Source organism: Amphritea atlantica (assembly GCF_900111095.1).
In the GTDB taxonomy this organism is placed as follows: domain Bacteria; phylum Pseudomonadota; class Gammaproteobacteria; order Pseudomonadales; family Balneatricaceae; genus Amphritea; species Amphritea atlantica.
In genome coordinates this window covers 226748-342090 of the sequence record NZ_FOGB01000002.1, presented here as the reverse complement: position 1 = coordinate 342090, position 115343 = coordinate 226748, and the positions used below count along the sequence as shown (strand labels likewise).

109 protein-coding genes, 3 tRNA genes and 1 pseudogene (2 of these 113 running past the window's edge) are annotated in these 115343 nt (G+C 52.3%); 36 read left to right on the top strand and 77 right to left on the bottom strand.

Features of this window, described 5'->3' with window-relative positions; translation table 11 throughout:
* Together BMY09_RS04875 and BMY09_RS04870 are read right to left on the bottom strand one after the other, a co-directional pair.
* On the bottom strand, nucleotides 1-907 hold the 5' portion of the coding sequence (locus BMY09_RS04875; protein ID WP_091354745.1) for a helix-turn-helix domain-containing protein. Its footprint begins 110 nt before the window's first position; only the first 907 of its 1017 coding nucleotides appear in the window; the start codon lies at nucleotides 905-907; its stop codon lies off the left edge, out of view.
* Nucleotides 908-998: 91 nt separating this feature from the next.
* Nucleotides 999-1874: a competence protein CoiA family protein gene (locus BMY09_RS04870; RefSeq protein WP_091354742.1), complete on the bottom strand. Its 876-nt coding sequence runs from the start codon at nucleotides 1872-1874 to the stop codon at nucleotides 999-1001.
* A gap of 105 nt (nucleotides 1875-1979) precedes the next feature.
* On the opposite strand from BMY09_RS04870, the gene BMY09_RS04865 reads away from it, so the two are divergent.
* Nucleotides 1980-3005, top strand: coding sequence for a hypothetical protein (locus BMY09_RS04865; RefSeq protein ID WP_091354739.1), 1026 nt, complete (start codon nucleotides 1980-1982; stop codon nucleotides 3003-3005).
* A 153-nt stretch (nucleotides 3006-3158) separates the two neighbouring features.
* On the opposite strand, the gene BMY09_RS04860 is transcribed toward BMY09_RS04865, so the two are convergent.
* From BMY09_RS04860 to BMY09_RS04840, 5 genes are all read right to left on the bottom strand, one after another.
* The gene (locus tag BMY09_RS04860; RefSeq protein WP_091354736.1) at nucleotides 3159-4367 is read right to left on the bottom strand and encodes an IS256 family transposase; all 1209 of its coding nucleotides are present in this window, start codon (nucleotides 4365-4367) and stop codon (nucleotides 3159-3161) included.
* A 78-nt stretch (nucleotides 4368-4445) separates the two neighbouring features.
* Nucleotides 4446-5009, bottom strand: a complete 564-nt coding sequence (locus BMY09_RS04855; protein WP_091354734.1) for a hypothetical protein — start codon at nucleotides 5007-5009, stop codon at nucleotides 4446-4448.
* A 210-nt stretch (nucleotides 5010-5219) separates the two neighbouring features.
* Nucleotides 5220-5295 (bottom strand) — tRNA-Thr (locus BMY09_RS04850).
* Between the two features lie 100 nt (nucleotides 5296-5395).
* Nucleotides 5396-5472 (bottom strand) — tRNA-Arg (locus BMY09_RS04845).
* A 132-nt stretch (nucleotides 5473-5604) separates the two neighbouring features.
* Nucleotides 5605-7716, bottom strand: a complete 2112-nt coding sequence (locus BMY09_RS04840; RefSeq protein WP_091354732.1) for an EAL domain-containing protein — start codon at nucleotides 7714-7716, stop codon at nucleotides 5605-5607.
* Nucleotides 7717-8126: 410 nt separating this feature from the next.
* On the opposite strand from BMY09_RS04840, the gene BMY09_RS04835 reads away from it, so the two are divergent.
* The gene (locus tag BMY09_RS04835) at nucleotides 8127-8549 is read left to right on the top strand and encodes a c-type cytochrome (RefSeq protein ID WP_091354729.1); all 423 of its coding nucleotides are present in this window, start codon (nucleotides 8127-8129) and stop codon (nucleotides 8547-8549) included.
* Between the two features lie 56 nt (nucleotides 8550-8605).
* Here BMY09_RS04835 and rep read toward each other — a convergent pair whose 3' ends face one another.
* Entirely contained in the window at nucleotides 8606-10621 is a 2016-nt protein-coding gene (gene rep / locus BMY09_RS04830; RefSeq protein WP_091354728.1) for a DNA helicase Rep, read from the bottom strand.
* A 262-nt stretch (nucleotides 10622-10883) separates the two neighbouring features.
* Here rep and BMY09_RS04825 point away from each other — a divergent pair, with 262 nt between their 5' ends.
* Nucleotides 10884-12623 carry a putative bifunctional diguanylate cyclase/phosphodiesterase gene (locus BMY09_RS04825; RefSeq protein WP_091354725.1) on the top strand — a complete coding sequence of 580 codons (1740 nt, stop codon included), beginning with the start codon at nucleotides 10884-10886 and terminating at the stop codon, nucleotides 12621-12623.
* On the opposite strand, the gene BMY09_RS04820 is transcribed toward BMY09_RS04825, so the two are convergent.
* The 3 genes from BMY09_RS04820 to BMY09_RS04810 are packed head-to-tail and all read right to left on the bottom strand — an operon-like array spanning nucleotide 12595 to nucleotide 16352.
* Nucleotides 12595-14094, bottom strand: a complete 1500-nt coding sequence (locus BMY09_RS04820; protein ID WP_091354724.1) for a YifB family Mg chelatase-like AAA ATPase — start codon at nucleotides 14092-14094, stop codon at nucleotides 12595-12597. The genes BMY09_RS04825 and BMY09_RS04820 overlap by 29 nt on opposite strands.
* 54 nt (nucleotides 14095-14148) lie before the next feature.
* A complete protein-coding gene (locus BMY09_RS04815; protein ID WP_091354722.1) occupies nucleotides 14149-16065 on the bottom strand; it encodes an EAL domain-containing protein in 1917 nt (638 codons plus the stop codon).
* A gap of 20 nt (nucleotides 16066-16085) precedes the next feature.
* Entirely contained in the window at nucleotides 16086-16352 is a 267-nt protein-coding gene (locus tag BMY09_RS04810) for an accessory factor UbiK family protein (protein ID WP_091354720.1), read from the bottom strand.
* A gap of 339 nt (nucleotides 16353-16691) precedes the next feature.
* Here BMY09_RS04810 and glnK (BMY09_RS04805) point away from each other — a divergent pair, with 339 nt between their 5' ends.
* The 9 genes from glnK (BMY09_RS04805) (at nucleotide 16692) to BMY09_RS04765 (ending at nucleotide 28198) form a co-directional block, all read left to right on the top strand.
* On the top strand, nucleotides 16692-17030 hold the full coding sequence (glnK, locus tag BMY09_RS04805; protein ID WP_091354718.1) for a P-II family nitrogen regulator: 339 nt from the start codon (nucleotides 16692-16694) through the stop codon (nucleotides 17028-17030).
* A gap of 54 nt (nucleotides 17031-17084) precedes the next feature.
* Complete coding sequence (locus tag BMY09_RS04800) at nucleotides 17085-18344, top strand: ammonium transporter (protein ID WP_091354715.1); 1260 nt, start codon at nucleotides 17085-17087, stop codon at nucleotides 18342-18344.
* Nucleotides 18345-18513: 169 nt separating this feature from the next.
* Entirely contained in the window at nucleotides 18514-18852 is a 339-nt protein-coding gene (glnK, locus tag BMY09_RS04795; RefSeq protein WP_091354713.1) for a P-II family nitrogen regulator, read from the top strand.
* Between the two features lie 139 nt (nucleotides 18853-18991).
* Nucleotides 18992-20197, top strand: a complete 1206-nt coding sequence (locus BMY09_RS04790) for an aspartate aminotransferase family protein (protein ID WP_091354710.1) — start codon at nucleotides 18992-18994, stop codon at nucleotides 20195-20197.
* 9 nt (nucleotides 20198-20206) lie between these two features.
* Nucleotides 20207-21427, top strand: coding sequence for a hydrolase (locus tag BMY09_RS04785; RefSeq protein WP_091354708.1), 1221 nt, complete (start codon nucleotides 20207-20209; stop codon nucleotides 21425-21427).
* A gap of 58 nt (nucleotides 21428-21485) precedes the next feature.
* Nucleotides 21486-22520, top strand: coding sequence for an arginine N-succinyltransferase (gene astA / locus BMY09_RS04780; RefSeq protein WP_232846439.1), 1035 nt, complete (start codon nucleotides 21486-21488; stop codon nucleotides 22518-22520).
* A gap of 4 nt (nucleotides 22521-22524) precedes the next feature.
* Nucleotides 22525-23997: a succinylglutamate-semialdehyde dehydrogenase gene (gene astD, locus BMY09_RS04775; protein WP_091354705.1), complete on the top strand. Its 1473-nt coding sequence runs from the start codon at nucleotides 22525-22527 to the stop codon at nucleotides 23995-23997.
* An 18-nt stretch (nucleotides 23998-24015) separates the two neighbouring features.
* A complete protein-coding gene (locus BMY09_RS04770) occupies nucleotides 24016-25422 on the top strand; it encodes an N-succinylarginine dihydrolase (protein ID WP_091354703.1) in 1407 nt (468 codons plus the stop codon).
* A gap of 40 nt (nucleotides 25423-25462) precedes the next feature.
* Nucleotides 25463-28198, top strand: a complete 2736-nt coding sequence (locus BMY09_RS04765) for a bifunctional diguanylate cyclase/phosphodiesterase (RefSeq protein WP_245756501.1) — start codon at nucleotides 25463-25465, stop codon at nucleotides 28196-28198.
* A gap of 7 nt (nucleotides 28199-28205) precedes the next feature.
* Here BMY09_RS04765 and BMY09_RS04760 read toward each other — a convergent pair whose 3' ends face one another.
* On the bottom strand, nucleotides 28206-29510 hold the full coding sequence (locus BMY09_RS04760) for a sensor histidine kinase (RefSeq protein WP_091354700.1): 1305 nt from the start codon (nucleotides 29508-29510) through the stop codon (nucleotides 28206-28208).
* A 35-nt stretch (nucleotides 29511-29545) separates the two neighbouring features.
* Nucleotides 29546-30247, bottom strand: a complete 702-nt coding sequence (locus BMY09_RS04755) for a response regulator transcription factor (protein ID WP_091354699.1) — start codon at nucleotides 30245-30247, stop codon at nucleotides 29546-29548.
* Nucleotides 30248-30409: 162 nt separating this feature from the next.
* Between BMY09_RS04755 and BMY09_RS04750 the strand changes: the two genes are divergently transcribed.
* Entirely contained in the window at nucleotides 30410-30889 is a 480-nt protein-coding gene (locus BMY09_RS04750; RefSeq protein ID WP_091354697.1) for a Spy/CpxP family protein refolding chaperone, read from the top strand.
* A gap of 178 nt (nucleotides 30890-31067) precedes the next feature.
* On the opposite strand, the gene BMY09_RS04745 is transcribed toward BMY09_RS04750, so the two are convergent.
* Nucleotides 31068-31700: a DUF2799 domain-containing protein gene (locus tag BMY09_RS04745; protein ID WP_091354695.1), complete on the bottom strand. Its 633-nt coding sequence runs from the start codon at nucleotides 31698-31700 to the stop codon at nucleotides 31068-31070.
* A 109-nt stretch (nucleotides 31701-31809) separates the two neighbouring features.
* A complete protein-coding gene (locus tag BMY09_RS04740; RefSeq protein ID WP_091355248.1) occupies nucleotides 31810-32151 on the bottom strand; it encodes a 4a-hydroxytetrahydrobiopterin dehydratase in 342 nt (113 codons plus the stop codon).
* Nucleotides 32152-32300: 149 nt separating this feature from the next.
* Here BMY09_RS04740 and BMY09_RS04735 point away from each other — a divergent pair, with 149 nt between their 5' ends.
* The 4 genes from BMY09_RS04735 to BMY09_RS04720 all read left to right on the top strand — a co-directional run bounded on the left by BMY09_RS04735 (nucleotide 32301) and on the right by BMY09_RS04720 (nucleotide 37282).
* Nucleotides 32301-32552, top strand: a complete 252-nt coding sequence (locus tag BMY09_RS04735) for an FmdB family zinc ribbon protein (protein WP_091354692.1) — start codon at nucleotides 32301-32303, stop codon at nucleotides 32550-32552.
* Nucleotide 32553: 1 nt separating this feature from the next.
* Nucleotides 32554-32988 carry a cytochrome b562 gene (locus tag BMY09_RS04730; RefSeq protein WP_091354690.1) on the top strand — a complete coding sequence of 145 codons (435 nt, stop codon included), beginning with the start codon at nucleotides 32554-32556 and terminating at the stop codon, nucleotides 32986-32988.
* 107 nt (nucleotides 32989-33095) lie between these two features.
* A complete protein-coding gene (locus BMY09_RS04725) occupies nucleotides 33096-34178 on the top strand; it encodes an efflux RND transporter periplasmic adaptor subunit (protein ID WP_091354686.1) in 1083 nt (360 codons plus the stop codon).
* Nucleotides 34175-37282 (top strand): efflux RND transporter permease subunit, encoded by a 3108-nt coding sequence (locus BMY09_RS04720; protein WP_217647394.1) that lies wholly within the window; start codon nucleotides 34175-34177, stop codon nucleotides 37280-37282. The genes BMY09_RS04725 and BMY09_RS04720 overlap by 4 nt, the downstream gene beginning before the upstream one ends.
* 899 nt (nucleotides 37283-38181) lie before the next feature.
* Here the strand turns inward: BMY09_RS04720 and BMY09_RS04715 are convergent.
* The gene (locus tag BMY09_RS04715; RefSeq protein ID WP_139203135.1) at nucleotides 38182-38805 is read right to left on the bottom strand and encodes an SEL1-like repeat protein; all 624 of its coding nucleotides are present in this window, start codon (nucleotides 38803-38805) and stop codon (nucleotides 38182-38184) included.
* Nucleotides 38806-39603: 798 nt separating this feature from the next.
* Nucleotides 39604-40314 carry a transposase gene (locus BMY09_RS04705; RefSeq protein WP_091354677.1) on the bottom strand — a complete coding sequence of 237 codons (711 nt, stop codon included), beginning with the start codon at nucleotides 40312-40314 and terminating at the stop codon, nucleotides 39604-39606.
* Between the two features lie 103 nt (nucleotides 40315-40417).
* Between BMY09_RS04705 and BMY09_RS04700 the strand changes: the two are divergent.
* Nucleotides 40418-40597: pseudogene (locus BMY09_RS04700) on the top strand (IS3 family transposase); the annotation flags it as partial.
* 136 nt (nucleotides 40598-40733) lie between these two features.
* On the top strand, nucleotides 40734-41093 hold the full coding sequence (locus BMY09_RS04695) for a hypothetical protein (RefSeq protein WP_091354673.1): 360 nt from the start codon (nucleotides 40734-40736) through the stop codon (nucleotides 41091-41093).
* Nucleotides 41094-41299: 206 nt separating this feature from the next.
* On the opposite strand, the gene BMY09_RS22115 is transcribed toward BMY09_RS04695, so the two are convergent.
* From BMY09_RS22115 to ahpC, 3 genes are all read right to left on the bottom strand, one after another.
* A complete protein-coding gene (locus BMY09_RS22115; RefSeq protein ID WP_175483441.1) occupies nucleotides 41300-41473 on the bottom strand; it encodes a hypothetical protein in 174 nt (57 codons plus the stop codon).
* 153 nt (nucleotides 41474-41626) lie between these two features.
* Entirely contained in the window at nucleotides 41627-43240 is a 1614-nt protein-coding gene (gene ahpF / locus BMY09_RS04690) for an alkyl hydroperoxide reductase subunit F (protein WP_091354671.1), read from the bottom strand.
* Between the two features lie 92 nt (nucleotides 43241-43332).
* Nucleotides 43333-43896 (bottom strand): alkyl hydroperoxide reductase subunit C, encoded by a 564-nt coding sequence (ahpC, locus tag BMY09_RS04685; protein WP_091354667.1) that lies wholly within the window; start codon nucleotides 43894-43896, stop codon nucleotides 43333-43335.
* A 149-nt stretch (nucleotides 43897-44045) separates the two neighbouring features.
* On the opposite strand from ahpC, the gene BMY09_RS04680 reads away from it, so the two are divergent.
* A complete protein-coding gene (locus BMY09_RS04680) occupies nucleotides 44046-44942 on the top strand; it encodes a hydrogen peroxide-inducible genes activator (RefSeq protein ID WP_091354664.1) in 897 nt (298 codons plus the stop codon).
* A gap of 41 nt (nucleotides 44943-44983) precedes the next feature.
* Here the strand turns inward: BMY09_RS04680 and trmB are convergent, their stop codons facing one another.
* From trmB to ftsY, 8 genes are all read right to left on the bottom strand, one after another.
* Nucleotides 44984-45712, bottom strand: a complete 729-nt coding sequence (trmB, locus tag BMY09_RS04675; protein ID WP_091354662.1) for a tRNA (guanosine(46)-N7)-methyltransferase TrmB — start codon at nucleotides 45710-45712, stop codon at nucleotides 44984-44986.
* Between the two features lie 105 nt (nucleotides 45713-45817).
* Nucleotides 45818-46615, bottom strand: coding sequence for a thiazole synthase (locus tag BMY09_RS04670; protein ID WP_091354660.1), 798 nt, complete (start codon nucleotides 46613-46615; stop codon nucleotides 45818-45820).
* A gap of 61 nt (nucleotides 46616-46676) precedes the next feature.
* Nucleotides 46677-46877, bottom strand: a complete 201-nt coding sequence (gene thiS / locus BMY09_RS04665) for a sulfur carrier protein ThiS (protein ID WP_091354657.1) — start codon at nucleotides 46875-46877, stop codon at nucleotides 46677-46679.
* Nucleotides 46878-46893: 16 nt separating this feature from the next.
* The gene (locus BMY09_RS04660) at nucleotides 46894-47274 is read right to left on the bottom strand and encodes a DUF423 domain-containing protein (RefSeq protein ID WP_091354656.1); all 381 of its coding nucleotides are present in this window, start codon (nucleotides 47272-47274) and stop codon (nucleotides 46894-46896) included.
* Nucleotides 47275-47395: 121 nt separating this feature from the next.
* Nucleotides 47396-48253 carry an RNA polymerase sigma factor RpoH gene (gene rpoH / locus BMY09_RS04655; protein WP_091354653.1) on the bottom strand — a complete coding sequence of 286 codons (858 nt, stop codon included), beginning with the start codon at nucleotides 48251-48253 and terminating at the stop codon, nucleotides 47396-47398.
* 284 nt (nucleotides 48254-48537) lie between these two features.
* On the bottom strand, nucleotides 48538-49557 hold the full coding sequence (gene ftsX / locus BMY09_RS04650) for a permease-like cell division protein FtsX (RefSeq protein ID WP_091354651.1): 1020 nt from the start codon (nucleotides 49555-49557) through the stop codon (nucleotides 48538-48540).
* Complete coding sequence (ftsE, locus tag BMY09_RS04645; protein ID WP_091354648.1) at nucleotides 49547-50209, bottom strand: cell division ATP-binding protein FtsE; 663 nt, start codon at nucleotides 50207-50209, stop codon at nucleotides 49547-49549. Before ftsE ends, ftsX begins: the two co-directional genes overlap by 11 nt.
* A gap of 77 nt (nucleotides 50210-50286) precedes the next feature.
* Nucleotides 50287-51582, bottom strand: coding sequence for a signal recognition particle-docking protein FtsY (gene ftsY, locus BMY09_RS04640; protein WP_175483440.1), 1296 nt, complete (start codon nucleotides 51580-51582; stop codon nucleotides 50287-50289).
* 164 nt (nucleotides 51583-51746) lie between these two features.
* On the opposite strand from ftsY, the gene BMY09_RS04635 reads away from it, so the two are divergent.
* From BMY09_RS04635 to BMY09_RS04625, 3 genes are all read left to right on the top strand, one after another.
* Nucleotides 51747-52982 (top strand): peptidase M16 family protein, encoded by a 1236-nt coding sequence (locus BMY09_RS04635; protein WP_091354645.1) that lies wholly within the window; start codon nucleotides 51747-51749, stop codon nucleotides 52980-52982.
* Nucleotides 52983-53018: 36 nt separating this feature from the next.
* Nucleotides 53019-53627 carry a 16S rRNA (guanine(966)-N(2))-methyltransferase RsmD gene (gene rsmD / locus BMY09_RS04630; RefSeq protein ID WP_091354642.1) on the top strand — a complete coding sequence of 203 codons (609 nt, stop codon included), beginning with the start codon at nucleotides 53019-53021 and terminating at the stop codon, nucleotides 53625-53627.
* A gap of 469 nt (nucleotides 53628-54096) precedes the next feature.
* The gene (locus tag BMY09_RS04625; RefSeq protein ID WP_091354638.1) at nucleotides 54097-55254 is read left to right on the top strand and encodes a Shedu immune nuclease family protein; all 1158 of its coding nucleotides are present in this window, start codon (nucleotides 54097-54099) and stop codon (nucleotides 55252-55254) included.
* A gap of 58 nt (nucleotides 55255-55312) precedes the next feature.
* Here BMY09_RS04625 and BMY09_RS04620 read toward each other — a convergent pair whose 3' ends face one another.
* From BMY09_RS04620 to BMY09_RS04610, 3 genes are all read right to left on the bottom strand, one after another.
* A complete protein-coding gene (locus BMY09_RS04620) occupies nucleotides 55313-55720 on the bottom strand; it encodes a hypothetical protein (protein WP_091354635.1) in 408 nt (135 codons plus the stop codon).
* Nucleotides 55720-56154, bottom strand: coding sequence for a Panacea domain-containing protein (locus BMY09_RS04615; protein WP_091354632.1), 435 nt, complete (start codon nucleotides 56152-56154; stop codon nucleotides 55720-55722). The genes BMY09_RS04620 and BMY09_RS04615 overlap by 1 nt, the downstream gene beginning before the upstream one ends.
* Nucleotides 56155-56417: 263 nt before the next feature.
* Complete coding sequence (locus tag BMY09_RS04610; RefSeq protein WP_091354629.1) at nucleotides 56418-57680, bottom strand: M48 family metallopeptidase; 1263 nt, start codon at nucleotides 57678-57680, stop codon at nucleotides 56418-56420.
* A gap of 186 nt (nucleotides 57681-57866) precedes the next feature.
* Between BMY09_RS04610 and coaD the strand changes: the two genes are divergently transcribed.
* Nucleotides 57867-58346, top strand: a complete 480-nt coding sequence (gene coaD, locus BMY09_RS04605; protein WP_091354627.1) for a pantetheine-phosphate adenylyltransferase — start codon at nucleotides 57867-57869, stop codon at nucleotides 58344-58346.
* A gap of 40 nt (nucleotides 58347-58386) precedes the next feature.
* Nucleotides 58387-58635, top strand: a complete 249-nt coding sequence (locus BMY09_RS04600) for a YfhL family 4Fe-4S dicluster ferredoxin (RefSeq protein WP_091354625.1) — start codon at nucleotides 58387-58389, stop codon at nucleotides 58633-58635.
* Nucleotides 58636-58689: 54 nt separating this feature from the next.
* Here the strand turns inward: BMY09_RS04600 and BMY09_RS04595 are convergent, their stop codons facing one another.
* Genes BMY09_RS04595 through BMY09_RS04580 form a run of 4 tightly spaced genes read right to left on the bottom strand, consistent with a single transcriptional unit; the run spans nucleotide 58690 to nucleotide 63255 of the window.
* A complete protein-coding gene (locus BMY09_RS04595; protein ID WP_091354622.1) occupies nucleotides 58690-59202 on the bottom strand; it encodes a DUF501 domain-containing protein in 513 nt (170 codons plus the stop codon).
* A 32-nt stretch (nucleotides 59203-59234) separates the two neighbouring features.
* Nucleotides 59235-60203, bottom strand: coding sequence for a M14 family metallopeptidase (locus BMY09_RS04590; protein ID WP_091354620.1), 969 nt, complete (start codon nucleotides 60201-60203; stop codon nucleotides 59235-59237).
* Nucleotides 60204-60263: 60 nt separating this feature from the next.
* On the bottom strand, nucleotides 60264-62345 hold the full coding sequence (recG, locus tag BMY09_RS04585; RefSeq protein ID WP_091354616.1) for an ATP-dependent DNA helicase RecG: 2082 nt from the start codon (nucleotides 62343-62345) through the stop codon (nucleotides 60264-60266).
* Between the two features lies 1 nt (nucleotide 62346).
* Nucleotides 62347-63255 (bottom strand): hydrogen peroxide-inducible genes activator, encoded by a 909-nt coding sequence (locus BMY09_RS04580; protein WP_091354614.1) that lies wholly within the window; start codon nucleotides 63253-63255, stop codon nucleotides 62347-62349.
* A gap of 53 nt (nucleotides 63256-63308) precedes the next feature.
* Here BMY09_RS04580 and BMY09_RS04575 point away from each other — a divergent pair, with 53 nt between their 5' ends.
* Nucleotides 63309-64172 carry an SDR family oxidoreductase gene (locus BMY09_RS04575; protein WP_091354612.1) on the top strand — a complete coding sequence of 288 codons (864 nt, stop codon included), beginning with the start codon at nucleotides 63309-63311 and terminating at the stop codon, nucleotides 64170-64172.
* A 21-nt stretch (nucleotides 64173-64193) separates the two neighbouring features.
* On the opposite strand, the gene BMY09_RS04570 is transcribed toward BMY09_RS04575, so the two are convergent.
* The 6 genes from BMY09_RS04570 to hemB form a co-directional block, all read right to left on the bottom strand.
* Nucleotides 64194-64946 (bottom strand): ABC transporter permease, encoded by a 753-nt coding sequence (locus tag BMY09_RS04570; RefSeq protein WP_091354609.1) that lies wholly within the window; start codon nucleotides 64944-64946, stop codon nucleotides 64194-64196.
* Nucleotides 64943-65635, bottom strand: a complete 693-nt coding sequence (locus BMY09_RS04565) for an ABC transporter permease (protein WP_091354608.1) — start codon at nucleotides 65633-65635, stop codon at nucleotides 64943-64945. Before BMY09_RS04565 ends, BMY09_RS04570 begins: the two co-directional genes overlap by 4 nt.
* Nucleotides 65636-65703: 68 nt before the next feature.
* Entirely contained in the window at nucleotides 65704-66462 is a 759-nt protein-coding gene (locus BMY09_RS04560) for an ABC transporter substrate-binding protein (protein ID WP_091354605.1), read from the bottom strand.
* A gap of 74 nt (nucleotides 66463-66536) precedes the next feature.
* Complete coding sequence (locus tag BMY09_RS04555) at nucleotides 66537-67310, bottom strand: ABC transporter ATP-binding protein (protein ID WP_091354602.1); 774 nt, start codon at nucleotides 67308-67310, stop codon at nucleotides 66537-66539.
* 299 nt (nucleotides 67311-67609) lie between these two features.
* Nucleotides 67610-69835: a polyphosphate kinase 1 gene (gene ppk1, locus BMY09_RS04550; RefSeq protein ID WP_245756500.1), complete on the bottom strand. Its 2226-nt coding sequence runs from the start codon at nucleotides 69833-69835 to the stop codon at nucleotides 67610-67612.
* 50 nt (nucleotides 69836-69885) lie between these two features.
* Entirely contained in the window at nucleotides 69886-70896 is a 1011-nt protein-coding gene (gene hemB / locus BMY09_RS04545) for a porphobilinogen synthase (protein ID WP_091354598.1), read from the bottom strand.
* A 215-nt stretch (nucleotides 70897-71111) separates the two neighbouring features.
* Between hemB and elbB the strand changes: the two genes are divergently transcribed.
* The 3 genes from elbB to BMY09_RS04530 all read left to right on the top strand — a co-directional run bounded on the left by elbB (nucleotide 71112) and on the right by BMY09_RS04530 (nucleotide 75034).
* Entirely contained in the window at nucleotides 71112-71765 is a 654-nt protein-coding gene (gene elbB / locus BMY09_RS04540; protein WP_217647393.1) for an isoprenoid biosynthesis glyoxalase ElbB, read from the top strand.
* A 112-nt stretch (nucleotides 71766-71877) separates the two neighbouring features.
* Nucleotides 71878-73626 (top strand): putative bifunctional diguanylate cyclase/phosphodiesterase, encoded by a 1749-nt coding sequence (locus BMY09_RS04535; RefSeq protein ID WP_091354595.1) that lies wholly within the window; start codon nucleotides 71878-71880, stop codon nucleotides 73624-73626.
* A 172-nt stretch (nucleotides 73627-73798) separates the two neighbouring features.
* On the top strand, nucleotides 73799-75034 hold the full coding sequence (locus BMY09_RS04530) for a GGDEF domain-containing protein (protein ID WP_091354592.1): 1236 nt from the start codon (nucleotides 73799-73801) through the stop codon (nucleotides 75032-75034).
* Here BMY09_RS04530 and BMY09_RS04525 read toward each other — a convergent pair whose 3' ends face one another.
* Complete coding sequence (locus BMY09_RS04525) at nucleotides 75035-75979, bottom strand: LysR family transcriptional regulator (protein ID WP_091354589.1); 945 nt, start codon at nucleotides 75977-75979, stop codon at nucleotides 75035-75037.
* 135 nt (nucleotides 75980-76114) lie between these two features.
* Here BMY09_RS04525 and BMY09_RS04520 point away from each other — a divergent pair, with 135 nt between their 5' ends.
* Nucleotides 76115-77083 carry a DMT family transporter gene (locus tag BMY09_RS04520; protein WP_091354586.1) on the top strand — a complete coding sequence of 323 codons (969 nt, stop codon included), beginning with the start codon at nucleotides 76115-76117 and terminating at the stop codon, nucleotides 77081-77083.
* A gap of 101 nt (nucleotides 77084-77184) precedes the next feature.
* Here the strand turns inward: BMY09_RS04520 and BMY09_RS04515 are convergent, their stop codons facing one another.
* Nucleotides 77185-77655, bottom strand: a complete 471-nt coding sequence (locus tag BMY09_RS04515) for an Lrp/AsnC family transcriptional regulator (RefSeq protein ID WP_091354583.1) — start codon at nucleotides 77653-77655, stop codon at nucleotides 77185-77187.
* A gap of 213 nt (nucleotides 77656-77868) precedes the next feature.
* Here BMY09_RS04515 and BMY09_RS04510 point away from each other — a divergent pair, with 213 nt between their 5' ends.
* Entirely contained in the window at nucleotides 77869-81396 is a 3528-nt protein-coding gene (locus tag BMY09_RS04510) for an indolepyruvate ferredoxin oxidoreductase family protein (RefSeq protein ID WP_091354580.1), read from the top strand.
* A 29-nt stretch (nucleotides 81397-81425) separates the two neighbouring features.
* Nucleotides 81426-82625, top strand: a complete 1200-nt coding sequence (locus BMY09_RS04505; RefSeq protein WP_091354577.1) for an amino acid aminotransferase — start codon at nucleotides 81426-81428, stop codon at nucleotides 82623-82625.
* A 110-nt stretch (nucleotides 82626-82735) separates the two neighbouring features.
* Here the strand turns inward: BMY09_RS04505 and hisF are convergent, their stop codons facing one another.
* The 3 genes from hisF to hisB all read right to left on the bottom strand — a co-directional run bounded on the left by hisF (nucleotide 82736) and on the right by hisB (nucleotide 84826).
* Nucleotides 82736-83509, bottom strand: coding sequence for an imidazole glycerol phosphate synthase subunit HisF (hisF, locus tag BMY09_RS04500; protein WP_091354576.1), 774 nt, complete (start codon nucleotides 83507-83509; stop codon nucleotides 82736-82738).
* A gap of 75 nt (nucleotides 83510-83584) precedes the next feature.
* Entirely contained in the window at nucleotides 83585-84232 is a 648-nt protein-coding gene (hisH, locus tag BMY09_RS04495) for an imidazole glycerol phosphate synthase subunit HisH (RefSeq protein WP_091354574.1), read from the bottom strand.
* A complete protein-coding gene (gene hisB, locus BMY09_RS04490) occupies nucleotides 84233-84826 on the bottom strand; it encodes an imidazoleglycerol-phosphate dehydratase HisB (protein WP_091354572.1) in 594 nt (197 codons plus the stop codon).
* Nucleotides 84827-85071: 245 nt separating this feature from the next.
* Between hisB and BMY09_RS04485 the strand changes: the two genes are divergently transcribed.
* The 4 genes from BMY09_RS04485 to BMY09_RS04470 all read left to right on the top strand — a co-directional run bounded on the left by BMY09_RS04485 (nucleotide 85072) and on the right by BMY09_RS04470 (nucleotide 88912).
* Nucleotides 85072-87210, top strand: a complete 2139-nt coding sequence (locus BMY09_RS04485) for an AsmA family protein (protein ID WP_091354570.1) — start codon at nucleotides 85072-85074, stop codon at nucleotides 87208-87210.
* A 4-nt stretch (nucleotides 87211-87214) separates the two neighbouring features.
* Nucleotides 87215-88285: an A/G-specific adenine glycosylase gene (mutY, locus tag BMY09_RS04480; protein ID WP_091354567.1), complete on the top strand. Its 1071-nt coding sequence runs from the start codon at nucleotides 87215-87217 to the stop codon at nucleotides 88283-88285.
* 52 nt (nucleotides 88286-88337) lie between these two features.
* Entirely contained in the window at nucleotides 88338-88610 is a 273-nt protein-coding gene (locus tag BMY09_RS04475) for an oxidative damage protection protein (protein WP_091354565.1), read from the top strand.
* Between the two features lie 226 nt (nucleotides 88611-88836).
* A tRNA-Phe gene (locus BMY09_RS04470) sits at nucleotides 88837-88912 on the top strand.
* A 164-nt stretch (nucleotides 88913-89076) separates the two neighbouring features.
* On the opposite strand, the gene BMY09_RS04465 is transcribed toward BMY09_RS04470, so the two are convergent.
* The 31 genes from BMY09_RS04465 to BMY09_RS04315 all read right to left on the bottom strand — a co-directional run.
* A complete protein-coding gene (locus BMY09_RS04465; RefSeq protein ID WP_091354562.1) occupies nucleotides 89077-89538 on the bottom strand; it encodes a hypothetical protein in 462 nt (153 codons plus the stop codon).
* Between the two features lie 17 nt (nucleotides 89539-89555).
* Nucleotides 89556-90356, bottom strand: coding sequence for a DNA adenine methylase (locus tag BMY09_RS04460; protein WP_091354561.1), 801 nt, complete (start codon nucleotides 90354-90356; stop codon nucleotides 89556-89558).
* Nucleotides 90283-90492 (bottom strand): Com family DNA-binding transcriptional regulator, encoded by a 210-nt coding sequence (locus BMY09_RS04455; RefSeq protein ID WP_091355241.1) that lies wholly within the window; start codon nucleotides 90490-90492, stop codon nucleotides 90283-90285. The genes BMY09_RS04460 and BMY09_RS04455 overlap by 74 nt, the downstream gene beginning before the upstream one ends.
* Nucleotides 90493-90646: 154 nt before the next feature.
* A complete protein-coding gene (locus BMY09_RS04450) occupies nucleotides 90647-90871 on the bottom strand; it encodes a hypothetical protein (protein ID WP_091354558.1) in 225 nt (74 codons plus the stop codon).
* The gene (locus tag BMY09_RS04445; RefSeq protein ID WP_091354556.1) at nucleotides 90864-93014 is read right to left on the bottom strand and encodes a hypothetical protein; all 2151 of its coding nucleotides are present in this window, start codon (nucleotides 93012-93014) and stop codon (nucleotides 90864-90866) included. Before BMY09_RS04445 ends, BMY09_RS04450 begins: the two co-directional genes overlap by 8 nt.
* The gene (locus tag BMY09_RS04440) at nucleotides 93015-93608 is read right to left on the bottom strand and encodes a hypothetical protein (protein ID WP_139203134.1); all 594 of its coding nucleotides are present in this window, start codon (nucleotides 93606-93608) and stop codon (nucleotides 93015-93017) included.
* Between the two features lie 3 nt (nucleotides 93609-93611).
* The gene (locus BMY09_RS04435) at nucleotides 93612-94469 is read right to left on the bottom strand and encodes a LamG domain-containing protein (RefSeq protein ID WP_091354552.1); all 858 of its coding nucleotides are present in this window, start codon (nucleotides 94467-94469) and stop codon (nucleotides 93612-93614) included.
* Complete coding sequence (locus BMY09_RS04430; protein WP_139203133.1) at nucleotides 94469-97999, bottom strand: hypothetical protein; 3531 nt, start codon at nucleotides 97997-97999, stop codon at nucleotides 94469-94471. Before BMY09_RS04430 ends, BMY09_RS04435 begins: the two co-directional genes overlap by 1 nt.
* Before the next feature lie 3 nt (nucleotides 98000-98002).
* On the bottom strand, nucleotides 98003-98368 hold the full coding sequence (locus tag BMY09_RS04425; RefSeq protein ID WP_091354548.1) for a hypothetical protein: 366 nt from the start codon (nucleotides 98366-98368) through the stop codon (nucleotides 98003-98005).
* Nucleotides 98365-101031 (bottom strand): tape measure protein, encoded by a 2667-nt coding sequence (locus tag BMY09_RS04420; protein WP_091354546.1) that lies wholly within the window; start codon nucleotides 101029-101031, stop codon nucleotides 98365-98367. Before BMY09_RS04420 ends, BMY09_RS04425 begins: the two co-directional genes overlap by 4 nt.
* 6 nt (nucleotides 101032-101037) lie before the next feature.
* A complete protein-coding gene (locus BMY09_RS04415; protein ID WP_091354545.1) occupies nucleotides 101038-101784 on the bottom strand; it encodes a phage tail tube protein in 747 nt (248 codons plus the stop codon).
* Nucleotides 101781-102203 (bottom strand): phage tail terminator protein, encoded by a 423-nt coding sequence (locus BMY09_RS04410; protein ID WP_091354542.1) that lies wholly within the window; start codon nucleotides 102201-102203, stop codon nucleotides 101781-101783. Before BMY09_RS04410 ends, BMY09_RS04415 begins: the two co-directional genes overlap by 4 nt.
* A complete protein-coding gene (locus BMY09_RS04405; RefSeq protein ID WP_091354539.1) occupies nucleotides 102203-102625 on the bottom strand; it encodes a gp436 family protein in 423 nt (140 codons plus the stop codon). The genes BMY09_RS04410 and BMY09_RS04405 overlap by 1 nt, the downstream gene beginning before the upstream one ends.
* Before the next feature lie 3 nt (nucleotides 102626-102628).
* Nucleotides 102629-103000, bottom strand: coding sequence for an HI1506-related protein (locus BMY09_RS04400; RefSeq protein ID WP_091354536.1), 372 nt, complete (start codon nucleotides 102998-103000; stop codon nucleotides 102629-102631).
* A gap of 74 nt (nucleotides 103001-103074) precedes the next feature.
* Nucleotides 103075-103968: a Mu-like prophage major head subunit gpT family protein gene (locus tag BMY09_RS04395; RefSeq protein ID WP_091354534.1), complete on the bottom strand. Its 894-nt coding sequence runs from the start codon at nucleotides 103966-103968 to the stop codon at nucleotides 103075-103077.
* 39 nt (nucleotides 103969-104007) lie between these two features.
* Complete coding sequence (locus tag BMY09_RS04390) at nucleotides 104008-104394, bottom strand: hypothetical protein (RefSeq protein ID WP_091354531.1); 387 nt, start codon at nucleotides 104392-104394, stop codon at nucleotides 104008-104010.
* On the bottom strand, nucleotides 104391-105524 hold the full coding sequence (locus BMY09_RS04385) for a phage protease (protein ID WP_091354528.1): 1134 nt from the start codon (nucleotides 105522-105524) through the stop codon (nucleotides 104391-104393). The genes BMY09_RS04390 and BMY09_RS04385 overlap by 4 nt, the downstream gene beginning before the upstream one ends.
* Nucleotides 105525-105583: 59 nt before the next feature.
* Nucleotides 105584-106666, bottom strand: a complete 1083-nt coding sequence (locus tag BMY09_RS04380) for a hypothetical protein (RefSeq protein ID WP_091354525.1) — start codon at nucleotides 106664-106666, stop codon at nucleotides 105584-105586.
* 156 nt (nucleotides 106667-106822) lie between these two features.
* Entirely contained in the window at nucleotides 106823-107290 is a 468-nt protein-coding gene (locus BMY09_RS04375) for a phage virion morphogenesis protein (RefSeq protein ID WP_091354523.1), read from the bottom strand.
* Nucleotides 107291-107394: 104 nt separating this feature from the next.
* Nucleotides 107395-108669 (bottom strand): PBECR2 nuclease fold domain-containing protein, encoded by a 1275-nt coding sequence (locus BMY09_RS04370; protein WP_091354521.1) that lies wholly within the window; start codon nucleotides 108667-108669, stop codon nucleotides 107395-107397.
* Complete coding sequence (locus BMY09_RS04365; RefSeq protein ID WP_091354518.1) at nucleotides 108669-110252, bottom strand: DUF935 domain-containing protein; 1584 nt, start codon at nucleotides 110250-110252, stop codon at nucleotides 108669-108671. Before BMY09_RS04365 ends, BMY09_RS04370 begins: the two co-directional genes overlap by 1 nt.
* On the bottom strand, nucleotides 110252-111847 hold the full coding sequence (locus BMY09_RS04360; RefSeq protein ID WP_091354517.1) for a terminase large subunit domain-containing protein: 1596 nt from the start codon (nucleotides 111845-111847) through the stop codon (nucleotides 110252-110254). The genes BMY09_RS04365 and BMY09_RS04360 overlap by 1 nt, the downstream gene beginning before the upstream one ends.
* Before the next feature lie 2 nt (nucleotides 111848-111849).
* Nucleotides 111850-112398, bottom strand: coding sequence for a DUF3486 family protein (locus BMY09_RS04355; protein WP_091354515.1), 549 nt, complete (start codon nucleotides 112396-112398; stop codon nucleotides 111850-111852).
* The gene (locus tag BMY09_RS04350) at nucleotides 112388-112612 is read right to left on the bottom strand and encodes a hypothetical protein (RefSeq protein WP_091354513.1); all 225 of its coding nucleotides are present in this window, start codon (nucleotides 112610-112612) and stop codon (nucleotides 112388-112390) included. Before BMY09_RS04350 ends, BMY09_RS04355 begins: the two co-directional genes overlap by 11 nt.
* Nucleotides 112602-112910, bottom strand: a complete 309-nt coding sequence (locus BMY09_RS04345) for a VpaChn25_0724 family phage protein (protein ID WP_245756499.1) — start codon at nucleotides 112908-112910, stop codon at nucleotides 112602-112604. Before BMY09_RS04345 ends, BMY09_RS04350 begins: the two co-directional genes overlap by 11 nt.
* Before the next feature lie 3 nt (nucleotides 112911-112913).
* Complete coding sequence (locus BMY09_RS04340; protein ID WP_091354511.1) at nucleotides 112914-113225, bottom strand: DUF2730 family protein; 312 nt, start codon at nucleotides 113223-113225, stop codon at nucleotides 112914-112916.
* Nucleotides 113215-113439: a TraR/DksA family transcriptional regulator gene (locus BMY09_RS04335; RefSeq protein WP_091354508.1), complete on the bottom strand. Its 225-nt coding sequence runs from the start codon at nucleotides 113437-113439 to the stop codon at nucleotides 113215-113217. Before BMY09_RS04335 ends, BMY09_RS04340 begins: the two co-directional genes overlap by 11 nt.
* On the bottom strand, nucleotides 113439-114053 hold the full coding sequence (locus tag BMY09_RS04330) for a hypothetical protein (protein WP_091354504.1): 615 nt from the start codon (nucleotides 114051-114053) through the stop codon (nucleotides 113439-113441). Before BMY09_RS04330 ends, BMY09_RS04335 begins: the two co-directional genes overlap by 1 nt.
* Nucleotides 114044-114565, bottom strand: coding sequence for a M15 family metallopeptidase domain-containing protein (locus tag BMY09_RS04325; RefSeq protein ID WP_091354501.1), 522 nt, complete (start codon nucleotides 114563-114565; stop codon nucleotides 114044-114046). Before BMY09_RS04325 ends, BMY09_RS04330 begins: the two co-directional genes overlap by 10 nt.
* A 99-nt stretch (nucleotides 114566-114664) precedes the next feature.
* Nucleotides 114665-115156 carry a DUF4124 domain-containing protein gene (locus tag BMY09_RS04320; protein ID WP_091354498.1) on the bottom strand — a complete coding sequence of 164 codons (492 nt, stop codon included), beginning with the start codon at nucleotides 115154-115156 and terminating at the stop codon, nucleotides 114665-114667.
* A 17-nt stretch (nucleotides 115157-115173) separates the two neighbouring features.
* Nucleotides 115174-115343, bottom strand: partial view of a Mor transcription activator family protein gene (locus tag BMY09_RS04315; protein ID WP_091354494.1) — the end only. The gene runs 253 nt beyond the window's last position; only the last 170 of its 423 coding nucleotides appear in the window; the start codon falls outside the window, past its right edge — the gene reads right to left on this strand; the stop codon is at nucleotides 115174-115176.

The window sequence follows — 115343 nt, the reverse complement described above, 5'->3', positions numbered from 1 at the left end:
TCTTTCTCCATATTGAATGGACATCAGAATCATCAGAAATAATTTGACGGATCACATGAACCCTGATCGGCCCAACTACCCCTTCAAAAGTAGGTAGTCTTGGTCTTACTTTGGGCCAGGCCTCAACACATAATCCTGCATGATTTTTTCCAGCCGAGAAATCTACATACCTAGTAGTATCGTTCAGTTCCTTTGGCGAAAATTTCTGCAAAAGAGCTGCTAACTTGTTCTGCACTTCAGAAAGTGTTTTGAAAGTACGAAAAGCTTCCTCACGTACTTGCTGATTAGTAACATCCCATGAATAAACTGTTACTTGATAGACTCCTTTATCTGTAAAGCGCCGGGCTCCATTTACGAAGACATCATCAGCTTCTTCTCTAGCCATTCCAAAAAGCTCTTCCTCCATCAGCTCACTTTCGAACTCACTTTCCGGAGTCCAACACAACCCCATGTCTTGATTGAACCAAACACGACGAAATTCAAATTCCCAATCAAACCCTGCATCCTCACAGGACGAAGTAAGGCGGTAGTGACCTTTGCTAATTTGAATGTTGATAATCACTTTCTCTTCTGAATAAAAGTACCTTCTGTAATCAGCCCAAGAGTTTTTAAGCTTTTCGAGCAAATTATGAGCATATGAGAAAATCAAATGCTCACCAGTAACAGGGTCTTTAGCCCAATACTCCGCTTTGCAGTGAATGTTTCCTTCCATTAATTCATTCACAGACAACCCAAAGTATTGGGCTAGTTTCGTAGCTGTCTCAGAGCTTGTATTGCCTGAAGCCTCAATTTTTTGAACACCTCTATCTGAGATCCCAATGGCTGTAGCCAAAGCCACTTGAGACACTTTTTCCTTTTTCCGCAGATGCTTTATGACTCTTGGATTAATCTTCAGCGAATCCGGCATGCCTATCTCCTTACCTATATTGATGTGAGGATCATTATATGCTTCCTCTAGTTCGTGTAAATGCGAACAACACGAACTATGATATCCATATCTAAACTAGCAAATCACTAACCACAGGCTTCAACTTACCTTTAATCAAAGACATATCGAATACCAATTCCACATCAATCGGGAATCGCAAATTTTCCAGTTTTGACAATAATTGTTCATCCATTTTCATTGGCACCGATGTAAGTTCATAACCACCCATACCCTGAATTTGATAATTTGGACTGGAACGTCCTTCCTGTTTCACCAGTATGTAGAGAGCGGCAAACTCGAAATTACTTTGGTTCTTCTGTGAATAACCATTTACAGCTTTGTACCCACAAACCAGATTCTTATTGCTCATATCACTCTCCCGATCCATCTTTAAATTTTTGTACAGTTCTTCTGCCCAAGCTCGTGGCGCATCATCAAGCACAGCTTGTCTTATTTTTTCCTTTGTTAAGTTGCCCGATTTCAATAAGCCCGACAGGTCTACCTCAATCAGCTTTGCTTTGTTGGAAATAACCTTCTTCAGTTTCTCCTCATCAACGGCGTGAGTAACTTTTATCTCAATATCAATGTCCTCACCTACATCAAACAATACAGCCCCAATATCAGCTACATACCCAAATCTCCGGCGCTCAACTTCTACAGCAGTAACCAACCTTCTTTCTTCTTCATCCGGTAGGCGTATACATTGCTCTTCTAAGAGCACCTGCTTACCCAGCAGATGCAAAGCGCTTTCGACCCCTTTGCCACAATTCTCTATTTGATAGTGTGCAAAGTGGTGCTGATTAACGTCTCCTTTTCTAGCAATCAACTTTCCTCCACAGTGCGGACAATAACAGCCGCAATCCAACCCTCTATCAACTTCATCAATGAAGACTAACTCGCCACCTTTAAGACCATAACTAAGATCAAATTCATCGCTTTTACACATTTTTAATTCCTTCGCTTGGATTAAGTTTGCGAGTTCATTAAAAACAATAGCGTGATAGACTTTCAGTCCTTAAACAGGGACAGAACAGTTATTGGGTTGTTTTTTATGGATACAAATCAATCAGATAAAGAGATAGCTCTAGGACTAGAATTTCTTGATAATTATTCTGGAAAGGGCAGTGGAACTAACGCATACAGAGTCCTAAAGCAGATATTTGAGTTTGCCAGCTCTGAAAGTGCACCCAAAGATGATAGTGGATCAGTCATTTTCTCTTGGCGAGACTTACAAACCGAAGAGGATGTAAGTGATGATGGCAAACGCCTCAAGAAATATCTTAAGGATGCGATTGAAAAGTGGCCGTTACATTACGAAAGGCTAAATCAGGATGCTGTTGATAGAAGCTTGAAGTATTTCCCAATCATTGAGCGAGGTGAAATGGGAGGAGGTGCCGGTAATGTCACGAAGTATCTAATAAAACCTCATCCGGTGACTGAGAGCACCGCTGTAGATAAAACTACCCTGCCCAGAGGATTTATAAGCTATACCTCCGAAACGAGTGAGACGACTAATCCATTCATTCGATTTGTCGATGGCATGATAGCTAAAGGCTTTAAGCTATACATGATTCTAGGAACAGTAATGTTAGCAATTATCTTGGCCATATTAACACTTATGGTTGGGCTATATTTGATACGTGTTCAAACAACAACTTTCGGCATATTGAGCTCAGCTATCGATATTGCAATCATAGTAGGAGCACTATATTCACTTTTTTCACCTATGTACTTCGCAGTCATGAATCGAATTATTATTGCACCGGTTTACCTATCCCCAAGCAGGAATTACTCAACACAGCTGGAGTACATTCGCACCAGAGAAAAGCATAAAAATGGCAAGCCTGTCAGACAGTTCCGAATAGTCTCTTATGTAGGCGAATGCCTAATCTGTAAAAGCAAAGTTGATGTTGAAAAAGGTAGAGGTAGTTTGTCTGGTAGGCTCATAGGTAGATGTGCAGATAGCCCTACAGAACATATTTATACTTTTGATCATCAGACCAAGCTAGGCAAGCTAATTCACAGCGAATATTTAGACTTAATCGATCAGAAAAAAATCACAAAGCCCCTCTCTTAATAGAAGGGTGCATTTTGCGAAAACACACATGACGACCCTGTAAATGATTCTATGTAACTGCCTGAGTTTAAATGTAATCCTTTAAGCGGTCTTCAAATTCAATCATAAAACGGTTAGTGGACCCTGTAAATGATTCTGTGTAACTGCCTGGGTTTAAATGTAATCCTTTAAGCGGTCTTCAAATTCAATCATAAAACGGTTTAGTGCTGCCTTCCAGTTTCTAATGGGCATTGTCCATTTTTGGGAGGCATCCTGAATCGCCAGATAGATCACCTTTCGTGCTGAGTCATCCGTTGGAAACAGTTTCCTCTTCTTGATCGCCTTACGAATAACGCTGTTGAGAGACTCGATCGCGTTGGTCGTATAGATTGCCTTACGTATGTCCTGAGGGTAATTGAACAATGTATTCAGATTCTCCCAATGAGAGTGCCATGAACGGCTGATCTGCGGGTATTTATCGTCCCAGCGATCAGAGAACTGCTCCAGCGCTTTCAGGGCTTCCTCTTCCGTGACTGACTGATAGATTTGCTTGAGATCAGCCGTGACGGCTTTGTAGTCCTTCCACGGGACGTACTTGACCGAATTGCGAACCATATGGACGATACAGAGCTGGATCTGTGTGTTGGGGAAAGCTGTATTAATCGCATCGGGAAAGCCTTTCAGACCATCGACACAGGCGATCAGGATGTCTTTGATCCCACGGTTTTGAAGCTCCGTGAGCACGTTCAGCCAGAACTTAGCACCCTCATTCTCAGAAAGCCAAAGGCCCAGTAATTCTTTGTGGCCCTCCAGATTAACCCCCAGAGCAAGATAAACCGCCTTGTTGATGACCTGCTTGTCCTGACGAATTTTGATGACGATGCAGTCCAGGTAGACAATGGGATACACCTCATCCAGAGGCCGCGACTGCCATTCAATCACCTGTTCCAGCACAGCGTCCGTGACCTTGGATATGAGGCTGGCAGAGACATCCGCATCGTACATTTCCTTGAAGGTGGCGACGATCTCGCGGGTAGTCATGCCCTTGGCGTACAGGCTTAGAATTTTGTCGTCCATCGACGTGAAGCGAGTCTGTTGCTTTCTGACTAGCTTCGGTTGAAAGCTGCCATCCCGATCCCGCGGAGCATCAATCTCGAACTGTCCGTCTTCGGTACGTAAGGTCTTGCTGGAGTATCCATTACAGCTGTTGTCTGAGGGGCTTTTACCATGCCTGTCATAACCCAGATGTTCATCCAGTTCGGCATTGAGGGCCGTTTCAACGGTGACTTTGGTTAGCATCCGCCGAAAATCATTGAGATCACTTTCGGTTTTAATGCTTTTGGCCGCTTCGCGAGCGAAGGCTTCGAGTTGTTTCTTATCCATGTTGCCTATCCTTAGCCATTACTGGCTCTATGATAGGCAGTTACACAATTCTATGTACAGGGTCACGATGAGGAGAAATCAGAGCATTAAAGACAAGTAAGCAGCGACTGCAGCCTGAGTAATTCCGATACCAACCCAGAGTAAGCCAGTAAGAGTCATGCCGGAACCATGAAGATTAATTTTTTCAGATCTGCGATGAAGCTCCCCTACTTTAGAAAGAACATCTTTTTGTATCTTTTTATCAATCCTTTTGTGGGTCTCCATTAAGTAACGCATTGTAAAGCGGTCATTATTAATGCTATCAACTATTTTTTCTATGTTCCTTTCCAGTCTTTCAACTCGATCTTCACACTCTTCTAGCTTTATAGGACTTAAATCTAATACCGTCTGTTCAACTGTAAACAATTTGCCAGATCCCGACTTCATAGCTGGCATCTTAAAACTGAAAAATCTTACGATGAGTTCATATGGACTATTTACTTCATATGCCTTCCATATACTCAACAACCCCCCGATAGTTGTCATTAGACCTGAAATCTGAAGAATATAACCACTGACATTCAATACTAATACAGTGTCTTTAAGGAACGCAGCAGGCACGAAGTAAGCCGCCATTACCCACATTACAAATAAGATGAACATCTTATTTCTTCGATACCACCACCTTAGAACTCTCACAGTAATCTCCTGACCAATTAAACATCAACATCCTGTTAGGTAACTTATTCAAGCTTAATAGGCAGCGTAAAACAATAGGTTTGAAGAGAGACTCGAACGAAAACACAACACTCTATGAGGCAATCCTCCGGAGACGGTATAAAGCAATTTTGGATGTTGTAAGAAGGGAAGAAATGGTGCCGGCACCAAGAGTCGAACTCGGGACCTACTGATTACAAGTCAGTTGCTCTACCAACTGAGCTATACCGGCACTGTGATAAGCGGGATTACCTGGCTTCGCCTTGCCCTCCAGGCAAATGCCCGAAACGGAGTCTTGTGCGAATTTATAGCAAGTAGAACTCGCAATATAGTGGCGCGCCTGGAGGGATTCGAACCCCCGACCAACAGGATCGGAACCTGCTACTCTATCCAGCTGAGCTACAGGCGCGCAGTTCATCAGTGATGATGAGGGCGGTATATTACCGATCTAACAGAGTACTGTCTATTGCTAAAGTGAATTTTTCAGCGATTCCGTTATGGCAGCATTTCCGTAGAGGAGTAACCTGATTATAGTCACTATTCATTTGCTAAACTGATGTTTCTTGAAAGGGATTATCTGCGCTTCCCGCAGTTGCTCTTTGCCTGCCGATGGTATCAGGCTACCCATACGTTTTGCTTTCATTGCCCGACTGAAATAATACCCCTGAAACAACTGACAGCCCCAATGCTCGAGGAAATCCAGCTCCTCCTGCTTTTCAACCCCTTCAGCCACCACATCGATGCCCAGGGTGCGGGCCATCGCTATAATCGTTGACACTATCGCAGCATCATTGCTGTCGGTGGTGATGTCCTGGACAAAGGACTGATCAATTTTCAGGGTGTTCAGGGGCAGTTGCTTCAGATACTGTAATGAAGAATACCCGGTACCAAAATCATCCAGCGCAAAACGGATCCCCAGCTTGGCAAGCCGTTGCATTTTTACGCGCACGGCTTCAATATTGTTTAACAGCACCCCCTCGGTCAGCTCAAACACCAGATATTCAGCCCTGACACCACTGTTAAGAATAATTTCCTGAACTTTCTCAACAAAATCATTCTGTTCAAACTCACGTGGACTGATATTGACCGATACCACCAGTTTCTTACCCTGCTTTTCCCAGGTGGCCATCTGCTGACAGACCTCAGTCAGGACCCATTGGCCTAAGCAACAGATCAGATCGGTCATTTCGGCGATAGGAATAAATGAAGCGGGATTAACCAGCCCCTTTTCGCCATCAGACCAGCGCACTAATGCTTCTGCCCCGACAATCTTGCCATTCCCCCGGACCAGAGGCTGATAACAGATATACAGCAGGTCATTTTCGATCGCTTGCCGCAGACTTTCCTCTATCTGCTGCCGGTGATCGGCGTTGTGCTGCATCTGTTCGAGGAAAAACTGAACCCGGTTGCGCCCCTCTTCCTTGGCCCGGTACATCGCCAGATCTGCCTGCATAATCAGGTTTTCAAACTCATCATTCTGGCCATCGAACAGAGCGATACCGATACTCGGTGTCACATGCAGTGCGCGACCATCAATCTGATGCACCGAAGAGATAGCCTGACGCACTTTTTCAGCCACACTCAGCGCGTTGTGGCTGGCGGTAGACTCACTGGTTCCCAGTTCTGGCAGTAAAACAACAAACTCATCGCCGCCTAGCCGGGCAGGGGTATCAGCCTCTCTGACCGCTTTACGTATACGGGATGAAACACTGTTGAGCACTGCGTCGCCCACACTATGTCCCAGCGAGTCATTGATGGTTTTAAAGTGATCCAGATCCATGTATAGCAGCGCGCCGATCTGCTCGGAACGCTTCGCCCGTAGCACTTCCTGCTCCATGCTCTGCATCAGCAACCGCCGGTTTGCCAGCCCCGTGAGCGGGTCAAAGTAGACATGCTGTTCAATCGCAGCCTGATGAGATTTCAGCTCTTTGGCATTGCGGTTAATCTGCCCCAGCATACGGTTAAAGCCACTGATCAGGGCATGAAGCTCCCCTGGCTTATCATCTTCGGGGATCTTCAGGGCGAAGTTCTGATGCACGGTCACCTGCTCCATTGCATCAATTATTTTATCCACAGGTTCAGAAATCCCCCGCTGGATTCGCTTCGACAACAGATACACGCCGAGCAGAGAGAAGCAGTACAGAGCCGTACCAAACAACAGATAGATCAGTAACTGCCGCTTAACAGCATCCAGGCTATATTGCAGATATAGCTGCCCCACCAGTTTGTCTTTCACTCTCAACGGAACGCTGTAATCAAGCAGTTCGAAGCCGATTTTATAGGACGCCTCGAGCTGAGCCCGAAGTTCATGCGAGGGGGTAGGCAGAGACTGGGCCAGTCCCGGCTTGGTCAGTTTAACCAGCTCTGAACCATCATTGCGATACACATAGATACCCAGCAGATTGGGTTCTGAGAAATAACTTTCCAATAGCAGGGTCGCCAGCATCGGCGATTCGGTCAGCACCACCTGGGCAAGCTGAGGGGAGGTCAGCCCGGAAAAAACGTGGGCTCTGTCGATCAACTGGGCGCGATGGTTATAAAACTCAACGCTCATTACCACCAGCCCGGTAATCAGCAACACCACCGCGACTGAAGTGACAAATAAACGGTGCAGCCTGCCGGTAACGGACAATATCGGACGTGGGGTCATCATAATAACCCAGCAAACCGGCAGCTTCGATAGCGATCAAAGCATAATAAAGAGGCACCAGTTACCATAATAAGTCCTTTTACGGTATCGTAAGTCATGCGACAACTGACTGGCTTGCAGTCCTGCGAAGTTAAAGTTGGAATTTATTGTGCAACAACATAGCGCCAACGTCGCCATGAGGCAACAACAAAAGCACTTTCACTACCCAAAATGATAGCCAAACCGGGCATCTTTGACCCTTTTCAGCGGTTCGTTACTAATTAATTAGTCCCGATCATGACCTCAACCATTTTCGTTGTGTCTATTTACCGCTATAATCCCGGCCGAATTATTATTTCTAAACGCTGTAACAGGCCCATTGAGGGCACCCGACAGCTACCTTTTTTAAAATTAGCGATGATGAGGTCGTGACTGTGAGTAAATTTGCTGCCAAAGCTATTTCTGCCCTGTTTGCTGTAGCACTGGGTTTTCTGGCCACCTCGGCTATAGCCAACACTGATAACGATGCGATAGCAGAACGTATTGCCAAAGTGGGTTCTGTCTGTGTAGAAGGTGATGACTGTGGTGGTGCCGCTGCACCTGCAGCTGCCGCCGGTGCCCGCTCCGGATCTGAAGTGTACACTGCCAGCTGTTCTGCATGCCACGCGTCTGGCGTACTGAATGCGCCTAAGTTTGGTACCAGCGACTGGGCTGACCGTGGTGCTAAAGGCATGGAAACACTGCTGCACAGTGCTCTGAATGGTTTCAACGCTATGCCCCCACGCGGCACCTGCGGCACCTGTTCTGACGAAGAGATCAAAGCGGCTGTTCAGTATATGGTAGACAGTGCCAAATAAACTGAACACCCCATGTTTAATCTGAAAAAGGCCGCTGATGCGGCCTTTTTTATTACTTAAAGATCATCCAATAATCCCCGCAACCCACTCAGGGTCGCATTGCCCCGCGCTTTATTGGTGACTTCGCACACCTCGCCCCGGCCTTCATAAACCAGATCATCCTCGGGCAGCTCATCAAGAAAACGACTGGGCTGACAATCGATCAGTTCACCAAACTGTTTTCGCTTTCGCGCCAGCGTCATTGTCAGCGTCTGCTTTGCCCGGGTGATACCCACATACGCCAGTCGCCGTTCCTCTTCGATATCGCCATTTTCGATGCTGTTGCGGTGAGGGAGAATCTCTTCCTCCATCCCCATCAGATAAACATGGTTAAACTCCAGCCCCTTGGAGGCGTGCAGCGTCATCAGCTGCACCCGGTCAGAATCATCTTCCTCTTCCTGACGCTCCATAATATCCATCAGCACCAGTCGGGCGATCGCCTCCCGAATACCCGCCTCAGGATCATCCTCCTGCAAACGCTCCAGGGTATTGCGGAGCGAATCAACCAGAATCCAGACGTTTTGCATGCGCCGTTCAGCAACCGCTTCACTGGAACTGTTCTGAGCGATCCAGCCCGCAAAATCGATATCCTCTATCATCTTGCGAATCGCATCGATAGGATCCCCCCGTTCACACTGCTGATAGATCCCTTCGAGCCAGTTCTTAAAGCGCTGCAACCGCTCCACCTGGGCGGGTTTTAATACCTGCTCCAGACCCAGCTCACTGCAGGCATTGAACAGACTGCAGTGTCGTTCAGAGGCGTATTCACCCAAGCCCTGCAATGTGGTATGACCGATCTCCCGGCGGGGTAGATTGATAATTCTCAGAAATGCGTTATCGTCATCCGGGTTCACCAACACCTTCATGTAAGACATGATATCCTTAATCTCTGCGCGGGCGAAGAATGAGGTGCCACCACTGAGTTTATAGGGTACCTGATAGCTCTGTAGTTTCAGCTCCAGCAAACGGGCCTGATGATTACCGCGATAGAGAATCGCGAAATCCTTGAACTGATAGCGCTTACGCAGATGCAGATCCAGAATCTCTGTGGCGATCCGTTCACATTCAGCATCTTCATTGCGGGTAAAGACCACCCGGATCGGATCGCCAAACCCCATATCACTCCACAGGGTTTTGTCGAACACGTGGGGGTTATTCGAGATCACCGTGTTTGCTGCTTTAAGAATACGTCCGGTGGAACGGTAATTCTGCTCAAGCTTGACCACTTTCAGTGAAGGAAAATCGTGCTGTAACTGCACCAGGTTTTCTGGCCGGGCGCCACGCCACGAGTAGATAGACTGATCATCATCACCCACCACCGTCAGCATCCCCCGTGTACCCACCAGCATCTTAACCAGCAGATACTGGGTAATGTTGGTATCCTGATACTCATCCACTAACAGATAACGAATCTTCTGCTGCCAGCGCTCCAGAATCGCTCCGTGATTCATGAACAACTGCACCGGTAGCAGAATCAGATCATCAAAGTCCACCGCATTATAGGCTTTCAGGCTCTTCTGATAGGCCTCATACGCCCTCGCCGCCAGCACATCTGCAGGGCCTTCAGCTTTAGCCAGAGCCTGCTCCGGCCCCAGCATATCGTTCTTCCAGTTTGAGATAGTGCTCTGAATAAAGTCCAGTTGATCGGTTTCTTCGTTGTGATGTAACAGCAGGCTTTTCAGTAATGCCTTGCTGTCCTGATCATCAAACAGTGAGAAGCCGGCCTTAAATCCCAGGGTTTTATGCTCTTTGCGTATAATATTCAGCCCCAGGTTGTGAAAGGTTGAAACGGTCAGTCCCCGGGTGGCATTTCCTTTAACCAGAGCATTAACCCGCTCTTTCATCTCCCGCGAGGCCTTATTGGTGAAGGTCACGGCAGCGATGTTATGCGCTTTGATACCGCAGCTTTCGATCAGGTAAGCAATTTTACGGGTGATAACACTGGTCTTACCCGAGCCGGCCCCGGCAAGCACCAGCATTGGCCCACTGATATAATCCACCGCTTCTCGCTGTTTGGGATTAAGTCTCGACATTATAAATAGTTACTCTGACTGCTAAAGTTTTGTTCATATACGGCCGATAGAGTAATGTTAACTTGCCGCAAAAACCCACAAAATCCGCTGTAATTCATTGTTTTAAAACACAAAGTACTCAAACAACTGTTTAATTAGAGAAATTGACGTGCTACTCTTAATGCGCTTACAGGGGGACAATTATCGCATGGAATGAATTGTCTTATCAGTAGTAAACAGCGGGAATAAACATGGTCGTTTACTCTCTAGTAGTAGATTCGATATGTTATCTGTAGCCAGCCGTAATCCAGCGCGTACGGAGTGTCTGATTGTTGATAGTTGCGGCGTTGATACCTCAGCGATCGTGAACCGTCTGCAACAGCAGCAATGCCAGGTACAGCAATGCAGCTTTGATCAGGCCACCGAACGGCTGGAACAGACAGATACCCATCTGATTTTCCTGCACACCTGTTTTACCGATACCAACGCGCTCTCTGAGCTGCACTACCTGCGTCAGCAGTACCCCCATATTCCAGTCATCCTGTTTGATCAGAACCTGACTCCTGAACGTATCGATGAATCGATGCTCTGGCGGGCCAGCGACTATATCTCCACCAATACCCTGACCGATGAAGTATTACAGCGATTGCTGCGCTATAACCTTAAAATCTGCCAGTACTATTCAGAGATTGAGCGCCTGACACAACTGGACCCGCTGACCGGCATGATGAACCGGCAGCAATTTTATCAGGAGTTTTCGGAACGGCTGAGAGCCCTGCGAAAAGGCGGATCGGGAAAACATTTTGCGCTGATCAATGTTGACCTGGATGGCTTCCGACGCTTTAACACAATCAATGGCTATTCCGCCGGTGACGTTGTCGTTAAAGAGATGAGTCAGCGCCTTTCGGAACTGGCGCCGGGGCTGATCTCGCGCCAGGGAAATGACGAGTTTATCCTGCTGCTGGAGACGCCTGACGATGTCAGCCTGGCCCAGCATGTCACACAGCTGTGCATCCAGCTGTTGCACCGTCTGACTGAGCCATACAACTATCATGAGCTGGAAATTATTTTGCCCTGCAGCATCGGCGTTGCACTGGCCCCGGAACACAGTTGCGAAGCGGATACACTGATCCATCAGGCTACGCAGGCGAGGATCAAGGCTAAAGAAACGAGCAGTTGCAGCTATATTATTTTCGACCCGCAAAGCAGTTTCGAACAGGACCCCCATCACAATATAGAACCCGAGCTGATCAACGCTATCCGACGAAACGAGTTCGAACTGTTCTATCAGCCCCGGGTTGATATTCTGTCCGGTAAGATCATCGGTGCTGAAGGCCTGATCCGCTGGCAACACCCGCAACGGGGACTGATCTTTCCGGATATGTTTATCCCTACCGCCGAACGTACCGGGCTGATCGTGCCGATCGGTTACTGGGTGATCCAGCAGGCAGGGGAGGATATGCAACGACTCCTGGCGAGCGGACTGACGATAAAAAGCCTGAGTATCAACCTGTCTTTCAGGCAGTTTCAGGACAGTTATCTCTGCCGGACGATTCAGCGACTGATTGAAAAATACGCTATCGATACCTCGGTACTGGAATTTGAGCTTACCGAATCGGCCCTGTTTAATAACGAGTTGCATGTTCGCGAAGGTATTGAGGAGTTACATAAGCTGGGTATCAACTTTTCACTGGATGACTTTGGTACCGGCTATTCCTCCTTTTCTCTGTTACAAAAACTGCCTATCGGCAGCCTGAAAATTGACCGTTCGTTTGTTTCGGGTGTCAATAACAACCCGGATGACCGGGAGATTGTCAAAGCCCTTATCCGTCTGGCCTACAGTCTCAATAAAGAGATCATTGCTGAGGGGGTTGAGACCCTCCAGCAACTGAACTTCCTTGCCAGCTTTGGTTGCCATCAGGCACAGGGATACCTTTACAGCAAACCGGTACCGTTCGCTGAATTTAAAGATCTGCTGCAAAACGGTTATCAACTCACAGCGGAGAACGCCGCAAACCAATAGCTTCCAGAAGCGCTGCGTTACTGATCTGCGCCTCCCCCTGCAGATCCGCAATGGTTCTTGATACCTTCAATACCCGATGCGTTGCCCGGGCTGACAACCCCATCTTATCCATTGCCTGCATCAGCAAACGTTGCTGCTCTGTGCCCAGTTGGCAATACTGCTCCAGCTCCTTAACGCTGAGCTGATCATTAATACACCCCTGTCGCTGCTGCTGAACAGCCCGGGCACTAACGACCCGCGCTCTGATAGCGCTGCTGCACTCACTGGTTTCAGCCGGCCCCATCAGTTGCTCGGGAGTCAGTCCCGGCACCCAACTCTGCAGGTCGATCCGGTCTAATAACGGTCCCGATATTTTTGCCTGATAGCGCTGCACCTGATCCGGGCTACAGCGACACCGGCCACTCTGATCTCCCCGATAACCACAGGGACAGGGATTCATCGCGGCAACCAGCTGAAACCGGGCAGGAAAGCGGGTTTGCAGGGCGGCACGGGAGATGTTGATCTCCCCCGACTCCAGCGGCTCGCGCATCACCTCCAACACCTGACGGCTGTATTCAGGCAGCTCATCCAGAAACAACACCCCCTGATGGGCCAGGGAGATCTCTCCTGGCCGGGGATTACTACCACCGCCCACCAGCGCCACAGCGGACGCGGTGTGATGCGGGGTGCGAAATGGGCGGACCCCAGCAAACAGGCTTTTCTCCTGTATCCCGGCAATCGAGTAGATCGCCGCAATCTCCAGGCGTTCGTCCTGCTCCAAAGGGGGCAGAATACCGGGTAAGCGGCTGGCCAGCATGCTTTTACCACTGCCCGGCGGCCCGCACAACAACAGGTTATGCCCACCTCCGGCGGCAATTTCCAATGCTCTTTTTGCCTGATACTGGCCGCGCACATCAGACATATCCGCCCCCTGAACCGCTTCAGCCTGCCACCCTGAAGCCAGCGCCGGTGTGATCAGAGAGGCCGCTGCCAGATGGTTGCTGACCTCCAGCAGAGACCCTGCACTAAAAAGATGCAAGCCACTCACCAACCCGGCTTCCTCAACATTTTCCGATGCCAGCCACAAACTCCGGCCAGCATTGCGACAACTCATCGCCACCGGCAAGACGCCCGAAACCGGCCGCAGCTCACCCGATAGCGCCAGCTCCGCCAGAAACTCAAAACCATCTGCACTGTTTTGCGGCAACTGTCCGCTGGCAATCAGAATGCCTATGGCTATCGCCAGGTCGTAACGCCCACCCTCTTTCGGCAGGTCTGCGGGTGCCAGATTGACAGTGATACGCCGGGCCGGGAACTCAAAGCCGCAGTTAAGCAGCGAGCTGCGAACCCGCTCGCGACTCTCCTTTACCCCGGTTTCGGGCATCCCCACAATGGAAAAGCTGGGCAGACCGCCCGACAGATGAACTTCCACCGCTACCGGTGGTGATTGAATACCGAGCTGCGCCCGGGTGTGAACTATTGCCAATGCCATACGAATCCATCCCTGGATATTGGTTTAACAGGCTTGTTATTGCCAAGCCCTGCTTCAGTGTTCCAGATCTAACCGTTCGACCAACTGCTCCAGGGTCAGATCACGTCCAACATATTTACCACTCATGCGCACACAACCCTGCTGTGTTAACCGGGTCATCTGTCCGGTGGTGCGAACCCCCTCCGCCATCACCTCCAGATCATTCTGCCGCGCCATAGAGATCAGTGTCTCGACATCACGGATATAGCGATCATCACGCATCTGCTGCTCCACCAGTCCTGCGTTGAGCAGCAACATATCGGGAAACAGCTGCGGCGATAAACGTCCGAGTGAGTGCTGCTGTGGATCCAGCAGTATCAGTACCCCGTGGGCTTTCAGCTCCTCGATCTCATCGGGAAACAGTTGCAGCTGGACAAAATTTAAAATGATCATCAGCCGCTGGGGCGGTATGCCCACCTTAACCATCTGCCGGATCAGATGCTCGATCACTGCTACAGAAAAAAGCTCCTCATCCTGCAACCTGATACAGAGATTATGAAACTGTTCAAAGCCGCTCCAGAGTTTGATCATTGGCAGCAACTGACGCTCCAGTTGCTGATGATAATCCTGCAGTAAACCATAACGGGATAGCTGAGGGATAAACTGCTCCGGCGACAAGATTCCCTGTTGTGGGTGGTTCAGTGCCAGCGACACCTCAGCCGCGGCGAGATGATGTTCCTGCAAAGAGTAAACCGGATTAAAGCGTAGCTGCAACCAGCCCTCTGACACCGCCTGACTCAGAGTATCCCGACTCAGCACAGTGCCACTCCCCAGTGACTTATCATACAGCCGAAAGCCCTGCTGCTTCTCCAGGGTACGCAGCACCAGCCGGGCCCGGTCCAGCATCAGTTCAGCACTGATACCGCCATTCTCGACCAGCACTCCGCCCATCGTGTGATGAACCACAAAAGGTTGCCCATCAATATCAACGGGTTCCTGCAGCAGCGCGCCAATCCGATCGGCAAACTGCTCCAGAGTCATCTCATCAGGACAATCTTCAAGCACGAAAACAAAGTTATGTTCCTGATCCATTGCCAACAGATCGGTTTCCCGCACCTGGGCGCTGAGCCGGGCAGCCAGTGCGGCGATAAGCGCCCCGCTCCCCTCCCCGGTGCTGTTCAGCTGTAATAATAGCAACCCTCGCCCCCGGTGACCGAGACTGTCTCTCAGCAACTGCTGATTCAGCTGATCGAGCAGCATAAACTCATCCGGCAATCCGGTCAGGGCATCGTAGCTGGCATGACTATAGCGGTTCTGATCGCCATAGGAGCTGCTGATATCGGAAAACTGAGCCACAAAGCCATCGATCTCACCACTGTCATCCCGGCGCGCCATCAGCGAATACCAGGCCGGATAGCTATGGCCATCTTTGTGCTGGTTCCACAACTCCCCCTCCCAGAACCCTCTGAGCATCAGTTGCTGCCACAGATGATCGAACAGTTCGGCAGAGATCTCCCGGTTGGTGACGATTCCCGGCCCCTGCCCTACAACATCTTCAAAAGAGAAACCGGTCACCTCTGAAAAACTGGGGTTTACCCGGTAGATGCGGTTATCCCCATCCAGTAACATAACCGCCTGCGGGGTGTAGTCGAACAACCCCTGTTGCGGGTCCTGGAACAGCATGCGTCCCGCGGCCTGACCGGTTCGCATCGCATTAACCGTATAGAGCAGGGCAACCGGGTTCCAGAAAATTTCCAGCCGTAGCCAGAGATTGTGATCCTCTACAAACGGTTGCCAGGAGAGTGTTGCGGTCCCCTTCGAACGGGCCAGCATCATCCCATGACGCAACTCAAACAGCGCTTCCTCAGAGTGCACCTGAGACAGTGGCACGCCGCTCACATCCCCCTGCCAGCCAATCATGCCCAGATATTCCTGAGTCGCAAACTGATAACTCAGATCAGGCAGAATGCAGGCATACATAGGCAGATGCATAGGGTTTCCTTGGTCTGTGACTAGGGTTTATTGACGGTCTGACCGACCTTTTTCTCAAGCTGTTCAAGCTCTGACTGTAACTGCTCCAGTTTAGCGCGGCTACGGGCCAAAACAGCACTCTGAGCATCAAACTCCTCCCGGGTGACCAGATCCATCCGCCTGAACGCGCTCAGCAATAGGGCATTAATCTGTTGCCGAATCTCAGATTCTGCCGAACCGGGCCGGGTCTGATCAAATAACTGGCCGATCTGCTCGCTGATCCCTTCCAGTATTTTGTGATTAATCATATCTCATATTTCCAAATAATATCGGTTGTTCAACTCTGTTAAGACTATACCAATAACCGGCCAATATCCCGACCCGGATGTTGCGGCATACCGATGCATACCTATCGGCGCACCAAAAAAGTGCCTGCACAACAATTGTGCACCAGCGACTCATCAAGAAAGCGCGCAAAAACCTCCAAAGTCTATAGCAAAACACCCCTAAATCCTTATAAGCCACTGTTTTTAAATGATAAATAACTTTATGGCATGTGCAATGCTTAGTATGGATCAACCGTTTATCGCTACGCTGATAACCAGCGTAGCTCTTTAAAACAGTTTTACTAGTGGAGATCAGATCCCATGAAACTTATCTCAGCAATTATTAAACCATTCAAACTGGATGATGTGCGCGAAGCACTTTCCGAAATCGGTGTACAGGGTATCACTGTCACCGAGGTGAAAGGCTTTGGTCGTCAAAAGGGCCACACCGAACTCTACCGCGGCGCAGAATATGTTGTCGATTTTCTGCCCAAGGTAAAGGTTGACGCTGCTGTGGAGGACAGCATCGTCGATCAGGTAGTTGAGGCGATCAGCAAAACGGCTCAGACCGGCAAGATCGGCGACGGTAAAATTTTCGTGATGCCTCTTGAAGAGGTTATCCGGATCCGTACCGGCGAAACCGGCAATACCGCACTGTAAAAACTGACTTACAACCTAAAAAACAACTCTAAGCGTTTGCTTCAGGGGGAAGTGATGGAAAATCAAATTTTTGAATTACAATATGCGATGGACACCTTTTATTTTCTGGTGTGCGGTGCATTAGTTATGTGGATGGCGGCGGGTTTCGCCATGCTGGAAGCAGGTCTGGTACGTTCTAAGAACACCACCGAGATCCTGACTAAAAACGTTGCCCTGTTCTCGATTGCCTGCGTCATGTATATGGTGTGCGGTTATCACATTATGTATGACGGCGACCTGTTCCTGAGCACTATCGGTGTGATTGATGTTGATCAGGTGCTGGCGGACTCTGCTGAAGCGGGCTTCGATGGCGACTCGGTTTACTCCGGCGCATCTGACTTCTTCTTCCAGGTCGTATTTGTTGCTACCGCCATGTCTATCGTTTCCGGTGCGGTTGCCGAGCGGATGAAGCTGTGGGCTTTCCTGGCCTTCGCGGTGGTGATGACTGGTGTTATCTACCCAATGGAAGGTGCATGGACCTGGAACGGTGCTGACGTATTCGGCATGTACAACCTGGGCGACCTGGGTTTCTCTGACTTTGCCGGTTCTGGTATCGTGCACATGGCGGGTGCTGCTGCAGCACTGGCAGGTGTTCTGCTGCTGGGTGCCCGTAAAGGCAAATACACTGCTAACGGTGTTAACGCTATCCCGGGTGCTAACCTGCCCCTGGCCACGCTGGGTACCTTTATCCTGTGGATGGGCTGGTTCGGTTTCAACGGTGGTTCCGTGCTGAAGCTGGGCGATATCGCCAACGCACACTCTGTTGCGATGGTATTCCTCAACACTAACACTGCGGCAGCCGGTGGTTCTATCGCGGCGCTGATCACTGCCCGCATGCTGTTTGGCAAAGCCGACCTGACCATGCTGCTGAACGGTGCACTGGCCGGTCTGGTAGCAATCACAGCTGAACCATCTACACCAACTGCACTGCAGGCAACCCTGTTCGGTGCCATCGGTGGTGTACTGGTAGTCTTCGCCATCATCACTCTGGACAAGCTGCGTATCGATGATCCTGTCGGTGCGATCTCTGTTCACGGTGTCTGTGGTCTGCTGGGTCTGCTGCTGGTACCAGTTACCAACGGCGATGTAAGCTTCAGTGGCCAGTTGATCGGTGCAGTAACCATCTTTGCATGGGTCTTCGTCACCAGCCTGGTCGTCTGGGCCATCCTCAAAGCTGTTATCGGTATCCGTGTCAGCGAAGAGGAAGAGTACGAAGGTGTGGATCTTGCTGAATGCGGTATGGAAGCTTACCCTGAGTTCACTTCAGGTAAGTAATTTTACCCGCAGGATATAACATATCCATAAAAGGGGAGCCTTGGCTCCCCTTCTGACGTTTTATTAACTTATTGATTCTGGTTATACTAGGCCTAATATTGATCTACCACCGTCTGAGGCCTGCAGGCATCTCCTGTCAGAAAAACAGATCCAAGCGAGGATAGTAATGATGAAACTGGTAAGTGCGGTCATAAAACCGTTCAAACTGGATGACGTACGTGAAGCTCTGTCAGAAATTGGCATTCAGGGCGTTACCGTTACCGAAGTTAAAGGTTTTGGCCGTCAGAAAGGTCATACCGAGCTTTACCGCGGCGCAGAATACGTTGTAGATTTTCTGCCTAAAGTGAAAATTGAAGCGGCTATCTCTGATGATTTAGTGGATCAGGTAATCGAGGCGATCGCCTCAACAGCAAATACTGGCAAGATTGGCGACGGCAAGATATTTGTCACGCCACTTGAGCAGGCGATCCGCATCCGTACCGGTGAAACAGGCACTGACGCGCTATAAGCCACTGAATAATTTATCGATTAAAGGCACCCGATGGGTGCTTTTTTTTTGCCCAAACGGTTGAAATAGTACTGCTCTATCTGTTTCAGCGTCTAAACTTAGGGGAAACGTTTCTTCAGTAAAAAGGATTCTCCAGAGTATGATCAACCGTACGATGTTTGATGAAGTGATGGTTCCCAACTATGCTCCGAGCCAGATAATCCCGGTTCGGGGAGCGGGTTCACGGGTGTGGGATCAGTCAGGTAAAGAGTATATCGACTTCGCCGGCGGTATTGCCGTGAATGCGTTGGGACACTGTCACCCCGAGTTGGTAAAAACCCTTCAGGAACAGGGACAGACATTATGGCACCTGAGTAATGTCTGGACCAACGAACCGGCACTGAAGCTGGCCAAACAGCTGTGCGATGCAACCTTTGCCCAACGGGTACTGTTCGCCAATTCAGGCGCAGAAGCAAACGAAGCAGCGCTGAAACTCGCCCGTCTCTACGCCAAAAAACATTACAGCAGCGAAAAAACCGAAATCATCGCTTTTAAAAACAGCTTTCACGGGCGCACCCTGTTTACCGTCACGGCCGGAGGACAACCTAAATACACCGAAGGGTTTGAACCGCTACCCGGTGATATTACCCATCTGCCCTTTAATGATCTGGCGGCAGTGGAGTATCAGATCTCCAACAAAACCTGCGCCGTTATTGTCGAACCCATTCAGGGAGAAGGAGGCATTATTGCCGCTGAACCGGTGTTCCTGGAAGGTTTACGAGCCCTCTGCACGCAACATAATGCCCTGCTGATTTTTGATGAGGTCCAGACCGGTATGGGGCGTACCGGAAAACTGTTTGCTTATCAGGGTTATCAGGTAACCCCGGATATTCTTACCACAGCAAAAGCGCTGGGGTGCGGGTTTCCTATCGGCGCCATGCTAACCTCTCACGATATCGCCGCAAGTTTCTCTGTGGGCACCCATGGAAGCACCTATGGAGGCAATCCACTGGCCTGTGCAGTGGCCTCCAGAGCCCTGGAGCTGATCAACGATCCGACGCTGCTTGCCGGGGTTACGCAACGCCAGCAGATGTTTATCAGCGGACTCAAGCAACTCAACCAGAAGATCGGTCTGTTTCGCGATATCCGCGTCGAGGGGTTACTGATCGGCTGTGAACTGAAGGAGGCCTGGCAGGGAAAAGCACGTGACCTGCTGACTCAGGCGCAGGAACAGGGAGTGCTGGTGCTGACCGCCGGTCCCGATGTACTGCGGCTTGCCCCCTCGCTGGTCATCCCCTATCCGGAGATGAAAAAAGGGCTGCAACAACTCGCTCAGGCGATGCTGGCCATCAAGATGGGCTTTTAGGCGAAGATCATGGATGCCCTGCTGAGTTCAATCACCGAACGCCAGACCCCCTTAACCGAAACCCTGGTTAAACTGGCGCAGATTAATTCCGGCACCCTCAACAGGGCCGGCGTGAATCAGGTTGGTGAACTGCTGAGCAAGATGTTTTGTGCACGGCTCAACTGCCATCATCAGCAGCACGCCGTAGCAGCCTCTACTCAGCTTCGCGCCGATGGCTCTGCCGAAGAACACCGACTGGGAGATCTGCATATCCTGAGCAAACGCCCGGACGCTCCGTTACAAGTGTTGCTCACAGGACATCTGGATACAGTATTCCCGGCTGATTCAGAGTTTCAGCGGTGTCAGTGGCTGGATGACCAAACGCTGCAGGGGCCCGGTGTCAGTGATATGAAAGGCGGGCTGCTGGTTATGCTGGAAGCCCTGAGCGCCTTTGAACAGTCGCCCCTGACACAACAGCTGGGCTGGACCGTTATACTGAATCCTGACGAGGAGATCGGCTCCCCCGGTTCCGCCGCTATCCTGGCACAACAGGCGCAACAGCATGACCTGGGCTTGATCTATGAACCGGCACTGCCCAACGGGCAACTGGCGGGTGAGCGCAAAGGCAGCGGCAATTTTACCGCTCTTTTCACCGGCGTAGCGGCTCATGCCGGCCGGGAACACCATCTCGGCCGCAATGCGATCTGTGCCATGGCCGAATTTATTACTGCGGTCGATCAGCTGAATGGCCAGCGTGACGGTGTCACTCTCAATATCGGCGTGGCAGATGGCGGTGAGACCACCAATCAGGTGCCCGATCAGGCCCGTTGTCGCTTCAACATTCGCACCCGCATCAGCGCAGATGAACAATGGTGCCAACAACAGTTGCAGATTATCCAACAACAGATCAACAGCAAGGAGGGGATATCACTGACTCTACACGGCAGTTTTGGTCGCCCGCCAAAACAGCTGGACCAGGCCCACCTGGCACTGTTCCAACTGGTGACAGAGTGCTCCGGGCTACTGGGTGTACCCCTCGCATGGGAGTCAACCGGCGGTTGCTGTGACGGTAACAATCTATCCGCAGCCGGGCTGCCCAATGTTGATACCCTGGGGGTACAGGGCGGCCATATTCACAGCCATAGTGAGTTTATCCGGCTGCCCAGCCTGGTTGAACGGGCGCAGCTCAGTGCAATGATCCTGTTGCGGCTGGCAGAACAACCCGACACCTGGCGCAGAAACAGAATGTAACCGGTGTCAGCGGTTTGACGGCTTGCTCCAGTTTTCAGGTAAACCGAGGAGATTAGGGATGAACGATATCAACATAATTCGCCCAATCAGATCATCCGATCTGGATCGACTCTGTGAACTGGCCCGGGACAGCGGTCCGGGCTTTACCTCCCTTCCCTGTAACCGGGAACTGCTTGAAGCAAAGATCGCCGCTTCTGAAGTCGCCTTTAGTCAGGTCAAAGCAGATCCACTGGGTGCCAGTTACCTGTTTGTTCTGGAAGCGTCACCGGACAACAAAGTGGTTGGCGTCTGTGGCATCGAGTCCGCCGTTGGTCTGCGGGAACCGTTCTACCACTACCGTCTGGGAACGGTTGTGCATGCCTCCAGGGAACTGGGAGTCCACAATAGCTTTCAGACCCTCTATCTCTGCAACGACTATACTGGCTGCACTGAGGTTTGCACGCTCTATCTGACCCCGGAATACCGACAGGGTCATAACGGGGGCTTACTATCCCGCTGCCGCTTTCTGTTTCTGGCGCAATTCAAAGAGCGTTTTCCCGGCAAAATCATTGCAGAGATGCGCGGTGTCAGCGATACCGAGGGACTCTCTCCCTTCTGGAACGGGCTGGGACGGCACTTCTTCAGTATGGAGTTTTCTGAAGCGGACTATCTCACCGGTCTGGGCAATAAGGTGTTTATCGCCGAGCTGATGCCTAAGCACTCGATCTATATTCACCTGCTGCCAGAAACGGCCAGACAGGTGATCGGTGAGGTCCATGAACAAACCGTACCTGCACGGAAACTACTGGAAAGCGAAGGTTTCCGCTATGAGGAATATATCGATATTTTTGATGCCGGCCCCACCCTTGCCTGCGAACTTAAAGATATCCGGGCGGTCAGAAAAAGCCGCTATGTGGAAGTGCATATAGGCCCCTGTCAGCAGCATACACAGCCCTTTCTGATCAGTAATACCTCATTGCAAAACTTCCGTTGCACCGTGGTTGAGATCGCCCCGTCCGAAGGCAGAATAACCCTCACTGCAGAGCTGGCGCACCTGCTGCAGGTGAGCGAGGGTGACAAAGTACGGGTAGTGCCCTTAAAGAGCAGGAGCTAAAGCCATGAAAGCACACGCATCTCTGTTTATAAACGGTCACTGGCTGCAGGGTAAAGGCGCAAGCTTTAATTCACTGAACCCGGGATCAGCCGAGCGAATTTGGGAGGGGCATAGCGCCACACCAGAGCAGGTCAATCAGGCCGTTGAAGTGGCCCGTAACGCCACCACACGCTGGAGTGACATGACTCTGGAGCAACGCCAAAGCTATATCATCCGCTTTACCGAGTTGCTGAAAGAGTATGCTGAGCTGCTGGCGGATACCATCGGTCAGGAAACCGGCAAGCCCCTGTGGGAAAGCCGCACCGAGATCACCGCGATGATCGGTAAAGCCGACATCTCTATCCGGGCCCATAAAGAGCGCTGCCCGACCCGAATCGAGCACACCCCTCAGGGAGATCTGGTGCTGCGGCATAAACCCCACGGTGTAGTCGCAATATTCGGCCCCTACAACTTCCCTATGCATCTGCCCAATGGCCATATTGTGCCAGCGCTGCTGGCGGGTAACACCGTGGTCTTCAAACCCAGCGAGTTAACCCCCCGCTGCGCCGAACTGATGTTACATCTGTGGCAAAAAGCAGAGCTACCGGACGGCGTGCTGAACCTGGTTCAGGGCGATAGTGACACCGGTAAAGCACTCGCCTCAAACCCGGGTATCGATGGGCTATTTTTTACCGGTAGTGCGGTGACCGGTCAGTTGCTTCACCGCCAGTTTGGCGGGCAACCCGAAAAAATTCTGGCACTGGAGATGGGCGGTAATAACCCCCTGCTGATCACCCCGGTACAGCACCTCAAGGCCGCCCTGCATGACACCATCATATCGGCCTTTATCAGTGCCGGACAGCGCTGCACCTGTGCCCGTCGGCTGCTATTACCAGCCTCCAGCTGGGGTGACCACTATCTGGACCAGTTGGTTGATCTGTGCAGTAAATTTCGCACCGGCGCTTACAACGAGAAACCACAGCCGTTTATGGGCACCCTGATCAACAAGCAGGCCGCAGACTCTATCCTTGCAGCGCAACAGATGTTGAGTGAGGCGGGCGCCACGGTCCATCTTGAAGCACAGCGACAAAACAGCGCCGGAACCCTGTTATCGCCGGCTATCATCGATATCACCGCTGCAGAGGAACTGCCCGACCAGGAGTATTTCGGGCCGCTGTTGCAGGTTATCCGCTATCGCAACTTTGAATCCGCGATCGCCATCGCTAACCAGACACAATACGGCCTTTCTGCCGGGCTGTTCAGCGATGACCGCGAACAATATGAGCAGTTTCAACGCCAGATCCGCGCGGGTATCGTCAACTGGAACCGTCCGCTGACCGGCGCCAGCAGCGCGATGCCTTTTGGCGGTTGTGGTATCAGTGGCAACCATCGCCCGTCAGCCTATTACGCTGCCGATTATTGCGCCTATCCGGTCGCATCCATCGAAAGCAATTCACCCTGTCTGCCGGAAAAACTCAGCCCCGGGCTGAAACTGTAGCAGAGGAACGGAGGGTCTATGCACTATCAGGAAGTTAACTTCGATGGACTGATCGGCCCAAGTCATAACTATGCCGGCCTGTCTCCCGGCAATATCGCCTCTGATCAGCATCGTGGCAGGGTCGCCTCGCCACGACAGGCAGCGCTGCAGGGACTGGAAAAGATGTGGCGTCTGGTACAACTGGGGCAGGTGCAGGGGGTTTTACCGCCGGCACCCCGCCCCGCTGTTGAGACATTGCAGCGTCTGGGATTCAGCGGCTCCACCCCGGAGATCATCGGACAGGCCTATAAGAAAGCTCCCCACCTGCTAGCCGCGTGTTACTCCGCATCCACCATGTGGGCCGCTAATGCAGCAACCGTGTCGGCCAGCAGAGATTGCCCCGACGGCAGAGTCCATTTCACCCCGGCCAATCTGATCACCACTCTCCACCGGACCATAGAAACCGACTATAGCGCCGCCATGCTAAAGCGGATATTCAATAACCCGGACCATTTCTGCCACCATCCGCCCCTGCCATGCCAGGCGGATTATGCCGATGAGGGAGCGGCTAACCATACACGGCTCTGTCCCTCCCATGACCAGCCGGGACTCAGTCTGCTGGTCTATGGTCGTGGCAATGACCATCAGTTGCCGAAGATCTACCCTGCCCGACAAACCCACGCAGCCTGCGAAGCACTGGTGCGACAACATCAACTATCCTCCGATCATGTTGTCATTGCGCAACAAAACCCAGACGCCATTGATCAGGGAGTCTTTCATCATGACGTTATCGGTGTCGGTCACCGCAATTTTCTGATGTTGCATGCAGAGGCTTTTGTTAACCAGCGGCAGGTATTACAACAACTGCAGCAACAGTGGCAGCAGTCCACCCATTCCCGGGATGAGCCACTGATTATTACCGAAATCAGTCCGCAGCTGCTCAGTGTCAAAGAAGCGGTCTCAAGCTATCTGTTTAACAGCCAGCTGATCAGCTTATCAACACAGGCCCGGCCCGATCAGCTCTCTGAATATTCTATCCGGGCACCCCATAACACTGACGAACAGTCGATGTTGTTACTGGCTCCCAGCAACTGCCTCGCCTCCAGCGAAGCACAGCACGCCATCGATTGGTTAATGGCAGGGGATAACCCGGTATCAGCGGTGGAGTATATCGATCTGACCCAGAGCATGAATAATGGTGGCGGCCCCGCCTGTCTGCGTCTCAGGGTACCGCTGAGTCGGGCCGAGCAAAATGCGGTGCATCCGGGCATCATACTTGATTACACCCTCTACAATCGGCTGAAAAACTGGATCAACAAACACTACCGGGAGCAGTTAAACGCTGAAGACCTGGCCGACCCATGCCTGCCGGTTGAGATTCAGGCAGCCCTGGATGAGCTCACCGAGATATTAGTACTTCCGGGGTTATACCCGTTTCAGGTATAAGAACCTGAATGACTATTGCAAAAGCACCTATAATCCACCCATGACATTTAAAATCAGTAAAAGGGTATACATTGCAATCCTGGCCTATCTTGTCGGGGTGCTGATGTATGTTGGCTGGGATTACAACAGCGAACGGTCACAACTGTACAGACAGATTGATCAGAAACTGATCACCAGCGCCCTGGCAGCGCCGCTGTTTCTACCGGAAAACTTCCATCATCGCGACATGAAGCCCGGCGATATCAGCGCTGAAGCAGACCTGCACAATACCGTTAAGTTATCTGACTACACCCGCCACAGCGATATCATCTATATCTATACCCTGATCCTGAGGGACAAGAAAGTCTATTTTACCAGCGCCAGCGTCACCGATGAGGAGATGAAGGCAGGTGAAGAACTGTATTACTATTTTCTCCCCTATACCGATGCCGATCCCCGGCTGCAGCAACTGAGCCATAGCCAGGAGAAACTATTCCTTGAGATCAAGGATCACTGGGGACACTTTCGCAGCGTGTTTATCCCCCAAACCGCCCCCGATGGCACCCCCTATATCGCCGCTGCGGATATTGAAATCAGCCATATACAGACGCTACTGCAGCAACAGTTTCTGAAAAAAAGCGCCTTTGCGTCCCTGTTTCTTCTGTTACTCTTTCCACTGATGCTGGTCTTCTCTGCAGACCAGCGTCGTTGGGCTAAAAACCTTGAAATCAGCGTTCGTGAGCGCACCCGACAACTACATGCCAGTGAAAAGCGTCTGACCTCCATTATTGAGCACTCACCCGTGGGGATTTTTCACTATGACCAGAATGCCGTTATCACCATGATCAACCACCGCTTTGCCGATATCGTCGGCTCGTCAGATGCAGTGCTGGTTGGCTTCAACATGCTGGAAAAGCTAACCGATGAGAAGCTGCTAGCCGCCCTGCGCGATGCACTACAGGGAGATATCGGACGTTTCGAAGGCCCCTATATCTCGGTTTCAGGTCAGCGGAAGATGTATCTGATTGCCGAGTTTGTGCCCCTGCGGGACGCCCAGGGCCAGATCAATGGCGGGGTGGGTGTATTCAACGATGCCACAGAGCAACAAACCACCACCAACACGCTGAAAAAGCTATCAATGGCGGTGGAACAGAGCCCTAACGTCGTTGTAATCACCGATGTCAGTGGCCAGATAGAGTATGTTAACCCCCGTTTCACCGATATTACCGGATATTATCCGGAAGAGGTGATCGGCAAAAACCCCCGGCTGCTGAACTCAGGAGAAACGGCCGCAGAGATCTACAGCGACCTGTGGAAAACCCTGATGTCCGGACAGGAATGGCGCGGCGTGTTTCACAACAAAAAGAAAAACGGAGAGTACTACTGGGCTGAGGAGGTCATCTCACCGATCACCAACGATCTTGGCGAGATCACCCATTTTATCGCGCTACAGGAAGATATCACCGAGGTTCGCAGAATATCAGATGAGATTAATTTCCAGACTACCCACGACCCGCTCACCGGACTGTTAAACCGTCGCCAGTTCGAAAACGAACTGACCCGCATCGTAGAGCACGCCGATAAACATCACTCCCACCATGTGCTCTGCTTTATCGATATTGACCAGTTCAAGATCATCAATGACAGTTGCGGTCATCTGGCCGGGGATGACCTGTTGCGACAGGTCAGCAACCTGATCCGCGATAAGCTTCGCAGCCGCGACACCCTGGCACGTCCCGGCAGCGATGAGTTTCTGCTGTTGCTGGAAAATGCCAGCCTGGCACAGGGCGAGCGGGTATTACAGATGATAATGAACGATCTGAAACAGTTCCGCTTCCAGTGGGAAGATCACACATTCTCTGTTGAGATCAGTGCCGGTCTAACGGTGATCGATCAGCATACCTCCAGTGCAGTCAGTGCGCTGCAGGATGTCGATACGGCCTGTTCCACAGCCAAGGATGCGGGCCGCAACCGGATCCATATCTACAATGAGAACGATGAGCAGCAGCTGATTCGCAAAGGGTATATACAGTGGGCCAGTGAGATCCACCGCGCGCTGGACAACAATAGTTTCCGGCTCTACGTTCAGCCCGTCGTACCTCTGCAGAAACAGCACAAAACAGCCTATGAAGTGCTGATCCGGTTGCAGTCTGAGTCCGGCGATCTGGTTGCCCCCGGGGCGTTCCTGCCAGCGGCCGAACGCTACAACATTGCGCCTCAGATCGACCGCTGGGTGATTCACAACACTCTGCAGTGGATAGCAAAAAATGTTGAGCAACTGGATCATATCGATAGTCTGGCGATCAACCTGTCGGGCCAGTCATTGGGAGATGACGCCCTGCTGGGATACATTATCCGCAGTATAGAGCAGAGCGCGGTGCCGGCACGGATGATCAAGTTTGAGATCACAGAAACTGCGGCAATCGCCAACCTCAAAGATGCCCAGATATTTATCCGTTCGCTGAAAAGCCTCGGTTGTCGCTTTGCCCTGGATGATTTCGGCAGTGGACTTTCGTCATTTGCTTATCTGAAAAACCTGCCGGTAGATCTGCTCAAGATCGATGGAATGTTCGTGCGGGACATCATCTCCGATCCGATAGACGAAGCGATGGTGCGCTCAATCAATGAGGTCGGCCATATCATGGGGATGGAAACCATCGCTGAGTTCGTAGAAACCGACGAGATTATGGAGCGTCTCAGACAACTTGGCGTCGATTATGCGCAGGGTTACGCAATAAGCCGCCCGGTGCCTATCGATACCATTTTGAGCACTACTCCTGAAACTGCCCTGCTATAAACCCGGCTCAGATGCGGGGAAACACCAGTAAAAGCTCAAGTCCTTCTCCTGGCTGGCTTTGAGCTGAAAGCGTTCCTCCCAGCAGTTGCACCGCCCGCTGAGCAATACTTAAACCCAGCCCATAACCGTTCTGCTGACCGGTAAAGCGAACAAAAGGTTTAAACATTTTATCCAGCTGCTCCGGAGTAAGACCGGGCCCCCGGTCTTTAACCCGGATCAGAACGTTGCCCGCCGTCTGTTCCGCCGAAATAACAATCCCGGTGTCTGCCGGGGTGTGTTTCACCGCATTCCCCAGAATATTACTCAGTGCCCGTTCCAGCAGCGCAGGGTTGCCCCGGATACGGTAATTGACCGGAGCCCATTCAAGCGGGTGATCCGGGGCGCTGAAGCGAAAATCCTCGACCAGAGTATCGATCACCCGGGTCAGCTCAAAGCTCTGATCGGAAACCTCCATCTGCTCCAGTCGGGACAAACTGAGAATTTCATCAATCAGCCGGTTGATCCGCTCGCACTCCTGATTAATCCGCTCGATAAAATGCTGATCGGCCTCAGACATCTTTTGCCCGGCCAGCCCGGCGGCCATCTGTAACCGCGCCAGAGGGGCACGCAATTCATGGGATACATCCTGCAGCAGATGGGTATTGGATTGCAGTGTCTGTTCGACATACTCTGCCATGCGGTTAAATTCGCGACTCAGCTCGCCGATCTCATCTCCCCGCCGACTCAGATCATCATCGGTCCGGGCACTCAGATCACCATTATAGAGATCGCGGGTGTACTGGCGTAAACGGTTCACCGGACGTACTACCATCAAACTGATCAGCAGGGCCGCAATGCCGGCAACGACCATTAACAACACCACCTGAACCGAGAGAAAGAAGCCGAACAGCTTGGCCGCCAGATCTGGACGTATGCGGGTCTCGGCCACCACCTGGTACTCCCGCCCGGTATCTGACAGAACATTGAACACTAATGGGTTACGATATTCTCTGATATTGTCATGACCAAAGATAACCAGACCAGTTTTAACTTCTGTAATCTGCACCCGGGTAGGGAAAAAACGCGGTTCTTTATGATCATCATCGTGATAACGGCGCCACTCTTTCGGGGATGGCAAACGCCCATCGCGTTCATAACGGTCAATCAGCAACTCCGCCTGCCCCAGCACCCGGGCGCTGAATACATCACGGTCACGTCGCTGTTCTGAAAGGTGACCAATCACAAATGCAGTCAGCGCGATCACCAGAAAACTGGTCAGCCAGACGGTGACAAATATTTTCAGAAAAAGCCGTTTATACCAGCGAATCGCCATCAGTTCTGTCGCCCTCGTCGCGTGTCGCGATGCCGTTACTCATTGACCAGCATATAGCCAGCCCCACGAACCGTTTTAATCAGTTCTCTGTCCGGCAGCACCGCCGCCAGTTTTTGCCGCACCCGGCTGACATGGACATCGATCGCCCGGTCATAAGCGGTCAGTTTACGATGCAGAACCTTCTCGGTGAGCTCATCTTTGCTGACAATCGTTCCCGCGGCCCGCATCAGTTCTGCCAGTACATTAAATTCGGCACTGGTGAGTTCCAGTTCGCTTCCAGACACCTGCATCTGGCGCTTGCCGCAATCCAGCTCTATGCCATGTATCGCCAGCTTATCGGTACTCTCCTCTGCGGCCGGTTGCTGTCCACTGCGGCGCAACACTGCGCGGATACGGGCAACCAGCTCACGGGGATTACAGGGTTTACCCAGATAATCATCCGCGCCCATCTCCAGGCCAATGATCCTGTCGATATCCTCTCCCCGTCCGGTCAGCATAATCACCGGGGTTTTGATGCGGGGACGGACCTGCTGTAACAGTTCAAGGCCACTCTGCCCCGGCATCATAATGTCAAATATCAGCAGATCATAGCTGCCGTCCTCCAGCAGTAATGGCAGCGCCTGCTCAACACTATGAGCAAAGCTGACATCAAACCCTTCAGACTGAAGGTATTCCCCTATCAGCTCACAGAGTTCCTGGTCGTCATCAACCAGCAGCAGTTTAACGTTGTCGCTCATACATCGTTCCTTATTCAGATAGTGCCAGAGTAATCAAGCCCGGGGGGAATTTCATCTGCCTGTCATCCCCTTTACCAAACTTTACACCGCCTTTACCCAACTTAGCAGGGGGCAGAGTCATACTGCAGCCATCAAAACAAGCAATGCTTCAGGAGAACAACCATGCGTAAACAACTTGTTATCGGCATTACCGCCGCAGTTATTGGTGCCGGCGCGCTGAGCGCAGGCCTGGCATCCGCTAAAGACGGCTGGGACCGCTGCGGTGATCGCCAGGAAGGGCACCATGGCAAATATGAGCAGATGGAGGGCAAACATGCCGCCAGGCGAATGGATATGATGGCGGACAAGCTCTCCCTGAGCGATGAACAAAAAACGCAGATGCAGGAACTTTTTCAAAACCAGCAGGGTCAGATGAAAGACCAGCGGGGCGCAATGCGAGAGATGCACTCGGCACTGAGAGATCTGGATGTCAATGCATCTGACTATGACCAGCAGGTTGCTGCACTGGTGAGCAAGGCTCAGGAGCAAACCGCTCAGATGATACAGATGCGTGCACAGCAAAAAAAAGCGCTGTTTGCCATTCTGACCCCGGAACAGCAACAGAAATTTATGGAGATGCGACCAGCAAAAAATCGTTCGTAATCATGTAAGTGCAACCGGTCCCGCTGAATCAGGCTCCAGCGGGGCCATTGTTAATGGTTTAACCCTCATATATGACTCTCATCATATATTCACCGTCGCCTTTAAACGGGCCACTCGCCCTGCGTTAAGCAGGGCTTTTTTTTTGGCTGTAAAACACTCAATCTAACGGCTAAAGAGCTTACAACTGCTTTCGCAGATCAGCTTCCAGATCCTGCAGATAGCGGGTCTCCATCCGCACCGCTTGCTGCTGTTGTTTAATCTGTAGATTACGTAAACGGATCTCATGTTCCAGTTCATCAATCTCAGATAGCAGAAACGCCCGTGTATCAGAAGAGATACCCTCCATAATCAGCTGTTCACGCTTATCATCACGCTCACGCAGATCGGCACGCTGTTCTGAGATCAGAATACTCAGCTCATGCCTTGCACTTTCTAACCGGGCGACCTGCTGATGCGCTTTCGTTCCAAGCTCAAACCCCCGGGCAAATTCCTGTTGTTGCTCAGCATGACAAACCGTACCGGGTGCTTTGCCGGCGCGGGCTTGCCGGTAACCATTGGCGGCGGTGCAATAACGCCGGACACCCCGGTCATAGCCCTGCAGATACTGATCCATCCGGGGCACGACACCATACTCACTACAGGCATCCCGATGCTGTTCCAGGCGGCTGGCCTCGCGACCCGCTACACCATCATTAAAGCCGATCAGTTGCCAGTCTGCTGACAGACAGCTTTCCCGGTCCAGTGTGGCACAGCCGGTCATGGCCAGCACTAAAGCCAGCCCCGGCATCAACCTGTGATATCGCATACTCATATCTGTGTGTCCTGGGTTGCGCACGGATCTGTGCGCCTGTAAATGTGTCAGCCTGCAGTTTGACAGCGTTAACCTGAACTACAGCAAAACAGAATAACCACTCTGTATATCAGCTCTGCAGATCATCGGTTTTGGCCGCACAGATAAAATCGTTGATCGACAATCCGCCGATCGCATGGGTGCTGAAACGCACCACACAGCGATTATATCCCACCTCCAGGTCAGGATGATGATCTTCCTGATGGGCAATCCAGGCCAGCGCATTCACAAACGCCATGGTGTGGTAAAAATCTTTAAAGAGGAACTTTTTGCAAATTTCCGTGCCTACTTCATTGCACGACCAGCCGGACGCCAGGCGCTTCAGCTGCTGCTCAGCGGCCTGAGGTGTCAGCGCAGGGGTCGTGCTGTCACAGGGTACACAACGACGCTGTTTTAGTAAGTCATCAGCCATCACGGTCTCCGAAAATGATATCTGAGCCACAGTATAGTCTGCTATTGGCCCAGTATTGCCCGACCGGCAGATTGATTAACCAGAACGCTGAATCCATGCTAAAGTGCCTCCCCCGAACAGGACTCGCCTGCAGAGTTTAGGAGATCACTATGCCAACCTATGATTATCGTTGTGAAACCACCGGTGAGGTGTTTGAAGTACGCCATCCAATGGCCATTGATATATCCACCTGGCAAGACCTCTGTGACATCGGCGGCTTTGAGGCGGGCACAACCCCCGCTGACGCGCCGGTCACCAAACTGCTGACCACTGGTGGCGTGATCAGCAATAAAACCCTAAAAAACCCGGAGGCCCCTCCCTGTATGAGTGGTGGAGGTTGTCCCGGACGTTGTGGAATCTGATATGTTTTTTAAAAGTTTAGGCAAACTCTCACTGATACCTTTTTTTATGGCACTGTTTCTGGGCCTGTCACTTTCCACCAGCGCGTCGGCGGGGCCCCTGAAGCCCACCATGAAAGAGATGCGACTGCACTATAAGCAGGCGATCGACACCCGGGACCCCGCAGTTTTCAACGACAAGATCACACAGTTTCTGACCGAACTGCAAACCGCCCGTGACTTCAAGTTTTCCCCGGAGCGCAAACAGCTTTCCCTGGAAGGTCTGGACAAGGTTAATACGCTGGTCCGCGGGCTGCCAACAGCTACCGATGCCAACCTTACTCAACTGCAATCGCAACTTAAAGAGGTCGATCAGTTACGGGTGGAATATCACAAGAAAGTTAAGCCAGGGGTTTTTGAGTTATTGCTCGATACTGTGAAACAGTATCTGGGGCTCTGATAACGCAACAATTTGTTTATATCCCCCGGAAATCGCTGTCCGTCATGAATCAAGCTGTGGTATAGATACAGTTATTCATAGTTTCATTGAGACGGCGATTTCTGCTCATGTTCTGCAAACCTTATATCCTTTTATTCGGCGCGATCCTGATACTGGCGGGTTGCGATCAGCCGCCATCCGCTAAAGCCCGCATACCAAAACCCCATCTGGTGGAGGTGCTGTCAGTCCAGCCAGTGGATATCGAGCTTGAGCGGGTGCGTACCGGCACCCTTGAAGCGTTCCAGACCATCAATATCTATAATCAGGAAGAGGGGATCGTTAAACAGATCCTGCCCCGTGAAGGCGATACGGTAAAGCGTGACGATCTGCTGATCACCCTTGATGATCAACTGCTCAGTGCCCAACTACAGCGGGCCCGGGCAGTACGTCAGCAGGCAGAAAAGGAGCTGCAGAGAATCAGCGGGCTGATCAAGCGCAATCTTACCGCACGTTCAGAGCTGACCCAGAAAGAGACTGATCTGGCAGTCGCCAAAGCCGACGAACAGGTGATCGCCACCCGTCTCGGATATACCCGCATAAAATCACCGATTGATGGTGTGGTAACCGCCCGTCATACCGAACCGGGAAACCTGGCAGAAAAATCCTCGCTGCTGCTCACCTTAGCGGATCTGAGCAGTTTGCGGCTTAAAGTAGATGTGTCTGAGCTGTTGCTGAATCAGCTGATCCCCGATATGCCGGTGGATATTGAGATCGATGCGTTGCGCAGCGCCAACCGGAGCAACAGCTTCGAGGTCTCCGGAAAAGTCAGCCGCATCTACCCCACCATCGACCCAACAACCCGCAGCGGCACCCTTGAAATCAGTCTCAATCCAGCGCCACAGGGTGCCCGGCCGGGGCAATTTGCCCGGGTAAAATTCCAGATCGCCCGGCAGCAGGTGTTGCTGCTGCCGTTTGCCAGTCTTCGCCAGTCTGACAGCGGCAGCTATGTGTATATCATCGATAGCGATAACAACGTTCAGATCCGGCCGCTGCAAACCGGCCTGAAAGCGGGTGAACAGATTGAGGTACTGGCCGGACTTCAACCCGGAGAGCGGGTGATCACCCGCGGGTTCACCAACCTTAAAGCGGGGATGCAGGTGATCGTGGTTGACCGGGGGACTGATAACCAGAACGGGACCTCAGCACCGTGAAACAAAGATCCATGCGCCACTCCAGAGGGCTTGCGAACTGGTCTATTCATCACCCGGTCGGGGTGGTGATGATCGCACTGGCGGTGATTGTGCTGGGAGCTTTCGCGCTTAACCGACTGGCGGTTGATCTGCTGCCCCATATTATCTACCCGGAGATCCGCGTCAGAGTGGTCGACATGGGGGTGCCGCCTTCAGTGATGGAGGATCGTGTCACCCGCAAACTGGAAGAGCAGCTGGCCATCACTGAAGATGCAATCCACGTACAGTCCACCACCACTCAGGGCAGAACCAGTGTCGACCTGGCGTTTGAGTATGGCAAAGATATCGATGTCGCCCTGCGGGACGCCAGCACTCGCCTGGACCGGGCCCGGCGCACACTGCCGGATTCAATCGATTCACCGGTCATCTACAAGCTAGACCCGGCGCAGATCCCAGTGATGGAGTTTGTTATCAGTTCACCGATTCGCGACAGCGCTACACTGCGACAGTGGTCGGATGATGTTATCGCAAAATGGCTGATTAACCTGCCCGGCGTCGCCGCCGCAGAGGTCGGCGGCGGTGTGGTTCGTGAGGTCCATGTGATCCCCGATCAGCAACGGATGGCCGCTTATGATATCAGTTACAAAACCCTGATCGCGGCGGTCAAAGAGGGCAACGGTGATCAGGCGGCGGGGCGGATCACCATGCCCGGTAATGAAATTAACAGCCGCATCAGTGGCCGACTGATAACCTTAGACCAGTTACGCCAGTTACCCGTCGCCCGAAGAGGCGATGCCACACTGACCCTGGCGGATCTCGCTGAGGTCAGACTCAGCACCGAAGATGAACGAATACTGATCCGCGCCGATGGTGTCCAGGGCATCAAACTATCGATTCAGAAACAGCCCACCGCCAACACCACCTATGTCGCCGATCAGGTCAAACAGCGGCTGGAATGGTTAGCACAACAAAAAATCATTCCCGACGATATTAGCGTGACGCAGGTGGCGGATCAGTCTATCTACGTTAAGCAGGCCCTTAATAACGCCGCCACGGCTGCCATCAGTGGTGCTCTGCTGGCGATGGCGGTGGTATACCTGTTCCTCGGTAATCTGCGCCATACCCTGATTATCGGCAGTGCCATCCCGATTGCGATCATGTTTACCTGTGTCTTGATGGGACTCGGCGGTCTGACCCTCAATATTATGACACTGGGAGGGCTGGCGTTGGGGATCGGTATGCTGGTGGATAACACCATTGTGATGCTGGAAAACATCAACCGCCATCAGCAAAATCATGAGCATCCGCTGGCGGCCGCAAATAACGCGGCCACCGAGGTCAACAGTGCCATTATCGCCTCCACCTCCACCAACCTCTGCGCGGTGCTGCCCTTCCTGTTTATCGGCGGTCTCACGGGGCTGCTGTTTCAGGAGCTGATTATCACCATCTCGGCGGCGATCTTTGCGTCTATGGTGATCGCGCTAACGCTGGTGCCAGCCCTTGCCGCGGCCACCAAAAGAGTCACCAACGGGGGTGGAGTACGTCACCTGACCGACCGTTTTTTACAGTTATTACGGCGCAGTTATACCGCGGTTCTCAGCAAACTGCTGCATTATCGCCTGCTCACCCTGCTCTGTTTTATCGCCGCTCTGGTAGTCAGCGCACCGGTATTTGTCAGTGGCAAACAGATCTTCCTGCCGCCACTGGATGATGGCCGGATAACCGTCAGAGTTACGGCAGACACCGGCATCTCCCTGACCGAGATGAACAGCCGGGTTGAACAGTTGGAAGCACTGTTCGCCAGTCAGCCGGAAACAGACACCGTCTTTACCCTGGTGGGCGGGTCCGTATTCGGACGTTCGCAACGGGAGCAATCCAACCGTTCTACCGTCATCGTGCAACTGAAATCGGTCGCCGAGCGGGATCTGTCCAGCAATCAGTGGATCGAACGGCTGCAAAAACAGATCGCCAAACTACAGTTGGCAGGGTTCACGGTACGCATGACTCAGCGTGGCATCCGGGGCATCCGCACCAACAGCGGCAGCGACGATATCAGCCTGCGATTACAGGGGCCGGATAATAAAACCCTGACCCTTCTGGCCGAACAGCTGACAACAGAGCTGAAGACACTGCCACAACTGCGCAACCTGAGCCATTCGGCAGAAGATCAGCTCAATGAACTGTCGATCACCCTGGACCGGGTGCGCGCCAGTCAGTTGGGCATCGAGCTGGCAGACCTGATAGAGGCAACCCAGATCGCCCTGCAGGGTAAAGTGATCAGCGAATATATTACCGATGACCACGCTTACGATATCCGCCTGAGGCTGGCGGAGCAGCACTTCAACACCCCGGAATCGATGGAGACACTGCTGCTGTTTCCCGGCACCGGGGCCTCACCCCCGGTACATCTTTCCGACGTTGCCAGCCTGGAGCTGATAGAAACTCCTGCCAGTATCCAGCGCGATAATCAGATGCGTATCGTCGAGATATCCGCCTCACTGGCACCGGATATCACCCTGGGAGAAGCCCTGAGCGCCATCAATCAGGTACGGGATAACTTTATTATGCCTTCGGGCTATACCGCGTATGACGGGGGATCTGAAAAGATTCTGCAAGAACAGAGCAAGCTCACCAGCCTGTTACTCGGCCTGGCGCTGTTTCTGGTATTTGTGGTGATGGCGATTCAGTATGAATCCCTGCGCAACCCGCTGATCATCATGTTTGGCGTACCCTTTGCCGCCATCGGCGTTGCCGCAGGGATCTGGCTGCTGGCCCTGCCACTGTCGATGCCGGTGTGGCTGGGGATGATCATGCTCACCGGGATTGTAGTCAACAACGCCATCCTGCTGATCGAATATGTCGAGCTGGCCAGGGATCAGGGCAATAACATCACCGACGCGATTCTGGAAGCAGCCAGACTGCGTCTGCGACCCATCATCATGACCACCCTCAGCACCGTCGCCGGCATGCTGCCACTGGCCCTGGGCTGGGGCGACGGCGCTGAGATGCTGCAACCCCTGGCGATCACGGTGATCTGGGGGCTGAGTTTCTCCATGCTGGTCAGCCTGGTGCTGATCCCGGTGATCTACCATCTGGTGAATGAGCGGGGTTCAGTGCGGCGTTGAGACACCAGACAGCACAAATGCACCTGCCACCGATATTGAAAAGGCTCAAAATAGATCAGAAAGAATGGCTCAGCAACGCGACGCAATTTGAAATGCTCTATCCCAAAAGAATCGCCCGCAAGCGGTTATCTGCTCAAGCCGCCGGAGCATTTTAAACGCTTGGCCCAGGGGCTATCTGTCATCAGTTTATAACAGCTGAGGCGGAGAACTGGCTGAAAAACACGGTCGTCAGGGTCGTGTAGCCATCCGAACAGGTTTCTGGCTATCCCATCTCAGAAATAAAATTAAAACCCATATTCAACATGAATGGAAAGCGTGTTTTTTAAAGGTGCCTGTCCATAGCGCACGTAGTAACGGCCCAGAGCCTGCATCAAGCAGCTAACCCTGTTTTCGTTTTCAGGTTGAGTACATGATTGGTCATAGAGATACTCCTTTGACGACATTGTCGCTAATTAAAAGTATCCGTTAAACTGGGGGAGCTTCACTCTGACCCCTTGATCGCTCAATGGGTCTAGCGAAAATCAACAACTCTGACCCCTTGATCGGTCAGGGTCGTGTAGCCATCCGAACAGGTTTCTGGCTATCCCATCTCAGAAATAAAATTAAAACCCATATTCAACATGAATGGAAAGCGTGTTTTTTAAAGGTGCCTGTCCATAGCGCACGTAGTAACGGCCCAGAGCCTGCATCAAGCAGCTAACCCTGTTTTCGTTTTCAGGTTGAGTACATGATTGGTCATAGAGATACTCCTTTGACGACATTGTCGCTAATTAAAAGTATCCGTTAAACTGGGGGAGCTTCACTCTGACCCCTTGATCGCTCAATGGGTCTAGCGAAAATCAACAACTCTGACCCCTTGATCGATCGGGGATACCACAGGCTCTGACCCTATTTATCCCCTATTTCTCTGAACCTATTCGTTCATCTATAAATCCCAGCCCCTTGAGCTCTGCTATAACTCTATTGTAACCAATCTTATTAGAATCAAGGTTTTCACCTCGCTTAATCCAATCAGAAACATCACCAACATCTTGATTAAATAATTTATTTTCTACGGCATAGGCTATAAGATAAGCAGATATATAGTCCCCTTCTTTATAAGAGTTATTTAAGTAATACAAAGCCCACTCAGGTGCCGAACTATAAAGCCTGCTACCATCGTCCAAGAAGTAAAGTCCAAGATATCTGGATGCTTTCAGCTTATTTTCTCTCAATGACATTTTTAAAAGCAATGGCCCAGCCGAGTGCCTTTTTTTTGAAAGAAAGGTCCAATGTACCCCCAAATAAAGCGCAGCCTGGGTATCACCTAGCATTATTGCTTTCTGCCACATCTCTACAGCTTGCTCTGGATCTCTTTGTCCGAACGCACCTTTATATAAGCAATCCCCATAGATATAATAACTTCTTGCTTCTTCATGCTTTATTGATTTCTTAGACAACTCGCATATATCAATACTGTTACTTTCATCACTCAATACAACAGAAGAAAACAAAATACTGACAAAAAATATTATACGTTTCATAGTTTCTATTTCACTATATCTGGGTCGGACCATTGTGGATTCATACCTCTACACTGATTATTCATCATACATGCAGTCGGGTCGATCAAGGGGTCGGTCTGAGCTTCCCCCAAAATAACGGACTGATTTATTGAGAGACATGTTTCCTCTCATATTCTACCGGACTGATATAGCCCAGTCACCTAAAGCAGAGCTTCCTGAAGCAATTGCCCCCGACCAGAATCCAGCACTGAAACTCCCCCCTTGCGCCACGCTGGATAAACCACCAACCACGCCATGTACTACTATGCTGGCTCTTATGTTGATAATATGCTGCAAGAATTAGTTGAACCATTTAAACAATAGGTATGAATTTGAAATTCTGGGTGGTTTTTTGTGTAATTTCTTTAGTATTGGATGTTAGTCTCTTTATGATTAAGCCACTAGATAGCTTATATGAGAATATCATTATATCTAATTTTGGGGCATGGTTGATCTTATCATATGTTTCTAAAAGGGAAATGGTGTTAGTTTTCAAAGTGATTAAATATGACTCAAACAATGACGGAGAAAGGTTTATTGGTTTGGTTATTGGTGTGATTTTATTATTTGGCGGATTACTAATTCCCGGATAAAGGGGTCAGATTTATTGTGCGCCGAGCTATGCTAAGCTCAGGTGCAGGGGAAGTTAGACGATAAGGATATTGGTTAATGGAAACTGCGCAATAAATACAGGGACAGGCTCCTTTAAAAAGACATAAAAAAACACGCTTTCCATTCATATTGAATATAGGTTTTAATTTTATTTCGATCAAGGGGTCAGAGTCGTTGATCTTGATAGGCCTTAGACCTCCTATCACCACCATGCAAGCCCACTTGAACTCGCCGTCCTAACTGCTGTTCAATTTCTACCTTAAAGCGCTCACCGCCCAATATGCACGCTTTATTTGTAGCATTACGTATACTTTCTAACGTATGTACAGGGATAAAGCCCGAGAACAATGCGGTATAAGCTGTTTGACGTTCTGCAGGAGTACTTCCCAGCGCCAGGTAAATATCGTGCGGTGTAAACAAAGCTATTTCTTTGCCTAGTGCAGTCGCGTGGTAACTGGACCAGAGATAATCGGCGGGAAAATCAACCATCCCCGCTCGTACTGGATTCAACTCGATATAGCGACTGACGATTAAAAAATAGTTTTCACTATCGACCAGAGATGATTTAAAACGCCCCTCCCATAAAGTGCCTGAACGCCGATAACTCTGGTTGATATAGCGCACGTAGTAACGGCCCAAAGCCTGCATCAAGCAGCTAACCCCTTCTTTAGTTTTCGGGGTGAGTAACAGATGTACATGATTGGTCATTAGAACATAGGCATGCACAAGAACTTGATACTGTTCTGCATAATGCTTTAAACGATCCAGATAAACCGCATAATCCTCTTCTGCAAAGAAGCATGCCTGTCGATTATTTCCACGTTGAGTCACATGCTGAGGAATTCCGGGCAACGCCGCCCTGGGTAATCGGGCCATCCCTGACCTCCAGAAAATAAGAATTGAGGTATATCAGTCTAGTACAGAAAGGGGTGAGCGAAAACCAACAACTTTGACCCCTTGATCGCAGACCCCTTGATCGGAGAGCTTCTTTGGTACATTGAAAACAGAATGGGTTGATCACGAAGATTACCGGACCAAAGCAGTCGCCAAGCAAAGTATTTTTGAGTACATTGAAGTCTTTTACAATCGACAGCGCAGGCATTCGTATCTGGGCTATATCAGTCCGGTAGAATATGAGAGGAAACATGTCTCTCAATAAATCAGTCCGTTATTTTGGGGGAAGCTCACATTACTATTGGGCCAGTAACAAATCATTTCATCCCGAAAATTAGAACTACAGGAAATTATATGAAAGCAGAGGATGCTATTGATAGGTTCCAGGAGGGGCTATTAGGATGGTAGTTATAAGATTATTTGTATTATTTTTTATAATGCAGTCAGCTATTGCTCATTCAGACGAAGATTTGTTCGGCATTATCGGCGTTGGTTATAAATCATGCGACGATTATATATATGCCTTGGAAAATAACAGGAATCAAAGCTTAATATATCGTTCTTGGGTCGCTGGATATATTACTGGATTTGGTCATTTAATAACAAAAAATAATTCATTTATTGAGTATTTTGATAAGGAAATATTTTTTAAAAACATGGAAGCTGCCTGTAGGACGGACGTTAATAAGACTATATACGAGGTAGTTCCTGAGCTAATGATCCCTATTTTTAAGACTTGGAAGAGAGATCAAAATGGATAGATAAATGAGGGCAGGGACTGCGGTATCCCCACGAATTTTCAATAAGTAGTTCAAAAGACAGGGGCAAGCACCTCTAAAAAGACACTTCCCATTCATTTTGAATTTGAGTTTTAGTTTTATTTCTGAGATGGGATAGCCAGAAACCTGTTCGGATGGCTACACGACCCTGACGACCGTGTTTTTCAGCCAGTTCTCCGCCTCAGCTGTTATAAACTGATGACCGATACCCCCTGAGCCGAGCGTTTAAAATGCTCCGGCGGCTTGAACTGCTCGCCGCTTGTGGCGAATTTTTTGGGATAGAGTATTTCAAATTGCGTCACGTTGCTGAGCCATTCTTTCTGATCTATTTTGAGCCTTTTCAATATCGGTGGCAGGTGCATAACAATTGCTTTTAAGAATGCCTGTCCCTGTTTATTCTATAAAGTCCAGGTCGAGAAGTGCTGTGAGATTGTGTTTGTCAGAAAGCGTTTTAACCGGCCGATCAGACCGGTTAAAACGTTGTTGGAGAGTGCGGTTCTAAGTCGTCTATCCGCTTATGCGACAGAGGTTGTCTGCTCATTCTGCGCTGCGTAGGCCCGGTCAAGCTGCTCGCCTTCTGCCAGCAGGAACTCAAACGCTGACAATGATGCTTTAGCGCCCTCGCCCATTGAGACGATGATCTGCTTGTAAGGCACCGTTGTGACATCGCCACAGGCATAGATTCCCGCTTCTGAGGTGTGGCACTTTTCATCAATGATGATTTCACCTGCTCTGCTCAACTCAAGCAGCCCGTCGAGGAACTGACTGTTGGGTACCAGGCCGATCTGCACGAAAACACCATCAAGTGCTAAGCGCTGCTCGGCCTCGCTCACCCGATCCACATAGCTGATCGCTGAGACTTTACCGTTGGTGGCCTCAATCTCTTTGGTGGCAACGTTTTTCAGTATCTCGATGTTGGCTTTAGCGTAGGCTTTTTCCAACAGTACCTTATCGGCTCTCAGCTCTGGCATAAACTCGAATACGGTGACGCTGTTGACGATACCCGACAGGTCGAGAGCTGCTTCGATACCGGAGTTTCCGCCACCGATAACCGCCACATCCTTACCCTTGAAGAAGGGGCCATCGCAGTGAGGGCAGTAAGCCACACCATTACCGATATTCTCTTTTTCACCGGGGACGCCCAGCTCACGCCATTTAGCACCGGTGGCCACGATGATTACTTTGGTCTGTATCTGCTCGCCCGAACTCAGCGAGACGGTTTTAATATCACCCTGCTTAATATCGGTGACCTTCAGGTACTCTTTGATGTTGATATCATACTCATCCATATGTGCTTGCAAGGCGTTTGAGAGCTGAGGACCAGTGGTTTTGGTCACGGAGATCAGGTTTTCAATATCCATGGTGTCTTTCACCTGACCACCAATACGATCCGCAATCAATGTTACTTTCAAACCTTTACGGGCACTGTAGATCGCCGCACTGACCCCGGCAGGTCCACCACCGATTACGGTGACATCCTGCAGTGGCAGCGTTTGCACCTGCGTTGCCGGTTGCCCCTGAGAAGCTCCCCGCTGTAACAGTTTCTCTATCAGTTGCGCCGCATCCACTTTACCATTGGCGAACAGCTCGCCATTCAGGTAAACACTGGGAACGCCCTGAATGTCCCGCTCGGCAATAATCTCCGGATAGAGCCCACCGTCGATCATCTCCGCAGAGATATTTGGATTCAGCAGGGCAAACTGATTCAGGGCCTGAACCACATCCGGACAGTTGTGGCAGCTAAGGCTGATGAACACCTCAAACTGGAGGGTTTCCTGAATGCTGCTGATGGTCTGTCTGATACTGTCATCCAGCTTCAGATCGGTTCCCGAAGCGTGCAGAATCGCCAGAATCAGTGAGTTAAACTCATGGCCCGCCGGAATGCCTGAGAAGCGGATACCGGTGTCCTCGCCATCCGCCTTTAACAGAAAACTGACCGGACTTCTTAAAGTCTCCGGCAGGTCTGCCTCTTCCAGGCTGAGATTATCGCTCACACCCGCCAGATCGGAGAGAAAACTCACCAGTTCCGGACGTTTGCTGTGAGCACCGGTCTGCAGAACAAAAGTCACCGGCTTTTTCATTAACGCGGTATAACCTTTAACTGTTTGTAAAATTTCTGTGGTTAACACGATGGTCACTCCTGTTTCCTATTAATCTCTGCGCTGCACCGGCTCAGGTTCGACCGAGCCGGTGCGTTGCGGATAACCGGTCTGACCGGTTGTTATATTTTGCCAACCAGATCAAGTGACGGCGCTAATGTAGCCTCACCCTCTTTCCAGGCTGCCGGGCACACTTCACCCGGGTGGGAAGCAACATACTGAGCCGCTTTAATCTTGCGCAGTACGTCAGTGGCATCGCGGCCAATCCCTTCTGCAGTGATCTCCATCGCCTGAATGATCCCCTCTGGGTCGACGATAAAGGTACCCCGGTCGGCCAGGCCCTGACCTTCACGCATCACCTCAAAATTACGGGTGAGGGTACCGGTTGGGTCGCCAATCATGGTGTATTGAATCTTGCCGATAGTATCGGACGATTCGTGCCACGCTTTGTGAGTGAAGTGTGTATCGGTAGAGACTGAGTAGATCTCTACACCCCGGGCTTCAAACTCCGCGTAATGATCCGCCAGGTCACCCAGTTCGGTAGGGCAGACAAAGGTGAAGTCAGCTGGGTAGAAGAAGAACACTGACCATTTACCCTGCAGGTCCTGTTCTGAAACATCGATAAATTCACCCTTTTTGAATGCACTGGCGGTGAATGGTTTAATCTGTGTGTTGATAAGTGCCATGGTGGCCTCCGGTATCTGTTTAAGTGTTTGTGGTTGTTGAAAAGATGAACCCAGTATATGAGCCAGCCACTGATAGATAAAATTGAATAAATATATCTTTATGATCTATTATTTAGAACTACAAACCGTTTAATGAAGATAAAGCAACCATGATCTCAACCAAACAACTGCTCTATGCCCTGGCGGTAGAGAAAACACTGCACTTCAAGAAAGCCGCAGAAAATTGTCATATCAGTCAGTCAGCGCTGAGCACTGCGCTGAATGAGCTGGAAAAACAGTTAGGTGTGCAGATATTTGAGCGGGACAACAAGAAAGTATTAGTGACCCCGCAGGGCGCGGATGTGTTGCAGCGGGCACGCAGCATCATGGTTCAGGTGAATGAGCTGCAAACCATTGCAGAGAATCAACAGCAGCCACTGAGCTACCCGATCACGGTCGGGGTGATACCAACTATTGCGCCGTTCTTACTACCGGAGGTCTTTCCGCTACTGAGCACACAATACCCTCACGCCCAGCTGAATATTGTCGAGGAACAGTCCCATGTGCTGGTTGATATGGTCAGACGGGGCGAGATCGATACCGCTATTTTAGCCATGCCGTTCCCGTGCGATGGTTTGTTAACCCTGGAGTTCTGGCAGGAGGATTTCTACTGGGTTGCGCTGAAAGGCGATAAATATACCGATCAGCAGGAGATTAGCAGTAATGAACTGGCGCAGAGCCATCTGATGCTGCTAAAGGAGGGGCACTGTCTTAAAGATCACGCTCTCACCGCGTGTAAACTGCCGACACAAACCGCCAACCATGGTTTTGGTGCTACCAGCCTGAACACTCTGATACAGATGGTGAAAGGCAGAATCGGCACAACCCTGATTCCACAGATGGCGCTTAAGCAACTGACACAACAGAATCAGTCCCTCAGCGCCATCCATCTGCAGGAACCGGGGCCACACCGCCGGATCGTTTTTGTCATACGGCCAAACTACACCCGTATGAACAGCATCGACGCGCTTATGGCGTTATGCAAAAAGGCGCTGGAGGATAGTTGAGACTTGCCCTGTTCCGCTACTCTATAGTGCTGTCAGCGGCCTTAGATCCGCTCAAACATCAGGTCCCAGACACCATGACCGAGACGTTCGCCCCGCTTCTGGAACTTGGTTACCGGGCGCCACTCTGGCTGAGGTGAATACTGGCTTTCACCGGCAACGTTGCGATAGCCCGGTGCCGCACTCATCACCTCCATCATATGCTCGGCGTAGTTTTCCCAGTCGGTGGCCATATGAAATACACCGCCGACTTTGAGCTTCTTACGGATGGTCTCAGCAAATTCGGGCTGAACAATGCGTCGCTTATGGTGCTTTTTCTTATGCCAGGGATCGGGGAAGAACAGTTGCAGTGTGCTCAGACTGCCATCGGGGATACAGTTGGCCAGCACCTCGATTGCGTCGTGACAGAACACCCGGATATTGGTCAGGCCCTCTTTTTCAGCGTTACTCAGCAGGCGGCCAACACCCGGGCGATGTACCTCGATACCGATATAGTTGTTCTCCGGCTGAGCTTTAGCCATCTCGATCAGCGAATCACCCATGCCAAAACCGATCTCCAGCACCACCGGGGCTTCCCGGCCGAACACCTGTGCCAGATCCAGCATGCCGCTATCCGGCTCCAGCCCCATCAGCGGCCACTGAGTCTCCATCGCCTTTTGCTGACCTTCGGTCATCCGTCCGGCGCGCAGCACAAAGCTTTTCACGGTGCGCATATACTTTTCTCCGGTCGACTGCTCCGGGGTCTGCTGTTCAGTTTTGTTCTCTTCTGACATCGGTCTGGCTTCTCACTTAAAACAAAGCAGCCTGATCAACGGATCAGGCTGCTGAAATCTTTCATCTGATGAGACCGCCTTGCGGCGATCTCATCGTTAAATCAATTATTTACCGACAATAGTGCCTTCCATCGGCGAGGAGGCGCTGGCATATTTCTTCCGTGGCATCCGGCCGGCCAGAAACGCTTCTCGACCCGCTTCAACCGCCTTGCGCATCGCCGAAGCCATCAGAATCGGGTTGCGGGCACCGGCAATAGCGGAGTTCATCAGCACGGCTTCACAGCCCATCTCCATCGCTACTGCCGCTTCTGAAGCGGTACCAACACCGGCATCCACCAGCACCGGCACTTTGCAGTCTTCCATAATCACATTGATGTTGTGTGGATTCAGAATACCCAGGCCGGAACCGATCATAGAGCCCAGCGGCATGATAGAAACACAGCCGATAGCTTCCAGTTCTTTGGCAACAATCGGATCATCACTGGTATAAACCATCACTTTGAAACCATCCCGCACCAGCACATCGGCGGCTTTGATGGTTTGCACTACGTTCGGATAGAGGGTTTTCTGATCGCCCAGCACTTCCAGCTTCACCAGATCATGCCCGTCCATCAGTTCACGGGCCAGCATACAGGTGCGCACCGCATCTTCGGCATTAAAGCAGCCCGCGGTATTCGGCAAAATAGTGTATTTATCCGGGGAGATCACATCCAGCAGGTTGGGCTCATCCGGATTCTGACCGATATTGGTGCGACGTACCGCCACGGTGACAATCTCGGCACCACTGGCTTCAATCGCCAGCCGGGTCTCTTCCAGGTCACGGTATTTTCCGGTACCAATCAGCAGACGGGACTGAAAGCTGCGGCCGGCAATAATCAAAGGATCGTTCAGTTGTTCAGACATTATTCTCTACCCAGTTAAATTCTGTAATATTCGCTCAGATACACATCACGGTCGGACCCGGTCAGCCGCCACCAATCGCATGCACCACTTCTACCCGGTCGCCTTCCTGCAGCAGGGTTTCAGCATGCCGGCTGCGGGGCACGATCTCCAGGTTCAGTTCGACTGCAACACGACGCTCACCCAGTTGCATCGTGTCGATCAGACCCGCCACAGAGGTGTTTTCCTGAACCTCCAGAGTGTCACCATTTACCTGTATCAGCATTGAGATTGATCCATTTTTATTCACTTAACTGCCGGATAGCGACCCGGCCAAGATTTAACCAGCCCGCCAGAAACAGCACACCGCCCACCGGGGTTATCGCCCCCAGCCAGTGCTGACCCGAGAGCGCCAGTACATAAAGGCTGCCGCTGAAAAACACGATGCCTGCCATAAACAGTACGGCGGTCTGACGCAGGCCCCGTTCGGACTGACGCAGCATCAGCACACCAACACCAAACAGTGCCATGGTATGAAACATCTGATACTGAATACCGGTTTGCAACACTTCATATAACCGCTCGCTCAGCTGTGTTCTGAGCATATGCGAGGCAAAGGCTCCCAGGGCAACGGTGATAAAACCGCTCAGCGCGGTGCATAGAATGACAAAACGGGCAGACATAACAGCTTCCGGAACATTGAGGTGGCTATTCTAACAAAGCTTAACGGTGGCGATAAGCAATAAAAAAGCCGCGCTCAGCAGAGGGCGGCTTGATAACCGGCAACACCAGAATCCTGAGTGATCAGGCTTCCAGCATCGCTGTTTTAATTTTTTTCATGGCATTTTTTTCCAACTGACGAATCCGCTCGGCAGACACTTCATAGCGGGCGGCCAGTTCGTGCAGGGTAGCTTTCTCTTCACCCAGCCAGCGCTGTACCAGAATATCGCGGCTACGCTCATCCAGCTGCTCCATCGCTTCGCTCAGACGCTGATTGGAATCAGCTTCCCAGTTAGAATCTTCCAACTGGCTGGCAGGATCCTGACTGTGGTCTTCGAGGAAGTAAGCAGGAGACTGATAAGCACGCTCATCATCGTCACCCACCGGCGCATCAAAAGCCATATCGGTGCTGCTCATGCGGCCTTCCATCTCCCGCACTACCTGCTCATCAACCCCCAGATCGCCGGCCATCGCGGTTACTTCATCGTTGGTCAGCCAACCCAGGTTTTTCTTCTTGCTGCGCAGGTTAAAGAACAGCTTACGCTGCGCTTTGGTGGTCGCCACCTTTACAATGCGCCAGTTACGCAGAATAAACTCATGCATCTCCGCCTTGATCCAGTGCACCGCAAAGGAGACCAGACGAACCCCCATGGTGGGGTCAAACCGCTTAACGGCTTTCATCAGTCCAACATTGCCTTCCTGAATCAGGTCAGCCTGGGACAGGCCATAACCGGAGTAGGATTTAGCCACATGGACCACAAATCGCATATGAGAGAGTACCAACTGACGCGCCGCTTCAAGATCGTTCTCGAAATACAGACGTTCAGCCAGTCCGCGCTCCTCTTCTACCGTGAGAACAGGAATCGCAGTCACCTGACGTATATACGCCTCCAGATTCTGACCCGGAGATAATACTTCAATGACCCGTAGGCTTTTGCCCATTTCTCAACCTCATTACTTATTCATTTCAAGGGTGTCGATATAAGTTACAGCTATGACACTCTTCTGCCAGATTAGTTCCGGCTATATAAAGCCCGCACCGGGTAACAATTAACGCTATTACCCTTCGATAACCAGTTTAGCGGACCGACTAAGATAACGGCAACATTAGCAGATGGCAAGTCTGACTGTTTAGCCTCTTTACCTATATTTACAATTCGAAGCTTACAGCTAACGACCCGTTGGGTCTTATACCGTAGCATTCACCGCAACCGGTATACGCATAATTACTGTGGCTGGATCTGTCGCAAATGTCGCCCGACTGCCAGCCAGGCACCACACAACCCCAACAGTATACTGATCAGAAGTAACAGGATTGTTTCAATAAATCCCAGCCCCGCCAGTTCGAACTGACTATCGTAGAGTGACACTAACTGCCCGACCGGGCCATTCAGCAGCAGCAGGCTGAGCTGAATCAGAAACCAGGCAAACACGCCGCCGGCAACACCAAACCAGACACCATCATAGAGGAAGGGACGACGGACATAAGCATCGGTGGCTCCCACCAGCTTGGCGATCACAATCTCTTCCCGCCGGCTCTCGATGGAAAGCCGGATCGTATTGCCCACCACCAGCAATACCGCCATCACAAACAGCGCCGCCAGCACCCAGACCGCCCGTTCAGCCAACACCACAAAGGCCGCCAGCCGCTGTACCCACGCCATATCCACCACCGCTTCATCCACCTGCGGTAATGCCTGTAGCTTAGTCTGAAGCAGCGGCACTGACGCCACCGACAGATCCCGGGGCATCACCATCACCACCGCTGGCAGCGGGTTAGTATCAAGAAAGTTAAACACATCACCGAAACCGGACATCGACTTAAACTCCAGCATCCCCTGGGTAGCGGTAATCAGCTCCGTGGCAGCGACATCATCACGCAGCAGCAACTCGCGACTGAGAGTCTCCGCTTCGGCCTCCGTCACACTCTGTTTCAGATACAGAGCGACCCGGGGATCACCATCCCAGCCACTTCCCAGTTGCTGAATGTTTTTCAGCCCGGTATACAGAGCACCGGGCAATGCCAGGGCGATCGCCAGCACCGCCAGCGTCATAAAGGTTGTCAGCGGCTGCGCCAGCAGCGAAAAATAGGATTGCCGCGCCACCTCTGCATGGTGACGCAGATAGCTACGACTGCGATCGGCCACATTCAGACGATGGTGCTCGGCGCCCCGGTGAACCCTGGCATCCCGTTTAGTATTGGGTTCGACGCGGACAGCCCCTTTGCGGCGCAGATTATTTTCCATCGCTGACCAACCTGCCCTGATTAAGGGTTATCACCCGATGGGGCATCCGTGCGATCAGCCCCAGATCGTGGCTGGCAATCAGCACCGTGGTACCTACCTGGTTAAACTGCTGAAACAACCGCATCACCTCTTCTGAAAGCTTAGGGTCAAGATTTCCGGTCGGCTCATCCGCCAGCAGAAACTGGGGCTTGTGTACAATCGCCCGGGCGATACCGACCCGTTGTTGTTCACCACCGGAGAGCACCACCGGATTGAGCTTCTCTTTACTCAGCAAACCCACCTTATCCAGCGCGGCACGCGCCCGGCGGGCAGCATCTGCAGGGTCAAAGCCACAGATTCGCAGCGGCAGAACGATGTTATCAAACACTGAGCGGTCAAACAGCAGCTGGTGATTCTGGAACACCACGCCAACCCGGCGACGATGATAGGGGATCTGGCTATTAGCCAGACTGGCCAGATCCTGATCACCCACCAGTACACGACCATTCGAGGGACGCTCCATCAGCATCAACAGCTTCAGCAAGGTACTTTTGCCGGCCCCTGAGTGGCCGGTCAGAAACGCCATCTCACCCTTATCAAGACTGAAACTCACCTGACTGAGGGCATCATAGCCATTGGGATAGCGCTTGGTTACATTGTCGAAACTGATCACAGGCTGATTACCTTAGAGAGAGCTCGAAATCTTATGCTTAGCGGTTTTTCAACCGACCTTCAGGAGATCCGTCAACCTCAGTCAAACAGAGCGGTTACAAACTCTTTTGCTTTAAAGGGTCGCAGATCATCCACCTTTTCACCGACGCCAATATAACGGATCGGCAGGTCCAGTTGCTTAGCGATGGCAAAGATAATACCGCCTTTTGCCGTGCCGTCCAGCTTGGTCAGACTGATACCGCTGACACCCACCGCTTCTTTAAACAGTTTGGCCTGACTCATCGCATTCTGTCCGGTGCCGGCATCCAGCACCAGCATCACCTCATGGGGCGCTTCGGGATCGAGTTTCTTCATCACCCGAACCACCTTTTCAAGCTCCTGCATCAGGTTATCTTTGTTCTGCAAGCGACCCGCGGTATCGGCAATCAGCACATCGATATTTTTCGCCTGTGCCGACTGCAATGCGTCATACAGGACCGAGGCAGAATCAGCACCGGTATGCTGCGCCACCACCGGTACGTTATTGCGTTCACCCCACACCTGCAGCTGTTCAACTGCGGCGGCCCTGAAGGTATCCCCCGCAGCCAGCATCACCGACTTGCCATCCGCCTGATATTTTTTTGCCAGTTTACCGATCGTGGTGGTTTTACCCACTCCGTTTACCCCCACCATCAGTAGCACAAACGGGCCTTTACTCTGGCTGAAATCGATCGGTTTTTCGACGCTTTCCAGCAGAGATGCCAGCTCATCTTTCAGTGCGGTATAGAGGGCGTCGGCATCCGCCAGTTGTTTCCGTTTCACCCGCTCGGTCAGTTTACCGATGATCTCCGTAGTCGCCTCAACCCCCACATCGGCCAGCAGCAACTGGGTTTCAATCTCTTCCAGCAGCTCATCATCGATCTGCTTGGCCCCCAGAAACAGATCACCCAACCCTTCGGTCAGGTTTGCTTTGGTACGGCTCAGGCCCGCTTTAATGCGGCCAAAGAAACCGGTTTTCTGTTCTGGTTCAGGCTTCACCTCAGACTCAGCAACCGCTTCAGACTCAACAACCGCTGGCAACTCATCCACGGCCCCGGACACAATATCAGGCTCTGATTCAGCGTCACTGACAGACTCCGCTTCAGCCGTTGTCGGCTCAGCGGCCGTTTCCTGCTGAACGGGTGTATCAGGTTGTTCGTCTGCAGGCTCCGGCGCTACCACAACCGCATCTGCGGCCTGCTCCTGAACGGTCTCTTCAACCGCCTCATCAGTGAGATCAGAAGAGTCAGCCAGCGGCTGCTCAGTGACCGCAGTCTGTACACCGTCTTCCTCAGGAAGGGCTTTCTGAGTATCATCTTTCTCAGAACTGAAAATTGATTTAAGCTTCTTAAACATGCTTGATTACTGTCCGATGTCAGGCGCTGAAGATGCAAAAAAACAGGGTAGTCCCTGTTCCAACTGCGAGTCGTCCTGTATGTTTCATTTAGGCCGCCTATCTTACCATAGTAAAGACCGGCTGGGGCACTGAAAACAGGCCAGAAAATGACCAGGAACAACCGATGCCGGAAGCAAAATCCCCACTATTCAACCGAACCTACCTGAAGGTCATTGTCTGGATCGTTGCAATTGCGATCGTACTGCTGACGGCGGGCCAGAACCGATCCAGGGATTTCATCAGTATACAGAAGCTGGCTGAGAGTCCGGTCTACTACGTTAGTCAGGATAAAGCCCCCTACCTCCAGCTGAGATTTCTCCTGCGCACCGGCGCCGCGATCAATGGCGATCAGCAACTTCTGCAACAACTGTTACTGCAACAGCTGCAGCAGCAACTGGCAGGGTTAGCCACACAGCCGCCGTTTAGCCAACTCGGGGCAAAATTAGCCTCTGAAGCATCAGATGATCGCATAACCATCGCCGTAACCCTGCCAGCAGACCGCAGCGGGGAGCACGCAGCAATAGCAGAGATGACCACTACGCTGTTACAGCAACTCAGCAATTATCAGCCCGGCGACGATCTTGAAAAACGCTGGGAGCGACTGGAAGCGGAACAGTATCTCAACCTGAAAGATCCTGAAAGCCGCCTGCTCAATCGCTTCAGAAACCTGCTTAACGGTCCGCTGTCCGTGCACCCGCTGCAACGCTTTGCCGACTTTTACCGCAGCAGCACCTCGGCGGGAGCGATGACCCTGACCCTGCAAGGGCCTGATGTCGCGGCATTAGCCGAAACCCTGGCGCCGTTATTAAAGGAAAGCAATATTACTCCCAGTCTTACACCGACACCCCTTACGCCAACGCCGGTTCAGCTGGAGCCGGTCAGTAATCAAACCTACAAACTGTGGGGAATCGCCCTGCCCGGACGACAGCAGCAGGATTTCCTCTCTGAACTGCTGGCGGTGAGAACCCTGCAACAGTTGTTGCAGCAACACCAGGCAACTTCACGACTAATCTGGAAATCACTGGACAAGCAGGGCTATCTCGCTATGATTCTGCAGGGGCCGGGGATCAAAGCCGATACCGATCTGACAGCGCTGCTGGAGTCATTGCAGGCGCAACTCAGCGATGAACTGATCGATAAGGCCCGCACCACGCTGCAAACAAACTTCGATACGCTGATGGAACAGACAGACAGTCAGTTGGGGATGCTGGATACCATCGCCTTCTATCAATTACCCACTGACTACCTGAACAGCTTCGACACCCGACTCAGGCAAACCAGCAACAGCCAGGTTCGGCAAACAATCAGCAGTTTTCTCAACAACCCGGGCCGCTATCAGATAACCCTGCCGGCATACTGACCAATACCGGGTTCGACAGTACAGTAAGGAATAAACATGGCCAGACGCCGCCCAGAGCGAAGCTCGCAGAAAATCAGTTCAGGAAACCAACAGCTACGCATTATTGGCGGTGAGTGGCGTGGCCGAAAGCTGAACTTCCCTGAAATTGAAGGCCTCAGACCCACCCCCGACCGGGTCAGGGAAACCCTGTTCAACTGGCTGGCCCTGTATATCCCCGGCGGACGCTGTCTTGACCTGTTCAGCGGCAGCGGTGCACTGGGCTTCGAAGCCCTCTCCCGCGGCGCCACCCATGTCACCATGATCGACAACTCGTCAACGGTAATCCGGCAGCTGCGACAAAACATACAGGACCTGAAAACCCAGTATGCCGAACTGATCACCGGTTCTGCGCTCGACTGGCTGGAAAAACGTAGCAGCGATCTCGAAGTTCAGTTCGATGTAGTGTTTATCGACCCGCCCTTCCGCAAAGACCTGGCCGAACAGTGCTGCCTGTTGCTGGAACAGAAAAGCATGCTGACAGACAACGCCATGATCTACCTGGAAACCGAAAAAGAACTCACTGACCCTAGGGTGCCGGATAACTGGCAACTGTATCGGGAAAAAACCGCCGGACAGGTTACCTATCGACTTTACAAAAGGAGCTAGATCGCCGCTACGCGGCTGCTAGTAGCTAGACGGAAACTTCGTTTCCTTGCTAGAAAAAGCACAGAAAAACAGCTTTCCAAAAGAGCCGTTGCTCGTGGCTCGACGGAAACTGCGTTTCCTTGCTCGGAAAAAGCGCTTGTAGCAATCGTCAGGACTACTGAGATATAGTTAAATCTGGTGGGTAACTGAAGTACCCGTATCGTAGTCTGTAATTTTGATTGGTCTGTGAAGCCCGGCCAGGCGTTCAAGACAGTCCAGACGGATATTCAGGATGAATACCATTGATCCTTTTTTCCTCTCTGGCAGCCCTTGCCTTGGAATATTTAACCAAACATTCCTGATATTACAGCTGCTGCGATACACCTTTTACCCGCCCCTAGAAAGAAATGTACCTTCCGAGGTAGCAAAACTTGAAGCTTGTAGGGGCTGAATAAAAAATTGTTAGCTTCGCGGAGTAGAAATCGAAATTATGGATGACGATTACCAAAACCCCTTGCCGGGCAAGACCTATATAAGTCCATCACTCCAAGCCTTTGGTGACAAGGAGCGAAGAGTTCGTATCGCATCTAAAATTCTACCCTCTGAAGACGGCTATGAATATGTAAAGGAGCGCGACGAGGTAGTTTTAAGAAAGAAGCTAGACGCAAAAACTTATATAACAGCGAAGTTCTTAGAAGACACCAGGCAAACCTTCGTCTTATCTGTCCAAAAGTTTGTATCAGAAACAGGACATCCTTATGGGTCTGGATTTTCATTTGTAGGTGAAGAAATAGGTCGGTTCTGTGAATTTCTAGCAAATATTCAGTCTGTAGATTTCAAGAACAGAGCCAAAGTAAACATTACTGATGAGGAACTTCGGAAAATAGCTTTAACCACTCATCAGGCAAAAGCTTTTCTTACTGAAAATCAGGCGCTGTTTGCTGAAGCACTAAAATCCGAAGTAACAACAGAAGACCTTGTTGCGGTAGGCTTCCGAAAGAAGCAGTTAAGTGTCTATTGCAATCTTCTGAATGACGAAAGCTACTTCGACGGTTTAAAGAATAGAAAGAAATGTTCAAATGAAGCTTTATGGCAAAAGTACTTTGAAAAGAACCCTTGGGTATTTGGTTATGGGCTAGGTTACATATTCTTGTCCAGCCTCGATGATAGAAAGTTAGAACAAGTAGTCCAAGGGCATAGTGTAGATTCGCATGGTAAGCGTGTTGATGCGCTTATGAAAACAAAAGGTATTATTTCCAATCTATGCTTTGTTGAAATTAAGACTCACACGACTGCTCTACTAGAGGCTAAGCCTTATCGATCTGGCTGCTGGGCGCCGTCAAAAGAATTGGCTGGTGCCATCGCGCAAGTCCAAGGTACTGTAGCCTCCGCAGTAGAAAATCTATCTAGCAGAATTAACCCCAGTGATAGTGAAGGTAATCCAACTGGCGAAGAAATTTATAATTACCAACCTAAATCCTATTTGGTAATTGGTAGTATGGGTGAATTTGTATCGGAGCAAGGCGTGAACAAAGACAAACTGAGGTCATTTGAGCTGCTTCGTAAAAATACATCTAACCCTGAAATTATTACATTCGATGAACTTTATGAACGTGCAAAATTCATTGTCCAGCACAACCAAAGCTAATATTGCGCTGCTGTCCGACAATTTTTACACTGCGCTCCTGTTTCCGCAGAGAGCGATATTAGTGATCATATAGCGTGAAGTCTGAATCAAACCACAAGACATAAAAAACGTCTCGTTGCCTATATCCAACCATTGGCTTTAAGCCGTGATATCTAAAGACTAGGTAAGTTTCCATATCGTCAGTTATGAACTTTGGAATAGGGGCTTTAATTGCATTCTTAGCAATTTTTTCAGTACCCAACCCATGCCTGTCGGCACGTTTAATATCATTCCAAGTTAAGTTCTTTCTGCGAAAAATAGCATCGGCAAACATCGCCTTATTTTCTTGATCAAGCTCAGAGAGACAATATTTTCCTGGCTGAAGCTTCTCTAGAGAGAAGATCGGCGGCTTCTGATCGTAATTAGAGGGTTCCACAGATTTAACCAAGCTTCCTTGCTTGGTTTTTTGCTTTTTTATTCTGCCCATTAATTGATGCGTGTTTTGAAGTACTCGGTTATGACTTTTTTAGGTATAACACCTGCGTCAGCTTCATGATCAAGCCACGGAGACTCTTCATGAGTCATGTTTCGTAACTTCCATGCCGAGTATTGGCCAAAAACTTCAAAAACTTCTTCAATAAGCTCAAGCTCATCCTTTTCCAAAGAGCTTGCGTCAAAGTCATTTACTGGGGGTATATGATTGCTACCGCACTGCTTGTACTGATGGTATAAATCGGGAACCACCGGACCATGAGTCCAAGCTGAAATATCTTCATTAAACAGAGGCTTATCAAATATTGCGCTATAAAAGCCTTGGGCATAATAGACCAGCTTTTGCAGTTTCAAATTTGAGATTCCATCCCCTTCATTGGTGCCATCCAAGTAAAGGAAGTACTGAGCAACATCTTGTAAATTTGCCATAAAGTCCTCCTATATACTGTTATAGCTTAACAACGGTGAAGCAATCTAGCACCAAAACTAGTATAAATCCACATAATACTGTATATGCAGACAGCCAAATCACAAGCAAACTCCTATTGCTCGTACCTACAGAGTAGGCTTGGACCTTCCATACACTTCATTCAAATGAAACATTAAACCACAGCCTCCGCGCTAACGGAGGCTCTGACTAGCCACTAGCAGTCGCGAAGCGACGTTCTAACCACTAGCCACTTAAAAAAGCTTTACCTCGCCGGCATTGCGTCATCGACATAATACCGGGCTTTCATCGCTTCTATCTGCTTCAGCGTAAGGCCGTCGTTGGTTTTGAAGGTCAGGGTGAAACGCTGGCCCGGGCGGACGATGCCGGGCTGATGGGCAACATAGCGGTGGATTTTGCCCGTGCTGTCCTGAGCGAGAAAGCCCATGATGACCCCTTTCAGCGGCAGGTTGCCGGAATAGCGCCAGCGGGTGGTCCAGCTTTTATCCGTCGCACGGCGCTGCTGTTCCAGTTTCATATAGCTTTCCACCGCTTTGACAAACTGGGCATACTGAGACTGCCTCACAGCCTCCCGCTTCGCCTGTTGATGATCCACATACGCGCCCAGGGCGGTGGACAGAATCGCGGTAACACCGCCGCCTTCGCCAGCCAGTTCCTGATCGCGATTCTGGTGTTTCTGCCACAGGCTGTTGTTGTCGCGCAGTTGTGCCGCGTTGGGGTTTATTCTGCCGGGCTGGTAGTACTGTTTCACCCGGTCGGCCAGGGCCCGGGTTTCGGCAGCGCGCTCAGCATTCACCGGGTGGTCATGGGCAAACAGGCTGCGGGCGTTTCCCTGCTGCTGATACTGTCGTTGCCAGATGCCGGTGGCAGCATAGGGGTCAAAACCGGCCAGTGCCGCATAAAGCACACCGATACGGTCCGCTTCCCGTTCCAGCTCGTGCGTATAGGCAGCCTGATATCCCTGCTTTCGGGCGGCGCTGGATGCCAGGGTGCTGATCTGCTGCGTCGTTTGCCGTTCACCGGCGTGGTTGGCGACGGTATGCGCGATCTCATGGCCAACAACCGCTGCCACTTCATCATCATTAAGCTGCTGCATCAGTCCACGGTGAACCACAATATAGGTTCCCCCGGTGGTGAAAGCATTAAATGAATCCCGATCGATCAGTATCGGCTGCCAGCGCTCCTGACTCAGATGACTCACCTGATGGATGCGGTCAAAAATACGCACCAGTCGCTGATACTGCCGGCTGTCCAGCGCCGCGTTTATCCTGCGCCCCGCCTTTTTTTCATCGGCCAGCAACTGTTCAACCGCTGCATTCCCCTGACGTATCTGTGCACTGCGGTCCGCCGTACTGAGGGTTCGCTGTCCGGTAACCCGGTCGGTTTCCGTGATCGATTCAGCGACATCGTAGAGGCCTTTATCGATATTTTGCAGGGTCTGACAACCACTCAGCAGAGCCACACAGACTGCAATCAGCAGTTGGGCCAGGTGTTGATTTATTTTCATCCGCTCACCTTTGTTTCATCCATTCTCAATAGCGATATTCTATAACATTATTAAAAAAATTCTTCTTATAACCACCAAAGATCAATACATTCCATTATTGTATTTGTGATAGCCTTGCAATTCAGCTAATATCGCGCACTTGCGGATTTGCTAATATTCATTCAAGCAGAGTAACGTGAACTCATAATGAACATTGCAGTATACCCGGGTACTTTTGACCCTATAACGAATGGCCACGCTGATCTGGTTGAACGCGCTTCAAAGCTGTTCGATAAGGTCGTTGTTGCCATAGCATCCAGCCCCAATAAAGAACCCTTGCTGCGGCTGGAAGAACGGGTCAGACTGGTAGAAACGGTAACATCGCATCTGGATAATATCGAAGTTGTTGGCTTTGATTGTTTGCTGGCGGAGCTGGTTAAACGGCATCAGGCTAATATTATCCTGCGTGGCTTGCGTGCTGTGTCTGACTTTGAGTATGAGTTTCAGCTCGCCAACATGAACCGCAAGCTGGCACCGAAGACTGAGAGCATCTTTCTGACGCCAGCAGAACATCTGTCCTTTATTTCATCGACTCTGATACGTGAAATTGCGAGTCTGGGCGGTGATGTAGAACAATTTGTGCATCCTTCAGTCAATCAGGTACTGAAAGATCATTTCAGACGCTAATTTTTAGTAATTGTAATTACGAGTCAGTGAGGTAGCCACAATGGCATTAATTATCACAGATGAATGCATTAACTGTGACGTATGTGAGCCGGAATGCCCTAACGAGGCGATTGCTCCCGGTGATGAGATCTATGAGATCAACCCTTCAAAATGCACAGAGTGTGTTGGTCATTATGACACGCCTCAGTGTGTTGAAGTGTGTCCGGTAGACTGTATCCCTAAGGATCCGGACCATGTTGAGAGTGAAGAGCAGCTGATGGAGAAATACCAGAAGCTGACCGGTAAGTAAGCGCTTACATAGTTCAGAAAAGCAGGCCCTGGCCTGCTTTTTTATTGCCTGAATCTACTGCGTCAGTTGCAGTTTATCCAGACCATAGCGGTTATCCAGTAACCGGCCTATTGCCGTGCCCCCCGCGGCCAGATGGAAGGCATACTGCATATGCAGACAGCGCACTTTCTCCCAGTGGCGAATTCCGCCGATGCCGTAATGGTCGAACAGATCGCTGAATCCCAGTGTGGCTATACGTTGCCGGTCCTCCTCTGCCATCAGCTGCCAGCGCAGATCCACATAGCGCTGCTGATCGGCCAGATGCGCACAGCGCAGCTCATCATCGGTTTCGATCTGCTGTTCGATCCGCTTCACCTCGCCACCGGTTTCAATCTCAGCAATCGCCTGATAGAGATCTTTCGAGCTCAACCAGTACAGTGTGGGAAAAGGCTGATCATCCACCAGAGAGCGCATCTGTAATACTGCGGGGATTCCCTGTTGGTTTTGCCAGGCGATCGCCACCAGCCCACGGGGTTTACGCCCCAACTGCCGTTCGATCAGCTCAAGTTGTTGTTCAGATACGGCCATTGATGCTCCTGGTCCAGGTTCTGCTCAGAATGTTATAAGCGTTCAGCAAGGGTAACCACCTCTTCACCGGCCACCGGCACCCTGGCGGGCATGATCAGGGTGCAGTTATCGAATGGCGCGGCAATCAGTTCCTGATCATCGGTCGCGATCAGTTCGCCTTTACTGTATTGCTCGAAACCTTTAACAGGCTCAGCAAAGCGAAACTGGTCACTGTTTGCTTGCAACACCCGGTCAATACGGTAATGCCCTGCGCTGCTATCGGGCTGATATCCCCAGTCCGGCAACTGAACGGATCCGTCCAGCATGCCATGCAGGGCGATGAAACGCAGGGTTATCGCCAGTGCCTGCTGACTGGTTGATCTGGCAAAGTGCTGACCACACTCCGCCACCAGCGATACGCCACCCGAGCTATGACGCTCATGTTCTGAGATCAGAATCCCGGCATGATAGCTGCCCAGATCATAGAGCAGATGCGGAAAAGGAAAATCAAGCCGGTCGGCAAAGCTGCGGTTGCAGCCTTTTTGTGGATAGATCAGCATCGGCGCGACAGCAAAGGTGGTGGAGTGCAGATCCAGCAGGCTGTCGGCATTTTCCACAAAAGGTAGTAGCGCAACCGCACGACGGGCTTCATGACTATCGGGACAGGTCAGCCGGGCAGGCAGCCAGACCCGGTTCATATCCTCATCGAGACAGCGGCTGGCAAACGGACGCTGAGGATCGAATGTTTTGTAAGCGTCAACATTGGCAAAAATCAGCGTCAGCGCCCCTCTGAGGGGCCGGATACCGTTTTCCAGCAGCCACAGCAGGGCATTGGCACCACAGATCTCATTACCATGGGTGAGCGCCTGAATCACCAGTTCCGGCCCTGGCTGCCCGGAATCCAGTCGGTGTACGTAATCAACGCCGCAGTTACCCTGTTGCCAGGGACTCAGATCCCGGGGTAACAACTCAACAGGCGCATCTGATGCCGCGATCGAGAACCGGCAAGGTGGAACAGACATATAGAACTCTTTCAATAAAGTGTTAACGGGGTTTGTCAGTCAATATCGGGGGAACCGGGGTTATACTGCCGCGTATTGCTCATCACGCCCCAGCCAGCGCTGAATAATGGCATCGCTGAGTTGCGGGTCAGCGGCAAGCTGACCGGCAACCTGTTTCACCCGGGTCAGCAGATCCGCATCCCGCTGCAGGTCGGCAACCTTAAACGACATCATACCGGTCTGACGGGTGCCCAGCACCTCGCCCGGGCCTCTCAGCTCGAGGTCTTTTTCGGCAATCCGGAAACCATCGGTGGTTTCGCGCATCACCGCCAGCCGTTCACGCCCCTGTTGCGACAAAGGAGCATGATACATCAGCAGACAAAAACTCTCGACCGATCCCCGCCCCACACGTCCCCGCAACTGATGCAACTGCGCCAGCCCCAGCCGTTCCGGGTTTTCAATAATCATCACCGAGGCGTTGGGCACATCCACCCCCACCTCAATTACCGTTGTCGCCACCAGCAGATCCAGCTCAGCCGCTTTATAACTGGCCATAATTCCGGCTTTTTCAGCAGGTTTCATGCGCCCGTGAATCAGACCTATACGCAGCTCCGGCAACGCCTCGCGCAGCTCCTCTGCGGTCACCTCAGCCGCCTGACACTGCAACGCTTCAGACTCTTCAATCAGGGTGCAGACCCAGTAAACCTGCCGCCCCTGACCACAGGCATCGCTAACCCTTTGCACCACTTCGGGACGGCGCTGATCAGAGATCACTACCGTGCTGACCGGCGTGCGTCCCGGCGGCAGTTCGTCGATGACAGAGCAGTCCAGATCAGCATACGCACTCATAGTCAGGGTACGGGGGATCGGCGTAGCGGTCATAATCAACTGATGGGGAGCACGATGATCGGTGCGCCCCTTCTCCCGCAATGCCAGTCGCTGATGCACTCCGAAGCGATGCTGCTCGTCAACCACCACCAGACCGAGGTTGGCAAACCTGACCTCATCCTGAAACAGCGCATGGGTACCCACCACCACCTGTGCCGAACCATCCTCGATGACCTCCAGCTGAGCCTGACGTTTTTTACCTTTCAGTTTACCCGCCAGCCAGGCAACGTTAAGCCCTAGCGGCTCCAGCCAGCTGCTGAAGCTGATAAAGTGCTGCTCCGCCAGAATCTCGGTGGGCGCCATCACCGCCGCCTGATAACCCCCTTCCACCGCCTGCAGTGCGGCCAGGGCTGCGACTACGGTTTTACCGGAACCGACGTCGCCCTGCACCAGCCGCAGCATCGGGTAGGGCTGTGACAGATCGGCGGCGATCTCTTCACTGACCCGTTGCTGAGCGCCGGTCAGCGGGAACGGTAACTGTTGCACAAAGCGCTGGCGGTAGCGGCCATCCGCCACCAGTGTCGGCGCCCCTGACTGGCGTGCACGCTGACGCAGTTTCAGCAGCGACAGGTGGTGCGCCAGCAGTTCCTCAAAGGCCAGCCGACGCTGCGCCGGGTGATAACCGTCAAGCAGCTGCGCCTGATCCGCATCCACCGGCGGACGGTGCAGGTAATTAACCGCATCATTCAGCGGCGGCAGACGCCACTGCTGGCGCAGGTGTTCCGGAATCAGTTCCGTCAGCGAGCCGTTCGCCAGATATTCCAGTGCGCCATCGGTCAGCGTTCTCAGGCGGGCCTGATTGAGCCCTTCGGTAGTGGGATAGATCGGTGTCAGCGACGCTTCAACCGGTGTGATCACGGTGTCATCTACCCGCCGATATTCAGGGTGATAGATCTCCAGACCGCTGGCACCGGTGCGTACCTCGCCGAAGCAGCGGATCCGGGTGCCGGTTTTGAGATTATTTTTCTGTGCCGCCGAAAAATGAAAAAAGCGCAGGGTGATCGTGCCACTGCCATCCTGCAAACGGCACACCAGACTGCGGCGCCGCCCCATCGCGATATCAGCCGCTTTCACCTCACCTTCAATCACTCCCTCGTCACCGGGACGCAGACCTCCGATCGGCATAATCCGGGTACGATCCTGATAACGCAGGGGCAGATGGAACAGCAGATCCTGGAGGGTGTAAATATCCAGTTTTTCCAGCTTCTGCTGCAATGCAGCCCCGACCCCTTTCAGCTCAGTGACCGGGAGTTGCGCGAGGGAACGCTCGTTCATATCAGCTGTGATGATCCGCAACCGGACAGCTGTTAAGCGACTCAATCAGCAGATCGATCGCCTGGGGGCGGGGGAAACTGGCACGCCAGGCAAGCCCCACGGTGCGCACCGGAGGAGGAGCTTTAAACGGCTTGGTAACCACCATGTCTGACTGATAATAACCACCCGTAGCCGATCTGGGGACCACACTGGCGCCCAGGCCTGAGGCGACCATCATGCGGATCGTCTCAAGTGAGCTGCCCTCAGTAATGGTATGCTTATCAGAGGCGTGACTGGAGAGGGTCGGGCAGGCTTCCAGCACCTGATCGCGGAAGCAGTGGCCCTCGCCCAGCAGTAGCAGGTCCTGCTCATGCAGGGTCTGACTATCGATCTGCTCTTTTCCTGCCAGCGGATGGTCCCTGGGCAGCAGCATCATAAAGGGTTCATCGTAGAGCGGCCGGGTAAGGATATCCGGCTCATCGAACGGCAGCGCCACAATGATCGCGTCCAGCTCGCCATTGCGAATCTTGGGGCGCAGATTTTCGGTGAAATTCTCTTCGATGTAGAGCGGCATTTTCGGTGCCCGCTTCTGCAGCTCGGGTACCAACTGGGGAAACAGGTAGGGGCCAATGGTATAGATCGCGCCAACCCGCAGCGGGCTGGCCAGCTGATCTTTACCCTCCTGAGCCAGATCCTTGATCGACTCAGCCTGTTCCAGCACGGTCTGCGCCTGACGCACAACTTTCTGCCCCACCGGGGTGACCCGGACCGCATGTTTACTGCGTTCAAACAGTGCAGTACCCAGCTCATCCTCGAGCTTTTTAACCGCGATACTCAGGGTTGGCTGGCTGACAAAACAGCGCTCGGCAGCGCGGCCGAAATGTTGTTCCTGCGCCAGGGTAACAATGTAACGTAACTCAGTAAGAGTCATGCGGGGCTTTCCTTTGTTATGATACCGACTCAACCTGAAACAGGATAAGCACTTTGAAGCATAAGTTAAACAGGCATCAGGTCCTGATTGCCGGCTGCGGTGATGTGGGCAGCCAGTTGGGGCTGAACCTGATAACCGCAGGGTGTCAGGTATTTGGCCTGCGACGTAATATAAACCAGCTGCCCCCGGGTATCCAAGGAATTGCGGCTGACCTGGGTCAGCCTGACACGCTTATTAACCTGCCGCAACAGCTGGACACGGTTTTCTATGTGGTGGCCGCCGGAGCGCGGGATGAATCGGTCTACCGCCAGGCATACAGCACCGGTCTGCGCAACCTGCTTGAGGCGTTACAGCAGCAGGGCATCCATCCCCGCCAGCTGTTTTTTATCTCCAGTACTGCGGTCTACCATCAGCAGAATGATGAATGGGTGGATGAGAACAGCGCCACCGAACCGGATAATTTCTCCGGCAGAATTATGCTGGAAGCAGAACAGGTCGCCCTGAACAGCGGCATTCCCGCATCGGTTGTTCGTTTCAGCGGCATCTATGGTCCCGGCCGCAACTACATGCTGAGTCAGGTCAGCCGTGGTATCGGTTACCCCGCAGAGCCCCCGCGCTACAGCAACCGGATCCACCGGGACGATTGCGTCGGGGTGCTGCAACACCTCTGGCAGCTATCCCGGCAACAACCGCTCAGGCCGGTCTATCTGGCCAGCGATAACCGGCCGGCACCACTACATGAGGTCAGTGACTGGCTGGCGCAACAACTGGGGGTTACTATCACCGAGAGGTCAGCACGCCGTACTATTGGCAGTAAACGCTGCCGCAATACCCTGTTGCAACAGAGTGGCTACCGCTTCAGATACCCCGACTACCGGGCCGGTTATCCACAACTGATCGCGGATTTTCTGAACTGACCCGCTGCACCGGCCTTCAGGTTACTTCAGATCGATATGGGGGTCCCGCAGCTGCGGGTCGAGGTCGGCAGGCGTATCGCTGTGGTGATAGTACTGGTAGCGGTTAAAGCGATACTCCATAAAGCGGAACAGCGCAATAATCAGCGCACTGATCGCCAGATAGACCACCCCGGCAGCGAGAAACATCTCCAGCGGAGTATAGGTGCGGGCGATAATCGTGCGTGCCATGCCGGTCAGATCAAGCAGGGTGATGGTGCTGGCCAGGGCACTGCCCTTGAGCATCAGAATCACCTCATTGCCATAGGCTGGCAGCGCGATACCAAAGGCCCTGGGCAGGATGATCCGTCGGATCTGGATCGTTTTACTCATCCCCATCGCTTCTGCGGCTTCTATCTCGCCGGTAGGGATCGCCTGAATAGCGCTGCGAAACAGCTCGGCACTGTAGGCAGCCGTGTTCAGGCTGAAGGCGATAATGGCACACCAGTAGGGTTGCCTGAGCATCGGCCAGAAAACCGACTCACGCACCGCTTCAAACTGCGAGGCACCGTAATACACCAGAAAGATCTGCACCAGCAGTGGTGTACCACGGAAAAAATAGATATAGGCAAACGGCAGCGCCTTAACCCAGGGACGCGTTGATGCCCGCATTAATGACAGCGGTATCGCCAAAGCAATACCGATCAGGCCGGAGATCAGCACCAGCTCCATCGTCAGCCAGGCACCCTCCAGCAAGCGGGGAAAATATTTCCAGATAACATCCCATTCCCAGGTCATCCGCGGTTCCCCCTGGCTGCCGGATTAGCAAGCCGCTCCATAAACATGGTAAATCCGGTGGTGGCGGCCGTCAGTAACAGATAGATAAACGCGGCGACCATAAAGAAGGTAAACGGTTCCTTGGTGGAGCTGATAGCTACCTGAGACTGGCGCATGATATCGTTCAGACCCACCACTGACACCAGCGCGGTATCCTTGAGCAGCACCTGAAACAGATTGCCCAGTCCGGGGATCGCCAGACGCCAGACCTGCGGCAGGATAATCCGGAAAAAGGTCCGAGGGGTACTCATGCCACAGGCTAAACCCGATTCCCACTGGCCTTTGGGAATCTCCATCATCGCCATCCGGAACACCTCGGTGGCATAGGCACCAAAGGCGATCGACAGCGCTGCAACCCCGGCCACAAATGGCCCTATCTCGATATATTCGGTATAACCAAAGCCACCCGCGATCCACATCAACAGCTGGGAGCCACCAAAATAGATCGTTAATACCAGCAATAGCTCCGGCAGTCCCCGCACCAGCGTGGTATAACCGGTGGCCAGCCAACGGGCAATACGGTTTTTAGACAGCTTAGCCGCCGCCCCCGTCAAACCCAGCACCAGCCCTACCAGTAAGCTGGACAGCGCCAGCTGGATGGTGATCCAGGTACCGGAGAGCAGCAGATGGCCAAAGCCTTGCAAGTCCATGAAGTTCGCCTAAAAAACGGGCCGGTCAGCGCCGGCCCCGGTTACAGAAACAGTTGCCTGACAGGCCATTAATAGATCGAAAACGGGAAGTACTTCTCGTTGATCTTGGCGTAGGTACCGTCGGCAACAATCGCCTTAATCGCGGCGCTGAACTTGTCTTTCAGTGGGTCACCCTTGCGCACGGCGATACCGATCTCATCATTGATATCGATATCATCCCCGTTGAAGGCAAAACCTTTACCATCATCGGAACGCAACCAGTCATAGGCGGGGAACTTATCTGACAGCAGGGCATCCAGACGTCCGGTGGACAGGTCCAGATAGGCGTTGTCCTGGGTGTCATAGAGCTTCACATTAACCACATCACCGAGATTATCTTCCAGATACTGGCCGGCAATGGTGGCCCGCTGAGCCCCTACCGTTTTACCTTTAAGGCCCTCTTTAGTGACCTCGAGATCACTCCCCTGCGGAGTCACAAACGCCAGAACATTGGAGTAGTACTTCTCAGAAAAATCGACCACCCGCATACGTTCCTCGGTAATCGACATCGATGCAATAATCGCATCATATTTACGTGCCCGCAGACCCGGAATAATGCCGTCCCAGTCCTGCGCAACAATCTCGCAGTCAGCCTGCATCTGTGCACAGAGCGCTTTGGCAATGTCGACATCAAAGCCGATCAGCTCACCATTGGAATCCACCATATTAAACGGTGAGTATGCCCCCTCTGTGGCGATACGGATCTTATCACCGGCAGTTGCCAGCTGAGCGGTCAGCAGGCTGGCGGCAATCAGAGCGGCTGTGGCAAACGCTTTAGGTATATTCATTATCTATTTCCCTTCACTCATTGCATTAATTCAGCAAAAACTTACGTTGTTTACACCAGTCTTCGAGCAAAAGCTTAGCTGTGACTGGCTATAAATTCCTGTACCCGCTTTGATTTCGGGTGGTTAAACACCTGATCCGGCGGGCCCATCTCTTCGATCTGTCCCTGGTGCAGAAAGATCACCTGACTGGATACATCTTTGGCAAAACGCATCTCATGGGTCACGATCAGCATGGTACGCCCCTCTTCTGCCAGCTCTTTCATCACCGCTAACACCTCGTTTACCAGCTCCGGGTCCAGCGCAGAAGTTGGCTCATCGAACAGCAGAACCTGTGGGTCCATCGCCAGCGTCCGGGCAATCGCCACCCGCTGCTTCTGACCGCCGGAGAGATTGTCCGGGTAGGCATTACGCTTATCCGCCAGACCAACCTTCTCAAGCAACTGCTCTGCCCGGGTGATCGCCTCGGCCTTAGGTTGTTTCAGCACCTGAACCGGCGCTTCGATGATATTTTCCAGAATGGTTTTATGGGGCCAGAGATTAAAGTTCTGAAACACAAATCCGATGCGCGAACGCAGTCGTTCCAGCTGTTTGCGGTTTGCAGCAACCAGGTTGCCATCTTTTGCGGGTTTCAGTGCGAGGCTTTCATCGCCCACGGTAATCTCACCCTGACTGGGGTTTTCCAGCAGATTAATACAGCGAAGCAGGGTACTTTTTCCCGAGCCACTGGAGCCCAGTATTGAGATAACATCACCATCATAAGCGGTCAGGGAGACCCCCTTCAGCACCGCAAGGTCGCCGTAGGATTTATGGATATCTTTCAGCACCAGGGCTGTTGGGGCATTCGCCATGATCAGGCTTCCGTCTGGTTCTTATTGTTCCGTGGGTAACGGTTAATAACGTGAAGGATAGCACTCAACGGGTCAATGGATTGACTGGAGTGTCAGCAGGATCCACTGCCGCTATCACGCATGTTTCCTATCAGAAACTTAATTGAATCAGTCAATTGTCCACAAAAAAGACACGGAAGCAAACAAAAATAGAACGAGAAACAACAGAGCCCCGTTACCGGAGGCTCTGCAGGTAAGCAAAGATGAGAGACTGAGAGGTAAAAAAACAGTAAAGAAATAGCGCCGCTGAAGAGTGCCTGTCAGCTGCCAAACTGACCCAGCAGGGTTTCCTGAGCGCTGACCAGTTCTTCCCCCTCCTCGGGCTTATTGAGCGTATAGCTACCATCGGAGTGCAACATCCAGCTGCGGCTGTTGTCCGCCAGATAGAGATCCAGGTCCGACTTAACCCGCTCCGCCAGTTTTCCGGTCAGCGGAAAGCCAGTTTCAACCCGGTTAAGCATATTGCGCTCCATCCAGTCGGCACTGGAGCAGAGCACATCAGGCTTACCTTTATTGCCAAAGTAGTAAACCCGGGTATGTTCCAGGAAGCGACCGATGATAGAGCGTACGGAGATATTCTCGGAGATCCCCTCAATTCCGGGACGCAGCCGGCACATACCGCGCACAATCAGCTCAATCTTCACCCCTTTCTGCGAGGCCTGATAAAGCGCCCGGATCAACTGGGGTTCGGTGAGGCCATTGATTTTGACGATGATATGCCCATGCTTACCATGTTTGGCTTCCCGCTCAATCATCTCAATCATGCGTGAGTGCAGGGTGAACGGCGCATTGTGCAGCTTTTTCAGCCGCAGAATCTTGCCCATACCGGTAAGCTGCTGGAAGATCTTGTGCACATCCTCGCCAACATCCGCATCACTGGTCATATAGCTGTAATCGGTATAAAGACGCGCCGTCCCGGAGTGGTAGTTGCCGGTGCCCAGATGCGCGTACCGTACCAGCTTGCCCTCTTCGCGACGCACCACCAGCATCATCTTGGCGTGGGTTTTGAAGTCCACCACACCATAGACCACCAGTGCCCCGGCTTCCTGCAGACGGCTGGCCAGCTGCAGGTTGGACTCTTCATCGAAACGGGCCCGCAGTTCGATAACCACCGTCACCTCTTTACCACTGCGGGCGGCATCGACCAGTGCATCGACAATATCGGAGTTCACACCGGTGCGATAAAGTGTCTGCTTAATTGCCAGCACCTTGGGATCTTTAGCCGCCTGACGCAGCAGATCAACCACCGGAGAGAATGACTCGAACGGATGATGCAGCAACTGATCTTTCTGCCGCAGCACATCAAAGATATTCTTCTGCTTATATCTGCCAGACATTCCAGGGGTAAAGGGCTTCCAGCACAGATGCTTGCAATCAACCAGATCGCGTAGCGCCATCATCCGGGTCAGGTTAACCGGGCCATCAACCCGGTAGGTGTGCGCTTCATCCAGACTGAACTCCCGCAACAGAAAACGGATCAGGTTTTCAGGGGTCCGCTTATCCACCTCCAGACGCACGGCAGCACCATATTTACGGGAGTGTAGTTCGCCCCGTAACGTGCGGGCCAGATCCTCCACCTCCTCAGAATCAAAGGTGAGGTCGGCATTACGGGTAATACGGAACTGATAACAGCCCTCCACTTTCATCCCCGGGAACATCTCATCGGCAAACTCATGGATGATCGAGGAGAGGAAGATGAGGTTATCACCGCCATCACAGAGGTTATCCGGCAGACGGATCAGACGCGGCAGAGAGCGCGGCGCAGGGATAATCGCCAGGCCGCTCTCCCGGCCAAATGCATCCTTACCATCCAGCTCAACAATAAAGTTGAGGCTCTTGTTAACCAGACGGGGGAAAGGGTGAGACGGGTCGAGACCGATAGGGCTGACCACCGGCTGAACTTTCTCTTCAAAAAACACCCGGATCCACTCTTTCTGCTCATTGGTCCAGTCACGACGGCGCTGAAAGTGAATATTTTCATTTTCCAGCTGCGGAAAGATCGTCTCATTGAGTATCTTGTACTGTCGCTCCACCTGCGCATTACAGATCTCACCGATCCGGTTCATCACCACCTGTGGGTGCAACGCATCGGGGCCGACCGATTCCCGCCCATACTTTAACTGCGCCATCAGTTCGGCGACCCGAATCTCGAAGAACTCGTCCAGGTTACTGGAAAAGATCAGCAGGAACATCAGTCGTTCCATCAACGGATGGCTTTCGTCCAGCGCCTGCTCCAGCACCCGGATATTAAACTGCAGATGACTCAGTTCACGGTTGATATACAGTTCGGGGGCTTTCAGGTCCAGCGGCAGCTCTTCAACCGGCTCGGTCACCGCAATCGCTTCACGGCTCTCAACCAGGGCGATTGAGGCTTCACTGGAGAGATCTCGCTGCTCCGTCGCCTGTTCAGCAGCCCCCTCTATGACTTCCAATACGGCCTGATCAGTGGCTGCGTCATCTGCCTGCTTGTTTATCTGCTCTGTCATTCCTGCCCCCATCAACCACTATTAATACTTATCCCTGCAGCTGCCTGATATCACTCATTCAGTAACTGCGCTGCCCGCTTGGCAAAATAGGTCAGAATGCCATCACAGCCGGCCCGTTTAATACAGGTCAGCGATTCCATCATGACACTGCGTTCATCCAGCCAGCCGTTCTGGAATGCAGCCATGTGCATGGCATATTCACCACTCACCTGATAAACGAAGGTGGGCACTTTCAATTCATGCTTCACCCGACGGACAATATCCAGATAAGGCATACCCGGTTTGACCATCACCATATCGGCGCCCTCAGCCAGATCCAGCGCCACCTCGTGCAGCGCCTCATCACTGTTAGCAGGGTCCATCTGGTAGTTAAATTTATTCCCTTTACCCAGATTACCCGCCGAACCGACCGCATCCCGGAATGGCCCATAGTAAGCACTTGCATACTTGGCAGAATAGGCCATTATGCGAGTATTTACATAAGAGTTCATTTCCAGCTCTTCACGGATAGAGCCGATACGGCCGTCCATCATATCGCTGGGTGCCACAATATCTGCACCCGCCTGCGCATGGGACAACGCCTGACGTACCAGCGTATCCACCGTACGGTCATTTAAAACATAGCCACTGGCATCAATAATGCCATCCTGTCCATGAGTGGTGAACGGATCCAGCGCCACATCGGTGATCACACCCAGCTCGGGACAGGCATCTTTGAGTGCCTTAACGGCGCGTTGTGCCAGACCATCGGGATTATAAGCTTCTTCCGCCAGCTCGGTTTTTACATCCAGTGGCGTCACCGGAAACAGGGCGACGGCGGGCACACCCAGCGACACCAGCTCCCGGGCCTCTTTAACCAGCAGATCAATACTCATCCGCTCGACACCCGGCATTGAGGGCACCGCTTCGCGCTGGTTCTCTCCTTCAATAACAAACACCGGGTAGATCAGATCATCAGGCGTCAGCACGTTTTCACGCATCAGACGACGGGAAAAATCATCGGCCCGCATACGACGCATGCGGGTTTCAGGGAAAAAACGCTGACTATTTGTAAATGACACAGAAATCTTCCTCCAGAAGCGGCTATTTGACCGGAAAACAGTTACGTTATTATGACAGAAGCAACTTGGTGACGACTACAGATAAAGCACTATACTTGGCCACTGAGGTTTTTAATGCGGGCGACAAAGGTCAGTCGCTTTAAATACTCTTATCTGCAGTCATTGACACGTTTCTGTTGTCACAACCCTGTCACCATACTAAGGGAGTACCGATCATGAAAAAAGTTGCAGTCATTCTATCAGGATGCGGCGTTTACGATGGTTCCGAAATTTATGAGTCCGTATTGACACTGCTGGCACTGGAGCAGGGTGGTGCCCGCTATCAGTGTATGGCCCCCAACATTGATCAGATGCATGTCATCGATCACCGCAGCGGTGAGGTGATGGCGGGGCAGCAGCGTAATGTGCTCACCGAAGCGGCACGACTGGCGCGGGGAGAGATTATCGACCTGGCGGATGCCAACCCTGCTGACTACGACGCACTGATTATTCCCGGCGGTTTTGGCGCGGCAAAAAATCTCAGTAATTTCGCGGTAGCCGGGGCTACAGCCGTAGTCACCCCCGGGGTGATCAGCTTTACTCAGGCGATTCATGCAGCGGGTAAACCGGTTGGCCTGATCTGCATCGCGCCAACGATGACGCCTCTGCTATTTGGCAAGGGGGCGATCTGCACCATAGGCAATGACAAAGAGGTCGCGGCAGCAATTGAGGAGATGGGCGGTCAGCATCAGGAATGCGATTGCAGCCACATAATAGTTGATGACACCCGCAAGATTGTAACAACTCCGGCTTATATGTTAGCTGGCAGTATCAGTGAAGCGGCCAGCGGCATTAATAAACTTGTTGATAAGGTGCTGCAACTTTGCTGATCGCTGTTATTATTAGGCTCAATAATTAAAACAACATGATAGTGAGTAGTACTATGCCATCAGTGAAGTTTGCCTGTTATTTCAGTCCGCCTGAGGCGCAAAGGTTTAACTGATGGCCCGCTCACTACCACTGCGAATCAGCCTGATTATTACAGCGATCTCTGCAGCCCTGACGCTGATTATATTACTGGTCAGTTCTTTCCTGATCGGCGAACTCAATCTGAACCAACTCAATCATCTGCCACTTAATCGCCTGGCGATGCTGGCCGTTGCCTTTTTAGTGCTGCTACCGCCGGTGTTCATCCTGTCCCGCATACTGGCAGGCAGACTGCTGCGCCCCTTGCAGACACTGACAGAAAAAACCCGCAGCTACAGCACCGACGGTTCACCGGTCAGTTTTTTACTGGACTCTGATGATGAGTTTGCCGAACTCGGGCAAGCCCTGCAGGAGATGCAGGAGAATCTCAGCGACAGCCATGCCAAACTGGAGCTGATGGCGTTCCGTGACCCTCTGACCGGGCTGTCTAACCGTCGCGGACTGCATCAGGAACTGAGCAAGCTGATCCTGTGGGCACGCCAGCAGGAGAGTCGGATTGCACTACTATACATCGATCTGGACCACTTTAAGCAGATCAATGATTCCTCCAGCCATGCCTATGGCGACCAGATACTGAGGGAGATCGCCCAACGACTGCTGCAGGTGGTAAAACAACAAACCCGGCACAGCCAGTTACCCTTTCCGGAAGAACTCTTACTGTCACGTCCCGGCGGCGATCAGTTTATCATCATGCTTCCCGACATCGGGCAGGTAGAGCAGGCGGGTCAACTCAGCCACCACATTATCGAGGCGATACAGCAGCCCTTCCAGGTCAGCGACAGGTATTTTAAACTCTCCTGCAGTATCGGTATTACGCTCTATCCCGATGATGCCAACAGCGCCGAACGGATGTTAAAGCACGCCGACATTGCCATGTATGAGGCCAAACGCTCAGGACGCAACCGGTCCCGTTACTTTCTTCCCGCCATGCACCGTCAGGTAGAAGAGAGAGTCATGATCCAGCAGGGCATCAGCACTGCAATCGCTGAAAACCAGCTCTATATTGAGTATCAGCCGATCGTCCATATGAAGAAAAAACGGGTGGTCGGGGCGGAGGCACTACTGCGCTGGCATCACCCCAAACGGGGCCGCCTGGGACCGGAAACCTTTATCCCAATTATTGAAGAGTCGGATCAGATTGGCGCACTGACCGTCTGGATTATTGAAACGGTTGCCGCGGAACTCAGACAACTTCCCAGCCAGAAGGAGCCCTCCAAACTATCGATCAATATCTCCTCTGCCATTCTGAATAAACCGGAACTGGCACAACAGGTCAACGATGCCCTGCTCAGGGTAGACGCCCCCGACCACCGGATCTGCCTGGAGATCACTGAAACCAGCCTGATGAAAGATATCGATAACACCCTGCCGCTGCTGCTCCGGTGGAAAGACGCAGGCTACAGCATCTGGATCGATGACTTTGGTACCGGCTACTCCTCCCTCAGCTATCTCGCCCGGCTGCCCATCGATGGCGTTAAAATTGACCGTAGCTTCATCCGTGATTTTGACAACTCTAAACCGGTCATCGAGGCAATAATTGCCCTCGCAGACACCATGAATCTGCTCACCGTATCAGAAGGTGTCGAGCAGGCAGAGCAACAGCAGTCGCTGCTGCGCCTGGGATGTGACTTCGCGCAGGGGTATCTCTATTCAGAACCCTTATCGATCAGTCTGCTAACAGATAAACTGGAACAACAGCTACTCAGGGAGTCCCGTCAGACGCTTAAATTCAAGCCCCGCAGCAAAACCAAACTGCCTTTTTAGAAGCGCATCACAACGCTCGGAATGTGACGATTGCTACCCGTTTTGTGGATCGTTTGATGGCAGAATTGACCTGTATCACTTTAGTGACACTTACCTGAAAACAGACGTAGTTTCCTGCGTGACAAGCCTATATTGTGCAGTCTGATCTCTGATCAACCTCGGAAGTAGAAGGATGAAATACTTAACCGCTATGTATATCTCTCTCAGTGAATCGTTGGGTATCTATACACTAGACCAACTCTACGAGCTGTTCACTCATAAGCATCACAGCATGCCAATATCCCGACACCGGGCCACTATCATACAGAGCCGGGTATTTTTCTTCTGCGCGATTTTCGCAGTGCTGGTGCCAACCTGGTCGCTGATCGACCTGCTGTTCCTGCCAGGAAAGCTATGGGGCGAACTGCTGCTGATTCGCTTGCTCTCCAGCGCAGCGTTTATCCTGCTCGCCTGGCAGGCGCGCAAAGAGGCAAGCCTGCTTCGCGCGCGGTTACTGCTAGCCGGCATGCTATCGGTAACACCGCTGTTCTATCTGGTCTCCGATCACTGGCTGCAATCCTATGAACTGAGTGGCACAGAACAGGTCGTTGCCGAGCTCTATGCGCTGCTGCCCTTTGTGATGATTGCCGGTCTGACCCTGTTCCCATTAACCCTGCGAGAGCTGCTGGCTTATGCCACCCCGATGCTGACCGTCGTGGTAATAGCGGTGATTCCACAGGCCAAAGCTGATATTCCGCAGGCCGTTTCCACAATCTGGTTGTTCTCACTGATTCTGGGGGTTGCGATGTTTGCCTCCCTTAACCAGCTGCGCTACATGCTCTCCCAGGTTAACCGTGCCAGTTATGATGTGCTTACCGGACTGCTGACCCGCAGAGCCGGAATAGAGATGCTTGATCTGCAGTTTCGTCTGACAACCATGAGTGAAAGCCATCTGTCGATTCTCTATCTCGATCTGGATCACTTCAAAACAGTGAACGACGTCTACGGCCATGATGCGGGTGATGTGGTGCTGAAAACAGCCGCACAGCAACTCTGCGCAACGGTGCGTAAAGGAGACAGCGTCATCCGCTGGGGGGGTGAGGAGTTTATCGTTATTCTGCCGACCGCCACACCGGACGAAGCCAACGATGTCATTAACAGAATTATGGTAGCAGGACTGGGACTGCGCCCGGACAACACACCGGTCACTGCCAGCATCGGCGTGGCCGAAATTCAGGCCGATGCAGCGAAAGACTGGAAAGCGCTGATTGAGCTGGCGGACCATCGCATGTACACCGCCAAAACCGGTGGCCGGGCAAGGAGTATGGGTATCAATGACACGCAACTGTTGTGGCCAGAAAACAGTAGTACAGAGACTGCTCAGAGCACTGAGATACTCCACCAGCAGTCGGTCGTTAACATCGACTAATTAATCCACGGGAAAAGGAATCAGTTCCCTGACCACCTGGCTGCACAGATTCCGCAGCCAGAGACTACCCGGGTCCTGATCGACCGCTTTGGGCCACACCAGATAGTAATCGATGTCATTCGATTCGAAGGGTAGCGGCTTAATTGTCAGTCCAAAGCGCTCGGCATACTGAGAGGCCAGCAACCCGCTGGAGCTGAACAGCAGCTGGGTCCGCCCCACCGCTTCCAGCGCAGCCATAAAATAGGGGGTGCGCAGCGCAAACTTTTTTTCCTGTGCCAGCTTCCCCAGGGAATCATTCCCGAGTAACTTCGTCCCCCCTCCCAGGCTAACCAGTACATGGGAATATGACAGATACTCGGCAATGCTGACCCGTTCCTGCATCGCCAGCGGGTGATCCTGCGCCATAATCAACACATACTTTTCCCGTCCCAGCAACTGACGCTTAAAATGATGCGGCACCTGAATAAAATTACTGCACAAAATCACATCACACTGCTGCCCCGGAGCTTCCAGTAAACTGGATTCGGAAACAGTGGTGGTGTCCAGAGAGGCGTTAGGCGCTTGCTGATAAAAACGCTCAGCAATACTGGGGCCATACGCCTGGGCCTGATAATGGGTGGTTTGCAGACGGAAGGTACGCTCACTCAGGTGTGGCACGAACTGCGGTTCTGCTATCAGGCTGGACATCTGCTCCAGCATCTGTCGCACCGGCAGTTCCAGCGCCAGCGCTTTAGAGGTGGGAATCATGCCCCGGGCGGTACGCACAAACAGCGGATCATCAAACCCTTCACGCAGCCGGGTCAATACCCGGCTCATCGCCGACTGACTGATAAACAGACGGTCTGCCGCGCGGCCGACATTGCGCTCTTCTAGCAGATAGATCAGGCCAGTCAGACTCTTAATATCCAGTTGCTGAAACTGACCCGACAACTTAATACTGCTCATCTGATCCTCACTCTCTTGTCATCCCTATCAAGTATTACCCGATTTATGCATAAAGCTATGAACTATTATGCATTGGAAACAGGACAGAATAAACGCCATGCTTCAGACTCTGTTTTTTTATTGTCGAGAGCTGCAATGACACTGGATCGTCGCCGATTTTTATATGGCCTGTTTTTCTGCTGCGTCACCCTGATGTTCTGGGGGATGCTCCCCATTGCCCTGAAACTTTCGACCGGATTTATCGATCCGGTCACCTTTACCTGGCTGCGATTTACCTTTGCCGGTGTGGTGATGGTCATCTGGCAGGCCAAACGGAGCAAATTGTCAGAGTTCCGCAACCTGTCGGCAACCAACTTTATCCGGCTCATGGTGGCCGGGACGATGCTGATCGTAAACTACACCTTTATGGTGTGGGGACTGAGCTATCTTCACCCCGGTGCGGCACAACTCAGCTTTCAGTTAGCGCCGCTGTTTCTCACCCTGGGAGGCTGGTGGTTTCTGAAGGAGCGGGTGTTCTGGCAGCACTGGGCCTGTTTTGCCCTGATGGCAACGGGGATGCTGCTGTTTTTTCATCCGGCGATTGAGAGCAGCACCGGGCTGACCGGTATCGGCTTTCTGATTATTCAGGTGTCAGCACTGGGCTGGACCGCTTATGCGCTGCTGCAAAAGTCGTTGTTCAGGGTGCTGTCGCCCTCCAATATTCTGCTTAGCATCTACCTCTATGCACTGGTGGTCATGCTGCCCTTTAGCCATCCGGCGTCTTTGCTGGAGCTGGATACTCAGGACCGCTGGGTCACGTTGTTCTGCTGCGTGAACACACTGGTCGCTTACGGATCATTTGCCCAGGCGATGCGTTACTGGCAAACCGTGCAGGTGAGTGCCTGCATCGCCATGGCCCCGGTTGTCACCTTTATTCTGACTGAGCTCTGTGTCAGCTTAACGCTGTTCAACGGGGTCATCTTTTCCGCTGATGCCGATCGGTTAAGTCTGCTGGGGATGGCTCTGGTGATCATTGCGGCTATCACCGTGCAACTGATCAGCCCGGTACTGGAAAAACGCCGGATAAAGGCGCTGCACACGCTATCGGTTGTGACAGATCGCTAACGACAAAGACTCTGTACCGCGACTGAGACTGATGATCGCCCGGTGCCGGATCAGCTGAAAGCCCGGAAATACTCAGCGAAGATTCTCAGTACAGGCAGCGATTACAGATCGATAGGAATCGCGGTTTCATTTTTAATCTCGCGCAAGGCAAAATTGGATTTCACCTGACTTACCCCCGGCAGGCTGAAGATTTTTTCATTCAAAAAACGGTCATAGGCAGCCATGTTCTGAATGATTACCCGCAGAACATAATCGGTATCTCCGGTTACGGCATAACACTGCAAGACTTCCGGGTAGCCCTGTACAGCCTTATGAAACTCAACAGCATGATCCTCCTGATGACGGATCAGAGTGACCATTATCAACACGCAGAGGTCATAGCCCAGGGCCTCAGGGTCAACCAGCGCCGTATACTTTTTCAGTACTCCTCTCTCATCCAGAGCCTTCACCCGACGCCAGCAGGCGGCAGAGGAGAGACCAACTTTGTCCGCCAGTTGCTGATTAGAGATACGGCCATCTTCCTGCAGGGTGGCCATAATATGACGATCATAACGATCGAGGGTTTCAGCCATACTCTCACCTATCCACCAAAAAACGAAATATTATCCATATAAAGCACAATAAATATAAAGATTCTTTCTTATTACACGTGAATAACCAATCAGTTTGCAAGCACCTTTCGTAAAAAAAACCATACACTTTGCTGCATCAGGTGGGGCCATTTATTCAGATCAGTAGATACGCCTCACCGCATAACAATAACAACGATGACTAAGGTGTCTGGTATGAACCATTACGATCGGAGTCCGGATCAGGGCAATACTGATCCGACCACTATCGGGGCGGCCCTTGCCGATGATGCGGCGACGCAGGATTTAGACAGTTATACCCTCGATGACCGCTATCTGCGCAAGACCGGGCGCGTTTTCCTGACCGGAACCCAGGCACTGGTTCGTCTGCCAATGATGCAACGGGAGCTGGACCGCAAGAATAATCTCAATACCGCAGGCTTTATCAGTGGCTACCGTGGTTCACCCTTAGGCGGCTATGACCAGGCCTTGTGGCAGGCCAAAAAACTGCTGCAGGCGCAGAACATAGACTTTATCCCGGCGGTGAATGAAGAGCTGGGCGCCACACTGGTGCTGGGAACCCAGCAGGTTGAAACCGCTGCAGATAAGAATGTCGATGGCGTGTTTGCCATCTGGTACGGCAAAGGCCCCGGGGTTGACCGCGCCGCAGATGCGTTAAAGCATGGCAACGCCTTTGGCAGCTCGCCTCGTGGTGGTGTGCTGGTCGTCGCAGGGGATGATCACGGCTGCGTTTCCTCCAGCATGCCGCACCAGTCTGATGTAGCATTCATGTCGTTCTTTATGCCGATCATTAATCCGGCCAGCATTGCAGAGTATTTCGAATTCGGCCTCTGGGGCATTGCGCTATCCCGCTTCAGCGGCACCTGGGTCGGATTCAAGGCAATTTCAGAAACCGTCGAGAGTGCCGCCTCGGTCGACATTGCTGAGTTGCCGCAATTTACCATTCCACAGGATTACACTGCGCCAGAAGATGGTCTGCACTATCGCTGGCCGGATCTGCCCGGCCCACAGATGGAAACCCGGATTGAGAAGAAGCTTGAAGCGGTGGCGGCATTTGCCCGTGCTAACCCGCTGGACCGCTGCCTGTATAACCTCAGGCAGGCCCGCATGGGTATCGTCACCACCGGTAAAGCGCACCTTGATCTGATGGCTGCACTGGAGATGCTGGGGCTTAGTGAAACGAAGCTGCGCGCTCTGGGTATTGATATCTATAAAGTCGGCCTGGTCTGGCCACTGGAAAAGCATGGCGCTATGGACTTCATCCGCGGTAAGGAAGAGGTTCTGGTGATTGAAGAGAAGCGCGGCATTATCGAAAGCCAGATCAAGGAACACCTGTCAGCCCCCGATGAGACCATTAAAGTCCGGATCATCGGCAAACATGACGAACAGGGCAGACCTCTGGTGCCTTATGTCGGCGAACTTGGTCCGAACATGCTGGCTAAAGTGGTGGCTGACCGAATCACCCTGCTGCTGGGTGAGAATTTCCGCGAACAACTGGCAGAGATCGGCCTCCGTGGCAGTAGTGTATGTGATCCACAGGGGGTACGCCGCTTACCCTACTTCTGCTCCGGCTGCCCGCACAACACCTCCACTAAAGTGCCGCAAGGCAGCAAGGCTCAGGCCGGCATCGGCTGTCATGTGATGGCGACCTGGATGGGACGGCAGACCGAATCACTGACGCAGATGGGCGGTGAAGGGGTAAACTGGGTGTCGAAGTCGCGCTACCTGGACAACACACATATCTTCCAGAATCTGGGCGAGGGGACTTACTTCCATTCCGGCACACTGGCGATCCGTCAGTCGGTCGCTGCCCACACCCATATTACTTACAAAATTCTGTTTAATGATGCGGTCGCCATGACCGGCGGTCAGCCGGTTGATGGAGTCATTAGCGTACCGGCCATTGCCAGGCAGGTGCATGCCGAGGGTGTGCAACGTATTGCCATTGTCAGCGATGAACCGGAAAAATACAGCGACAAGAGTATCTTCCCGTCGGTGGCAACCTTCCACGATCGTCTGGAGCTGGATGTTGTACAGCGTGAACTGCGGGAAATAGCGGGAGTAACGGTACTGATCTACGATCAGACCTGCGCCGCCGAAAAACGTCGCCGACGTAAACGGGGCCAGTTCCCTGACCCGCAGAAGCGCATCTTTATCAACCACAATGTCTGCGAGGGCTGTGGTGATTGTTCAGCGCAGTCTAACTGTCTTTCCGTGGTTCCCCGTGAAACGGAACAGGGACGTAAACGCCGTATCGATCAGTCCTCCTGTAACAAAGATTTCTCCTGTGTCGAGGGATTCTGCCCGAGCTTTGTCACCATTGAGGGTGGCACACTGCGCAAAGGCGCTGGCGTCACCACCGGTGAAGCCTTCCAGCAAAAGATTGCCAGTCTGCCACTGCCGCAACAGGCACCGCTGACAGGCTGCTACAACCTGCTGGTTGGCGGTGTCGGGGGGACCGGTATCGTCACCATCGGAGCACTTATCACCATGGCCGCCCATCTGGAATCCAAAGGTGCAACAGTACTTGATTTTATGGGGTTTGCGCAGAAAGGCGGCACCGTACTGAGTTATGTCCGTCTGGCTCCAGAACCGGATGCCATCCACCAGGTGCGGATTGAAACCGGTCAGGCCGATGCGATGATCGCCTGCGATATGGTGGTGGCGACGACCGATAAAGCACTCACCGTCTTGCGTAAGGATCATAGCCGTGCAGTCCTCAATCTGGCCGAGATTGCCACCGCGGACAACGTGCTCTACCGGGATGCGGATATGGAATCCACCCGCCGGACACGTATCCTCAACGAAGCGCTGGGCGATGATCGTCTCGCGTCTCTGGATGCCAACCGCCTCGCGGAAGCGCTGCTGGGCGATACTGTTTTCTCCAATGTGATGATGCTGGGCTTCGCCTGGCAGCAGGGCCTGGTGCCGGTTTCACTGACGGCGCTGCAAACAGCCATAGAGATGAACGGCGTAGCGATTGAAAAAAACCAGAGCGCATTTAACTGGGGTCGCCTGGCGGCGGTGGATCCGGCATTTGTCAGCCAGAGTGCCGGCGGACACACACCGGCACCCGAGCGGACACTGCAGCAAAAAATTGAACGCAATGCAGAGTTTCTCAGTCGCTACCAGGATAGCGCTTATGCCGGGCGCTACCGGTCACTGGTGAAGCAGATTGCGGAAGCGGAACAATCCCTGGCCGTTAACAGCACCGAACTCACCGGACAAGTAGCCACACAGCTGTTCCGCCTGATGGCGTACAAAGATGAATACGAAGTCGCACGTCTTTATACCGGGACAGACTTCCTACAAGAGGTCGCCCAGACGTTTACTGGCGATTACCGTATTAAATTTAATATGGCGCCGCCACTACTGGCGCGTAAGCGTGATAGCCAGGGACGCCCGAAGAAGATGCAGTTTGGCCCCTGGGTTCTGAAAGGTCTGCGTATGCTGGCTAAGATGCGTCGTCTGCGGGGTACCCCTCTGGATCTGTTCGGTTACAACCCAGAACGCAAGCTGGAACGGCAGTTACGCGACGACTATATCACCCTGATCAACGATCTCAGCAGCTCGCTCACCCGGGATAACCTCGCGACGGCCATTGAACTGGCGGCCGTGCCTGCAGAGGTCCGCGGCTTCGGACCGGTCAAGGAAAAGGCGGTCAGAGAAGCACAGGCGCGGTCTCAGTCCCTGCAGCAACAACTCAACCAGAACCGGGTTTAACCCGGTCGGGAACAGGTCAGGAGATCACTATGTTTGAACAGCTAAAACCCGTGCCACAGGACCCGATTCTGTCGCTGCTGGCGGACTACAGAGCCGATACACACCCCCATAAGCTCGATCTCGGCATCGGCGTTTATAAGGATGAGCAGGGAAATACACCAATCATGCGGGCGGTTAAAGAAGCGGAACACCGTTTACTAACGACCGAGAAAAGTAAAAGCTACACCACTCCGGCCGGTACCGATGAATACAACCAACTGGCGAGAGCACTGGTGTTTGGCGCAGACCATGCTGCGCTCAGAGATCAGCGTGTCGTCTCAGCGCAAACCCCGGGAGGCTGCGGAGCACTGCGAATGGGGGCCGAATTTCTCCACGGTTGCAACCAGAAGAGCCGCGTCTGGGTGAGTCTGCCAACCTGGGCTAACCACGCCCCACTACTGGCGGGAGCGGGCCTGGAGATCGTCGAATATCCCTATTATGACTACGCCACCCATGGCATTCAGTTTGAAGCGATGCTAGAGGCGCTGGAACAGGCCAGCGCCGGGGACTTTGTCCTCCTGCATGGCTGCTGCCATAACCCCAGCGGGGCTGACCTGAACCGGGAACAGTGGCACGCGGTGGCCGATCTGATGGCGCGTAAAGGGCTGATCCCTTTTGTCGATATGGCATATCAGGGGCTGGGTAATGGTCTCGATCAGGATGCCTTCGGTGTGCGCATGTTGGCGGAACGTTTTCCGGAGATGCTGGTAGCGACCTCCTGCTCGAAAAACGTCGGTCTCTACCGTGAACGAACCGGCACCCTGTTTATTGTCGCCGCCAACCGTGCTGAAGCGCAAACCGCAGGCAGCCAGCTGTTCAGTAAAATCCGCAGCCACTACTCGATGCCGCCGGCCCATGGCGCTGCCATTGTGGAAACCATCCTGGCTGATGCAGGCCTGACGGCATCCTGGGAGTACGAACTGGCAGCGATGCGGGAGCGGATTCAGGGGCTGCGTCAGCAGTTGGTTGCCGCGATTGCAGCGTCCGGTATCGATGGCGACTTCGCCTTTATCCAACAGCAGTTTGGCATGTTTTCCTTTCTCGGAATCACTCCACTACAGGTAGAACAGCTACGTCAGGACTACAGCATCTACATGATCAACTCCAGTCGTATGAATATTGCCGGGCTGAATCAGGGCAGCATGGATTACTTTGTCTCGGCCCTGACTGAGGTGTTAAGCGCCCGCTAGAAGCGACCGGTCAGGCCAACAGTTGTTGCCAACCACTGATCAACAAAAAAGCCCGGTAACAGATTCTGCTACCGGGCTTTTTGTTGTTTCAGCTAGCGGCTGGGCTGATATCAGAGGCGCACCTCAATACCCCGCTCCCGCATATACTGCTTGGCTTCAGGGATGCTGTATTCATTGAAGTGGAAAATCGATGCTGCCAGCACCGCGTCCGCCTTTCCTTCAATACAGCCAGCTACCAGATGATCCAGGTTGCCAACACCGCCAGAAGCGATAACCGGCACATTAACCGCTTCACTGATCGCCCGGGTGACGCCAAGATCGTAGCCGTTTTTCACGCCATCCTGATCCATAGAGGTCAGCAGAATCTCGCCAGCCCCCAGCTTCACCATCTTCTTCGCCCACTCAACCGCATCGATACCGGTTGGCTTGCGACCACCGTGAGTAAAGATCTCCCAGCGGTCCGTTTCGCCTGGCTGAGACACCTTCTTAGCGTCAATCGCCACGACAATACACTGCGAACCAAACCGCTCCGCCGCTTCACGCACAAAGTCAGGGTTAAATACCGCAGCACTGTTGATCGATACTTTATCGGCACCGGCATTGAGCATGGTACGGATATCCTCACAGGTGCGAATTCCCCCACCCACGGTCAGCGGTATAAACACCTGCGATGCCATCCGCTCCACGGTATGCACCATGGTATCGCGGCCTTCATGGGTCGCGGTGATATCGAGAAAGGTGATCTCATCCGCACCCTGTTCGTCGTAACGCTTGGCCACCTCGACTGGATCACCAGCATCGCGGATATCGACAAACTGCACCCCTTTCACAACGCGGCCGTTTTCAACATCCAGACAGGGGATAATACGTTTTGCCAGTGCCATGGTTTTTACCTATAAGAACTCATATAAAACATTAGACCGGAACCCCTGACAGGGATTCCGGCGTTGCTCTGCGGGTCAGGGCTTACCATTCCAGTTGAGGAAGTTTTTCAGCAACTGCAGCCCCACCGTATGGCTTTTTTCCGGGTGAAACTGTGTCGCAAATACATTATCCCGGGCGATCGCCACATCGAAATCAACCCCATAGTGGCAGTTACCCGCCACCCGCTGTTTCTCTACTGCATCAACATAATAGCTATGGACAAAGTAGAAGCGACTACCATCGTCAATGCCCTGCCACAGGGGGTGATCAAAGCGCTGATGGACTTCGTTCCAACCCATATGCGGCACCTTGAGGCGCTCACCATCGGTCTCTTTCAGATCATCGCCGAAGAAGCGCACAGTTCCCTCAAAATGGCCCAGACAGTCAACACCACCATTCTCTTCAGAACGTTGCATCAATGCCTGATACCCCACGCAGATCCCCAGAAACGGCTTGCCGGAGGCGATCGCCTCAGCCACCTCTTTATCCACACCCAGACGGCGAATCTCCGCCATACAGTCGCGAATTGCGCCAACACCCGGCAGCAATACCCGGTCAGCACTACGTACTTTTTCAGGATCAGCGGTCACCATCACCTCGACGCCGGGCATCACATGCTCCAGCGCTTTAGCCACCGAGTGCAGATTCCCCATGCCATAATCGATAACGGCCACACTGCTCATTTACAGCGTTCCCTTAGTCGAAGGCATCTGATCAGCCGCGCGCTGATCAATGGTCAGCGCACCGCGCAGCGCCCGGCCAAACGCTTTAAAGATCGTCTCCGCCTGGTGGTGGGCATTAAAGCCTTTGAGGTTATCGATATGCAGCGTCACCCCGGCGTGATTAACAAAGCCCTGGAAAAACTCCCAGAACAGCTGAGTATCAAAACGCCCGATACTGGCGCGGGTAAACTCGACATTCATATCCAGCCCTGGACGGCCGGAAAAGTCGATCACCACGCGGGACAACGCCTCATCCAGCGGACAATAGGCATGACCAAAACGCAGAATACCCTTTCTGTCACCCACGGCCTGTGCGAACGCCTGGCCCAGGGTAATACCAATATCTTCCACCGTGTGGTGATCATCGATATGGTTATCCCCTTTCGCCACGATATCCATGTCGATCAGGCCATGACGGGCAATCTGATCCAGCATGTGTTCAAGAAAAGGCACGCCGGTATCAGCATTCAGCTTACCGCTGCCATCCAGATTCACAGAAGCAGTGATCTGGGTTTCCAGGGTGTTACGGGTGACGGAGGCTTTCCGTTCAGCCATGATCTTCTCCGCGATGGGTTAACAACAGTTGGTACAAACATTCAAAAAAATAAGCCGCCATTATACAACCAATAGAGCGTCAATGCGTAGCACCAGGCAGGATTAAGCTCACTAAAAGCCGAATGCAACTGACTGATTTCATGTGCGGTTAATCTAGGGTCTGTAAAATCGTTCTGCTACTATGCTGTTATAACTCTTGTTTACCGAGAGATCTGTTTTGCCGAGAGATGGTTCAAGGAGAAATCATGAAAACGTTTTTAAAGGTTTTTGGTGGCCTGGTTGCCCTGCTGCTGATCGTCATCGTTGCAGGCGGAGTCCTGCTGGGGATGTTCTTCGATCCGAATGAATATAAACCAGAAATCAAAAAACTGGCGCTTGAGAAGGGCGGCGTACAGCTGGAGATCGATGGCGATCTGGGCTGGTCTGTATTCCCCTGGCTGGGTATCGAAATCAACCAGATCAAGGTCAGCTACCCCGGCAAGCCGCAGCTGGCCGAGCTGAATCAGGCCCAGGTATCCGTTGAACTGCCGGCACTGCTGTCCGGTAACGTCAAAATGAGCAGCATCCTGCTGGATGGTCTGACGCTGAATCTTGAAAAGAACAAAGATGGCAGCACCAACTGGGCCGTCTCCGGTGCCGGTCAGCAAGCATCGGGAACCGTTGAAACCCCAACACCCAACGCTGCAGAAGCCTCAGGTGGCGCCGCGATCGCCCTGGATATAGAAAGCATCGCCATCACCAACGGTAATATCAGCTATGTCGATGCGGCCGCTGGCAGCAAGGTGTTGCTGAAAAACTTCACTATGACCTCCGGTAAAGTCACCACCGGTGCATTCTTCCCGGCAGAGCTGAGCTTCCAGGCGGAACAGTACCAGGCCGATCAGAAACAGATGACGGTCGATGCCGCACTCAAAGCGCAATTTTTCCTCGACCTGGCAAATCAGCAATACCAGATCAAAGGGCTGGAAAGCACTCTGGGCCTGACCGGCGCGCCATTTAACGGTAAAACCGTCAACGTCAAACTCGATGCCGACATTTCAAGTGATCTGAATAAAGAAACGGCCACCCTGTCAGATTTGAGCCTCAGTGCTGCAAACCTTATCGCCAGTGGCGATGTAACCGTCACCAGTTTCAGCAAACCGGTTATCACAGGCAACCTGAAAGTCGCTCAATTCAGCCTGCAGGAGCTACTGTCATCGTTGGGTCAGCCGGCTATCGAAACCACCGATCCGGATGTTCTCAAAGCGATCAGCTTTAATGCAGAACTGGGTGGTGCACCAAACACCCTGGGACTAAACAAGATGAGCCTGAAACTGGATGACACCAGCTTCAACGGCAACCTTGCAATGAACCTGGCCACCGGCTCTATCGCATTCAACCTGAAAGGCGATGAGCTCGATGCCGACCGCTATCTGCCACCGGCAAAAGAGCAACCTGCACAGGCCTCTGCGGCGGGCTCTGACAAGTCTGCTGGCTATTCAAAAGAACCCGTGGTTCCGGTTGAGCTCCTGAAAGGGCTGGATCTGGATGTTGATCTGGGACTGAAGAAGCTGCTGATCAACGGCCTCACCCTGAGCAATCTGGAGCTGGACACCAGCGCCCATGGCGGTCTGGTCAATATGAGCAAGATCAACGCCGATATGTACAGCGGCACCCTGCGCAACTCAGTGGTGATCGATGTACGCAAATCACCGACCCGTTTCCACGTTAAGAAAAACATCAAAGGGATCCAGATCGGCGATCTGCTGAAAGATATGGCAGATACCGACCGCCTCACCGGGACGTTCAACACCCAGACCGATATAACCGCACAGGGCGAATCGGTATACGCCATTGTTAACAGCCTCAACGGTAATTCCAATGTCACCATGCCCGATGGCACCGTCAAAGGGATCGATATCGCCCAGACCATCTGTCAGGGCTTTAACAACGTTGCCGCACTGGGCGTTAATGCTGAACAGGTGGACCGTTCCACCCCGTTTGCCGATCTCAGCAGTAACTTCAAATTCACCAACGGTGTGGTCAGCAACAACGACCTGATTACCAAGCTGGATGCGATTACCCTGCGCGGTAAAGGCAAGGTCAGTCTGCCCGCGCAGAACCTGGATTATCGTCTCGGTCTGACCATCGAAGAAAATCTGTTCAAGAAAACCTGTGCCGTGAACAACAACCTGGAAGGGGTTGAGTGGCCGGTTAACTGTAAAGGCAGTTTTGATACTGAGCCGGCTAAACTCTGTCGCCCGGATGCCAGCGTGCTGAAAGAGCTGCTGAAACAGAAAGCGAAAAAACAGCTGGAAGGCAAGCTGATGGATAAACTCGGTGGCGGCGAAGGCAGCAAAACCGAAGATGCGAAGAAACTGTTGAAAGGACTGTTCGGTAACTAATTTGATGACACCTGAACAATTCGCTAACGCCGTGCTGGTCTGGTTTGACCAGCATGGCCGTCACGACCTGCCCTGGCAGGCGCAGAAAACCGCCTACTTTACCTGGCTCTCTGAAATTATGTTGCAGCAGACCCAGGTAACCACGGTGATCCCCTATTTTGAACGCTTTCGCCAGCAATTCCCCACTGTCGATGATCTGGCAGCCGCTGATCAGGATGAGGTGCTGCATCTGTGGACTGGGCTGGGCTATTACGCCCGCGCCCGCAATCTGCATAAAACCGCCAAAATCGTCAGTCAGGATTTCGGCGGCCAGTTTCCCGAAACCGTTGCCGAGCTGGAGCAGCTGCCCGGTATCGGCCGTTCCACAGCGGGTGCAATTCTGTCGATCTCCACCGGCAAGCGGGCGGCGATTCTCGATGGCAATGTGAAACGGGTGCTGGCCCGTTACTATGCCATCGATGGCTGGCCCGGCACCACCGAGAACATCAAACAACTGTGGCACTACGCCGAGCAAAACACTCCCAGCGAACGGGTCGCCGATTACACTCAGGCGATGATGGATATGGGCGCCACCCTCTGCACCCGCAGCAAACCTGCGTGTCTGCTCTGTCCGCTGCAACAGGGGTGTGAAGCTTATCGGCAGGGCCGTGCCAACGAACTGCCTGAGTCCAAACCGAAAAAAGTTATCCCGGTAAAACAGACCCTGATGCTATTGATTGAAGATAACGAAGGTCAGATACTGCTGCGTCAGCGTCCCCCAACCGGTATCTGGGGCGGTCTGTGGAGCCTGCCGGAAACCTCCGACCTGCGTGATGCCGAACAGGAAACCGGCCTGCCAGTCGATGCTGACAGCGCCACACCGCTGGAACCGCTGCGACACACCTTCAGCCATTTCCATCTGGACATCACCCCGGTAAAAATCGCCCTGCGTGAAGCCAGTCTGGAGAGCGAACCCCGCAAAGCCCTTACAAACCGTGTCATGGAACAGCCCGCCACTCTCTGGTATAACTTACGCCAGCCACAGAAGATCGGTCTGGCCGCCCCGGTGAAAAAGCTGCTGGGCAAACTGAAGTAGTCGCCAAAAACCGGTCTGAGCGTAACCGAGCAGAATAACGTTGGAGAATAAGATGACCCGCACCGTCATGTGCCGCAAGTACAAAGAGGAACTCGAAGGTCTGGATAAGCCCCCCTATCCGGGCGCTAAAGGCCAGGAGATCTTTGATACCATTTCGAAAAAAGCCTGGACCGAGTGGACCGCCCACCAAACCATGCTGATCAACGAAAAACACCTGAGCCTGATGGACCCCTCTACCCGCGAATTCCTGCAGCAGGAGATGCAGAAATTTATGGATGGCGAAGACTACGAAAAAGCCGAAGGCTACGTACCCCCGCCAAAATAAGAGATTTAACTTGTAGGAGCGGCGTCCCGCCGCGATAGGGCAACGAATAATAATCATCGCCGCGAGGTACCCAGAGGGCATGCCAGCACGTCTCCCACACTCTCAGCAGCAGATTTTTCCATTCTGATGAGATGACCAAAAGGCTGAAGCTGGAAGAATATTAAAAAAAGCGGGCAGCTGTATTGACAGCGCAGCCTGAAATCAGTTTAATACGCACCTCCTGTTTGCCCGGATAGCTCAGTCGGTAGAGCAGAGGATTGAAAATCCTCGTGTCGGTGGTTCGATTCCGCCTCCGGGCACCACTCAGGACTGAATCAGCCTCACTTTGTAGTGGGGCTTTTTTGTGTCTGGAAGAATGTTAGGGCGTCCTCGAACCTGGTTCGATTATGTAACCGCGCGAACTTTTTGGCAACGATTTGCGTTCTTTTTGGCCTATCTTCACCATAAAAAATAAGATAGAACATGCTTAAGTAGCGATGCTACTTATAGCTACCCACCCTAGGTAAAAAACACCTATAGCAAACGATAAAAGCCCTGCTGTTCCCAAAGCCCATGCGAAAACGTCAATCCACACAGGAATTACTGTTTCGGTCGACTCACCATCTAGTTCTTTTCTCCATCCCTCACCAAGTATATAGCCCCCTAATATCATGAATAAAACCACTAAAATCATGAATACAATGCTTATAAAGAGCAATGACCATGACCACTGAAGCATAGCAACAGCGGATTCACTCAGATCTGGCGCATCTTTTTTGGCAAAAAGCCCCATTGAAATAGTTAATGCTAAACCATCAACGGCTAATATATATCGAACAAGGAGATCCACTCGCTTTCGTGTATCCGCTTGATTCTCATTGAACTGTTTTAGCTTTTCCAGATGAATCTTTTGCTGCTCATGGTTATTTCCTTGGGTCTGTTTTTCCATTTACATGACGTCCTTTATCAAAAAAGACCTTGCTGGCCTCTTGCCTTTGGTTTTTCTTTCCAGTTGCCGAATATCAGTTCAATACAGTCTGAGGCTTTATCAGAACCACCAACGGTGTACTGGTAATCTACTTCGACCACCGGCAAGTTTGCAAATACCTTTCGAATGTCGGGGTGGTCGTTGATACTGATGATCATGTGGCCCTGTATCGATTCGGCCAGTCTGGCCATCTCTTCATACTCTTCAAAGCCGAACGGGACTCCGTAGCCTTCTGTCTGCCAGTAGGGTGGATCACAGTAAAACAGAGTGCCGGGGCGATCGTATTTCTTGATGATGCGCTTCCAGTCGAGATGTTCAATGGTTGTATTGGACAACCGGTAGTGAGCATCGGCGAGATCTTGCTCCAGTGTGAATATATTGAAGCGGGGTCTGCCAGTGGTGCTGGTCCCGAAGCTCTGGCCTTCAACCTTGCCACCGAAGGCCAGTTTCTGCAGGTATAGGAAACGAGCTGCCCGCTGTATGTCGGTCAGAGTTTCCGGTGGTGTCTGCTGCATCCATTGCCAGTTCTGGCGACTGGTTAGTATCCATTTAAACTGCTTATACAGCTCCTCGAGATGATGCTTAACAACCCGGTAAAGATTCACCAGGTCGCCATTAACGTCATTCAATATTTCAGTTTGGCTGGGTTCTTTTAAGAAGAACAGAGCTGCTGCTCCACTGAACGGCTCAACGTAACATGAGTGCTCAGGGAACAGCGGCAGAATGTGATCGGCTAGTTTTCGTTTCCCGCCGATCCAGGGTATGAGGGGCTTTGCCATGATATGTACCTTTCATATCTCTGGAGCTCGCGGCCCTCTGGTTTATTGCCCCGCAGCGGGAGCATTTTATTTCTAAAACTTGAAAAATTGCTTTAGCCAGCAGCTTATTACAGCGCTGACAACGTATGTCTTGCATGTGAACCTACCTAAAATCTGATAGGCTTGCTTTGCCTCGCGAGGCAGGGAAGCCCTGGGTTGGTTCACGTACCTGGTTTACGTGTTCTGACGGCTCAATAACGTTGCCGCGTTATTGGGTCGCTTCCTTCTGTTTCTTACTTTGCTAATAGTTCTTAATACAGAATCATGTTGTGTTGTGGCAGCGTTGGGGCTGATTGTTTTATCTCTCCTCCTTTGATGTATACATTCCCACCGGGGGTGCCGGTGCCTATTACCTTTAGTCTGTCGCCACTAAGAAGTTCAACGGTTGATTCTGTGCCGTCAGTGCTGATTATGGTGGCTATCTGGGTTGAGTCTTTCTCCAGCAGGCTCTCAAATTGTGTCCATACGTTAGGCATTGATCCTCCTATCCGCTGACAGTTGCTGACGAACGGTCAGCCCCTGGTCGTTGCTTTGAGCATTGATGGTGGTGCCGGATATCTGCACGGGGTATGTTTCGTTGAGATCCTGAATTTCTACCAGATGACCCGGTAACAGCAGCCCGGGAGCCAGACCGTAATCGGTTAGCCAGGTCGTGAAGCTCATCTCTTCCCAGGTGCCGCCCTTGGCAATCTCGATGCGGGCGCGTTCATAGCCTGCGCTTTGGTGTGTGACCAGATCGTCTGTTACTAACGGTGCAAGCTCATCACCTGCGGTGCCATCACGGGTTAGCGTGACAATAACACCGCCAGTTTTACCTCCTGCAACGATGGCCCGGTTATACGTCGGTAGTGTTTTGAATTGACTGCCCGCCTGATGGATAAGCGAAGCAGGGAGAATGGCATCTAACGCTGTACCTGGATCATTCCACTTGTGCGGGCTGACGGGGTAGCGGGGCTTAACGATCAGCTGTTTATCAGCTGCATGACTTTGCACGATGGCACCAGCAGTGTTTGCCAGGCGTTTTATCACTGCGATCGGGTCTAACTCGTGATAGCTGAAAGCACCGCCCGGGATCAACCAGTCAGTGGCTTGCCAGTCGAGCGTCCAGCCAGTATTCGCCAGCTCTTGCTCTGCCAACTGCTGAGCGGTGTAAGGCGCGCTGATAGCCTTACTTCTCTTTGGTGCATAAGGATCTGAGAGTATCCCGCTACGGCTTTTTCCTTTGATTGTTAAACCTGTTTGCCCGAACTGGCGAGTTCGACCATAACTTTCAACTATCGCGGTGAATAGATGGCCATTAATCTCGCAGGCGATCTCACGCGGGCCATTGCTATCAGGCTTGAGCAGGGCTATATCCGATTCATGCTTAATTGTGGCGCTGAAACGCCAGCCCCACGAGTCAGCATCGGTGCTCCAGTTAACGTTAGTCGCTGCAATTTCAGCCCCGTCAGGGGTGCGATACAGGGTTAATACAGGCATGAAGATATAAACTCCTCTGATATCTGGCTGAGGTGGGCGGGCGGCTTCCTCCTCTGGCTCGGCTGTCCAGCCCGGGCTGTAAGCGTAATCTGGCGTTGGCCGGGTCCAGCTGCCATCACCCCAGACAGCCTCGCGGCTTTCATCTACCGACGGCGGCGTGTTGTGGGCGATCACTTTGCCAGGATCAATTGGCCGGATAGGCTGATTTTCATACGGTGATGCAGCGCCCCAGCTGAAGCTAACTACATCAGCCGCAGGTGGCGTATAAGCCTCAGTAAAGCTGAAATTAACCTCATATCGCCAGGGTGGCGTGTAGTCTCGCGTGTCCCATATCAGGCGGTCACCGAAGTCATCGACACGCTGGAACTGATAGAGGCTGTCAACATCTACCGGTGGCGGCCAGTTCCAGGGGTCTAAATGATCTTTATCCAGCACCAACACAAAGTCAGCCCAGAGCTGATACTTGATCAGGTCGGTGGGTAGTGGGTAATTGCTCGGAAGATCGGTACTGCTGTTCAGTAAGCTGATAAAGCTATCCCAGCCGCTGCTGCGCTCGGTGTCAAACTGCGGGAGCATGCTGTGAGGCATTTCCGGTTCGGTATTGCGCCCGGTGCCGTTCTGCCATCGCCCAGCGCTGCTGGATTGTTTGTTGGGTGAGTCGTTGTGCGGCAGGTCTGATTCAATGTCTGCTATTGCCGCGACACCCCAGCGATAGCCTGAATTATCGTTTGATGACCCGCCTGTCAGGGTGACAACGGGTATGCTTTCACCCCATTGCAGATCAACACCACATATCATTCCTGGAAGTTCAGTCGTTAGGGTCAGCGCAGCGCCTCGCGCCAGATGCAGGTCGGACTGAATCTGCGGCAGTGTTGCCGCTATAGTCAGATCACGGACGTTATCAAGTATCAGCTCTATGGATGGCTGCAGTGGCTGCAACTGCAACGCGATCTGCAGGTCTATTGGTTGCGCGTGTTCCGCTTCGATCGCTGCCGATAGCACCGACAGTGTGGGCGATATTGCTAGCTCGAACGCCGCCGAATCAACAAACGAAAAATCAACAGCATTCCCGGCAGGGGGTGTATATGCACCGGTAAAGTTGAAGTTTACTGCATTACCTGCCGGGGGCGTGTAGGCCATTTACGCACCAGGTTCGATCAACTGCGGTATGGTTCCCGCTTTAATCCGGACAGGGCCGCCCGATACGATATTGGTTGTGTTGATGATGAAGGCTGCGCCCGATCCTGTCACGCCGACACTACCATCCAGTACGTTGTTGCCGTCACCGTCTTTAAATCGCCCCCAGCTTGCAATATTACTGGCATCGGCGCTGCTGTCTTCGGCCCAGGCATTAAACGTCAGCACTCCGTCTGCCACGGTGCCGCTGGGCTGGCTTAGGGTGAGCGTGGCAAGTAGAACGGGAATCTCGCCCATATCCTGCCAGGTGATATCGTTATCGGTGACGGTGCCGCCATCAGTTATCCAAGCGGGCGCTGCACCTGCGCTGGTGCCGGTGTTTTCTGCACGGTAGTAATGCCCGACTGCTGTAGCGTAATCACCCGCCGTGTAGACGGTGCTTATGGCATGGGCTGTCATCGATGTAATAGAGGCGTCAGGGTCTGGCTGCCCGCCGCTGTATTGCTCAAATACTGCCGGGGTTGCTGCCGCGTCCAGTGCGGTGATGATGCAGGTAGCGCGGGCGTTTCTGAGTGCGGTTGTCATTCGGATTGTCACTTTTTAAGTCCTTAAAGTTGGATTGATAGGACCGTGAATTAAAGGGCGGTATCCGGCAGGCGGAACAGCAACAGCATACACTTGTGTGCCATTTGTGAGCGATATTGCATAGTTCCCGCCAGCATCGCAGGTTGAGGTTTTTAATAGCTCACCTGTGCCAGCGTTATAAATCCTGACCTCGGTAATGCCTGGAGATAAATCAACGGTTACTGACCCCCTTACCTCGTATGGTTCTGGCGAGTCATCGGTTAAATAAACGTCCTCGATCTCGGTGTCGCTAAGGGCGAGATTATAGATCAGGATGCTGTCAATTAGCCCTTCAAAGTAAGCTTCGGCTCCAGGGTAACCCCTTCTGCCAATGTAAAGGCTATCAGTTGCCCGGGAGGTATTTCGAGTAACGGTTTTTGATGCCACGCCAGCGCCATCGAGGAATAACGTTGCAACTGTGCCGGACATTCTCAGTCCTGCATGACTCCACCCCTCGCCTACAGCCGGTCCTTTTACTTGTACGTTACCGCCACCTTCTCCCAGTTGGCTATTTAGATAGCCGCTATCATCACGGCCGATGAGTTCAAAAAAAGCAGGGATAGCAGAGTATTTGGATATCAAAACATTGTCGGTTCCTACCGGCTTATAACGCACCAATATCACAAAATCACCCGTCAAACCGTCAAGCGCGCCAGGGGCAAATGATATATGGTCGCCATTTCCGTTGAACGACAGAGCGTTTCCATGAAAGCCGGGGACAGAAATAGCCCCGTGGATAGTTCCGTTAAGGTTTCCCATTTCATCGATCAGCGTAGTGCCATCGATGTTATCCATTGTCCAGTGAGCATAAAGCCCAGTTAACTGGATAGCCATCAGTCTGCATCTCCTCTGATCTGCAATTTAAACGAATCGTCGGCTTTCGTCGGTGTGCCGCTGATTGTCGTTCTAGCAATCCAGATCGGCGCGTGAGCGGCGTCTGTATTGAAGCGCAGCACGTTGTTCGTGGCCCAGCCTGACCCCCATCCGTCAGCCAATATTGTGAAATAAGGCTCTCCGGTTATAGGATTTATTGGTGCGCAGTTTATTGAAGTGCTGCCAGTGGCTATCTGACCAGACACCTCACCAACCACGTTAAACGTGGTTGAACTGGTGAAGATAATCGCCCAGCGATCCCGAATAGCGTTTTTATTATCGGCCTGCAGGGGGTACAGCAGGTCGTTATATTGTGCTGTGGTATTGCTGCCGATACGGGCATCTGACCAGGTACTGGTCCAACTTGCCTGGCTGAACAAGTGGTGCACCCGGCTGCCGATATCGCCAAAGATCAAGGCGCTGGAGATAAAGGTATCTGCGGGGTCGTATGCTCTGGAGATAGCCCCCACCAGAGCCAGCTGACCGTTGATTTGCGCTTCATTTACCAGCGCCATATCTTCGATACGGTGGACAGCCTTCAGCGGCTCAGTGTAAGCGCTCAGGTCTGCCGGGTTGGCCATCGTAACAACACCCGTCTCCCGGTTTACCGTATAGAGCGAAGAATCGACCCTTGCGCCAGTCTGATCGATCAGATAGCAGGACGCCAACTGATCACGGCTTAGGTTCTCCACATCTCCAGCTGATAGCGGGCTGCTCAGCGTTTCGTTTTTGGTGCTGTGGATGACAATAACATCGCCACTTCTGATGATCGGCACCCGGCCGTCAATTGGCAGGCGTACCGGGTCCAGCCCCAAAATTGAGGCATCGAGCGGCATTGTTGAGTAAACCACGGCGTTAAACTTCATAGTGCCGGGGTCGACCGGATCGGGTACCCAGATTGTGCCATCTTCCAGAATATCGGCTGCGCTATACCATAGCTCTGTGCGGTTGTACGCGGTCAGAGTGCTTTCCAGCACATAACGACCAAATTGGACACTAACAATACCGGTTTCATAATCAACAGCGCCCTGTGCGTCATTTGTATCGATCACGCCTTGTCCGTTAGGGGTTAAACCGATCAGAGTGCCGTCTGGCTTGTTGACGCGAAGGTACAGCGAGGAAGGCCGTAGCGGTGCGCCGGGTGTTCTGAAATACAGGTCATGCGCTGTCCAGTCACCGTATTTAGTCAGCATTGTTTTGATTGTCAGGCTGTTGTTTCCGCCACCCTGGTAGCTATCAAACGAGATCTGCCCGGATGCGTAATCAATACTACCCGCCGCAGTGGCCGCGCCGGTGTTACGATCCCAGTCGGTGTAGATAGTGCCTTCCCGGTCGATATGGGTTTTGCCATTCCAGATGAACTCCAGACTGCCGGGAACAATCTTCCTGATAGTTGTCGGCGTCAGATCCAAGGTGACATTTGGTAGGGCTGCACTCTCAGACACAGCGGTTGGTGTCACACTGTCCTGCTGATAATGCACAGCGATATTGCCCGAGATAGTGCCGCTACGGGTCTCGGATCGATAAGTCCCTATAAAATAGCTATTTCCCTGGCTATCGCTGTAATTAACCGGCATTGATACAGCGCCCGTGGCATAGTTAATCGTACCGCCGTTGTTAAGGGTGCCATCACCCTTGTCATACACTGTGACTGTCTTTGTGCCGCTCTCAGTTGATGTGGTGAACCCCTGATTATCATAGGACCAGTTTTGGCTGAATGACGCAGAGAAAGTCCCGGGCTCAACTGGCGCGGCCGCGACTGTGAATGTAGCGTTATTCCCGCTCATGGAGTAGCCGCTGACATCTTCCGCCTGGATCGCGCCCTTGTCATAATCAATGGTCAGCACCGCGCCGCTGTCTGGCATCGCGGTAGGTTTCAAGCCTACTTGCCCGAGGCCATAAATCACTCGCCCGGTACCGTCACCGATCAGATTGCCGCTTCCATCATCGGTGGCCGTTTTTACAACGCCACCAGCATCCCAGCTTAGCGTTAGGCTGCCCGGCAGTATCTCGCCTGCTGATACGGTGAATGTCAGATAAGCAGGTTCAACATCAGGGTCGGTGGTGCGAATCTCATAGTGTACCGGGGTTGCCCAGGTGTAGATAATCTCGCTCTCTGTGTCGGGTAGCGCTCCCAGCGTGGCCACGACTGATCCGGTTGTGTAATCAATGGTTCCAGCACCGCCTGCTTCATCTACCAGAACACCGGTGCCGTCATCCTTCATCTGGTACCACTCGCCCTGTGCCATGTAATCAATGAATAGGGTTCCCGGCTGAGGGATTGGGCGCAGGGTCTTCACGTAGTTATAACCACGATTCGCCAGCGTTATCGTTTCGTGAGCAGTGTGGGCGGTGTCGTAGATAGCGGCCGCTGGTGCGGCTGTGAAGGTATAACCATACGTGCTGTATGATTTTGCACCTGTCACTGCACCACTATCGTATTCGATAGTGCCGTACTGTGTGCCAACAATGCCATATGTAGTACTGATGCTTGATGTGCAGATCAGGTTGCCATTGCTGTCATCTTCAAATGTCGCGTTATTACCGAGGTTTAACGTGACCGACCCAGGCACCACTGCCCGGCCAAATGAAAATCCAGCCGCAATCAGGGTGTAGCTAACCGATATGGAATACGGGTCACCGGCGGCAACGAGGTTTTGTCGGTCTACACCGGCTTGCACGTCAACCACCGGACTTTCAACCGTGGCACTTGGTACCAGCTGGCCGAACATAGAAGTCGCTTTGATGCTCATATCGCCCGGGCTGATCGCCGTGTCCAGCGGTACAATGCCGTAGTAATTGCTAGCGTCAGCCACCTGAGTTGAACGAAACACTGAGGGCGTAGAAACAGAGGAGAAGCGGCTGGCGGTTTGAGGGCCCGGGAATGTAGCCCGCAGGGCTGACCCTATATCCAGCACATAAACACGCCGTTCAAAAACGCCTCGGTCGTCTTCAAATTCTTGTATTTCATGGCTGACCGAATCGATGCGGATATATTGCTCTGCGCCAGTCAGTTCACCGCTGGAATCCTCTTCACGAATCAGGTACACCTGCCCGACCTCCGGCAGCTTTGCATCCACCCGGGAATACAGTTTAACCATCCGCTGGCCTTCCAGCTGGTCGCCCAACAGGGTGTAATCCGATACCGGGCCTTTCACTACATAGCTCTCTATCCGGTCACGGGCGTCAGTACGCTCATCGGTATAGCTATCGGTGCTGAACATCACCACTGAAACGCGAGGGTCTGCCGGGGCGTCGGTAATGATCGCATGGCTGCCGTAGTACATATCTTTGTTGGCAGTCTGAACGGCCGCATAAGCTTTGCGCAGGTTGACCCGACCATACGTGCGATCAAGCCGTGATATATCAGGAAACAGGTTATTAACCACACCATCCTCAACGACCACCGCGCTCATCATGCCGCCGCCGTCAGCGCTATCAGATAGACGCTCTGACGCCATGAGTTTGATGTCTGTGTCTAAAATTGTCATGCGTTATACCACCATCAGTCGGAGGGTAATTATGTAGAGATCGTCCGGTGCAGGGTCAGTAACCGGCTGCACTGGGTTTGCAGTGAGTGGGCCATCGGCCTGACGAAACATCACCGAATAGGTTGTGCCCTGCAGCGACAACGAATGCACCTGGCCGGGTTGCTGCACTAATGCATACAGAAGCTCAACCGTGGCTCGGGTTGCCCAGCCATCGACCAACGTGATCGGTCTGCCAGCCTGCTGCGCGGCTTCCTCGACAATCAGGGCACCGGTTAACGTCACATCAGCGCTCTGGCGTACAGCAGACCAGGCGAATTCATCAGACCAGATCAGGTCATCGGGGAGTGTGATCGCGTTCAAGGTAATCATCGTGAAATACTCGCAGCGTCACTCAGTTGACGAACCAGCACCTCGGCATCGGACTCAAAGAACTGTCCACTGATTGATTGGCCATTATCTGACTTGAAGTGCACCGTCATGGTTTTGCCTTCTGCTACAGCAGCCGGTGCTTGAGAAGCAGGCGCAGTGGGTTCCTGGTTGTATTGAGGCTGAGCCTGGGTCTGAGCTTTCTCCTGCTCGATGTTTTTTAGACGCAGTTGATGCGCTTCTTTTAACAGTTGTATGGCCTGGTTTGCCTCTTTCATCGCATCTGCATTGCCTGAGTCTCGGGCTGCTTTTTGTGCCGCACGCAGCTCACTCAACTGACGTTCAAACTGATTCACTTCAATAGATGCGTTATCACCTTTGAGGGCTGCCAGCTCATCTCTTAGGCTGGCCACGGTGTTGCTGAGATTGTCGGTTAACTGTTGGCTTTCACGGTTTATGGCATCCATCGCGGTGCGCAAACTATCAAGACGGGTTTTATCCAGCAGGGTAAAAGCACTGAGAGACTTTTCGCCATTTCTGGCCAGCGCAGCGGCCTGCTGGCCTCCTTGTTCCAGCACTTTGGCCATACGCTCTGCAGCGGCGGCCTGCTGGTGATAAGACTCCATGACTTTTTTGCCTTCGTGTAACTGATACCCGATTGCTTGCTTCAGGGTTTGTAGATAGAGCAATGTCCCAAAGTGGAACTTATCCATGACTTTGTCATAACCCTCACCAATCCGGCGCCACTGCTCACTCATAACAGAGCCGAGTTCATCCCACTGAGCCTTCGTTTTATCTCCAAGCTTCAGCGCGTATGAATACCCCGCCAGCAGGGAGGTGTTGTGCTTCTCTTTGCCTTTGGCATTTTCAGTGGCTGCCTTGGCATTTTCTGTCGTGGCCTTAGTGTTTTCTTTAACCGCTGTCGTTTCAGTGCCCAAACCGTCAGCCATCGTTTTAACGGTTTTTTTGGCCTGTTCTGCTTTATTCTTTAGGGCGTCTAACGCATCAGCGGCAATAAATAACCCCTGCACCAGATGGTCAGTCGATACGCGGCCATCTTGTCCAAGCTGTTCAAATTTCTTCTTGAGCTGCTCAACATCTTCTTGAGTTTTTGCTGTATTAATACTGTCAACAAACGCATCCCGCAGTTCTTCACTGGTCGCTTTGGCTTTGTTGGTGATCGCATCAAACTGGCTGACAATCTCTGACTTTGCCGTTGAAACAGCTTTTTTAAGGGGTTTCAGGCCGTCACTTGCCAGCGTATTCCAGGCATCAGAGATATCCGCTGCATCCTGCTGCAGCGCTTCTTTAAACGCCTTGCTGACACCCTGCATACCCGCCGCCTCAATACGATAACGGGCAGCGGCTTCTTTCATGCCCACAGCACCCAGCCCTTTCGACAGCGCATCCAACATGGCCGCAATGGCTGAAGAGACGGTCCAGGCAACGGTTTTAATACCGGCTGTAAAGCCGTTGAAAACAATAGAGAAGGCGGCAAAAATTTTATTAGTGCCTGTAAGCGTCTCATTTAACGAGTCAAGAATACTGCTGGCACCCGCCAGCAGCTCCTCAAAACTGCCCACCGAATCCGTCAGAAATTTCTTGGTCTTAGTCGTAGCGCTGACTAAAAAGTCTGATATCTGTTGGGCATATTCTTTCAACCGCCCGTCTGCAGCCATCTGGCCAAACAGCGCCAGCATCTCTTCGAGCTGCGATTTGGCAAAATCAAACACCCCGGCATCGGCAATTAAGCCAACAAAATTGGTCCAGTAATCTTTCAGGTTGCTGAACAGACCGTTCCAGGTCTTCATCTGGGCAGCCGCCGCACCCTTAGATGCACGCCCCATCTCATCAACCAGCAGCGCTATCTCTTTGCGGCCGAGTTTGCCCGCCGCACTGAGCTTTTGCAGTTCAACCGTATTTTTTCCGGTGGCTTTCGCCAGCAGATCCCATACCGGCACACCGCGCTCAATCAGCTGCAGCGCCTCTTCGCCCTGGAGCTTTTGTTTTGTCCAGGCTTGCCCCACCGCGAGAATAACGCCTTCCATTTTCTCCTGGGAAAAGCCAAGCTTGGCGGTCTGATCAATAATCGCCTGGTATGAACCATTCATCGGGTCGATACCGAAGGCTTTAAGTTTGATAAACCCCTCGGCAACACCGGTCAGCTCTGCCGGGGTTGTCGCTGTGAACTCCTTGATCCATTGAACGGCTTCTTTGCCTGCTTCAATAGATCCCATCAACGTGGTTATCTGGGTTTCTAGCAGTTCAAACTGTGCGCCGGTGCCAATAATGCCGCTAAACGCATTTTTCAGCGCATTGATGCCCAGGTATGTCCCGGCCAGGGCGATAACTTTAGTGGTGAGTGTTGAGATGCCACCGCTGGCAGCATTTGCCGCTTCCTTGTTCTTTTTCAGGGTTTTATTGGTTTTTTCCAGTCCCTTAACAAACCGCCCATTGGCTTCGCGCATCCGATCGCTTTTGTCGATAAATCGACCGGATGCTTTATCAGCCTCGGTCAACTTGTTGCCATACTTGTCGACCGACTTAGCCGCACCCTGAGTGCTGGAATCGGCACCCTCTACCGCACCACGAAATTTAGCCAGCGGTACGCTGGCTAAATCACGGGCCTTAATCAGAATACTGAGGGCGGTTTCCTTCAGAGCCATCGGTTATCAGCCTTCCTGATCGAGATAGAAAGGCGCGGTTTCGCCGTCTCGCAGGATCACTTTGCCGCCCAGCGTGGTGCTCACATACTCACTGGCGAGCAGATCAACGGCGGCAGATGGCGCAAGCGAGGCTTTCGGGATCTCGCATTTAACCGGTTTGCCGGTTGCCAGGTTGGTGCCGTCCAGGAAGATACGCGCATTGATGGTGGGGCGAACGCCGCCTTTAATGCGCGAACCGCTCACAGCTGCGTAGTCATAACTCAGCTTAATATCACCACCCGCTGCCAGAGTGCCGCTGGCGGTGGCCCGAATCATCCCAGCGGCATAGTTCACTTCATATGCGGTGGCAGCTATCGCGCTATCATCAGAGGCCAGCAGGGCGCTAAGCCCCTCGGTTGCCAGGTTGCTGTTGGGCAGCTTTGTCCACAATCCCGCTTTCAGCAACGTGACCGGTCCATCGGTGACGGTACCGGCCCCCTGATTGATAGTGGCGATTTCGCCCATCAGCGCCATGGCCAACATCTCTGCAGGCTGGTCATCAAACGCGATCGCAATTTCGCTGGGTTTCGCAATGGTGACGCTATTCAACGCCTGGCCATACGACGTTTTCTTTTTGGATGTTCGGTCTTTGGTGTCAGAGGGGGTGTTGATCTGCAACTGGGTTGCGTTCAACGGGCCGACCAGACCGGTAGGGTTGCCGGTTTCATCAAAGCGATCGAAGTAAACGTCGCCTGCTAACAGTAGTCCGCTCATGGGCGTGCTCCTTTGGTTTTGAATTTAATTTGATACGCTAATGGGTAGTAGCCAAAGCCGTTAGAAAAGCCCGGTCGAGAGGGCGCGTTCTTGCGCACAAAGTTGCCTAACTCGCAGTGCAGCCCCGCCATGGCGTGAATCACTGAGGCCAGCAACGGGCCGCTTTTGTTGGCGTCCCGTAGGCTGACGGCAATGACGATCATCCATGTTTGGGTGACATTACCCTGCAGTCCGCCTTGCGACGTTTCTGGCACAGCATCACCTGCATAGATAACATGCGCAGCGGGGGTTACTTGGCCGCGCTCTTTCATCTCAGCTAAGTCGCAGCTGCGATATACCTTGCGCAGGCCGGAGACCGCTTCTAGCGCTTGCACTAGATGGTCTTCTGCAACCAGGTAGTTATCTGTTAGCTGAAACATCAGATAAATCCCTTACTGTTTTTACGACCAAACACCAGGCCATCACTGCACATCTGTGCAGTGTTGTTACTGGGACTGGCATCACCTTCATCTGGCATGCCCAGGGAGATTTTTCCGGTGCCCAGTTTGCTGAGAAAGTCGATCGCATTGTCATAGCGCTTTTCGATACGCTCTGGCGCGTGTTCGTCATGCAGCAGATAGCGGGCGACATCACAGCAGATGCGTACTAAAACGTCGGGCACGCTGGGCAGGGGCAGGGTGTAGCGCCCGCCGAGATAACCATCGACCTCGGCACTGGCATCGGCTAATGCCTGGGTCAGCACTGTGTCATCGATGACACCGGTGGAGCCGTCCCGATCGGTGAGGAGGATTAGCTCCTCTTCACCGAAGCGTTTGGTCATATCGTTGCGGGCTGCGTACATGGCTTACGCCTTATCCAGTTCGTCAGTGAACGCTTCCCAGGCGGCATCACGCTCTTCGGCGGTAGTGCCTTTTGGGTAGGCGTTGGCCTTGGGGCTGCCGTCCTCTTTCCAGAGTGCGGCATCCTTTTTGTCCAGCTGGCCGATGTGAGCTACAAGCTCTGCCAGGCGCTTTGCGTCCACGGCCCCTTGCGCTTCGCTATCCTTAACTGCTTCGCCTTCCAGCAGCTCTGTGCGGCGATCGCTACGCAGCTGCTCCAGCTGTGCTTCGTTAAAATGATCGGCGGGGAACTCATTACGGCCCTGCTGAAAAACTTCACCCGCCCGGCGATAGCCAGTACCTGCTGCACAAATGACAATAATCGTTGCTTTAGACATTGCATGGTTTCCTCTCGGAATAGATTTATAGGTGAGCGTCCTTGCTCTAAAACGGTGTTAGCCCGCGCCGCTGATCAGATCAGCCAAGGCACAACTACCACTTCAACCGCTTTATAGTTGGTGTTGCTTTCGCCCTGGGCTTTGTACTCAGCTTCAACAACCGCTTTCGCTGCGGCGCGCTTGCTTGGCCCGACAATCAGCATGTTTGGCATGATGCCCAGTGGGCGGCCTTTGTCTGATTTATGCGCCCCCATGGCAGCAATCGCTGCATCAAAGTTGGCGGTATTGAGCGTGGCTTTTGAACCAAACGCCTGCTGCCAAAAACCGAAGCCCACGTTGCCCCGGCCATCAACGCCATAGAGATACTCATCTGCTATAAACACATGGTCTGAATTACCGGCATCTGTTTTAGCCAGCAGACGATAATCACGGCGGCGCTGATAGATCAGCGGCTTAAGTGGCCGGGTGGTGTCCAGCAGGAACCAAGGGCTTTCTGCACCGGCCTGCATATTGCTGACAGATTGCTCGTTACCGTCTTCACCCACGGGATGGTCAGTATCAAAGAAATACTGGCCGTCATAGCAGGTTGTCGTGAAACCGGCAGCGAGCAGGGCAAAGATCAACTCATCGGGGTGGGTGGATGATGCGTATCCCATATCCTGAAACTTAGGGCTGAGAATGCCGTAATTGTCATCTTCGATACGCTCGGCGGGGATACCTTCGGTCGCTTCGAACTTTTTATTTTTCAGCGAATAGTCATAGACTTTCATGCGGTTGATCTGACGATCGCCGATCCACTCGCGCAGACGACTAAACTCGCCGAGCCAGCTGTAATCTTCTTGGGCTGTCGTTGAGGGCACCAAGGTGGCGACTTTTGGCCAGAGAGGTGTGTAAGAGCTTCGGCCGATTTGAAACGCGGCGTTAACAGCTGCATACAGCGCTTTAAGTGCGCTTGGCGTAATATTCATCGTTTTATCCTGTCCTTAAAATTAAGCGTTAAACCGGGCTTACTGGCCCAGCGCTACCCAAACACCATCACCATCCACCTGGATGATCTTGCCTGCGGCATTGAGGGTGTTGGTGGCGTGATCGATTGAGAGCGTGGAGTCATTCACGAAGTAAGCGGTCGCGCCGACATCGGTCACCGCGATATCGCCGCTGTTGGTAAACTTATGTTCACCCGAAACCACTTCGGCTATGATGCTGCCGTTAGATCCGGCGCTGTTATCCACTTCAAAGGTGGTTACACCGGCACTCAGTGCGGCACCTGAACCATCAGTGACGGCGGTCAGATAGCCCGCATCCAATACGGTCGGGGTGTTAGCGTTTAGGGTGACTCCGGCTTTTACTCCGTAGGCGCGCTTACGGCCTACGCGCTCTGCTTTAGCGCTCATTGGCTCAACTCCTGTTTTGATTTAAGGAAGGCCGCTTTATCCAGCCCGGTGGTACTCAGCACCGCCAGGTCTTCAGCGGTTAGATCGTCTGCCTTTTCTCCTTCTGGCTTTTTGCCTTGGGTTTGCTGGGCTTTCAGCGCAACCAGGGAGGGGCGGCTATCGAGCATGGCCTTCAGTGCAGCAACACCCTGTTGCTCGCCAAACTTGGTGAGGTAGTCCTCTTCGGCGGCCAGCACTTTGCCCTCTGCTTTGGCATCCTTCAGCAGCTGTTCCAGGCTTGCCTCATCAGAACCGGCTTTCAGCACCGCCATCTGTGTGACCAGGGCGTTGTAAGTTGCGGCAGGCACATACATCGACAGATCGATGTCTCCATCTTTGGCTTTGAGGGCCGCGACTTCGGTTGTCAGCTCTTCTGATTTAGCGGCTTTTTTGGCCAATGCGCCCAGCGCGCTCAATGCCGCTGTGCTCTGCTCATCGGTCAGCTGATCACCTTCATTCAGCTCAATGCCGAGTTGGGCCAGCAGCTTACGCATCGCTTTGTTCATAACAGGATTCTCCTGGGGTTGGTTATCGTGGGTAGGGTGAGGAACGATCTGTGCGCAAAGAGCTTCGAGATCTTGCATGCCATCGATACCGGCACGGTTGGTCAGCGCTGCGCTGTGGATAAAAAGGGGTTCGCCGGTGCGTTTGTCGTACGGAAACACGGAAGAGAGAAAGCGGTATTCCTTGCCTTTGATATATTCGAGGGCGCGGGAGGTCCACGTCGGCTTAATCCATAGGCCAGAACCTTCCCGCCATTCCATATGCTCTCTAAACCAGCCGCTAGCGGGGGCGGGCTGACCATTTTTGTCTGCATTCAGGGTTTGATGTTCGTAATCGATCACTAGGTCATTTACAGCCGCCTTGGCAATTGAGATAAGACGGTGAGCGATGTCTGCGGTTAGATTCCACTTGCCGCCAGGCACATCGAAGGGACGGCCATCAACAGCGCTGAATTCACCAGCGGGGAGTAGCTGGCACCAACCAGCATCGGTGTCATTTAGTTCAAACGACAGCGCAACAACGCCGAGATTGGCGTTGCTGGTGGCTGACAGTACAGCGATTGAGTGGGGTGATTGATTCGTCTTCATGCCGCCAGATTAGCGGCATGGGTGGTGGCGTGGGTTTAACCTTGGTCAGATGTTTTTAACTACAATTCCTCACTAGTACTATCTGATGAGGACTCATCAGCTTCAGATTCATTGAAGCGCCCGAGATAGTTTTCTTTTTCTTGTTCAGTAAATGATTCTACATCAACGATAAGTGCCTGGGAGATTGAGCCTGCGAGATCCTTAGCATTAATTTTTAACTTAACAGGTACCTTACCCCATTCAGCATCAATCAATGCGGCTTTATTTGGCTCAGTTAAAGACGTATCCTGAACTTTAGCCCAAAAAACGGCACCCGAATCAACATTTCTCACCTTAACTTTAAAGCCGTTTATAAAAGAAGAATTAACTTCCATTAAACGATAGGATCCATCTAGTCGTACTTCGGCCGATTTTCTTTTAGCATTCCTTGTCAACAGCTGCGCCTCTTCCCCTGTGATTTCAGCGCCTCCTACACCTATTTTTTCAGCCATTCCTGCACGTTTAAAAACCTCTGTGGCAGTATCGTGAGCATGACGCTGAACATTATCGATAGCGGGGTAACTCTTAGCTATATCACGTATCAACTTCATTCTTTCCGTCTCTTGTGCGGACATAAATTGAAACGTTTCAATGTGTGCTTTTTTCTCTTCAATTATTATTTCTTTCTGCCTAGCGTCTTTGCGATCTTGCAGATAGTCCTTATATGCTGTGTTACCGGCATATAGAGACCCAAGCACTATAATTAATAAAACCAGTTCCTTACTAGACATTTTTGACACCGCCGATCCAAAAGCTTTATCCAGAATTTCTTGTAAATCAATATTAAAAATCGAAGATCCATCTTCCACTCCGATGGCTAACTCAAGCTTTTTTTTGTCTTCAACAGTCAGCTTATTTACATTATAAGTCCCATATTCAGCATACGCATAGGCGCGATGAATACCCCGTTGAAGCTCAATGAAGGCTTTCATTATGGATGGAGTTATTGAGTTGTGGTATTTTGGGCCTACCAAGTGAATCTGAGCTAAAGGCCACCCATCAAACTTTAATTTAATGTCATCAGCATCAATCGAGCCATCGTTGATTGATCTAAGTAAATTAAAAGCATCTATTTCTGTTTTAAGAACGACTTCCCTTGGCATCTATGGCTCCCTTTGAGTAATGGCGTATTAACAATGATACAACTAATACCATTCAACGCGTTAGACCCGCGTTAGAAACCATATACTCACTTTGCGCACTCCATCATAACCACTAAGCAACACAACCCCTTACAGCGCCGCTCAGGCCTCCTTTTGCTAGCCCTCTGCCTGAATAAATTCATCCAGGATATCGATAACTTCTACTTCATCCTCATCACTTAACCCAAAGAATGACCGCGCCTCTATATTGCGGCTCTCATCACCTAGTTGCTGGGTGGCGGCATAAGCGTCTGTACCGGGGCCAGTGCTCAGACCCGCTTCATCGGCAGACCAAAAAGGGAAGATGGTATCGCGCAGGTGGAGTGTTTCACCGTGGAGGATCTTATCAACCGGGACGCCTTTGCGCTGTTTGCGCTTTATCGTGGCCGCTTTAAGGGGAGCCCAGGGGTTGCCGTCCGGGTCTTCTTCGTTATCGAAGTGATCGCGGGTGCGCTCTTCCAGGAAGTGGGCTATCTCCATCATGGCGGGCTGGGTGTTGCTGACTTTTTCAATAAACCGGTCCAGCACCTCATATACCGGGTCGCTGTCATATGCCAGGCTGATTGCTGTTTGTGTTCCCGCCATTGGCTTTTTTATCCTATAATGAAGGTTCTCCAGACAGACAAGGACTTCGAGTTCCGTCCACTGATCTGTCGGTGGGGTGCAACGGCGAAGCGCGGCACCCGCCCTTATTCCTCTTTTGCTGATTCTTTTCTGACGTACAGGTTCACACCTTCACGCTGTCGCTCTAAGTAGGCATCATTATCTGGCACCTTTTGGCCACGTTGCTTTCTATGAGGCGTAAAGGATGTATTACCCGTCCAGATGCCTTGTCCATATTCAAAAGCACTGAACCCATGCACTGACTGGCCAGACTCTTCCATCACCCAGCGTTTGATGTAACGGCGCTTAAGCTTGTATTTACCCGGGCGTGCACGGTCGGTTTCGAGTATTGCCCAGATCTCGTCGGGGTTTTGTATTGCCCTGGCAAGTAAGCGCATATAGCGGTGGCGTAGTTTGTCTTTCGATACTTTGTATTGGCCGTCGGCCCCACGAAACAGATAGTCGTTAATCGCAATGGGCTCACCCAGAACATCTTTAAATATCAAGTCACCTTCGCCAAACTCACCCAGGAACGCCTGCACGTATTGCTCGTCTGGCAGACCGTCAACCATCAGACTCTTTGACGAAACAGAGGTCGCAGCAGGTAGAGGCGGTTTAGCGACCGGGCCGACGGGCACAGATTTTATTGTGCTGGGCCATTGTTCCTGGACGTGGGGAGTACTTTGCCTCAGCCAACTCTGCCCTGGCGTATGTTCAAAACCGGGATCGATGCCCAGGGGGATCTTACGGATCTCGCCGGTGCGTTTGTCCGGGTACTCTTTAAATTCATCTGCAGGGGCGATATCCGGCCCGGTTTTGCCCAGGCGGCGCATGGCCCGTTCTGACTTGGGAAACTTCTTACACTTGCAGCCGTAGCCGTTAGAGGGGCTATGTGCCCCCCAGAACGGATCATCAGACGCTAATACCAACCTGTCCCATTTCTTGTGCTGCGGCCTGAAGTTCTCGGCCCCTGAGTGGCGATACTCCATGTAGGGGAACAGTTTTTTAAAGCCCGGCTCGGCCATCTGCGCTTCACGCCCGGCATTGTATGCCTGGCGAATATTGGTCTCGTAGATCAGCCGAGAGCGCCAGCCACGCGATCCGTGATAGCTCCAGCCATGCTTTTCAACAATGGTGTCGAAACGCTTTTGAAAGTTTTGCAGGGTTTCACCGTCTTTAATCGCGGCCTGTATGCCCGTCAGAAAGTCTTCAACAATGGCGGTCTTTTTGGCACCGGCGATCATAAAACCGTGATCATGCTGCTGACCATAGACGTCGGCCCAGCCGTTAGTCGGCAGGGGCACCTTCTGTTGCAGATAGTCGATAGCCTCTTTAAAAGGCTTGCTGCCGTAGGCTGGCATTATTCGGCATCCTGCAGCAGCTCATAACGGCCCGCTATGGCTGCAACGGTGAGTGCCTGACTCATGGTGTCGGTTAGCGCGGCGCCGTCCAGCGGCAGCGCCATCAATTGTTCTGTTAACTGCTCCAGACTGTCGGCGTTGTCGACCAGCTGGCGCAACGTGTCTAACAGATCATTGGTGTTTTGGTCAGCCTTTGCCTGAACGTTATCAACCAGCGCATCGATCTCATCTGTATCCAACTGTTGTGCTTTCAGCGCTGCGAGGGCGACCTCTTTTGAACTTTTTGCTGGTGAGGCTGGCGTTTGCGGGTAACTTTGAGATAGTTGCAGAATCTCTTCGCCTTCATTGGGCTGTGGGATTTTGGTTTTCTCATTTACCCAGCTCATTGGGATTCTCATACCGAGAGAAACAAGGCCGTTTAATGGTTCAACGAACTGTTGCAGATCTTCCGGCTCATTCAGATCGAACTCTAGCCGGGGAATTCGACGGGGGCTACTGAACGACTTACCGTTCAGCACATACATGGGGTAGACCACATCGCGGGTCAGTGTGGCCGCCAGAGACTTCAGATCGGCGTCGCGGATCTCTTGCCGCACTTCGTTGTGTACGTTGCCCAGTGCATTGGTTGAGCTTTTACCGTCGGCCTGGCTGGTGAGGGTGCCGCCCAGAATGGCTTTAGACTGACTCTTTTCACACCAAGCTATCATCGCCATGAATGGGTCACTGGCACCCTCGGCGGCTTTCTCGAATTCGATCTCCATCCCTTTGGGAATGATGCCACCTGCGTTGTGACCGATACTCATCACTGCCCGCAGCAGCGTTAGCTTTTCACGTTCGCTGGCCCCTTCGGGGTATTTACCCAGGCGCAACGGCAGGCCGTAGATCTCAAGAAATTCGGCGAGATCTCGCACGCTATAGTTCTTAAACAGGAATGGCCAGGCCAACACGCGCACGAGACCACGGCGTGACAGATAGCCAGACTTAGCTTTCGCCTGGTGGCTTATCCAGCCAAACGGGCGCAACGGTTCACCTTCGTGACTGCCATCACGTAGGCGCAGCTCGTCCCGTTTATCCGGGTGGGTTTTAAACCAGCTGGAGTCGCGCCATTCGGCGTCGTTGATAAAGTGGGTTTTATCCTCAAACGTCCAGGATATTTCCAGGTTAGCGAAGCTTTTCAGAATAGCGTCACCGCAATCGAAAATAGCCTCATCCAGCCAGGTTGCTGAGCGTAGCTGCTCTTCGATCATTTCAGCATCGCGCTTTTCGGCAGCGCTGGCGTTCGATGGTGGGACAATGTTCCAGTCTGGCCCCTGCATGGCTAAGCGGCGTTTACCCAGCTCACTCTGTACGTGAGGGTCTTTCTCTTCGATATCTTCGGCCAGTTCACACTGACGCATCAGATCACCTTGCTCAGCCTCTTTCATAATGGTCGCCAGCTTTGCAGGCGTCAGACCGCTGGACGGATGGTCGCTGTAGTGACGGTGAAGCTGCGCCAGTTTAGCATCGGCCTCGGTTTGCGGCTCGGCCAGATCCGGCAGGTCGAACGGCTGGCCATTGATATCAACCAGTGTAGATTTAGCCATTACCAGGCTCCCTGTTTTGAATAGTTGGGTATATCGTAATCGTCGTCATTGTCGGCACCGCCCCACGGATCGGACTTACCAGGCACGGCCATAAAATCAATACTGCCGCCTTCCATCCAGCTCGCGCGGATCGCCATGGCCAACGCAACCGCAAAGTCACCGTGCCGCTGCTGGCCATCACTGCCGGTACCGCTGCCTTTTTCGATTTGCGGCACGCCTTGCTTGACCTGAATCTTGCTCATATCGGACTGAATGTCTTCGTGCCGGGGAATCTCCAGGTTGCCGTCTTCAAACTCGGCTTTAAGTTTTGGCATCCACTCGCGATACCAGGGCAGGTTAAGCATGACGGCATCAACAATCTCGGTACCCCACTTCAGCCGGGCCGCTTCGGCCAGATAGCCGCCGTTGCCGGTGGCGTCGAACGCAGCAGCGGTAAATCGAGGCAGACGGGTGAGAATGTAGAAAAGCACGACGCGCTGGGTTTCGTAAGGTGCGTTCGCCAGCTCTACCAGAAAGGGCACACGTTTTGTCAGATCCGGGTAAATGGTTAGCGGGCAGAACACTGACAGATCGCCTTTGCGGGCAAAATCTTCCCCGAAGACATGACGATGGTTGTCGTTGAGCTTATCCAGCAAAGGCTGCAGGACGTTCTCGCACCATTCTGCAATGATGCGGGTGCGCTCGCCTTCGGGCTTTAACTCAAAGTCTTTAGGGGCCGTCCAGCGCACAATGGGGATAGAGCGATCGGAAACCATTGCCCGTTCGACCAGTGTGCGCTTGATATAGATACCGCTGCCCGATTTAGGCACACAGTAATATTCTTCCAGGGCGTCTTCTTCGGTTGCCGTGTCTTTCAGCAGCCCGGCTTTCCACTCGTCCTCAGCTTCTTGCGTCCATTCTTTGCGGGTGATTTGGCATATCCGCTTATACAGCCCTTCTGCACAGGCATCGTCTAACGTGATGGTGTGCACGCTATAACGCTTTTTACCGGCACGGCTATCAATAATCAGTTGATTAAAAAGGTTTTCAATGCCGTTATGGGTGCTGATGATGCGGACTTTGCTGCCCCACATGGTGAGTGCCAGGGCCGCTTTAAGCAGCTCGGCCAGGCGGTCATGGAATGCCGCCTCATCAATAGTGACGTTGCCCTGCATACCCCGCAGGTTTGATGGGTTGCTTGAAAGAGCTTGTATCTTAAAACCGCTGGCGAAGTAGATAGTGAAGGTGAGGATCTCTTTGCCTTCTTTACCCTCATCGATAAACAGCTCTTCCTGGATATCCCCGGCCGCTTTATCAAACATTCGCGACCACATTGCCGCCGCTTCGATAAACTCCCGCGCCATCTCTTTGTTTGAACCAACGTAGAAATGGTTGCAACCGCCTTCTGACTTTGCCGCCCCCGCACATAACGAACCGTCTGCAGCTTCGGCCCACGTGAGCCCGGTGCGTCGAGATTTCTCAGCAATCTTGAGTACAGATTCATCAGCTATCCAGCGCTTCTGATAACCCAGCAGCACTTCTGATGCATCAAATTGCTGAAGCTGCGCAACCCCCTCAGCAACAGCTTGAGATAAGGCATTAACTGAAAGATCCATAATTACGCAATCCCCAGGATCTGCTGCTTAATCGCTTTTACACCTTCACGGGTTAGCCCCTGCTGCTTCGCGACAGTATCGATGGCTTCGGCGGCATCTTCAGTGGCGCGCTTGCGGATCTCTTGCTCGCGTTTCTCATTAACTGTGGTTGCCTGCTCCAGATGCTTAATAGATAGCGCCAACTCTTTCAGCATCTTTGGGTGGGCCGGTTCCTCGCTAGTCATCATCTCGGTGGATGTTTCAAAAATCATCGTCTGGACAAACTCATTCAAGAGTTTTCCAACCTGACCCTGCGGCGCATTACCCAGCTTACCGATCCACATTTCTGCGACTTCGCGAGACTCACGCACTTTTGCGCCTAGAGCCTCCATCCGCATGCTATAACGGTTGACTGCTGACTTACTGACGCGTTGCTCAATCCCTTCTTCAGCCAGCAATTCATTCACCCGCTGGGCGGTTTCTACCTGGCCGACAGCGGGATCTCTTAGCAAGGCATGCAACGCATCGCGGATCTCAGCGGGCAGCAGATCGATTGAGGATTTACGCGCCATCTTCTTTCATTCCTCTGAGCAAGTTTGACCGCTCTTCCATGACCGCTTTCTGAAAAGCTCTCTCCGCCTGAGCGGCTTCGGGATCATCTTTCAGAAACTGTTTTTTAAACCCTTCCAGGCCTTTGATATTTGCAGAGACTTCCGCAGCCACAACAACTCTGGCGAATGATGCCAAAACGGTTTTCTGAGCTTTGGTTAAAGGCTTAACGGCCATAACGGTTCTCCTTCAGGCTCCCGGCCCCGGACGTTTTACACCGGGCACAATCGCTTTGCCCTGGGCGACATCTAGGCCGCGCTGGGTGAGGGCCACAACCTGTACGCTGTTCAGTGACCAGATCCTGCTCGGTTAACCAGGCGATCTCTGAGTGCAGTTTGTCGCGGCTGACGCTGTGGCCGTACAGCTCCAACCCCCGCTGCAGAATGCTGCTGTTGATCTTGTAGTCAGCGTCTTCGGCCAGCAGTCGCAGCAATACCAGCCGTCGGTCTTCTTGCTCAAATTGAGAAAATGGCATGGTTTACCCCTTGTTGTTCATCAGGTAGTCGTGAATGCGATCTACCGTGTTGGTTACCCGGTCCAGCTTGCTGTCCAGTGCTGAAGACTGTGATTGCAGCTTGGCGATATCTTCATGCGTGGGGGCATGCTTCAGGTTTTCTTCAGCCGATATCACACGTCGTTCCAGCGCATCCTGACGATCATCCAGCGCTTGAATATCAGTGCGGTTCTGGTTGCGCCCGGTGCGAATCCAGACAGCAACACCGATACCGATGGTGAATATCCATTGCATTACATCCAGCCAGAACTTAGCTGCGTCCCAGTTAACGTCCATGTTTTTGTTCCTCAATCTGTTGGCAGTGAATGCAGCGGGCTGCGTTGGGTTTTGCCTTTAATCGGGCGGGTTGAATATCTACGCCACAACTGATGCAGATAACCACCCCGTCTCTGATATCCTGTTCGGGTTCTGAGCGTTTCAGCGCGTTATCCAGGGCGTCCTGGCGCTGGCGCATTTCCAGCTCTTTGGCGTGATCGAGAATGTCGGGCATTACTTCACCATCCCTTTAATCAGATCTATTGCTGGGGATGGGGTTTGCTTCCATTTACTGAACGCATCAACGGTACGCATACCCATGTAGGTGAACAACGGGCCATAGAGTACGCCTGCCACTATTGGGCTGGCTCCCGCTATGGTATACGCCACCAACACAGTGTCTTCAACATGATTGAACAGGGGCGCTATACGGCTGACCAGCTCGGCACCCAGCACATAAGCTGTGCCGGAATAGCCTGATAAACGAGCCATTTTCGGGCGGGTTTCTTTAACGTAGTCTGTGCCGTTAATGGCTTCGGTGCGGATGGTTTCCTGGGTTTCGTGGTGCATGCCCAACTGATGATTGAGCTGGTTCTTTTCGCGCTCAGCGGCGATGTCTTCCAGCTTCACTTTCAGCTGCATCACCACGACAACGTCTTCGGCAGGCATACCAGAAACGATCTGCTCAATATGTGCCTTAGCCCCGTCTGTGGACATCCCCCCGGCAACTTCAACCGCTGAGGCCAGCTTTTCAGATACTGAGGCCGCTTTATCGCCGCCGAACATCTGGCCTGCCATACGAATCAGCGACGGGCCTGCGGTGAGAAGGGCTGTTGCTATCAGAGACATGGGTATGCCTTCCAGCACAGTTCGAAGTGAGGGCCGTCTGAGTAAACCTTTTCACCCTGACGTTTTTTTCGCTCGATATATGCCTGACGGGCGGCTTCTGGTGTGTCGTAGGTATCGAGCAACGCCCAACCACCACCCCAGCGAATAGCGACGTTAAATTCTGCGGCGGCTTGCTTTATAGCGGCCGCTATCTGGTAGTAATACGGCCAGTCATAGCTAACTGTCCCGTCCACCCATGCCGCTAAATCAACTGCATGAGATACTTCGCCCAGCTCTGGGTTATTCGCGGGCACTCGGAGCAAATGGCGGCTATTGAGGGTTGCTGAATCGCCTGTTTTCACAAGCCAACGCTGCCGCTTAATCTCGCGCACTCCCTCGGTCACTGCAAAGTCAACAGCCGACAAGGCAAGTCCGCGCTCTACAACGGCGACCAGATCAGGATGTACTTGCTGCAGATTCTTTTTGGAACGTCGCCCCAAAGCGAATGGCTCTGGTGTATGGTTTTCAGGCATAAAAAATCCCCGTTAATCTGAAGTCCATTGATTTCGTTAGGACTCTAACGGGGATCTGGTGGGGGTGGGTTTAACCTAGGTTAGATGTTTTATGGGTATTTAATTCATTCCTGTCAGTTCGTCATCCTCGAAATACAGGTACTGACGATCATATTTTCCTGTGCAATACACCCACTGCTCATGAACCCCTGAGGCATAAACTGAACGATTGATATCGCAGGGTTTTCCCCAGGAGCGCTCGGCTTGTTTTTTGGTCATTCCAATGGCAACTTCATGATGCCAGATCATCTTCTTAAAACGCTCTTGCCGCAGGCGTTCTTCCCTTATAGCCTTAGATTTTTCGTTTAGGCGCTTTTGCTCTTCTGCCCAGCGCTGTCGACGCTCTTCTTTATAGTCATCATCGGGGATGTCCCCAGGCTCGAAAGAGTTATCGGGCACCGACGGTATATAGATATCAACCTCGTCAGAAGCACCTTGCGTACAAGGGGTTGATTGATACATCACACGGTCATTGGTCTTACATTTATAGATTTCTGCGTTAACAGGCAGCACCATGCTCATTAACGCTAACATAAATACGATTTTGATCATCGCTGAGACTCCTTTCCTCAAAACAGTTCTGGCTGTATCCGCTTGCGATAGTATGCCTGCTGTTCTTTGATAATTCGATAGACATGTGTCGCGGATATCTTGTACTTGTCTGCCAGTTCGTCTGGCTGAACGCCTCGCTCACTCCAATCCCTATGCAGCTCGACATCACGGATCGCCTTCTTTAACG

Bases quoted from the DNA above. Each gene is read 5' to 3' on its own strand.
- BMY09_RS04870 (WP_091354742.1), bottom strand. From the start codon at position 1,874: ATGTGTAAAAGCGATGAATTTGATCTTAGTTATGGTCTTAAAGGTGGC.
- BMY09_RS04865 (WP_091354739.1), top strand. From the start codon at position 1,980: ATGGATACAAATCAATCAGATAAAGAGATAGCTCTAGGACTAGAATTT.
- BMY09_RS04860 (WP_091354736.1), bottom strand. From the start codon at position 4,367: ATGGATAAGAAACAACTCGAAGCCTTCGCTCGCGAAGCGGCCAAAAGC.
- BMY09_RS04855 (WP_091354734.1), bottom strand. From the start codon at position 5,009: ATGTTCATCTTATTTGTAATGTGGGTAATGGCGGCTTACTTCGTGCCT.
- BMY09_RS04840 (WP_091354732.1), bottom strand. From the start codon at position 7,716: ATGATGACCCCACGTCCGATATTGTCCGTTACCGGCAGGCTGCACCGT.
- rep (WP_091354728.1), bottom strand. From the start codon at position 10,621: ATGTCGAGACTTAATCCCAAACAGCGAGAAGCGGTGGATTATATCAGT.
- BMY09_RS04825 (WP_091354725.1), top strand. From the start codon at position 10,884: ATGTTATCTGTAGCCAGCCGTAATCCAGCGCGTACGGAGTGTCTGATT.
- BMY09_RS04820 (WP_091354724.1), bottom strand. From the start codon at position 14,094: ATGGCATTGGCAATAGTTCACACCCGGGCGCAGCTCGGTATTCAATCA.
- BMY09_RS04815 (WP_091354722.1), bottom strand. From the start codon at position 16,065: ATGCATCTGCCTATGTATGCCTGCATTCTGCCTGATCTGAGTTATCAG.
- BMY09_RS04810 (WP_091354720.1), bottom strand. From the start codon at position 16,352: ATGATTAATCACAAAATACTGGAAGGGATCAGCGAGCAGATCGGCCAG.
- glnK (WP_091354718.1), top strand. From the start codon at position 16,692: ATGAAACTTATCTCAGCAATTATTAAACCATTCAAACTGGATGATGTG.
- BMY09_RS04800 (WP_091354715.1), top strand. From the start codon at position 17,085: ATGGAAAATCAAATTTTTGAATTACAATATGCGATGGACACCTTTTAT.
- glnK (WP_091354713.1), top strand. From the start codon at position 18,514: ATGAAACTGGTAAGTGCGGTCATAAAACCGTTCAAACTGGATGACGTA.
- BMY09_RS04790 (WP_091354710.1), top strand. From the start codon at position 18,992: ATGATCAACCGTACGATGTTTGATGAAGTGATGGTTCCCAACTATGCT.
- BMY09_RS04785 (WP_091354708.1), top strand. From the start codon at position 20,207: ATGGATGCCCTGCTGAGTTCAATCACCGAACGCCAGACCCCCTTAACC.
- astA (WP_232846439.1), top strand. From the start codon at position 21,486: ATGAACGATATCAACATAATTCGCCCAATCAGATCATCCGATCTGGAT.
- astD (WP_091354705.1), top strand. From the start codon at position 22,525: ATGAAAGCACACGCATCTCTGTTTATAAACGGTCACTGGCTGCAGGGT.
- BMY09_RS04770 (WP_091354703.1), top strand. From the start codon at position 24,016: ATGCACTATCAGGAAGTTAACTTCGATGGACTGATCGGCCCAAGTCAT.
- BMY09_RS04765 (WP_245756501.1), top strand. From the start codon at position 25,463: ATGACATTTAAAATCAGTAAAAGGGTATACATTGCAATCCTGGCCTAT.
- BMY09_RS04760 (WP_091354700.1), bottom strand. From the start codon at position 29,510: ATGGCGATTCGCTGGTATAAACGGCTTTTTCTGAAAATATTTGTCACC.
- BMY09_RS04755 (WP_091354699.1), bottom strand. From the start codon at position 30,247: ATGAGCGACAACGTTAAACTGCTGCTGGTTGATGACGACCAGGAACTC.
- BMY09_RS04750 (WP_091354697.1), top strand. From the start codon at position 30,410: ATGCGTAAACAACTTGTTATCGGCATTACCGCCGCAGTTATTGGTGCC.
- BMY09_RS04745 (WP_091354695.1), bottom strand. From the start codon at position 31,700: ATGAGTATGCGATATCACAGGTTGATGCCGGGGCTGGCTTTAGTGCTG.
- BMY09_RS04740 (WP_091355248.1), bottom strand. From the start codon at position 32,151: ATGGCTGATGACTTACTAAAACAGCGTCGTTGTGTACCCTGTGACAGC.
- BMY09_RS04735 (WP_091354692.1), top strand. From the start codon at position 32,301: ATGCCAACCTATGATTATCGTTGTGAAACCACCGGTGAGGTGTTTGAA.
- BMY09_RS04730 (WP_091354690.1), top strand. From the start codon at position 32,554: ATGTTTTTTAAAAGTTTAGGCAAACTCTCACTGATACCTTTTTTTATG.
- BMY09_RS04725 (WP_091354686.1), top strand. From the start codon at position 33,096: ATGTTCTGCAAACCTTATATCCTTTTATTCGGCGCGATCCTGATACTG.
- BMY09_RS04715 (WP_139203135.1), bottom strand. From the start codon at position 38,805: ATGAAACGTATAATATTTTTTGTCAGTATTTTGTTTTCTTCTGTTGTA.
- BMY09_RS04705 (WP_091354677.1), bottom strand. From the start codon at position 40,314: ATGGCCCGATTACCCAGGGCGGCGTTGCCCGGAATTCCTCAGCATGTG.
- BMY09_RS04695 (WP_091354673.1), top strand. From the start codon at position 40,734: ATGGTAGTTATAAGATTATTTGTATTATTTTTTATAATGCAGTCAGCT.
- BMY09_RS22115 (WP_175483441.1), bottom strand. From the start codon at position 41,473: ATGCACCTGCCACCGATATTGAAAAGGCTCAAAATAGATCAGAAAGAA.
- ahpC (WP_091354667.1), bottom strand. From the start codon at position 43,896: ATGGCACTTATCAACACACAGATTAAACCATTCACCGCCAGTGCATTC.
- BMY09_RS04680 (WP_091354664.1), top strand. From the start codon at position 44,046: ATGATCTCAACCAAACAACTGCTCTATGCCCTGGCGGTAGAGAAAACA.
- trmB (WP_091354662.1), bottom strand. From the start codon at position 45,712: ATGTCAGAAGAGAACAAAACTGAACAGCAGACCCCGGAGCAGTCGACC.
- BMY09_RS04670 (WP_091354660.1), bottom strand. From the start codon at position 46,615: ATGTCTGAACAACTGAACGATCCTTTGATTATTGCCGGCCGCAGCTTT.
- thiS (WP_091354657.1), bottom strand. From the start codon at position 46,877: ATGCTGATACAGGTAAATGGTGACACTCTGGAGGTTCAGGAAAACACC.
- BMY09_RS04660 (WP_091354656.1), bottom strand. From the start codon at position 47,274: ATGTCTGCCCGTTTTGTCATTCTATGCACCGCGCTGAGCGGTTTTATC.
- rpoH (WP_091354653.1), bottom strand. From the start codon at position 48,253: ATGGGCAAAAGCCTACGGGTCATTGAAGTATTATCTCCGGGTCAGAAT.
- ftsX (WP_091354651.1), bottom strand. From the start codon at position 49,557: ATGGAAAATAATCTGCGCCGCAAAGGGGCTGTCCGCGTCGAACCCAAT.
- ftsY (WP_175483440.1), bottom strand. From the start codon at position 51,582: ATGTTTAAGAAGCTTAAATCAATTTTCAGTTCTGAGAAAGATGATACT.
- BMY09_RS04635 (WP_091354645.1), top strand. From the start codon at position 51,747: ATGCCGGAAGCAAAATCCCCACTATTCAACCGAACCTACCTGAAGGTC.
- rsmD (WP_091354642.1), top strand. From the start codon at position 53,019: ATGGCCAGACGCCGCCCAGAGCGAAGCTCGCAGAAAATCAGTTCAGGA.
- BMY09_RS04625 (WP_091354638.1), top strand. From the start codon at position 54,097: ATGGATGACGATTACCAAAACCCCTTGCCGGGCAAGACCTATATAAGT.
- BMY09_RS04620 (WP_091354635.1), bottom strand. From the start codon at position 55,720: ATGGGCAGAATAAAAAAGCAAAAAACCAAGCAAGGAAGCTTGGTTAAA.
- BMY09_RS04615 (WP_091354632.1), bottom strand. From the start codon at position 56,154: ATGGCAAATTTACAAGATGTTGCTCAGTACTTCCTTTACTTGGATGGC.
- BMY09_RS04610 (WP_091354629.1), bottom strand. From the start codon at position 57,680: ATGAAAATAAATCAACACCTGGCCCAACTGCTGATTGCAGTCTGTGTG.
- coaD (WP_091354627.1), top strand. From the start codon at position 57,867: ATGAACATTGCAGTATACCCGGGTACTTTTGACCCTATAACGAATGGC.
- BMY09_RS04600 (WP_091354625.1), top strand. From the start codon at position 58,387: ATGGCATTAATTATCACAGATGAATGCATTAACTGTGACGTATGTGAG.
- BMY09_RS04595 (WP_091354622.1), bottom strand. From the start codon at position 59,202: ATGGCCGTATCTGAACAACAACTTGAGCTGATCGAACGGCAGTTGGGG.
- BMY09_RS04590 (WP_091354620.1), bottom strand. From the start codon at position 60,203: ATGTCTGTTCCACCTTGCCGGTTCTCGATCGCGGCATCAGATGCGCCT.
- recG (WP_091354616.1), bottom strand. From the start codon at position 62,345: ATGAACGAGCGTTCCCTCGCGCAACTCCCGGTCACTGAGCTGAAAGGG.
- BMY09_RS04580 (WP_091354614.1), bottom strand. From the start codon at position 63,255: ATGACTCTTACTGAGTTACGTTACATTGTTACCCTGGCGCAGGAACAA.
- BMY09_RS04570 (WP_091354609.1), bottom strand. From the start codon at position 64,946: ATGACCTGGGAATGGGATGTTATCTGGAAATATTTTCCCCGCTTGCTG.
- BMY09_RS04565 (WP_091354608.1), bottom strand. From the start codon at position 65,635: ATGGACTTGCAAGGCTTTGGCCATCTGCTGCTCTCCGGTACCTGGATC.
- BMY09_RS04560 (WP_091354605.1), bottom strand. From the start codon at position 66,462: ATGAATATACCTAAAGCGTTTGCCACAGCCGCTCTGATTGCCGCCAGC.
- BMY09_RS04555 (WP_091354602.1), bottom strand. From the start codon at position 67,310: ATGGCGAATGCCCCAACAGCCCTGGTGCTGAAAGATATCCATAAATCC.
- ppk1 (WP_245756500.1), bottom strand. From the start codon at position 69,835: ATGACAGAGCAGATAAACAAGCAGGCAGATGACGCAGCCACTGATCAG.
- elbB (WP_217647393.1), top strand. From the start codon at position 71,112: ATGAAAAAAGTTGCAGTCATTCTATCAGGATGCGGCGTTTACGATGGT.
- BMY09_RS04535 (WP_091354595.1), top strand. From the start codon at position 71,878: ATGGCCCGCTCACTACCACTGCGAATCAGCCTGATTATTACAGCGATC.
- BMY09_RS04530 (WP_091354592.1), top strand. From the start codon at position 73,799: ATGAAATACTTAACCGCTATGTATATCTCTCTCAGTGAATCGTTGGGT.
- BMY09_RS04525 (WP_091354589.1), bottom strand. From the start codon at position 75,979: ATGAGCAGTATTAAGTTGTCGGGTCAGTTTCAGCAACTGGATATTAAG.
- BMY09_RS04520 (WP_091354586.1), top strand. From the start codon at position 76,115: ATGACACTGGATCGTCGCCGATTTTTATATGGCCTGTTTTTCTGCTGC.
- BMY09_RS04515 (WP_091354583.1), bottom strand. From the start codon at position 77,655: ATGGCTGAAACCCTCGATCGTTATGATCGTCATATTATGGCCACCCTG.
- BMY09_RS04510 (WP_091354580.1), top strand. From the start codon at position 77,869: ATGAACCATTACGATCGGAGTCCGGATCAGGGCAATACTGATCCGACC.
- BMY09_RS04505 (WP_091354577.1), top strand. From the start codon at position 81,426: ATGTTTGAACAGCTAAAACCCGTGCCACAGGACCCGATTCTGTCGCTG.
- hisF (WP_091354576.1), bottom strand. From the start codon at position 83,509: ATGGCACTGGCAAAACGTATTATCCCCTGTCTGGATGTTGAAAACGGC.
- hisH (WP_091354574.1), bottom strand. From the start codon at position 84,232: ATGAGCAGTGTGGCCGTTATCGATTATGGCATGGGGAATCTGCACTCG.
- hisB (WP_091354572.1), bottom strand. From the start codon at position 84,826: ATGGCTGAACGGAAAGCCTCCGTCACCCGTAACACCCTGGAAACCCAG.
- BMY09_RS04485 (WP_091354570.1), top strand. From the start codon at position 85,072: ATGAAAACGTTTTTAAAGGTTTTTGGTGGCCTGGTTGCCCTGCTGCTG.
- mutY (WP_091354567.1), top strand. From the start codon at position 87,215: ATGACACCTGAACAATTCGCTAACGCCGTGCTGGTCTGGTTTGACCAG.
- BMY09_RS04475 (WP_091354565.1), top strand. From the start codon at position 88,338: ATGACCCGCACCGTCATGTGCCGCAAGTACAAAGAGGAACTCGAAGGT.
- BMY09_RS04465 (WP_091354562.1), bottom strand. From the start codon at position 89,538: ATGGAAAAACAGACCCAAGGAAATAACCATGAGCAGCAAAAGATTCAT.
- BMY09_RS04460 (WP_091354561.1), bottom strand. From the start codon at position 90,356: ATGGCAAAGCCCCTCATACCCTGGATCGGCGGGAAACGAAAACTAGCC.
- BMY09_RS04455 (WP_091355241.1), bottom strand. From the start codon at position 90,492: ATGCAAGACATACGTTGTCAGCGCTGTAATAAGCTGCTGGCTAAAGCA.
- BMY09_RS04450 (WP_091354558.1), bottom strand. From the start codon at position 90,871: ATGCCTAACGTATGGACACAATTTGAGAGCCTGCTGGAGAAAGACTCA.
- BMY09_RS04445 (WP_091354556.1), bottom strand. From the start codon at position 93,014: ATGGCCTACACGCCCCCGGCAGGTAATGCAGTAAACTTCAACTTTACC.
- BMY09_RS04435 (WP_091354552.1), bottom strand. From the start codon at position 94,469: ATGGCTATCCAGTTAACTGGGCTTTATGCTCACTGGACAATGGATAAC.
- BMY09_RS04430 (WP_139203133.1), bottom strand. From the start codon at position 97,999: ATGACAATTTTAGACACAGACATCAAACTCATGGCGTCAGAGCGTCTA.
- BMY09_RS04425 (WP_091354548.1), bottom strand. From the start codon at position 98,368: ATGATTACCTTGAACGCGATCACACTCCCCGATGACCTGATCTGGTCT.
- BMY09_RS04420 (WP_091354546.1), bottom strand. From the start codon at position 101,031: ATGGCTCTGAAGGAAACCGCCCTCAGTATTCTGATTAAGGCCCGTGAT.
- BMY09_RS04415 (WP_091354545.1), bottom strand. From the start codon at position 101,784: ATGAGCGGACTACTGTTAGCAGGCGACGTTTACTTCGATCGCTTTGAT.
- BMY09_RS04410 (WP_091354542.1), bottom strand. From the start codon at position 102,203: ATGTTTCAGCTAACAGATAACTACCTGGTTGCAGAAGACCATCTAGTG.
- BMY09_RS04405 (WP_091354539.1), bottom strand. From the start codon at position 102,625: ATGTACGCAGCCCGCAACGATATGACCAAACGCTTCGGTGAAGAGGAG.
- BMY09_RS04400 (WP_091354536.1), bottom strand. From the start codon at position 103,000: ATGTCTAAAGCAACGATTATTGTCATTTGTGCAGCAGGTACTGGCTAT.
- BMY09_RS04395 (WP_091354534.1), bottom strand. From the start codon at position 103,968: ATGAATATTACGCCAAGCGCACTTAAAGCGCTGTATGCAGCTGTTAAC.
- BMY09_RS04390 (WP_091354531.1), bottom strand. From the start codon at position 104,394: ATGAGCGCTAAAGCAGAGCGCGTAGGCCGTAAGCGCGCCTACGGAGTA.
- BMY09_RS04385 (WP_091354528.1), bottom strand. From the start codon at position 105,524: ATGAAGACGAATCAATCACCCCACTCAATCGCTGTACTGTCAGCCACC.
- BMY09_RS04380 (WP_091354525.1), bottom strand. From the start codon at position 106,666: ATGCCAAGGGAAGTCGTTCTTAAAACAGAAATAGATGCTTTTAATTTA.
- BMY09_RS04375 (WP_091354523.1), bottom strand. From the start codon at position 107,290: ATGGCGGGAACACAAACAGCAATCAGCCTGGCATATGACAGCGACCCG.
- BMY09_RS04370 (WP_091354521.1), bottom strand. From the start codon at position 108,669: ATGCCAGCCTACGGCAGCAAGCCTTTTAAAGAGGCTATCGACTATCTG.
- BMY09_RS04365 (WP_091354518.1), bottom strand. From the start codon at position 110,252: ATGGCTAAATCTACACTGGTTGATATCAATGGCCAGCCGTTCGACCTG.
- BMY09_RS04360 (WP_091354517.1), bottom strand. From the start codon at position 111,847: ATGGATCTTTCAGTTAATGCCTTATCTCAAGCTGTTGCTGAGGGGGTT.
- BMY09_RS04355 (WP_091354515.1), bottom strand. From the start codon at position 112,398: ATGGCGCGTAAATCCTCAATCGATCTGCTGCCCGCTGAGATCCGCGAT.
- BMY09_RS04350 (WP_091354513.1), bottom strand. From the start codon at position 112,612: ATGGCCGTTAAGCCTTTAACCAAAGCTCAGAAAACCGTTTTGGCATCA.
- BMY09_RS04345 (WP_245756499.1), bottom strand. From the start codon at position 112,910: ATGCCATTTTCTCAATTTGAGCAAGAAGACCGACGGCTGGTATTGCTG.
- BMY09_RS04340 (WP_091354511.1), bottom strand. From the start codon at position 113,225: ATGGACGTTAACTGGGACGCAGCTAAGTTCTGGCTGGATGTAATGCAA.
- BMY09_RS04335 (WP_091354508.1), bottom strand. From the start codon at position 113,439: ATGCCCGACATTCTCGATCACGCCAAAGAGCTGGAAATGCGCCAGCGC.
- BMY09_RS04330 (WP_091354504.1), bottom strand. From the start codon at position 114,053: ATGTCTCTGATAGCAACAGCCCTTCTCACCGCAGGCCCGTCGCTGATT.
- BMY09_RS04325 (WP_091354501.1), bottom strand. From the start codon at position 114,565: ATGCCTGAAAACCATACACCAGAGCCATTCGCTTTGGGGCGACGTTCC.
- BMY09_RS04320 (WP_091354498.1), bottom strand. From the start codon at position 115,156: ATGATCAAAATCGTATTTATGTTAGCGTTAATGAGCATGGTGCTGCCT.